The organism is Pseudomonas sp. HMSC063H08, from assembly GCF_001813645.1.
GTDB lineage: Bacteria > Pseudomonadota > Gammaproteobacteria > Pseudomonadales > Pseudomonadaceae > Pseudomonas > Pseudomonas aeruginosa.
On the sequence record NZ_KV813462.1, the window covers coordinates 5,239 to 115,844 of the forward strand.

104 protein-coding genes, 2 pseudogenes and 1 riboswitch (1 of these 107 running past the window's edge) are annotated in these 110,606 nt (G+C 67.7%); of the genes and pseudogenes, 43 read left to right on the forward strand and 63 right to left on the reverse strand.

Annotated elements, in window-relative coordinates; translation table 11 throughout:
- Nucleotides 1-637: pseudogene (locus HMPREF2924_RS16430) on the reverse strand (cytochrome c oxidase accessory protein CcoG); the annotation flags it as partial.
- Between the two features lie 105 nt (nt 638-742).
- Here HMPREF2924_RS16430 and HMPREF2924_RS16435 point away from each other — a divergent pair.
- Together HMPREF2924_RS16435 and HMPREF2924_RS16440 are read left to right on the forward strand one after the other, a co-directional pair.
- On the forward strand, nt 743-2,416 hold the full coding sequence (locus HMPREF2924_RS16435; protein ID WP_003110124.1) for a nitrite/sulfite reductase: 1,674 nt from the start codon (nt 743-745) through the stop codon (nt 2,414-2,416).
- On the forward strand, nt 2,413-2,901 hold the full coding sequence (locus HMPREF2924_RS16440) for a DUF934 domain-containing protein (protein ID WP_003093457.1): 489 nt from the start codon (nt 2,413-2,415) through the stop codon (nt 2,899-2,901). The genes HMPREF2924_RS16435 and HMPREF2924_RS16440 overlap by 4 nt, the downstream gene beginning before the upstream one ends.
- An 81-nt stretch (nt 2,902-2,982) precedes the next feature.
- On the opposite strand, the gene hpaI is transcribed toward HMPREF2924_RS16440, so the two are convergent.
- The 8 genes from hpaI to HMPREF2924_RS16480 form a co-directional block, all read right to left on the reverse strand.
- Nucleotides 2,983-3,789, reverse strand: coding sequence for a 4-hydroxy-2-oxoheptanedioate aldolase (gene hpaI, locus HMPREF2924_RS16445; RefSeq protein WP_003132290.1), 807 nt, complete (start codon nt 3,787-3,789; stop codon nt 2,983-2,985).
- A gap of 12 nt (nt 3,790-3,801) precedes the next feature.
- Nucleotides 3,802-4,605, reverse strand: a complete 804-nt coding sequence (gene hpaH / locus HMPREF2924_RS16450; RefSeq protein WP_003132291.1) for a 2-oxo-hept-4-ene-1,7-dioate hydratase — start codon at nt 4,603-4,605, stop codon at nt 3,802-3,804.
- Between the two features lie 17 nt (nt 4,606-4,622).
- Entirely contained in the window at nt 4,623-5,927 is a 1,305-nt protein-coding gene (locus HMPREF2924_RS16455; RefSeq protein WP_003132293.1) for an MFS transporter, read from the reverse strand.
- A gap of 92 nt (nt 5,928-6,019) precedes the next feature.
- On the reverse strand, nt 6,020-6,406 hold the full coding sequence (locus HMPREF2924_RS16460) for a 5-carboxymethyl-2-hydroxymuconate Delta-isomerase (RefSeq protein WP_003124040.1): 387 nt from the start codon (nt 6,404-6,406) through the stop codon (nt 6,020-6,022).
- 10 nt (nt 6,407-6,416) lie between these two features.
- The gene (hpaD, locus tag HMPREF2924_RS16465; protein WP_023094513.1) at nt 6,417-7,340 is read right to left on the reverse strand and encodes a 3,4-dihydroxyphenylacetate 2,3-dioxygenase; all 924 of its coding nucleotides are present in this window, start codon (nt 7,338-7,340) and stop codon (nt 6,417-6,419) included.
- A 131-nt stretch (nt 7,341-7,471) separates the two neighbouring features.
- Nucleotides 7,472-8,932 carry a 5-carboxymethyl-2-hydroxymuconate semialdehyde dehydrogenase gene (hpaE, locus tag HMPREF2924_RS16470; RefSeq protein ID WP_003093448.1) on the reverse strand — a complete coding sequence of 487 codons (1,461 nt, stop codon included), beginning with the start codon at nt 8,930-8,932 and terminating at the stop codon, nt 7,472-7,474.
- Nucleotides 8,929-9,708, reverse strand: a complete 780-nt coding sequence (locus tag HMPREF2924_RS16475) for a fumarylacetoacetate hydrolase family protein (RefSeq protein WP_003093447.1) — start codon at nt 9,706-9,708, stop codon at nt 8,929-8,931. Before HMPREF2924_RS16475 ends, hpaE begins: the two co-directional genes overlap by 4 nt.
- Before the next feature lie 10 nt (nt 9,709-9,718).
- On the reverse strand, nt 9,719-10,378 hold the full coding sequence (locus HMPREF2924_RS16480) for a fumarylacetoacetate hydrolase family protein (RefSeq protein WP_003110133.1): 660 nt from the start codon (nt 10,376-10,378) through the stop codon (nt 9,719-9,721).
- Between the two features lie 219 nt (nt 10,379-10,597).
- Here HMPREF2924_RS16480 and hpaA point away from each other — a divergent pair, with 219 nt between their 5' ends.
- Both hpaA and HMPREF2924_RS16490 read left to right on the forward strand, forming a co-directional pair.
- Nucleotides 10,598-11,509, forward strand: a complete 912-nt coding sequence (gene hpaA / locus HMPREF2924_RS16485; protein ID WP_003093443.1) for a 4-hydroxyphenylacetate catabolism regulatory protein HpaA — start codon at nt 10,598-10,600, stop codon at nt 11,507-11,509.
- A gap of 51 nt (nt 11,510-11,560) precedes the next feature.
- Complete coding sequence (locus HMPREF2924_RS16490) at nt 11,561-12,367, forward strand: aminoglycoside O-phosphotransferase APH(3')-IIb (RefSeq protein ID WP_003132309.1); 807 nt, start codon at nt 11,561-11,563, stop codon at nt 12,365-12,367.
- Between the two features lie 110 nt (nt 12,368-12,477).
- On the opposite strand, the gene HMPREF2924_RS16495 is transcribed toward HMPREF2924_RS16490, so the two are convergent.
- The 4 genes from HMPREF2924_RS16495 to ppnN form a co-directional block, all read right to left on the reverse strand.
- Complete coding sequence (locus HMPREF2924_RS16495) at nt 12,478-13,047, reverse strand: COG3904 family protein (protein WP_003093439.1); 570 nt, start codon at nt 13,045-13,047, stop codon at nt 12,478-12,480.
- Between the two features lie 77 nt (nt 13,048-13,124).
- Nucleotides 13,125-15,311: a bacteriophytochrome BphP gene (gene bphP / locus HMPREF2924_RS16500; protein WP_023124873.1), complete on the reverse strand. Its 2,187-nt coding sequence runs from the start codon at nt 15,309-15,311 to the stop codon at nt 13,125-13,127.
- A gap of 27 nt (nt 15,312-15,338) precedes the next feature.
- Nucleotides 15,339-15,926: a biliverdin-producing heme oxygenase gene (locus HMPREF2924_RS16505; RefSeq protein ID WP_003132314.1), complete on the reverse strand. Its 588-nt coding sequence runs from the start codon at nt 15,924-15,926 to the stop codon at nt 15,339-15,341.
- A gap of 117 nt (nt 15,927-16,043) precedes the next feature.
- Nucleotides 16,044-17,429, reverse strand: coding sequence for a nucleotide 5'-monophosphate nucleosidase PpnN (gene ppnN / locus HMPREF2924_RS16510; RefSeq protein WP_003093432.1), 1,386 nt, complete (start codon nt 17,427-17,429; stop codon nt 16,044-16,046).
- A 419-nt stretch (nt 17,430-17,848) separates the two neighbouring features.
- Between ppnN and HMPREF2924_RS16515 the strand changes: the two genes are divergently transcribed.
- The 3 genes and pseudogenes from HMPREF2924_RS16515 to HMPREF2924_RS16525 all read left to right on the forward strand — a co-directional run bounded on the left by HMPREF2924_RS16515 (nt 17,849) and on the right by HMPREF2924_RS16525 (nt 24,082).
- Nucleotides 17,849-18,358 carry a GNAT family N-acetyltransferase gene (locus HMPREF2924_RS16515; protein ID WP_003118200.1) on the forward strand — a complete coding sequence of 170 codons (510 nt, stop codon included), beginning with the start codon at nt 17,849-17,851 and terminating at the stop codon, nt 18,356-18,358.
- A gap of 153 nt (nt 18,359-18,511) precedes the next feature.
- Nucleotides 18,512-19,701, forward strand: a pseudogene (locus HMPREF2924_RS16520) (sugar transporter).
- A gap of 127 nt (nt 19,702-19,828) precedes the next feature.
- The gene (locus tag HMPREF2924_RS16525) at nt 19,829-24,082 is read left to right on the forward strand and encodes a PAS domain-containing hybrid sensor histidine kinase/response regulator (protein ID WP_003132318.1); all 4,254 of its coding nucleotides are present in this window, start codon (nt 19,829-19,831) and stop codon (nt 24,080-24,082) included.
- A 66-nt stretch (nt 24,083-24,148) separates the two neighbouring features.
- On the opposite strand, the gene HMPREF2924_RS16530 is transcribed toward HMPREF2924_RS16525, so the two are convergent.
- Entirely contained in the window at nt 24,149-24,547 is a 399-nt protein-coding gene (locus HMPREF2924_RS16530) for a hypothetical protein (protein WP_003093424.1), read from the reverse strand.
- A 64-nt stretch (nt 24,548-24,611) separates the two neighbouring features.
- On the reverse strand, nt 24,612-25,805 hold the full coding sequence (locus HMPREF2924_RS16535) for a class C beta-lactamase PDC-19a (RefSeq protein ID WP_003132320.1): 1,194 nt from the start codon (nt 25,803-25,805) through the stop codon (nt 24,612-24,614).
- Between the two features lie 148 nt (nt 25,806-25,953).
- Between HMPREF2924_RS16535 and ampR the strand changes: the two genes are divergently transcribed.
- On the forward strand, nt 25,954-26,844 hold the full coding sequence (ampR, locus tag HMPREF2924_RS16540; RefSeq protein WP_003132323.1) for a LysR family transcriptional regulator AmpR: 891 nt from the start codon (nt 25,954-25,956) through the stop codon (nt 26,842-26,844).
- Between the two features lie 16 nt (nt 26,845-26,860).
- Here ampR and HMPREF2924_RS16545 read toward each other — a convergent pair whose 3' ends face one another.
- From HMPREF2924_RS16545 to HMPREF2924_RS16555, 3 genes are all read right to left on the reverse strand, one after another.
- Complete coding sequence (locus tag HMPREF2924_RS16545) at nt 26,861-27,082, reverse strand: hypothetical protein (RefSeq protein WP_003093418.1); 222 nt, start codon at nt 27,080-27,082, stop codon at nt 26,861-26,863.
- Between the two features lie 318 nt (nt 27,083-27,400).
- Nucleotides 27,401-28,645, reverse strand: a complete 1,245-nt coding sequence (locus HMPREF2924_RS16550) for a cyclic di-GMP phosphodiesterase (protein WP_003093415.1) — start codon at nt 28,643-28,645, stop codon at nt 27,401-27,403.
- A 282-nt stretch (nt 28,646-28,927) separates the two neighbouring features.
- Nucleotides 28,928-29,803: a LysR family transcriptional regulator gene (locus HMPREF2924_RS16555; RefSeq protein WP_003093413.1), complete on the reverse strand. Its 876-nt coding sequence runs from the start codon at nt 29,801-29,803 to the stop codon at nt 28,928-28,930.
- A 158-nt stretch (nt 29,804-29,961) separates the two neighbouring features.
- Here HMPREF2924_RS16555 and HMPREF2924_RS16560 point away from each other — a divergent pair, with 158 nt between their 5' ends.
- Nucleotides 29,962-30,714 (forward strand): SDR family NAD(P)-dependent oxidoreductase, encoded by a 753-nt coding sequence (locus tag HMPREF2924_RS16560; protein ID WP_003093411.1) that lies wholly within the window; start codon nt 29,962-29,964, stop codon nt 30,712-30,714.
- 16 nt (nt 30,715-30,730) lie between these two features.
- Here HMPREF2924_RS16560 and HMPREF2924_RS16565 read toward each other — a convergent pair whose 3' ends face one another.
- From HMPREF2924_RS16565 to HMPREF2924_RS16590, 6 genes are all read right to left on the reverse strand, one after another.
- Nucleotides 30,731-32,410 (reverse strand): GMC family oxidoreductase, encoded by a 1,680-nt coding sequence (locus tag HMPREF2924_RS16565; protein ID WP_003110144.1) that lies wholly within the window; start codon nt 32,408-32,410, stop codon nt 30,731-30,733.
- 154 nt (nt 32,411-32,564) lie between these two features.
- On the reverse strand, nt 32,565-33,869 hold the full coding sequence (locus HMPREF2924_RS16570; protein WP_003132325.1) for a carbohydrate porin: 1,305 nt from the start codon (nt 33,867-33,869) through the stop codon (nt 32,565-32,567).
- 84 nt (nt 33,870-33,953) lie between these two features.
- On the reverse strand, nt 33,954-34,679 hold the full coding sequence (locus HMPREF2924_RS16575; RefSeq protein WP_003132326.1) for an SDR family NAD(P)-dependent oxidoreductase: 726 nt from the start codon (nt 34,677-34,679) through the stop codon (nt 33,954-33,956).
- Between the two features lie 14 nt (nt 34,680-34,693).
- Nucleotides 34,694-35,752: a 2,3-butanediol dehydrogenase gene (locus tag HMPREF2924_RS16580; RefSeq protein ID WP_003132327.1), complete on the reverse strand. Its 1,059-nt coding sequence runs from the start codon at nt 35,750-35,752 to the stop codon at nt 34,694-34,696.
- Nucleotides 35,749-37,008 carry an MFS transporter gene (locus HMPREF2924_RS16585; protein ID WP_003132328.1) on the reverse strand — a complete coding sequence of 420 codons (1,260 nt, stop codon included), beginning with the start codon at nt 37,006-37,008 and terminating at the stop codon, nt 35,749-35,751. The genes HMPREF2924_RS16580 and HMPREF2924_RS16585 overlap by 4 nt, the downstream gene beginning before the upstream one ends.
- A 70-nt stretch (nt 37,009-37,078) precedes the next feature.
- A complete protein-coding gene (locus HMPREF2924_RS16590) occupies nt 37,079-37,612 on the reverse strand; it encodes a 2,4'-dihydroxyacetophenone dioxygenase family protein (RefSeq protein WP_003093399.1) in 534 nt (177 codons plus the stop codon).
- Between the two features lie 318 nt (nt 37,613-37,930).
- Here HMPREF2924_RS16590 and HMPREF2924_RS16595 point away from each other — a divergent pair, with 318 nt between their 5' ends.
- Nucleotides 37,931-38,890, forward strand: coding sequence for a helix-turn-helix domain-containing protein (locus HMPREF2924_RS16595; RefSeq protein WP_003093398.1), 960 nt, complete (start codon nt 37,931-37,933; stop codon nt 38,888-38,890).
- Nucleotides 38,891-38,937: 47 nt separating this feature from the next.
- Nucleotides 38,938-39,354: a PaaI family thioesterase gene (locus HMPREF2924_RS16600; protein WP_003104529.1), complete on the forward strand. Its 417-nt coding sequence runs from the start codon at nt 38,938-38,940 to the stop codon at nt 39,352-39,354.
- A 9-nt stretch (nt 39,355-39,363) separates the two neighbouring features.
- Here HMPREF2924_RS16600 and HMPREF2924_RS16605 read toward each other — a convergent pair whose 3' ends face one another.
- On the reverse strand, nt 39,364-40,476 hold the full coding sequence (locus HMPREF2924_RS16605; RefSeq protein ID WP_003132329.1) for an aromatic ring-hydroxylating oxygenase subunit alpha: 1,113 nt from the start codon (nt 40,474-40,476) through the stop codon (nt 39,364-39,366).
- Between the two features lie 28 nt (nt 40,477-40,504).
- Nucleotides 40,505-41,470, reverse strand: a complete 966-nt coding sequence (locus HMPREF2924_RS16610; RefSeq protein WP_003132330.1) for a PDR/VanB family oxidoreductase — start codon at nt 41,468-41,470, stop codon at nt 40,505-40,507.
- 173 nt (nt 41,471-41,643) lie between these two features.
- Between HMPREF2924_RS16610 and HMPREF2924_RS16615 the strand changes: the two genes are divergently transcribed.
- Nucleotides 41,644-42,435 (forward strand): helix-turn-helix transcriptional regulator, encoded by a 792-nt coding sequence (locus HMPREF2924_RS16615; protein WP_223218622.1) that lies wholly within the window; start codon nt 41,644-41,646, stop codon nt 42,433-42,435.
- 43 nt (nt 42,436-42,478) lie between these two features.
- Here the strand turns inward: HMPREF2924_RS16615 and hpaC are convergent, their stop codons facing one another.
- From hpaC to HMPREF2924_RS16645, 6 genes are all read right to left on the reverse strand, one after another.
- A complete protein-coding gene (gene hpaC, locus HMPREF2924_RS16620; RefSeq protein WP_003093392.1) occupies nt 42,479-42,991 on the reverse strand; it encodes a 4-hydroxyphenylacetate 3-monooxygenase, reductase component in 513 nt (170 codons plus the stop codon).
- Nucleotides 42,992-43,020: 29 nt separating this feature from the next.
- Entirely contained in the window at nt 43,021-44,583 is a 1,563-nt protein-coding gene (gene hpaB / locus HMPREF2924_RS16625) for a 4-hydroxyphenylacetate 3-monooxygenase, oxygenase component (RefSeq protein ID WP_003111030.1), read from the reverse strand.
- Between the two features lie 165 nt (nt 44,584-44,748).
- Complete coding sequence (locus HMPREF2924_RS16630) at nt 44,749-45,039, reverse strand: DUF2218 domain-containing protein (RefSeq protein WP_003093387.1); 291 nt, start codon at nt 45,037-45,039, stop codon at nt 44,749-44,751.
- Between the two features lie 212 nt (nt 45,040-45,251).
- Nucleotides 45,252-46,013 (reverse strand): SDR family oxidoreductase, encoded by a 762-nt coding sequence (locus HMPREF2924_RS16635; protein ID WP_003132331.1) that lies wholly within the window; start codon nt 46,011-46,013, stop codon nt 45,252-45,254.
- Nucleotides 46,010-47,395: an aspartate aminotransferase family protein gene (locus HMPREF2924_RS16640; protein WP_023094514.1), complete on the reverse strand. Its 1,386-nt coding sequence runs from the start codon at nt 47,393-47,395 to the stop codon at nt 46,010-46,012. The genes HMPREF2924_RS16635 and HMPREF2924_RS16640 overlap by 4 nt, the downstream gene beginning before the upstream one ends.
- Before the next feature lie 8 nt (nt 47,396-47,403).
- Nucleotides 47,404-48,228 carry a molybdenum cofactor biosynthesis F family protein gene (locus HMPREF2924_RS16645; RefSeq protein ID WP_003111033.1) on the reverse strand — a complete coding sequence of 275 codons (825 nt, stop codon included), beginning with the start codon at nt 48,226-48,228 and terminating at the stop codon, nt 47,404-47,406.
- A gap of 470 nt (nt 48,229-48,698) precedes the next feature.
- Between HMPREF2924_RS16645 and HMPREF2924_RS16650 the strand changes: the two genes are divergently transcribed.
- The 7 genes from HMPREF2924_RS16650 (at nt 48,699) to HMPREF2924_RS16680 (ending at nt 59,316) form a co-directional block, all read left to right on the forward strand.
- Nucleotides 48,699-49,268, forward strand: a complete 570-nt coding sequence (locus HMPREF2924_RS16650) for a fimbrial protein (RefSeq protein WP_003132345.1) — start codon at nt 48,699-48,701, stop codon at nt 49,266-49,268.
- Nucleotides 49,269-49,298: 30 nt separating this feature from the next.
- Nucleotides 49,299-50,045 (forward strand): molecular chaperone CupB2, encoded by a 747-nt coding sequence (gene cupB2, locus HMPREF2924_RS16655; protein WP_003093375.1) that lies wholly within the window; start codon nt 49,299-49,301, stop codon nt 50,043-50,045.
- 321 nt (nt 50,046-50,366) lie between these two features.
- Entirely contained in the window at nt 50,367-52,901 is a 2,535-nt protein-coding gene (gene cupB3, locus HMPREF2924_RS16660) for a fimbrial biogenesis outer membrane usher protein CupB3 (RefSeq protein ID WP_003132348.1), read from the forward strand.
- The gene (locus tag HMPREF2924_RS16665; protein WP_003132349.1) at nt 52,898-53,638 is read left to right on the forward strand and encodes a fimbrial biogenesis chaperone; all 741 of its coding nucleotides are present in this window, start codon (nt 52,898-52,900) and stop codon (nt 53,636-53,638) included. Before cupB3 ends, HMPREF2924_RS16665 begins: the two co-directional genes overlap by 4 nt.
- 87 nt (nt 53,639-53,725) lie before the next feature.
- Nucleotides 53,726-56,782 carry a two-partner secretion domain-containing protein gene (locus tag HMPREF2924_RS16670; RefSeq protein WP_003132350.1) on the forward strand — a complete coding sequence of 1,019 codons (3,057 nt, stop codon included), beginning with the start codon at nt 53,726-53,728 and terminating at the stop codon, nt 56,780-56,782.
- 99 nt (nt 56,783-56,881) lie between these two features.
- Nucleotides 56,882-58,027 (forward strand): fimbrial protein, encoded by a 1,146-nt coding sequence (locus HMPREF2924_RS16675; RefSeq protein WP_023094517.1) that lies wholly within the window; start codon nt 56,882-56,884, stop codon nt 58,025-58,027.
- Between the two features lie 644 nt (nt 58,028-58,671).
- Complete coding sequence (locus tag HMPREF2924_RS16680; RefSeq protein ID WP_003093364.1) at nt 58,672-59,316, forward strand: response regulator; 645 nt, start codon at nt 58,672-58,674, stop codon at nt 59,314-59,316.
- Between the two features lie 14 nt (nt 59,317-59,330).
- Here the strand turns inward: HMPREF2924_RS16680 and HMPREF2924_RS16685 are convergent, their stop codons facing one another.
- From HMPREF2924_RS16685 to HMPREF2924_RS16700, 4 genes are all read right to left on the reverse strand, one after another.
- Nucleotides 59,331-60,020 (reverse strand): SDR family oxidoreductase, encoded by a 690-nt coding sequence (locus tag HMPREF2924_RS16685; protein WP_003093362.1) that lies wholly within the window; start codon nt 60,018-60,020, stop codon nt 59,331-59,333.
- A gap of 89 nt (nt 60,021-60,109) precedes the next feature.
- Nucleotides 60,110-63,085 carry a thioester reductase domain-containing protein gene (locus tag HMPREF2924_RS16690; protein ID WP_003132373.1) on the reverse strand — a complete coding sequence of 992 codons (2,976 nt, stop codon included), beginning with the start codon at nt 63,083-63,085 and terminating at the stop codon, nt 60,110-60,112.
- A gap of 210 nt (nt 63,086-63,295) precedes the next feature.
- Nucleotides 63,296-63,502 (reverse strand): helix-turn-helix transcriptional regulator, encoded by a 207-nt coding sequence (locus tag HMPREF2924_RS16695; RefSeq protein ID WP_003093358.1) that lies wholly within the window; start codon nt 63,500-63,502, stop codon nt 63,296-63,298.
- Nucleotides 63,499-63,873 carry a hypothetical protein gene (locus HMPREF2924_RS16700; protein WP_003093356.1) on the reverse strand — a complete coding sequence of 125 codons (375 nt, stop codon included), beginning with the start codon at nt 63,871-63,873 and terminating at the stop codon, nt 63,499-63,501. The genes HMPREF2924_RS16695 and HMPREF2924_RS16700 overlap by 4 nt, the downstream gene beginning before the upstream one ends.
- A 106-nt stretch (nt 63,874-63,979) precedes the next feature.
- Here HMPREF2924_RS16700 and HMPREF2924_RS16705 point away from each other — a divergent pair, with 106 nt between their 5' ends.
- Nucleotides 63,980-64,816, forward strand: coding sequence for a class I SAM-dependent methyltransferase (locus tag HMPREF2924_RS16705; protein ID WP_003132375.1), 837 nt, complete (start codon nt 63,980-63,982; stop codon nt 64,814-64,816).
- On the opposite strand, the gene HMPREF2924_RS16710 is transcribed toward HMPREF2924_RS16705, so the two are convergent.
- A complete protein-coding gene (locus HMPREF2924_RS16710; RefSeq protein WP_003132377.1) occupies nt 64,813-65,481 on the reverse strand; it encodes a helix-turn-helix transcriptional regulator in 669 nt (222 codons plus the stop codon). The two genes, HMPREF2924_RS16705 and HMPREF2924_RS16710, sit on opposite strands and share 4 nt — an antisense overlap.
- 228 nt (nt 65,482-65,709) lie before the next feature.
- Here HMPREF2924_RS16710 and HMPREF2924_RS16715 point away from each other — a divergent pair, with 228 nt between their 5' ends.
- From HMPREF2924_RS16715 to HMPREF2924_RS16740, 6 genes are all read left to right on the forward strand, one after another.
- Nucleotides 65,710-67,197 carry an aldehyde dehydrogenase family protein gene (locus tag HMPREF2924_RS16715; RefSeq protein WP_003113043.1) on the forward strand — a complete coding sequence of 496 codons (1,488 nt, stop codon included), beginning with the start codon at nt 65,710-65,712 and terminating at the stop codon, nt 67,195-67,197.
- Nucleotides 67,198-67,387: 190 nt separating this feature from the next.
- Nucleotides 67,388-68,878, forward strand: a complete 1,491-nt coding sequence (locus HMPREF2924_RS16720) for an APC family permease (RefSeq protein WP_003093348.1) — start codon at nt 67,388-67,390, stop codon at nt 68,876-68,878.
- On the forward strand, nt 68,853-69,431 hold the full coding sequence (locus HMPREF2924_RS16725) for a DUF3156 family protein (protein ID WP_003132379.1): 579 nt from the start codon (nt 68,853-68,855) through the stop codon (nt 69,429-69,431). Before HMPREF2924_RS16720 ends, HMPREF2924_RS16725 begins: the two co-directional genes overlap by 26 nt.
- 160 nt (nt 69,432-69,591) lie before the next feature.
- Nucleotides 69,592-70,542: a transcriptional regulator FeaR gene (feaR, locus tag HMPREF2924_RS16730; protein ID WP_003093343.1), complete on the forward strand. Its 951-nt coding sequence runs from the start codon at nt 69,592-69,594 to the stop codon at nt 70,540-70,542.
- A 268-nt stretch (nt 70,543-70,810) separates the two neighbouring features.
- The gene (locus tag HMPREF2924_RS16735; RefSeq protein WP_003113045.1) at nt 70,811-71,695 is read left to right on the forward strand and encodes a dTDP-4-dehydrorhamnose reductase; all 885 of its coding nucleotides are present in this window, start codon (nt 70,811-70,813) and stop codon (nt 71,693-71,695) included.
- The gene (locus HMPREF2924_RS16740) at nt 71,688-72,617 is read left to right on the forward strand and encodes an NAD-dependent epimerase/dehydratase family protein (RefSeq protein WP_003132381.1); all 930 of its coding nucleotides are present in this window, start codon (nt 71,688-71,690) and stop codon (nt 72,615-72,617) included. Before HMPREF2924_RS16735 ends, HMPREF2924_RS16740 begins: the two co-directional genes overlap by 8 nt.
- Here the strand turns inward: HMPREF2924_RS16740 and HMPREF2924_RS16745 are convergent, their stop codons facing one another.
- From HMPREF2924_RS16745 to HMPREF2924_RS16770, 6 genes are all read right to left on the reverse strand, one after another.
- Nucleotides 72,618-72,974 carry a SirB2 family protein gene (locus tag HMPREF2924_RS16745; RefSeq protein ID WP_003093338.1) on the reverse strand — a complete coding sequence of 119 codons (357 nt, stop codon included), beginning with the start codon at nt 72,972-72,974 and terminating at the stop codon, nt 72,618-72,620.
- 83 nt (nt 72,975-73,057) lie between these two features.
- Nucleotides 73,058-73,756: an outer membrane protein OprG gene (gene oprG, locus HMPREF2924_RS16750; protein WP_003093337.1), complete on the reverse strand. Its 699-nt coding sequence runs from the start codon at nt 73,754-73,756 to the stop codon at nt 73,058-73,060.
- A gap of 147 nt (nt 73,757-73,903) precedes the next feature.
- On the reverse strand, nt 73,904-74,422 hold the full coding sequence (locus HMPREF2924_RS16755; protein WP_003105266.1) for a DUF3299 domain-containing protein: 519 nt from the start codon (nt 74,420-74,422) through the stop codon (nt 73,904-73,906).
- Between the two features lie 17 nt (nt 74,423-74,439).
- Nucleotides 74,440-75,705, reverse strand: a complete 1,266-nt coding sequence (locus tag HMPREF2924_RS16760; RefSeq protein ID WP_003118230.1) for an ABC transporter permease — start codon at nt 75,703-75,705, stop codon at nt 74,440-74,442.
- Between the two features lie 2 nt (nt 75,706-75,707).
- Nucleotides 75,708-76,412, reverse strand: coding sequence for an ABC transporter ATP-binding protein (locus HMPREF2924_RS16765; RefSeq protein ID WP_003093325.1), 705 nt, complete (start codon nt 76,410-76,412; stop codon nt 75,708-75,710).
- An 88-nt stretch (nt 76,413-76,500) separates the two neighbouring features.
- Complete coding sequence (locus HMPREF2924_RS16770) at nt 76,501-77,073, reverse strand: DUF2796 domain-containing protein (protein WP_003105271.1); 573 nt, start codon at nt 77,071-77,073, stop codon at nt 76,501-76,503.
- A 132-nt stretch (nt 77,074-77,205) separates the two neighbouring features.
- Between HMPREF2924_RS16770 and HMPREF2924_RS16775 the strand changes: the two genes are divergently transcribed.
- A complete protein-coding gene (locus HMPREF2924_RS16775; protein WP_003105273.1) occupies nt 77,206-77,562 on the forward strand; it encodes a hypothetical protein in 357 nt (118 codons plus the stop codon).
- Between the two features lie 24 nt (nt 77,563-77,586).
- Here the strand turns inward: HMPREF2924_RS16775 and trxA are convergent, their stop codons facing one another.
- The 3 genes from trxA to HMPREF2924_RS16790 all read right to left on the reverse strand — a co-directional run bounded on the left by trxA (nt 77,587) and on the right by HMPREF2924_RS16790 (nt 79,657).
- Nucleotides 77,587-78,456, reverse strand: coding sequence for a thioredoxin (trxA, locus tag HMPREF2924_RS16780; protein WP_003105274.1), 870 nt, complete (start codon nt 78,454-78,456; stop codon nt 77,587-77,589).
- A gap of 71 nt (nt 78,457-78,527) precedes the next feature.
- Nucleotides 78,528-79,190 (reverse strand): class I SAM-dependent methyltransferase, encoded by a 663-nt coding sequence (locus HMPREF2924_RS16785; protein ID WP_003132385.1) that lies wholly within the window; start codon nt 79,188-79,190, stop codon nt 78,528-78,530.
- Nucleotides 79,187-79,657 (reverse strand): YbaY family lipoprotein, encoded by a 471-nt coding sequence (locus HMPREF2924_RS16790; protein ID WP_003132387.1) that lies wholly within the window; start codon nt 79,655-79,657, stop codon nt 79,187-79,189. Before HMPREF2924_RS16790 ends, HMPREF2924_RS16785 begins: the two co-directional genes overlap by 4 nt.
- Nucleotides 79,658-79,842: 185 nt before the next feature.
- Between HMPREF2924_RS16790 and nrdR the strand changes: the two genes are divergently transcribed.
- From nrdR to HMPREF2924_RS16855, 13 genes are all read left to right on the forward strand, one after another.
- Entirely contained in the window at nt 79,843-80,307 is a 465-nt protein-coding gene (gene nrdR, locus HMPREF2924_RS16795; protein WP_003107181.1) for a transcriptional regulator NrdR, read from the forward strand.
- Complete coding sequence (gene ribD / locus HMPREF2924_RS16800; RefSeq protein ID WP_009877465.1) at nt 80,304-81,425, forward strand: bifunctional diaminohydroxyphosphoribosylaminopyrimidine deaminase/5-amino-6-(5-phosphoribosylamino)uracil reductase RibD; 1,122 nt, start codon at nt 80,304-80,306, stop codon at nt 81,423-81,425. Before nrdR ends, ribD begins: the two co-directional genes overlap by 4 nt.
- 81 nt (nt 81,426-81,506) lie before the next feature.
- Nucleotides 81,507-81,669, forward strand: a riboswitch (FMN riboswitch).
- Nucleotides 81,670-81,852: 183 nt separating this feature from the next.
- Nucleotides 81,853-82,512 carry a riboflavin synthase gene (locus HMPREF2924_RS16805; protein ID WP_003093316.1) on the forward strand — a complete coding sequence of 220 codons (660 nt, stop codon included), beginning with the start codon at nt 81,853-81,855 and terminating at the stop codon, nt 82,510-82,512.
- Nucleotides 82,513-82,538: 26 nt separating this feature from the next.
- A complete protein-coding gene (ribBA, locus tag HMPREF2924_RS16810) occupies nt 82,539-83,636 on the forward strand; it encodes a bifunctional 3,4-dihydroxy-2-butanone-4-phosphate synthase/GTP cyclohydrolase II (protein WP_003093313.1) in 1,098 nt (365 codons plus the stop codon).
- 117 nt (nt 83,637-83,753) lie between these two features.
- Nucleotides 83,754-84,230, forward strand: coding sequence for a 6,7-dimethyl-8-ribityllumazine synthase (gene ribE / locus HMPREF2924_RS16815; RefSeq protein WP_003093311.1), 477 nt, complete (start codon nt 83,754-83,756; stop codon nt 84,228-84,230).
- The gene (gene nusB / locus HMPREF2924_RS16820) at nt 84,227-84,706 is read left to right on the forward strand and encodes a transcription antitermination factor NusB (RefSeq protein WP_003093308.1); all 480 of its coding nucleotides are present in this window, start codon (nt 84,227-84,229) and stop codon (nt 84,704-84,706) included. Before ribE ends, nusB begins: the two co-directional genes overlap by 4 nt.
- Nucleotides 84,707-84,724: 18 nt before the next feature.
- Nucleotides 84,725-85,693, forward strand: coding sequence for a thiamine-phosphate kinase (thiL, locus tag HMPREF2924_RS16825; RefSeq protein ID WP_003132400.1), 969 nt, complete (start codon nt 84,725-84,727; stop codon nt 85,691-85,693).
- A complete protein-coding gene (locus tag HMPREF2924_RS16830; RefSeq protein WP_003093304.1) occupies nt 85,686-86,201 on the forward strand; it encodes a phosphatidylglycerophosphatase A family protein in 516 nt (171 codons plus the stop codon). Before thiL ends, HMPREF2924_RS16830 begins: the two co-directional genes overlap by 8 nt.
- 8 nt (nt 86,202-86,209) lie before the next feature.
- Nucleotides 86,210-86,956 carry a substrate-binding periplasmic protein gene (locus HMPREF2924_RS16835; RefSeq protein WP_003093303.1) on the forward strand — a complete coding sequence of 249 codons (747 nt, stop codon included), beginning with the start codon at nt 86,210-86,212 and terminating at the stop codon, nt 86,954-86,956.
- Nucleotides 86,957-86,958: 2 nt separating this feature from the next.
- Entirely contained in the window at nt 86,959-87,603 is a 645-nt protein-coding gene (locus HMPREF2924_RS16840) for a TIGR02281 family clan AA aspartic protease (protein WP_003093301.1), read from the forward strand.
- 130 nt (nt 87,604-87,733) lie between these two features.
- The gene (gene ribA, locus HMPREF2924_RS16845) at nt 87,734-88,351 is read left to right on the forward strand and encodes a GTP cyclohydrolase II (protein ID WP_009313349.1); all 618 of its coding nucleotides are present in this window, start codon (nt 87,734-87,736) and stop codon (nt 88,349-88,351) included.
- A complete protein-coding gene (locus HMPREF2924_RS16850) occupies nt 88,348-88,767 on the forward strand; it encodes a hypothetical protein (RefSeq protein ID WP_003102818.1) in 420 nt (139 codons plus the stop codon). The genes ribA and HMPREF2924_RS16850 overlap by 4 nt, the downstream gene beginning before the upstream one ends.
- Nucleotides 88,767-89,564 carry a cobalamin-binding protein gene (locus tag HMPREF2924_RS16855; protein WP_003132405.1) on the forward strand — a complete coding sequence of 266 codons (798 nt, stop codon included), beginning with the start codon at nt 88,767-88,769 and terminating at the stop codon, nt 89,562-89,564. Before HMPREF2924_RS16850 ends, HMPREF2924_RS16855 begins: the two co-directional genes overlap by 1 nt.
- A 123-nt stretch (nt 89,565-89,687) precedes the next feature.
- Here HMPREF2924_RS16855 and dxs read toward each other — a convergent pair whose 3' ends face one another.
- The 3 genes from dxs to HMPREF2924_RS16870 form a co-directional block, all read right to left on the reverse strand.
- Entirely contained in the window at nt 89,688-91,571 is a 1,884-nt protein-coding gene (gene dxs, locus HMPREF2924_RS16860) for a 1-deoxy-D-xylulose-5-phosphate synthase (RefSeq protein ID WP_003102816.1), read from the reverse strand.
- A gap of 108 nt (nt 91,572-91,679) precedes the next feature.
- A complete protein-coding gene (gene ispA, locus HMPREF2924_RS16865) occupies nt 91,680-92,567 on the reverse strand; it encodes a (2E,6E)-farnesyl diphosphate synthase (protein WP_003132406.1) in 888 nt (295 codons plus the stop codon).
- Nucleotides 92,564-92,806, reverse strand: coding sequence for an exodeoxyribonuclease VII small subunit (locus tag HMPREF2924_RS16870; protein WP_003093283.1), 243 nt, complete (start codon nt 92,804-92,806; stop codon nt 92,564-92,566). The genes ispA and HMPREF2924_RS16870 overlap by 4 nt, the downstream gene beginning before the upstream one ends.
- Before the next feature lie 157 nt (nt 92,807-92,963).
- Between HMPREF2924_RS16870 and HMPREF2924_RS16875 the strand changes: the two genes are divergently transcribed.
- On the forward strand, nt 92,964-94,133 hold the full coding sequence (locus HMPREF2924_RS16875; protein ID WP_003132407.1) for a mandelate racemase/muconate lactonizing enzyme family protein: 1,170 nt from the start codon (nt 92,964-92,966) through the stop codon (nt 94,131-94,133).
- 231 nt (nt 94,134-94,364) lie between these two features.
- On the opposite strand, the gene HMPREF2924_RS16880 is transcribed toward HMPREF2924_RS16875, so the two are convergent.
- The 8 genes from HMPREF2924_RS16880 to mucE form a co-directional block, all read right to left on the reverse strand.
- Nucleotides 94,365-95,372: a DUF4340 domain-containing protein gene (locus tag HMPREF2924_RS16880; RefSeq protein ID WP_003093271.1), complete on the reverse strand. Its 1,008-nt coding sequence runs from the start codon at nt 95,370-95,372 to the stop codon at nt 94,365-94,367.
- A 1-nt stretch (nt 95,373) separates the two neighbouring features.
- Entirely contained in the window at nt 95,374-97,176 is a 1,803-nt protein-coding gene (locus HMPREF2924_RS16885; RefSeq protein WP_023094519.1) for a GldG family protein, read from the reverse strand.
- Nucleotides 97,177-97,185: 9 nt separating this feature from the next.
- Nucleotides 97,186-97,920 carry an ABC transporter permease subunit gene (locus HMPREF2924_RS16890; protein ID WP_003110515.1) on the reverse strand — a complete coding sequence of 245 codons (735 nt, stop codon included), beginning with the start codon at nt 97,918-97,920 and terminating at the stop codon, nt 97,186-97,188.
- Nucleotides 97,917-98,843: an ABC transporter ATP-binding protein gene (locus HMPREF2924_RS16895; protein WP_003093264.1), complete on the reverse strand. Its 927-nt coding sequence runs from the start codon at nt 98,841-98,843 to the stop codon at nt 97,917-97,919. Before HMPREF2924_RS16895 ends, HMPREF2924_RS16890 begins: the two co-directional genes overlap by 4 nt.
- A gap of 404 nt (nt 98,844-99,247) precedes the next feature.
- Nucleotides 99,248-101,548, reverse strand: coding sequence for a CHASE2 domain-containing protein (locus tag HMPREF2924_RS16900; protein ID WP_003132429.1), 2,301 nt, complete (start codon nt 101,546-101,548; stop codon nt 99,248-99,250).
- Nucleotides 101,549-101,566: 18 nt separating this feature from the next.
- A complete protein-coding gene (locus tag HMPREF2924_RS16905; RefSeq protein WP_003110517.1) occupies nt 101,567-102,568 on the reverse strand; it encodes a FecR family protein in 1,002 nt (333 codons plus the stop codon).
- 165 nt (nt 102,569-102,733) lie between these two features.
- Nucleotides 102,734-103,423: an aquaporin Z gene (gene aqpZ / locus HMPREF2924_RS16910; RefSeq protein ID WP_003102790.1), complete on the reverse strand. Its 690-nt coding sequence runs from the start codon at nt 103,421-103,423 to the stop codon at nt 102,734-102,736.
- Nucleotides 103,424-103,769: 346 nt separating this feature from the next.
- Nucleotides 103,770-104,039: a mucoid induction factor MucE gene (gene mucE, locus HMPREF2924_RS16915; RefSeq protein ID WP_003110519.1), complete on the reverse strand. Its 270-nt coding sequence runs from the start codon at nt 104,037-104,039 to the stop codon at nt 103,770-103,772.
- 194 nt (nt 104,040-104,233) lie between these two features.
- Here mucE and HMPREF2924_RS16920 point away from each other — a divergent pair, with 194 nt between their 5' ends.
- A complete protein-coding gene (locus HMPREF2924_RS16920) occupies nt 104,234-104,950 on the forward strand; it encodes a response regulator transcription factor (protein ID WP_003093250.1) in 717 nt (238 codons plus the stop codon).
- 91 nt (nt 104,951-105,041) lie between these two features.
- On the opposite strand, the gene ppa is transcribed toward HMPREF2924_RS16920, so the two are convergent.
- The 3 genes from ppa to HMPREF2924_RS16935 form a co-directional block, all read right to left on the reverse strand.
- Complete coding sequence (gene ppa / locus HMPREF2924_RS16925) at nt 105,042-105,569, reverse strand: inorganic diphosphatase (RefSeq protein ID WP_003093248.1); 528 nt, start codon at nt 105,567-105,569, stop codon at nt 105,042-105,044.
- A 79-nt stretch (nt 105,570-105,648) separates the two neighbouring features.
- Complete coding sequence (locus HMPREF2924_RS16930; RefSeq protein ID WP_003093244.1) at nt 105,649-106,479, reverse strand: M90 family metallopeptidase; 831 nt, start codon at nt 106,477-106,479, stop codon at nt 105,649-105,651.
- 2 nt (nt 106,480-106,481) lie between these two features.
- Nucleotides 106,482-107,147 (reverse strand): DedA family protein, encoded by a 666-nt coding sequence (locus HMPREF2924_RS16935; protein WP_003093241.1) that lies wholly within the window; start codon nt 107,145-107,147, stop codon nt 106,482-106,484.
- Nucleotides 107,148-107,340: 193 nt separating this feature from the next.
- Here HMPREF2924_RS16935 and HMPREF2924_RS16940 point away from each other — a divergent pair, with 193 nt between their 5' ends.
- Complete coding sequence (locus tag HMPREF2924_RS16940; RefSeq protein ID WP_023094520.1) at nt 107,341-108,924, forward strand: protein kinase family protein; 1,584 nt, start codon at nt 107,341-107,343, stop codon at nt 108,922-108,924.
- On the opposite strand, the gene HMPREF2924_RS16945 is transcribed toward HMPREF2924_RS16940, so the two are convergent.
- The 3 genes from HMPREF2924_RS16945 to eutC all read right to left on the reverse strand — a co-directional run.
- Nucleotides 108,817-109,710, reverse strand: a complete 894-nt coding sequence (locus tag HMPREF2924_RS16945; RefSeq protein WP_003093237.1) for a substrate-binding periplasmic protein — start codon at nt 109,708-109,710, stop codon at nt 108,817-108,819. The two genes, HMPREF2924_RS16940 and HMPREF2924_RS16945, sit on opposite strands and share 108 nt — an antisense overlap.
- Before the next feature lie 49 nt (nt 109,711-109,759).
- Nucleotides 109,760-110,221 (reverse strand): GNAT family N-acetyltransferase, encoded by a 462-nt coding sequence (locus HMPREF2924_RS16950; RefSeq protein ID WP_003093235.1) that lies wholly within the window; start codon nt 110,219-110,221, stop codon nt 109,760-109,762.
- Nucleotides 110,222-110,383: 162 nt separating this feature from the next.
- A protein-coding gene (eutC, locus tag HMPREF2924_RS16955) for an ethanolamine ammonia-lyase subunit EutC (RefSeq protein WP_003110520.1) crosses the window boundary here: on the reverse strand, nt 110,384-110,606 show its final stretch. 599 nt of this gene lie beyond the right edge of the window; only the last 223 of its 822 coding nucleotides appear in the window; its start codon lies off the right edge, out of view; it ends in the stop codon at nt 110,384-110,386.

Below are 110,606 nucleotides of genomic sequence, written 5' to 3' on the forward strand. Positions count from 1 at the left end.
CGAACACGGTGATGAAGAACAGGCCGAAGGCGGCGATGATCAGCAGCGCCGAGAGCAGGATGAAGTCCTGCGGCCAGAAGGTCGCGCCGAAAATGTAGAACTTGCGCTCGGGCAGGTCCCAGAGCACCGCCTGGCGGCCGTTCCAGTTCAGCCACAGGGTGCCGAAGAACAGCAGGAACAGCAGGCCGCCGCCGAGGCGGCGGAAGTTGCGGAACAGACCGGTGAAGCTGCGGGTGTAGATCGGGCCGTTCACCGCCGACGGCAGCTTGCCGGGCGCGGGCGGCTGTTTCGACGGAGCGGCCGGTACGGCGGGCTCGACCTGGATCGCGGGAATTCTTTCGCTCATTTTTCGTAGGCCCATCAGGCTGGAGAGGCGGTTGCGACTATAGGAACCGGCTGATGGGCGAAACAGCGGCAGATCGAGCGGGAAAAACCATATCAGATGCCTCCGGAAAGCAGCGGCCCAGCATTGCCGCGGGTTACCGGGCGTCCTCCGGCAGTACAGATATGCACCCCGTGGCAACCGGTCGCAGGCGGCGCGAATTCGCCGTCGTCGGCCATCTGATGTGTTTTTTTCGGCGGAATCTGCCGCTGTTTCGCTGTCTGTACGCGGGCGATAGTGGGTGCCAGTGAACACCGGCCCATCCTGTCGCCAGAAACAGGGGCGCAGCCGGTCCCCGGTTTCTTCGCCACCCACCCTGCCCGTCATCGGTGGAGAAACCCTGTCGATGAGGGCTTTGCGATGTACCAGTACGATGAATACGACCAGGCGCTGGTGAGCGAGCGGGTGGCGCAGTTCCGCGACCAGATCGCCCGCCGCCTCGACGGCGAACTGAGCGAGGAGGAGTTCCTCCCGCTGCGCCTGCAGAACGGCCTGTACCTGCAGAAGCACGCCTACATGCTGCGCGTGGCGATTCCCTACGGCACCCTGTCGGCGCCGCAACTGCGCGCCTTGGCGCACGTCGCCCGGCACTACGACCGCGGCTACGGGCACTTCACCACGCGGCAGAACATCCAGTTCAACTGGATCGAACTGGAGCAGGTCGGCGATATCCTCGAACACCTCGCCGGCGCGCAGATGCATGCGATCCAGACCTCCGGCAACTGCGTGCGCAACATCACCACCGAAGCCTTCGCCGGGGTCGCCGCGGACGAATGGACCGACCCCCGGCCGCTGGCCGAGATCCTGCGCCAGTGGTCGACGGTGAACCCGGAGTTCCTGTTCCTCCCGCGCAAGTTCAAGATCGCCCTCAGTTCGGCGGTGGAAGACCGCGCCGCGGTGCAGATGCACGACATCGGCCTGTACCTTTACCGCCACCCCGACGCCGGCGGGTTGCGCCTGCGGGTCTTGGTCGGCGGTGGCCTGGGACGCACGCCGATGCTCGGCCAGGTGATCCGCGACGACCTGCCCTGGCAGCACCTGCTGTCCTACGTCGAGGCGATCCTGCGGGTCTACAACCGCCACGGCCGGCGCGACAACAAGTACAAGGCGCGGATCAAGATCCTGGTCAAGGCGCTGGGCATCGAGGCTTTCGCCCGCGAGGTGGAGGAAGAGTGGCAGCACCTGCGCGACGGCCCGGCACAACTGACTGCCGAGGAGTGCCAGCGGGTCGCCGAGCGCTTCGTATTGCCGCGCTACCTGCCGCCGGCCGGCGGCGAGCTGGCCTACGGCAGCGCCCGTGCGGTCGATCCGGCCTTCGCCCGCTGGGCCTCGCGCAACGTCCAGGCGCACAAGGTGCCGGGCTACGCCTCGGTGGTGCTGTCGACCAAGCCCGGCGCCAGCGCGCCGCCGGGCGACGTCACCGCGGAGCAGATGGAACGCGTCGCCGACTGGGCCGAGCGCTACGGTTTCGGCGAGATCCGCGTGGCCCACGAACAGAACCTGGTGCTCCCCGACGTGCGCCTGGAGAACCTCCACGCGCTGTGGCGCGAGGCCTGCGCAGCCGGCCTCGGCACGCCTAACCAGGGCCTGCTCAGCGACATCATCGCCTGTCCCGGCGGCGACTACTGCGCGCTGGCCAACGCCAAGTCGATCCCCATCGCCCAGGGCATCCAGCAGCGCTTCGAGGACCTCGACCACCTGCACGACATCGGCGAGCTGAGCCTGAACATCTCCGGCTGCATGAACGCCTGCGGCCACCACCACATCGGCAACATCGGCATCCTCGGCGTCGACAAGAACGGCAGCGAGTGGTACCAGGTCACCCTCGGCGGCGCCCAGGGCAAGGACAGCGCGCTGGGCAAGGTGATCGGGCCATCGTTCAGCGCCGCCGAGGTGCCGGCGGTGATCGAACGGATCGTCGAAACCTTCACCGACCTGCGGGTCGGCCCGGAACGTTTCATCGACACCTTCAACCGGGTCGGCCTGGAGCCGTTCAAGGCCCGGGTCTACGCCAGGATGGAGGAACCGGCATGAACAACCTGATCCGTTTGCGCGATGGCGTCGCCGAGGTCTGCCGCGACGATCCCTGGCAACTCCTGCGCGAGTTGCCCGACGCGTTGCCGCCGGGGCCGTTGCTGCTGCCTCTGGCGGCCTGGCTGGAGCGCCGCGGCGAGGCCGGAGCCGCCGCGCCCTGGCTGGCGCCGGACGATGAGGTGGAGGCCTTGCTGCCGCACTTCGCCGAGCTGCCGCTGATCGCCGTCGACTTCCCCAGCTTCCGCGATGGGCGTGGCTACAGCCTGGCCTACCTGCTGCGCGTGCGCCTGGGCTGGAGCGGCGAGTTGCGCGCCGTGGGCGACGTGTTGCGCGACCAGCTCAGCCATATGCGCCAGTGCGGCTTCGATGCCTTCGCGGTGCGCGAGGACAAGAACGTCGAGGACGCGCTCAAGGGGCTGGCGGGTTTGAGCGTGCTCTACGGCCGCTCGGCGATCGAGCCGCGACCGTTGTTCCGCCGACGCTAGGCATACGCCCCCGGACCGACGCCGATACCTGCCGCAACGCCGACCTGGCCCCTCTCCCGCAGCGGGAGCGAGGCGCGCCCCTCAGCCGTAGATCGAGGAACTGGCGGACGGCGCCGTCGCGCCGCCCTTGAAGCGCCCCGCCAGCTCGCGCAGCGAACGCATCAGCAGGCTGGTGTCCACGCCCACCGCGACGAACGCGCAGCCCAGCTCCAGGTAGCGCCGCGCCAGCGCCTCGTCGGCGGAGAGGATGCCGGCGGCCTTGCCGGCCGCGCGGATGCGGCGGATGGCGTCCTCGATGGCCGCCTGCACCTCGGGATGGCCGGGATTGCCGCGATGGCCCATGGCTGCGCTGAGGTCGGCCGGACCGATGAACACGCCGTCGACACCCTCGACAGCGGTGATCGCGTCGAGGTTGGCCAGGCCCTCCAGGTTTTCCACCTGGACCAGCAGGCACATCTGCTCGTCGGCGTGGTCCAGGTATTCCGCCACGCTGTTCCAGCGCGAAGCCCGGGCCAGCGCACTGCCGACCCCGCGCACGCCCGCCGGCGGATAGCGCACGGCGCGCACCAGGCCTTCGGCCTGGGCGGCGCTGTCGACCATCGGTACCAGCAGGGTCTGTGCGCCGATGTCGAGCAATTGCTTGATCAGCGCGGTGTCGCCCTGCACCGGGCGAATCACCGGCTGGCCGGGGTAGGGCGCCAGCGCCTGCAACTGGCCGAGCAGGCTGCGCAGGTCGTTGGGCGCGTGCTCGCCGTCCAGCAGCAGCCAGTCGAAGCCGGCGTTGGCGGCCAGCTCCGCGCAGTAGGGATCGGCCAGGCCGAGCCACAGGCCGATCTGCGCCTCGCCGCTGCGCAGGCGTTGCTTGAAGCGATTGACGGGCAGGTCCATGGAAATGCCTCCTCAGACGAAACGGCAGGAGATGCTGCCGAGCAGATCGTAGTCGACGTGGAAGGTGTCCCCCGGCGCGGCCGCCACCGGGCGGGTGAAGGAGCCGCCGAGGATCACCTGGCCGGCCTCCAGGCAGACGCCGTAGGGCGCCAGCTTGTTGGCCAGCCAGGCGACGCCCTTGGCCGGGTGGTTGAGCACCGCGGCGGAGACGCCAGACTCCTCGATCACGCCATTGCGGTAGAGGATCGCCGGTACCCGCCGCAGGTCGATATCGCCTGACCGCACGGCCCGGCCGCCCATCACCACGCCGGCGTTGGCGGCGTTGTCGGAGATGGTGTCGAAGACCTTGCGCGTGACTTTCGTTTGCGGGTCGACCTGCTGGATGCGCGCATCGATGATTTCCAGCGCCGGGATCACCCACTCGGTGGCCTCGAGCACGTCGAACAGGGTGCAGCCCGGTCCCTTCAGCGGCTTGCCGAGGATGAACGCCAGCTCCACCTCGACCCGCGGCACGATGAAGCGCTGGAAGGGGATGTCGCTGCCTTCCTCGAAGAACATGTCGTCGAGCAAGGCGCCGTAGTCCGGCTCGCTGATGTTCGACGAGACCTGCATGGCGCGCGAGGTCAGGCCGATCTTGTGGCCCTTGAGTACGCGCCCGTCGGCGATCTTGCGCTCGACCCAGGCGCGCTGGATGGCGTAGGCGTCCTCGATGGCGATGTCCGGGTAGTCGAGGGAGAACTGCCTTACCTGCTGGCGCGAGCGTTCGGCGGCGTCGAGGCGGTTGGCGGCTTCCTGGATCAGACGGGGATCGAGCATGGTCGGGGTCTCTCGGTTCAGCGTGGGTTGACCACGGCGGCGGGGGTCCGCAGGACCAGGCCGGCGCCGAGGGCGATGAGGATGGCCAGCAGGTACAGGGCCAGGCTGGCGCTCTGGGTGGTGTCGCGCATCCAGCCGATCAGGTAGGGCGCGAGGAAGGCGGCGATGCTGCCGAAGGAACTGATCAGGGCGATTCCGGCGGCCAGGGTGGTGCTGGAAAGGAAGGCCGGCGGCAGTTGCCAGAACATCGGCAGGGCGGCGCTGGCGCCCATCCCGGCGATCACCAGGCCGCCCATCACCAGCCAGGCGCTGGTCGGCGCCAGGGCCGCCAGGCTGAGCCCGGCGGCGGCCATCAGCAACGGAATGCCCAGGTGCCAGCGGCGCTCGCGCAGGCGGTCGGAGGAACGGCCGATGAAGATCATGAAGGCGCAGCCGGCGAGATAGGGCACCGCGCTGAGCATGCCGATGCGGCTGTCCTGGGCGATGCCGGCGCCGTGGATCAGGCTCGGCATCCAGAACGCGATGGTGTTCACCGCCAGCATCACCGCGAAATAGATCGCCACCAGCAGCCACACCTGCGGATTGCTGAAGATGCCGGAGAAGGAGGTGATGGTCTTGCGCTGCTCCTCGCCGGCCAGTTCCTCGCGCAGCAGGTGCTTCTGTTCGTCGCTGAGCCACGTCACCCGTTCGAAGCTTTCCGGCAGCGAGCACCAGACCACCACGCCGAGCAACACAACCGGCAGGCCTTCGATCAGGAACATCCACTGCCAGCCGCGCAGTCCGAGGGCGTCATGGAAGCCTTCTAGGATCCAGCCCGAAAGCGGTCCGCCGATCACCCCGGCCATGGGCACGGCGATGGCGAACAGGGCGGTGATCTGCCCGCGTCGGCGCGCCGGGAACCAACGGTTCAGGTAGACCAGGATACCGGGGAAGAAGCCGGCCTCGGCGACCCCCAGAAGAAAGCGCAGCAGGTAGAAGCCGCGTGCGGTCTCCACCAGCAGCATGGCGGTGGAGAGACAGCCCCAGACCAGCATCAGGCAGGCGATCCAGCGGCGCGGGCCGATCCGTTCCAGCATCAGGTTGCTGGGCAGGCCGAACAGCGCATAGGCGATGAAGAATAGCCCGGCGCCGAGACCGTAGACGGTGTCGCTGAAGTGCAGGTCGGCGCTCATCTGCAATTTGGCGAAACCGATGTTGATGCGGTCCAGATGGGCGAAGACGTAGCACACCAGCAGCAGCGGCATCAGCCGCCAGGTGACGCGGTCGTGGGTGCTGTCGCTGAGAGGCAGGGTGGTGCTGTTCAGGGTGCTGGCTGTGCTCATGATCTTGTACTTTTTGTGAGCGCCCGGACGTCCCGGCGACCTGTCGGTGGCCGGGAGGCGAGCTGGGTGAGTGCAGCGTTATGGCGGGCCGGTCAGTCCGCCGGGTTGTTCAGGAATTCATGCACGTTGTTGCGCTTGTAGTTCAGCTCCGCGTCCAGTTCGGTGAGTTCGAAGGACAGCGCCAGCAGGCGTCGCGCCTGGAGCTCGGCGAAGTGCGCGGTGATCACCTCGAAAAGTGCCTCGGCGACTTGCCGGCGAGTCTCCAGGTCGCGACCGGCGCCGACTTTCAGGGTCATGTGGACGAAGGCGTAGTCGTGCTTGCCGTCGGCCATGCGCCAGGTGTCCAGGCGCACGCCGCGGCTGCGGATGCCGCCGAGTGGGAACACGCCGCTGGCGCCAAGGCAGGCGTGGACCTTCTCGAACAGGCCGGGCAGGTCGGCTTCGATGTTGTCGGTGTATTCGGCGATGAAGTGCGGCATGGTGGCGTCCTCAGAGGCGGCTGGCGCAACTGGCGCCGGCCGGGTTGCCGGCTTGGGCGGCGGGAATCGCCGAGCCGTCCTGGGCGGTGACCGGGAATACCGCGTTGATCTGCCCGGTGCCGGAGGAGCCGAAGTAGGGCGTCACCACCTCCGCCTTGCCGTCGTAGGCCGACCAGCCGAGGGCGCCGAGGAGCATCGCGGTGTCGTGCATGAAGCCTTCGCCATGGCCCTTGGAGGCGTACTCCGGGAGCATCCCGCAGAATTCCGCCCAGCGGCCTTCCTGCCACATCTGCACGACTTCATGGTCGAGGACCTCGAGGAACGGGCTCCAGATGCGGTCGGAGAAGTCCGGCGCCTGGCCGTTCTGGGCGAAGCGGTGGGACAGTGAGCCGCTGGCGAGGAACGCCACCGTGCCGTCGTAGTGCTCTTCCACCGCCTTGCGCATGGCCCAGCCCAGGCGCGCGCTGTCGTTCAGGTAATGCACGGTGCACAGGGCGGAGACCGAGACCACCTTGAAGTGGCGGTTCTGGTTCATGTAGCGCATCGGTACCAGGGTGCCGTACTCCGGGCCGAGGGTAGTGGCGTCGTGGGCCAGGGTCTCCACGCCGAGCGCGTTGCAGCCTTCGGCGAGGATGCGGCCCAGCCCCGGGTTGCCGGGGAAGCCGTACTCCATGTTGGCGATGAAGTGCGGCAGCTCGTTGCTGGTGTAGAGCCCCTCGAAGTGCGGCGCGCAGTTGATGTGGTAGCCGGCGTTGACCAGCCAGTGGGTGTCGAACACCACGATGGTGTCGACCCCCAGTTCGCGGCAGCGCCGGCCGATCTCGCGGTGCCCGTCGATCGCCGGCTGGCGGCAGCCGTGGCGCGGGCCGGGCAGCTCGGACAGGTACAGCGAGGGTACGTGGGTGATCTTGGCAGCCAGAGCGACTTTGCCCATGACGATTCTCCTGGTGGCCCGTTGGGCCTGGCAGCGGGCGCGGCCGCTGGCGGCTCGCCCGGATTCTTCTGATTGTGTCTGCACGCCGGCGCTGCTGGCGGCCTCGGGCGGCCGCTCTGCACGAGCGCGCCCTACACGCCCCAGCGGGGGATGTGATGGCTGCCCATGGATATACACACGTTCTTGATCTCGGCGAATACCTCGAAGCTGTATTCCCCGCCTTCGCGTCCGGTGCCCGAGGCCTTCACCCCGCCGAACGGCTGGCGCAGGTCGCGCACGTTCTGGCTGTTGATGAAGACCATCCCGGCCTCGATGCCGCGTGCCAGGCGATGGGCCTTGCCGATGTCCTGGGTCCAGATGTAGGAGGCCAGGCCGTATTCCACGTCGTTGGCCAGGCGCAGCGCCTCGGCTTCGTCCTTGAACGGGATCAGGCAGACCACCGGGCCGAAGATCTCCTCCTGGGCGATGCGCATGCGGTTGTCCACGTCGGCGAACACCGTGGGCTGGATGAACTGCCCCTTGCTCAGGTGCGCCGGCAGGCCGGTCGGACGCTCCAGGCCGCCGGCCACCAGGGTGGCGCCTTCCTCGAGGCCGATGCGGATGTAGCCGGTGACCTTGTCGTAGTGGGCCTGGGTGATCATCGAGCCGACCTGGGTCTTCGGGTCCTGCGGATCGCCGACGATCAGGCGCCTGGCGCGCGCGGCGAACTCGGCGACGAACTGCGGGTAGACGCTTTCCTGGACGAAGATGCGACTGCCGGCGGTGCAGCGCTCGCCGTTCAGCGAGAAGATGGTGAACAGCGCGGCGTCCAGCGCCCGCTCGAGGTCGGCGTCCTCGAAGACCAGCACCGGCGACTTGCCGCCCAGCTCCATCGAGTATTTCTTGATGCCGGCCGCCTCCATGATTCGTCGCCCGGTGGCGGTGCCGCCGGTGAAGGACACCGCGCGCACGTCGCGGTGGCGAACCAGCGCGTCGCCGGCGCTGGCGCCGTAGCCCTGGACCACGTTGAACACCCCCGGCGGAATGCCCGCCTCGTGCACCAGGCGGCCCAGCTCGTTGGCGGTCAGCGGCGACAGCTCGGACATCTTCAGCACCGCCGTGTTGCCCAGCGCCAGGCACGGCGCGGTCTTCCAGGTGGCGGTCATGAACGGTACGTTCCACGGCGAGACCAGGCCACAGACGCCCACCGGCTGGTACAGGGTGTAGTTGAGCATCTGGTCGTCGACCGGATAGCTGTGCCCGTTCATCCGCGTGCAGACTTCGGCGAAGAACTCGAAGTTGTGCGAGGCGCGCGGGATCAGCACATTCTTCGTCTGGTGGATCGGCAGGCCGGTGTCGAGGGTCTCCAGTTCCGCCAGGTGCGGCACGTTCCGGTCGATCAGCTCGCCGAGCCGGCGCATCAGGCGCGCGCGCTCCTTGGCCGGGGTATTGGCCCATTTCGGGAAGGCTTCCCGGGCCGCCGCCACCGCCGCGTCGATTTCCGCCGCGCCGCCGCTGGCGACCTCGCCGATCAGCTCGCCGGTGGCCGGGTTGTAGTTCTCGAAGACGTCCTTGCTTTCGACCTCGCGGCCATTGATCCAGTGTTTGATCATTCTGCGTGCTCCTGTGCGCGGGCGCGGAAGAATTCGGCCTCGCTGACGATTCGGTTGACCAGGCGACCGACGCCTTCCACCTCCACCACCACTTCGTCGCCGGGGACCACGTCGGACAGGCCTTCCGGGGTGCCGGTGGCGATCATGTCGCCCGGCTGCAGGGTCATGAAGCTGGAGAAGTATTCGATCAGGTAGGGGATGTCGAAGATCATGTCCGCGGTGCTGCCTTCCTGGCGCAGCTCGCCGTTGACCCAGGTGCGCAGGGTCAGCCGGTTCGGCTCGGGAACCTCGGCCGCGTCGACGATCCACGGCCCCACCGGGGTGGTGGCGTCGCGGTTCTTCACCCGCAGGTTGGGCCGGTAGTAGTTCTCCAGGTAGTCGCGGATCGCGTAGTCGTTGCACACCGTGTAGCCGGCCAGGTAGCCGAGGGCGTCCTCGCGGCGGACGTTGCGCGCCGGCTTGCCGATCACCGCTACCAGTTCGCACTCGTAGTGCATGTAGTCGACGTTGTCCGGACGCCAGCTGACCTGGCGGTGGCCGGTGTAGGTGCCCGGCGACTTGATGAACGCCAGCGGTTCGCTGGGCGCCTTGAACGACAGTTCGGCGGCATGGTCGGCGTAGTTCAGGCCGAGGGCGAACATGCTCCCGGTGGCCGGCGGCAGCCACTCCACCCGGTCCTCGGCGAGCAGGGTGCCGTCGGCCAGGCGGACGGCGTTGGCGTCTTCCACGGTGACCTGGTGAACCTGGCCCTGGTAGCGGATGCGTGCGTGTTTCATGGTCGGTTCCTCATTCCGCGACGATGCTGTTGGCGAGGCGGCCGAGGCCGTCGATCTCGACCTCGACGCGGTCGCCGGGATGCACGTCGACGCGCCCTTCCGGGGTGCCGGTGATCAGCACGTCGCCGGCGTGCAGGGTCATGAACTCGCTGATCTCGGCGATCAGCCGCGGGATGTCGCGCACCAGGTTGGCGGTGTTGTTGCGTTGGCGCAGTTCGCCGTTGACGTACAGCTTCAGCTCCAGTGCATGGGGATCGGCGATCTCCTGCGTCGGCACCAGTTGCGGACCGAACGGGCAGAAGCCGTCGCGGCACTTGGCTTTCACCGCCGGACGGTAGTAGCTGTCTTCCGGCAGGCTGAACTCGTTGACGATCACGTAGCCGGCGACATGCGCCATGGCCTCTTCCTCCTTCACCCGGCTGGCGTCGCGAGCGATCACCACGCCCAGCGCCGGGCCCGGTTGCAGGCGCTCGACGCCGCGCGGGAAGAGCACCGGGGCGTCGTGCTCGTTGCGGGTATTCGGTGTCTTGATGAACAACACCGGCTTCACCGGCGGCTTCTGGTAGGGCGGCTGCTGGAACTCCGGCAGGCGGCTGTCGAGCAGGCCCTTGTAGTTCAGCGCGACGCCGAACAGGGTGCCGGCGGCGACGTCATTCAGTGCGCGGCTCATTGTGGTGGTGTCTCCTGGCGCGATAAGCGAACGGCGAGGGGGCCGTCCTGGCGAAAACTCGTTAATGTGTTAACGTTATATTTAACATGTTAATGATCGTCAACCCCGGTTGCTGCGCCATTCGTCCCGGGGAGGTGGCAAGAGGCGCCGTCTGCGGTATACGGATGCCCGCGACGGCTTGCGTGCGCAGCCGGGAAGAACAACAAAGAGAAGATCGCCATGCCAGAGCGCCAGCCGATCCCCAACATCAACATCGGGCAGGTCTACGACCAGCGCTATGCCGACGCCGAGGTGCACTACGATGCGCTGGGCAACCTGGCCGGATTCTTCGGTCGCAACATGCCGGCGCACCGGCACGACCGTTTCTTCCAGGTGCACTACGTGAAGAACGGCGCGGTGCGGGTCTATCTCGACGAGCGCCAGTACCTGGAGTCGGGGCCGATGTTCTTCCTCACCCCGCCGACCGTGCCGCACGCCTTCGTCACCGAGGCGGACGCCGATGGCCATGTGCTGACCGTGCGCCAGCAACTGGTGTGGAGCCTCACCGAGGCCGAGCCGGGCCTGGCGCCCGGCCCGCAGGTGGCGCCGGCCTGTGTGGCGCTGGGCAACCTGGAGGGCGGCGCGGCCGAGGAGGCGGCGCGCCTGGCGCTGCTCTTCGAGCAGTTGCGCAGCGAGTCGATGGCCAGCCGTCCCGGCCGCCAGCAGACGCTGCTGGCGCTGACCCGCCTGGTCATGATCAGCCTGCTGCGTCTCTCGGCCAATTCGGTGGCTGCGCGGCCGATGCGCCACGAAGACCTGCAGATCTTCCAGCGCTTCAACGCGCTGATCGAGGAGCGCTATGCCGAGCACTGGCCGCTGTCGCTCTACGCCAGCCGCATCGGCGTCACCGAGGCGCGCCTCAACGACGTCTGCCGGCGCATCGCCGACCTGCCGTCGAAGCGCCTGGTGTACGAACGGCTTATGCAGGAGTCCAAGCGCCTGCTGCTGTTCACCGGCGGCTCGGTGAACGAGATCTGCTACCAGCTCGGCTTCAAGGACCCGGCCTACTTCAGTCGTTTCTTCGTGCGTTACGCGGGGCTCACCCCCAGCGCTTACCGCCAGCGACAGGCCGACGGGGAGTCCCGTCGCTGAGCGGGTGGGCGGGTATACTCGCGCTCCCACTCGAACAGGAAGCGTTTCTCCATGCATGATGCAGCCACCTCCATGCCGCCGCAGGCTCCCTCAACCTGGGCCGACTACCTTGCCGGCTACCGCTGGCGAGGGCAGGGCGAAGGATGTTCCGCGGCCACGGTCCACCGCCTGGAGGCTGCGCGGCGGCCGACCCTGTTCGTCAAGCAGGAAGTGCTGTCCGCACATGCCGAGCTGCCCGCCGAAATCGCCCGCCTGCGCTGGCTGCACGGTGCCGGCATCGACTGCCCGCAGGTGCTGAACGAAACCCAGAGCGACGGCCGGCAATGGCTGCTGATGAGCGCAATGCCGGGGGACACGCTGTCCGCGCTGGCGCAGCGCGACGAGCTGGAGCCCGAGCGCCTGGTGCGCCTGGTGGCCGCCGCCCTGCGCCGGCTGCACGATCTCGATCCGGCCGCCTGTCCCTTCGATCATCGCCTGGAACGGCGTCTGGACACCGTGCGCCAGCGGGTCGAGGCCGGGCTGGTGGACGAGGCGGACTTCGACGACGACCATCGCGGTCGCAGCGCCACGGAGCTGTACCGCCTGCTGCTCGACCGGCGTCCGGCGGTCGAAGACCTGGTGGTCGCCCACGGCGACGCCTGCCTGCCCAACCTCTTGGCGGAGGGCCGGCGCTTCAGCGGCTTCATCGATTGCGGGCGGCTCGGCGTCGCCGACCGGCACCAGGACCTGGCCCTGGCCGCGCGGGACATCGAGGCCGAACTCGGCGCGGCCTGGGCCGAGGCCTTCCTCGTCGAATACGGCGGCGATATCGACGGCGAACGGCTGGCGTACTTCAGGCTATTGGACGAGTTCTTCTAGAGTAGGGCCGGTTCGGATCCGGTGCGGATTCGGCCTGTCTTTGCACGGAAACGGGGTACGACGGCACCCGCCATCGCGTCTTTTCTTGACTGCTCCGTAGAGTCGCCGGCTCAGTTCAGCCGGTACTGCGCCAGTTCCTTCGCCGAAAGCACGCGCATCCGTTTGGGATCGGTGCTTTGCATGGCCTGTACCAAGGTGCTGGGGATATCCATTTCGCGGAAGTAGGCGGCGGAGTCGTAGCGCATGCCGTTGGCCGAGCGCGAGTGCAGCGAGTCGCCGTGGGCGTAGTAGGGGCGGTGCAGGCCGACGTAGCCGCGTACGGTCTTGCGCTTGCCGGCTGCCAGCAGGTAGACGCAGGTGCCCTGGCAGACGCTGCTCGACGGCACCAGCGCGTCGAAGCCGGATTCGCGCAGCAGGCGGCCCATGCGGATCGCCTCCGGCACGCTGCCGCCGATGCTGTTCAGCAGGAGCAGCTTGCGCGAGTAGGTTCCCGGATTGTTGCGCAAACCCTTGAGCAGCGTTTCGTAGTCGCCCGGCGCGATCTCCTCCGAGACGCGGACCGTCAGCACCCGCCCCATGCTCTTGTGTTGCAGCGAATGCACTTCGACCCTGGCCAGTGCGGGAGTCGCGCAGAACACGGCGAGGCAGGCGAGGACGGTCCGGAGGCGGAGGCGGGGCATGGAACGGGGCGATCCTGTCAGACGGCGATGGCTGCCGAAGATACCTGCAAGCGTTGCATTGTGCACGGTCCTCGTCGTCAGGACGAGGAGCCGGTCTCCGCCTGGCGCACCGGCAGGCGCAGGCAGAAGGTGATGACGTCGTCGCGGCAGTCCACGTCGATACGCCCCTGGTGGGCCTGGGCGATGGCCTGGGAGATGTACAGGCCGATACCGAGGCCGTTGCGGTTGCGCTGGTTGTCCGCCGACTCGCGCTTGAACGGTTCGAACAGGTTGGCCAGCTGCGCTTCGGAGAGGCCGCTGGTTTCGTTGAGCACGCTCAGGCACACCTCGTCGCCCTGGCGGGTCAGGGTGACCAGCACCGGCCGGTCGGGCAGGCCGTGATGACGGGCGTTGCTCAGCAGGTTGGCAGCGACCTGGGCGTAGCGGTCCGGGTCGACCACGGCACGAACCTGCGGGTCGATGGCGATCTCGATCACCAGGCCGGGATAGGCGACGTCGGTTTCGCAGACGATCTGCTGCACCAGTTGCGAGACGTCGGTGTCGACCGGGTTCACGGTGAGGCCGATGCCCGATTGCAGGCGGCTCATGTCGAGGATCTGGCTGACCAGCCGTTCCATGCGGCTGCTGGACGCGGAAATGTGTTGGCGCAGTTCGGTGGTGCGGGTGTCGCTGGAGGACAGCAGGGCCGCCGCCATGGAGATCGACTGCAACGGGTTGCGCAGGTCGTGGCCGAGCACCGCGATCAGGCGCTGGCGCATGCGGTCGACCTCGGCCGCATGGTTGAGGCACAGTTCCATCAGGTCCAGGCGCAGCTTTTCGGCGATCGCCAGGTCGGTTTCGCTCCAGGGCGTGGAGTGGCCGCGGACCACTTCCTCCCAGGCCTCGAACGAGCCGCGCGGGGTCAGCCGCGGGCCGGAGGGGCCGATGGTCAACAGCTTTTCCGGCTTGCCGCCCCAGCGGATGCGGTGCACTTCCTCGTGGCGGAACCAGAAGATCCAGCCCGATTCCTGGCGGTGGAAACGGATCGCCAGCACACCGCAGCAGTCGCCGCCGTCCGGAGAGTCCTCGCTGGGCTGCGGCCAGTTGTCGGTGTGGTAGATGTCCCGTTCCGGGTCGCGCTGCAGGCGTTGCAGGACATTCCCGGCCTGGCGCTCGAAGTCGCCGCGGATGCTCAGGGTGCGGCCGCCGAGCATGACCAGGGCGCCGTCGCAGGGAATCAGTGCGGCGATGCCATCGTCCGGGTGGGCCAGTGCGCCGAACAGGTCGTCGGCGTCCCGCGCGCGGCGAGCCAGGGCCAGCCTGCGCTCGGTGGACACGCGCAGCAGTTCGGCGATACGCCCCTGCTCCAGGCGCTCGACGATGGCGCTGCAGACCTGGGAGAAAATCTGGAACGACATGCGCACCGGGTAGGGAATCAGTTTGGGCGACATGTGATGGCAGGAGAACAGTCCCCAGAGCTTGCCGCCGACCACGATGGAGATGCTCATCGAGGCGCGCACGCCCATGTTGGTCAGGTATTCGCAGTGGATCGGCGAAACGCTGCGCAGCACGCTGTAGCTGAGATCGAACGATTCGTTGGTCTCCGGGTTCAGCGCGGGAAACACGCGCATCGGCGTATAGGCCACGTCGGCGATCAGCCTGATCGGGTTCTGGATGTACAGGCGACGCGCCTGGGCCGGGATGTCCGAGGCCGGGTAGCGTTGCCCCAGGTAGCTTTCGAGGTCTTCGCGACGGCTCTCGGCGACCACCTCGCCGGAGTCGTCATGACGGAAACGGTAGGCCATCACCCGGTCGTAGCCGGTCATCCGGCGCAGTTCGTCGGTGACGTTGCTGAGCAGGCTGGCGGTGTCGTTGTGCAACTGGACCTGGGCGATGATGCGCTGGGCGTTGAGGGTGAAGGAGGTGATCGACAGCGTGTCCGCGGTGCGGATCTCGAACTCCAGGTAGAACACTTCCTTGTAGCTGTGGCCGATCACGTCGAACAGGTGTTCGCCGATCCGCGTCTCGACGCTGTTCGACCATGGGCCGTTGCCGGTCAGTCCCTCTTCGAGCATGCGCAGGACCTCCGGCCCCACCTGCTCCTGCGTCAGGTAGGAACCCGGCGAGGCGACGAAACCCAGCAGCGCCTGGATGTTCTCGCTTGTCGCGAGGACCATGCCGTCCGCGCGCAGGGCGATCAGCGCCCCGTGCGGCTGGATCGCGCCAGGCACGTGGATGGGTTCGTCCTCGCAGTTCGCCAGGGTAACCGGGGTGATGCTCGTCATCTATCGTCCAGCCTGGTCTCCAGGCAGTCAGGCTTCGTCGAGAACCCATCGACGAAACGAAAGGAATGTAGCCTGTGCCGCATCCTGCGCAAGGCCGATGGCTTCGGGGCTGTCGATCTGCCGGGCGAGCTGTTCGAGAAACTCCTGCCAGCGCACCCCGGTGGCCTGGCCGTAGCCCCGCAACCACTGTAGCGGCAGACCGGGCAGGCGTGGAGCTAGTCGTTTGTAGAGATACGCGCCGCCCAGCGTCGCGCCTTCCATCACGTAGGCCACCCCGAAGACCTCCGCGGCCCGTGTCGCATTCGGCAGGTCGGCGCAGCGCGGTAGCGCCTCCACCTGCGCGCGGCTCATGCCGCCGGCCAGCAGGTCGCTTTCCAGCCAGGCGCTCTTGACCAGCCGCGCGTCGGCCCGCAGCGCCGCCGGCCAGCCGCTGCGGTTGTCGCGCAGCGCGCGCTCCAGAGGCTCCAGCCAGCCAAGGATACGTCCGGCATGGTCGAGGTAGGCGCGGTCGTCGAGATCGTCGTCGCCCAACGGCGAACGGCGGTCCAGTTCTGCGTGCAGGTCACGGGTGGCGTCGCGGAGCGCGGCGAGGGCTGGCGATGGAGATGGGGACATGAGGTCAGGGCCAGCGATTCGAGGCATGAACGGAAAAGAGTAGCAGGAAGCCGTACGCCCGGCTCGGAATAAATGGGCATCCCCGCGCGCGGCGCAGGGATGCCGGAGCGGGCGCGCTCAGGCCGCCTCGGTCTGCACCACCCGGTAGCAGGGGACGTAGGCCGCGCCGCCGGGCAGCTTCATCCGGTGCTGCTTGACGAAGGCCTGCAGCAGGCGGTCCAGCGGCAGCATCACCGCCGGGTCGCCGTGGATCTCGTAGGGCCCGTATTGCTCGATCATGCGGATGCCGTTGTCCTTGACGTTGCCGGCGACGATCCCGGAAAACGCGCGGCGCAGGTTGGCCGCCAACTCGTGGGGCGGCAGGCTGCGGCTGAGCTGGAGGCTGGCCATGTTCTCGTGGGTCGGCTCGAACGGGCGCTGGAAGCTTTCATCGATCTTCAGCATCCAGTTGAAGTGGAAGGCGTCGTTGCGCTCGCGGCGGAACTGCTTCACTTCCTTCAGGCCCTGGGCCATCTGCTTGGCCACCTCGGCCGGGTCGTCGATGACGATCCGGTAGTGGCGCTGCGCCGCATGGCCGAGGGTCGCCCCGACGAATTCATGGAGCTGCTGCAGGTAGGCTTCGGCGCTGCGGGGACCGGTGAGGATGACCGGGAAGGGCAGGTCCTGGTTGTCCGGGTGCATGAGGATGCCCAGCAGGTAGAGGAACTCCTCCGCGGTCCCGGCGCCGCCGGGGAAGATGATGACCCCGTGGCCGACGCGGACGAAGGCTTCCAGGCGCTTCTCGATGTCCGGCAGGATCACCAGTTCGTTGACGATCGGGTTCGGCGCCTCGGCGGCGATGATCCCCGGCTCGGTCAGGCCCAGGTAGCGGCCGCCGACGATGCGCTGCTTGGCGTGGCTGATGGTGGCGCCCTTCATCGGCCCCTTCATCACCCCCGGTCCGCAGCCGGTGCAGACATCCAGGCTGCGCAGGCCGAGTTCGTGGCCGACCCTCTTGGTGTACTTGTATTCCTCGCTGCTGATCGAGTGGCCGCCCCAGCACACGACGATCTTCGGCTCGACGCCGGGGCGCAGCGTACGGGCGTTGCGCAGCAGCTGGAAGACGTAGTCGGTGAGGCCCTGGGAGCTGTCCAGGTCGACGTGCTGGCTGTCCAGCCCGCTCTGGGTGTAGACGATGTCGCGCAGGGCGCTGAACAGCATCTCGCGGGTGCTGGCGATCATCTCGCCATCGACGAAGGCGTCGGCCGGCGCGTTGATCAGCTCCAGGCGCACGCCTCGGTCCTGCTGGTGGATACGCACCTCGAAGTCCTTGTAGGCGTCGAGGATGGTCTTGGCGTTGTCGCTGTGGGCGCCGGTATTGAGGATCGCCAGGGCGCACTGGCGGAACAGTTGGTAGGTCTTGCCGTTGGCGGTTTCGCTCAGTTGTTGCACTTCGCGTTGGGAGAGGGTTTCCAGCGTGCCTTTCGGACTGACCGAGGCGTTGATCACAGGGCGATGAGACATGTGCGATTCCATGCAGGGGACGCGGCGGCGTAGAAGAACCGCCGCATCCGGATAAGGGAGCGCCGGGCAGGTTGCGTGCCGGGGGAGAGGGCGATCAGCCGTCGGAGTGGGGCGACGAGGCAACCGTGCGCTGGGGCTTGGCTCCAGGGTCTTGGTTAAATGTAATAGCGAGAACCTGACTGATCTGACAAGGAAAATCTCGAATTTATCTGTCGCCGGCCTGGCACCGGGGAAATCCTGCCACTAGCCATGGGCGAAAAAATCCGGCATCGGCTGGGATAATCGACTCTTCTCCTGATATCGTTGCGTTTCCGCCGGATGCTCGGCCAGTCGAAGGGAGGAACGAAGCATGTCGTATGAACAGTCCAGCAGCGTACCTAGCGACTTTCTTTCCTCCTTTTTCCAAGAGCCTGTCATCCATGATCGAACTCAGAACCATCACCCGCGACGACTGGGAAACCTGCATTGACCTGAAGGTCGCCCGCCACCAGGCGCACTTCGTCGCTTCCAACCTCTATTCGCTGGCCCAGAGCCGCTTCCTGCCGGGGTTCCGCGCGGTCGGCATCCACCACGGCGGGCGCATGGTCGGCTTCGCCCTCTACGGCCCCGACGCCGACGACGGCCACTACTGGCTCTACCGCCTGATGATCGACCGCCGCTACCAGGGCAAGGGGCATGGCCGCGCCGCCCTGCAACGGATCATCGCCAGCGTGCGCCGGACGAGGCGGCGCAGCGATCGCCTGATGGTCGCCTACGCCGTCGACAACGACGTGGCCCGCCAGCTTTATCGGGACGCCGGCTTCGTCGAACAGGGCCTCGCGCCCTGGGGCGAGACGATGGCCTGCCTGATGCTGCCGGAGCCGTCCCATCGCTCCGGGACGGTCGCCGGAGCGCCGGGCGGGCGTGCAGCGCACGGCGTCCCGGCGTAGAATCGCGGGATTCGGCAGTTCCCTCCAATACCTATAACGACCATCCAACGCACATCGCCGCCCCGGACCCTTGCGTCCGGGGCGTTTTCCGTCGTGCGTGGCGAGGGTCGCGGGACCTGCCCGTCCGCCCCCTGCTCCGGAACCGAACGCCCCATGGACAGCACCTCCGAAACCCGCAGCGGCAGCTGGCTGAGCGTGATCGCCCTGGCCCTGGCCGCCTTCATCTTCAACACCACGGAGTTCGTCCCGGTCGGCCTGCTCAGCGACATCGGCCACAGCTTCGAGATGCCCACCTCGCAGGTCGGCCTGATGTTGACCATCTATGCCTGGGTGGTGTCGCTGGCCTCGTTGCCGATGATGCTGCTGACCCGCAATATCGAGCGGCGCAAGCTGCTGGTCGGGGTATTCCTGCTGTTCATCGCCAGCCACGTGCTGTCCGGGCTGGCCTGGAGCTTCCAGGTGCTGATGCTCAGCCGGATCGGCATTGCCTTCGCCCACGCGGTGTTCTGGGCCATCACCGCTTCGCTGGCGGTGCGCGTGGCGCCGCCGGGACAGCAGGCCAAGGCGCTAGGGCTGCTGGCCACCGGCACCACCCTGGCGATGGTCCTGGGCATCCCGCTGGGGCGGGTGGTTGGCGAGGCCCTGGGCTGGCGTACCACCTTCATGGCCATCGCCGGACTCTCGGTGCTGACCCTGCTCTACCTGGCGCGCTCCCTCCGCTGCTGCCAAGCCAGAACTCCGGTTCCCTGCGCAGCCTGCCGATGCTGTTCCGACGCCCGGCGCTGGTTTGCCTGTACGTGCTGACCGTGGTGGTGATCAGCGCCCAGTTCACCGCCTACAGCTACATCGAGCCCTTCGCCAAGCAGGTGGCGCAGATGAGCGGCGAGGCGACCACCCTGCTGTTGCTGTTGTTCGGCGGCGCCGGGATCTTCGGTTCGATCCTCTTCAGCCGCTACAGCGAGGCTTTCCCGCGAGGCTTCCTGCTGGCCGCGATCCTCGCCTTGGGCAGCAGCCTGGCGCTGCTGTTGCCGCTGTCCGCGCAGCCGACCTGGCTGATGGCGCTCAGCCTGCTCTGGGGCATGTCGATCATGTGCTTCGGCCTGGCCCAGCAGTCCCGCGTCCTGCGCCTCGCCTCGGACGCCACCGACGTGGCCATGGCGCTGTTCTCCGGCCTGTACAACGTCGGCATCGGCGCCGGCGCGCTGCTCGGCAGCGTGGTCAGCGAACGCATGGGCCTGGCCTCGATCGGCAACGTCGGCGCCGCGCTGGCGCTGGCCGGCCTGCTGCTCGCCCTGTTCGCCGCACTGCGCTACGCGGAGGCGCTGAAAACCACGTCGTTGTGAGTGCTCATTCACTGGCCCGGATGATTCGGCGGAGGAATCCGCCCGCTTGATCTAGTCTTCTGTGACGAAAAGGCGCAGGGAGTGCGGGATTGCCCCGCGCCGGGCCGGCGCAGGGACGGAATATCGGGTGAACGTACAACAGAGCAAGTTCAGGCTGAGCCGCTGGGCGGGCGCGACACTGGCGCTCGGACTGCTGCTGTCCGGGCTGGGCGCCTGGGGGCTGGCGCTGGTCAACGAGCAACAGGCGCGGATGGCGCTGGAACGCGAGGCGGAACTGCTGGCCGAGGCGGTGACCCGCCGCGTGGAACTCTACCAGTATGGCTTGCGTGGGGTGCGCGGTGCCTTGCTGACGGCGGGCGAGGCGCACATCGACCGCGAACTGTTCCGCCGCTACAGCCTGACCCGCGACATCGACCGCGAGTTTCCCGGCGCCCGCGGCTTCGGCTTCATCCGCCGGGTGGCGGCCGCCGACGAGGCCGGGTTCCTGCGCCAGGCGCGGGCCGACGGCCAGCCGGAGTTCCGCATCCAGCAACTGACTCCGCACGATGGCGAGCGCTACGTCATCCAGTACATCGAGCCGGTGGCGCGCAACGGCCAGGCGCTGGGCCTGGACATCGCCTCGGAAGCCAATCGCCGGGAGGCCGCCCGCGCCGCCCTGGAGACCGGGCAGGTGCGCCTGACGGGGCCGATCACCCTGGTCCAGGCCAGCGGCTTGCGCCAGCAATCGTTCCTCATCCTGATGCCGATCTACCGCAGCGGCATCACTCCACCGCCGGGGCCCCAGCGCGAACTCGAAGGCTTCGGCTGGAGCTATGCGCCGCTGCTGACCGGCGAGGTGCTGGCCGGGTTGCCCATCGACAACGCGGCGATCCACCTCGAACTCAGCGACGTCACCGGCGACGGCGCTGCCGTGCCCTTCTTCGTCAACGGCGCCGCGGCGCCGGCTCAACGCCTGTTCGGCCACATGCTGCGGCGGGAGATCTACGGTCGGCACTGGCAGATGGCGTTCAGCGCACTGCCGCTGTTCGTCCAGCGCCTGCACCAGCCTTCGCCGCGCATCCTGTTCCTGGCCGGCAGCCTGGTCAGCCTGTTGCTGGCGGCGCTGGTCAACGCCAGCGCCCTCGGCCGCCAGCGCCGGCATCGGGAGGCGGCGACCCAGGCGCGACTGGCGGCGATCGTCGGCAATTCGGCGGACGGCATCATCGGCGTCGGCCTCGACGGCGTCATCAGCGACTGGAATCGCGGGGCCGAGGCGTTGTTCGGCTACCGCGAGGAGCAGGCGGTCGGGCGGCGGGTGGTGGACCTGCTGGTGCCGCCATCCAAGGAGAACGAGGAACTCGACATCCTCGCCCGCATCGCCCGTAAAGAACAGGTGGTCAGCTTCGATACCGTGCGCCGGCACCAGGATGGCCACCTGCTCGACGTGGCGGTGACCGTCTCGCCGATCCTCGGTCCGGACGGCGGCGTGGTCGGCGCCTCGAAGACCGTACGCGACATCTCCGCGAAGAAGGCCGCCGAGGCCCGCATCCGCGAACTCAATACCGGTCTGGAGCACCAGATCGCCGAGCGTACCGCCGAACTGCGTCGGTTGAACGTACTGCTCGGCAGCGTGCTGCAGGCGGCGTCCGAGGTGTCGATCATCACCCTCGACCGCGACGGCATCATCAGCGGCTTCAATCTCGGTGCCGAGCGGATGCTCGGCTACCGCGCCGACGAGGTGGTCGGCAAGGCCTCGCCGACCCTGCTGCACAGCGAGCGGGAGTTGCTCGCCCGCGGCCAGGAGCTGGGCGAGGAGGGTTTCCGCGTGCTGGTGGCGCGGGCCGAACAGGAGGGCGCCGAGACCCGCGAATGGACCTATCTGCGCAAGGACGGCTCGCCGCTCAGCGTGACGCTTTCGGTTACCGTCCTGCGCGACGAGGCTGGGGCGATCAACGGCTACCTGGGCATCGCCGTCGATGTCACCGAATGGCGCAACGCCGAGCGCGAGATGGCCGCGGCGCGCGACCAGTTGCAAATGGCCGCCGACGTGGCGCGCCTGGGCATCTGGCGCTGGAACCTGGCCGACGACAGCCTGCAGTGGAACGAGCGCATGTGCGAGCTGTATGGCCAGCCGCTGGCGTTGCGCGACGGCGGCCTGGTCTACGAGCATTGGCGCAGCCGCCTGCATCCGGAAGACCTCGAGCGCACCGAGGCCAGCCTGCGCGCGGCGGTGGAGGGGCGCGGCAACTACGATGTGATCTTCCGCGTGGTGCTGCCCGACGGCGGCATCCGCTTCATCCAGGCCGGCGCGCAGGTCGAGCGCGACGCCGACGGCAACCCGCTGCAGGTCACCGGGATCAATATCGATATCACCAGCGACCAGCAACTGCAGGCGCGCCTGCGCGAGGCCAAGGAGCAGGCGGACGCCGCCAGCGCGGCGAAGTCGTCGTTCCTGGCGAACATGAGCCACGAGATCCGCACGCCGATGAATGCCGTGCTGGGCATGCTGCAACTGGCCCGGCAGACTGATCTCAACGAACGCCAGCGCGACTACCTGGACAAGGCCAGCTCGGCGGCAACCTCGTTGCTCGGCCTGCTCAACGACATCCTCGACTACTCGAAGATCGAGGCCGGCAAACTGGTCCTGGAAATGCTCCCCTTCGAGCTGGAGCCGCTGATGCAGGACCTGGCCGTGGTGCTCTCCGGCAACCAGGGCGACAAGGACGTCGAGGTGATCTTCGACATCGATCCCGAGCTGCCCAGCGCGGTGGTCGGCGACCGCCTGCGCCTGCAGCAGATCCTCATCAACCTGGCCGGCAACGCACTGAAGTTCACCGCCCGCGGGCACGTCCTGGTGAGCTTGCGGCGTCTGGCGCACGACGCCCACCTGGTGCGCCTGCGGGTGCTGGTGGCGGACACCGGCATCGGCATCAGCGCGGAACAGCAGCAGCGCATCTTCGAAGGTTTCACCCAGGCCGAGGCGTCCACCTCGCGACGCTTCGGCGGCACCGGCCTCGGCCTGTTCATCTGCAAGCGCCTGGTCGACCTGATGGGCGGCGAGTTGCGGGTCGAGAGCGCGCCGGGCAGCGGTAGCCGGTTCTGGTTCGACCTGGACCTCGACGTCGCCCACGACCAACCGCTGCGTGCGGCCTGCCCCGGGGCCGGCGAACCGCTGCGGCTGCTGGTGGCGGACGACAACCTGGTGGCCGGCGAGCTGCTCGAACGCACGGTCGGCGCCCTCGGCTGGCGCGCCGACTGCGTCGGCAGCGGCAGCGAGGCGGTGGCGCGGGTCCAGGCGGCGATGGCCGAGGGCCGTCGCTACGACGTGGTGCTGATGGATTGGCGCATGCCCGATCTCGACGGCCTCAGCGCGGCGCAACTGATCCGCCAGTTGCAGGGCGACCTGCCGCCGCCCATGGTGATCATGATCACCGCCTATGGCCGCGAGGTGCTGGCCGATGCGCGCGACCACAGCGCGCCGCCCTTCGTCGATTTTCTCACCAAGCCGGTCACGCCCAAGCAACTGGCCGACTCGGTGCTGCATGCCCTGCACGGTGAACAGGGCGCCCCGGCCAACCCGCCGCCGCGCCCGGTGGAGCGCACCCAGCGGTTGCGGGGCGTGCGTCTGCTGGTAGTGGAGGACAACGCGCTGAACCGCCAGGTCGCCGCCGAGCTGTTGAGCAGCGAGGGCGCCCGGGTGGCCCTCGCCGACGGTGGGCTGGCGGGCGTTCAGCAGGTGCTGGAGGCGAGCGTGCCGTTCGACGCGGTGCTGATGGACATGCAGATGCCGGATATCGATGGTCTCGAGGCGACCCGGCGAATCCGCGCCGACGGGCGCTTCGCCGGGCTGCCGATCCTGGCCATGACCGCCAACGCCTCGCTGGCCGACCGCGAAGCCTGCCTGGCGGCGGGCATGAACGACCATGTGGCGAAGCCGATCGACAAGGAGCGCCTGGTGCTTTGCCTGCTCGGTCATCTCGGCAGGAGCGGCGCCAGGGGCGCGCCGGCAACGGCAGCGGACGCGGGCGAACTGGTCGAGGCGCGGGGCGATATCGTCGGGCGTTTCGGCGGCAGCCTGGAGCTGATCGTCCAGGTGTTGCGGCGCTTCGTTCCGGATATGCAGGACCTCTTCGCCCAGCTCGAACGCCAGCTCGGCGAGGGCGATGTCCAGGGCAGCGCCGCGACCCTGCATACCATCAAGGGCAGCGCGTCCACCGTTGGCGCCAGCGCCCTGGCCGGCCGTGCCAGCGAGCTGGAGCAGGCCCTGCGCCGCGCCGATCCGCGGCGCGGCATGGAAATCCTCGCCGGCATCCGCCTCGACGAACTGCGCACCCTGTGCGATGCCTGCCTGCTCCGCCTGCAGGCGATGTTCGGCGACGTGCAGGCGGAGTCGGCGAGCTGAACCCCCCGATACTCCTGAAGCCCGCCCAGGTCTTGAGCGACATCCTCTTCCTGTCGTTCAGTGCCTTCAGGCGTCGCGCAGCAGGTCGTGGGCGTTGAGCAGGGCGTAGGCGACTTCCGGGCGCTTCTCCAGGCCGCGGCGGATGGCGGCGGGAATCGCCTGGCGGGTCTTGCGGCAGAGCCCCGGCTGCTCCTCGAAGCGCATGCGGATGCCGCGCATGCTGCGCACCTCGCCGAAGGCCGGGGCGATCCGCAGGCGGATGCCCAGTTGTTCCTCCATGCGCCGCAGCAGGTGTTCCAGGTCTTCCAGGCTGCGCAGGGCTTCCAGGCGAGCGGCCAGGCGCTGCTCTTCCTGGCGGGTCAGGAGGAGGATGCGACGGTCCGCGCCGGGCGCCTCCAGGCGCTCGCGTTCGCAGACGCAGGCGCCGGGCGGGCAGGGCTGGCGGAGGGGCGGGGAAGCGCTCATGGCACCATCATAGCCAGGACCGGCGTCCCGCGCCGCTACGCTCCGTCGCCCTCGCGAGCGCGCCTCAGCGCTTCAGCGGCACCTTGGCCTGCTGCTCCAGGCCGCTGAGGATGGCGTAGGCGATCTTCACCCGCTCGGCATTGGGATAGTTGCGGTTGGCCAGGATCACCAGGCCCAGGTCGCGGCCCGGAATGAACGCCACGTAGGCGCCGAAGCCGTTGGTGGAGCCGGTCTTGTTCAGCAGGCGCTGGCCCTCCAGCGCCTGTGGCGCGGGCAGCCTGGCGATCCTGTGTGGTTGCAGCGCCATCGGCGTCGAGTTGCCGGCCTGCAGGCGCTTCAGGGAGATCGGCCAGTCGTAGGCTTCCCAGCCCAGGCCCTGGGTCATGTCGCCGACCTTGTAGTAACCGCGATGGGTGGCATCGAGCGCCTGCGCCCAGGGCCTGTCCAGGCGCTCCGGATGCAGGTTGGCATCGACGAAGCGCAGCAGGTCGGCCGCGCTGGTCTTCACCCCGTAGCCTTCGGCATCCAGCGGGCCGGGACCGACCCGTAGCGGGCGGTCGTCCTTGCCGTAGCCCTGGGCGTACTGCGCCAGCGCCGCCTCGGGCACGTCGAGGTGGGTCTGTTCGAGGCCCAGTGCCGGGAACAATTGCTGCTCCATGAGCCGTTCGAACGGCTGGCCCAGGCTGCGCGCGGCGAGATAGCCGAACAGGCCGATGCTCGGGTTGGAATAGAGGCGCTGGCTGCCCGGCGCGTAGGTCGGCTGCCACTGGCGGTAGTAGTCGCGGATCTGTGCCTGGTCCTTCTGCACCGAGTCGGGGAACTGCAGCGGCAAGCCGCCGGCGGTATAGGTCGCGAGGTCGAGCAGGCTGATGCCGTCGAAGCGGCTGCCCTGCAGCGCCGGCCAGTGCTGGCTGGCGCGGTCGTCGAGGCGCATCTTGTCCTGGGCCAGGGCATAGCCGGCGAGGGTGGCGGTGAAGGTCTTGCTCACCGAGCCGATCTCGAACAGGGTCTCCGGCGTCACCCGGCGGCCGTCCTCTTTCGAGGCCAGCCCATAGCTGAAGTAATGCGGTTCTCCTTTCAGGCTGATGGCTACGGCCAAGCCCGGAATGTCATTGGCCTTCATCACCGGTTGTACGGCGGCGTCGACCAGTGCCTTCAGGCGATCCGCCGGGGCCTCATCGGCAATGGCCGGGGTGGTGGCGAACAGCAGTGTGGAAGCGGCGATGCCGCACAGGCAGGGGAATCTGGTATCGCGCATGAGGATTGGCGTCCTTTGTCGTTGGCTGCATGAGAAACCGCCCCGGGAGCGCTCCTTGATCGGCGGGCGGGGAAAATCTAGGCTTGCGCAGGATTTGCGGCAAACGACGAATACTCGCGGCAGCCATTAGAAAAATTTGGAGCAGAGATTGGTTCGACCCCATTTGCCGCTGAACGCCCTGCGCGCCTTCGAAGCCTCGGCCCGGCACCTGAGCTTCACCCGCGCGGCCATCGAGCTGTGCGTGACCCAGGCGGCGGTCAGCCACCAGGTGAAGAGCCTCGAGGAGCGTCTCGGCGTGGCCCTGTTCAAGCGTCTGCCGCGCGGCCTCATGCTGACCCACGAGGGCGAGAGCCTGCTGCCGGTGCTGTGTGACTCCTTCGACCGCATCGCCGGCCTGCTGGAACGCTTCGAGGGTGGCCACTACCGGGACGTGCTCACCGTCGGCGCGGTCGGAACCTTCACGGTCGGTTGGCTGCTGCCGCGGCTGGAGGACTTCCAGGCGCGCCATCCCTTCATCGATCTGCGCCTGTCCACCCACAACAACCGCGTCGACATCGCCGCCGAGGGGCTCGACTACGCGATCCGCTTCGGCGGCGGCGCCTGGCACGGCACCGAGGCGCTGGCGTTGTTCGAGGCGCCGCTGACGGTGCTCTGCTGCCCGGAGGTCGCCGCCCAGTTGCACAGTCCCGCCGACCTGCTGCAGCACACCCTGCTGCGCTCCTACCGCGCCGACGAGTGGCCGCTGTGGTTCCAGGCGGCCGGACTGCCGGCGCACGCGCCGCTGACCCGGAGCATCGTCTTCGACACCTCGCTGGCCATGCTCGAGGCGGCCCGCCAGGGTGTCGGCGTGGCCCTGGCGCCGGCGGCGATGTTCGCCCGGCAACTGGCCAGCGAGAGCATCCGGCGTCCGTTCGCCACCGAAGTGAGTACCGGCAGCTACTGGCTGACGCGCTTGCAGTCGCGGGGGGAGACCAGCGCGATGCTGGCGTTCAGGGAGTGGTTGCTGGAGAGGGCTGCCGTTGAGGCGCGGGGGAGATAACGGTTATGCAGGCGATTCAAGTGTCGATGAAGAAGTAATCACCTTCCTCGCGCCTTTCTTTATACGCTCGGGCTCTCCCAAGGTTGATACGGTTTGAGGCGTTGGGGTTGTGATTGGAATTGCTGACGGCGTGGTGGATATGGACCGGCTCGTCGGCGTTGCTGATCGCTCCGCTAAGCGTCACTCCCAGGCTGGCGGCATAGGCCCGGCGTGCCGCAACGATCTCGCTCTCGAGCATGCCTGCTTTCCCTGCTGCGGCAACGACGGCAAGTTCGCATAGGCGGCCAGCCTTCCTCGGGGAAACCCTCAGGTCGGCGCCTGCGGACTACAGGGCAAGCAGCGCTTTGGATGGAGCGCAGCCATTTCTGCTGCGCTCTTCGGTTGTCTCCAGGAGCGGACTCATATGGCCTCTTGAAAACTGTCGGTGGATTGCCAGCAGTATCGACGATGGTGCGCTTAAAGCAATGCGGAGCAGGCGGAGATGGCGAAACGGCGGATAACGCTTCGCGTTATGCGCCCTACGGGAGCGGTGCCCGGCGTTGCCGGCGGAAGGCGTCTACGGCTTTCCGGTTCCCGCGTCGAAATACGATCCGCCGTTGCTCGGCAGTCCCGTCCACATCTCGTCGAGATTGCGGAAGTTCCAGGCCTCCGCCGGCTCGAAGCCGACGATTCGGTCGGTCTGTCCGGCCCTACCCAGGTCTATCACCTGCTGCGGGATCGGCACCTTCGAGCGGGCCGAGAAGAATACCTTGACCCGTGGCGTCAGCAGCGAGCGGCCGTGTTGCTCGAGGACCACGCCGAGGCGCCCGCTTTCCAGCCTGACCAGCGCGCCGACCGGGTAGATGCCCACCGCCTTGACGAAGGCGCGGAACACCTGCGGGTCGAAGTGCCCGTTCCATTCGGCCATGCGCCGGATCGCCTCGGCGGCGTTCCAGCCCTTCTTGTAGGGACGGTCGGAGGTGATCGCGTCGTAGACGTCGCACACCGTGCCCATCCGCGCCAGCAGGCTGATCTGCTCCTGCGCCAGGCCGAAGGGGTAGCCGGTGCCGTCGATGCGCTCGTGGTGGTGCAGACAGACATCCACCACCAGGGCGCTGACCTGGCGGCAATCGAGCAGCATCCGCGCACCGTTCTGCGGATGCCGGCGGACCAGGCCGAATTCCTGCTCGGTGAGCTTGCCGGGCTTGTTCAGGATCGGATCGGGTACCGCCATCTTGCCGATGTCGTGCAGCAGCCCGGCCAGCCCCGCCTCGTGTACCAGCGGGTCGGACAGTTCGAGCTGGCGGGCGAGGGCGATCATCAGCGCGCAGACCGCCACCGAATGCATGTAGGTGTATTCATCCGAGGTCTTCAGCCGTACCAGGCTGACCAGCGCGTTGGGATGGCGCAGCACCGAGGCGGAGATTTCGTCCACCAGGTCCGATGCATGCGCGGTGTCGATGGCCTGGCCCATGCGCGCGTCGTGGAACATGCTGACCACGGCGGCCTTGGCGCGGCCGCAGAGCAGGGCGGCGTGGCGGATTTCCTCCTCCAGGGCGACCCGCGCCGGCGCAGGGCCGGCCGGCATGGTGACCGGCAGGACCGCAGCGGCCGAGACCGCCGCTTCCTCCGGGAGGTCGAGGCCCTTGCCGGCGTCGATCCAGACCTCCTTCACGGCGCTTTCGCGCAGGCGCTGCAGGTCGGACTGGTTGTCGAGCAGGAAGCCGCCCTTTTTCCAGAACGGGTGGTCCAGCCACGAGCCGCAAAGGCTCTGGACGAACATACCGAGGCGAAGCTGGGTTACCGGAATGCGTTTCAGCACGATGGGCTCGACCTCGAGACTGGGCCAGGTGGCTGTCTCCTAACGGTAGCCGAGATGGGCCGGCGGGAGTGAGAGATGCCCGTCAGTTCGTCGGCGTGACCTTCGCTTGGCTGCGTATCGTTCTGTATCCGCGTACTCCCGGCATACAAATCCCTCCGCCGACGGTACAGCCCCGATACATCGCCCTGGCGAAGTGGCCCTATCCAAACCGGCGCCAGCCAGGTCCTCGCGCTGGCGGAGACGGCGGTGGAAACCTACGGCGGCGATAGCACGGGCCAAATCTCAGTCGCGGCGCTCGACGAGCGCGTCCTGGTGTACAGCCATCAAGCGTTGCGCGTTGGGCGTGAGATGGCCGCTGTGCCAGATGAAATGGATCTCGGTGGTGCCATAGTCGCGCAACGGATGCGCGCGGACCTGGTGGTTGCCAGGTAGCGTCGCAAGCACGGAGCGCAGCACCCAGGCGGCACCCATGCCTGCGCTGACGCAGGCGAGCATGGTGTGGTAGGACTCGATTTCCAGCACTGGCAGTTGTTGCAGGCAGTCGGCTTCCTCCAGCCAGCGATCCATGCGGAAGCGGAACGAGCAGTCGTGACGGAACCCATACAGTTCGGCGCAACGCAGGTCGCGCGGACTGGTGATCGGTGGATGATCCAGCTCGGTAACCAGCACCATTTCGTCGACGAAGGCCAGGCTACTTTCCAGGGTCTGAGAGCGCACGGGACCATCGCTCAGGGCCAGGTCTAGCACTCCATCCGAGACCTGCTGCACCAAGGCTTCCGAGGCTTCGCTGCGGATGTCCAGTTCGATCGCGCGGTGGCGTTGGCGGAACCGCCCGATCAGGCATGGCATGAAGGCGACCAGAACCACGTCGAGGGCACCTACCACCAGGCGGCCGCCGCTCTCTTCGTTGCGCATCATGGCCCGGGTACTGTCGCTGAGATCAAGGATTCGCCGGGCATGCTCCAGCAGACGCCGACCGTCCGGCGACAGGCGCAGACGCTGGTGCTCGCGCAGGAACAGCTGGCAGCCGAGGTCTTCCTCAAGCTGGCGGATGCGTACGGAGAGACTCGACGGGACACGGTTCAGCGCCTTCGCCGCGGCGTTGATCGAGCCGGTGTGGGCCACGGCGCAGAAGGCGCGGAGCTGAGACAATTGCACCTGGGTATTCTCGCTTTGCGAATCGTTGGCTGAATATTTTTCGATTTCCAGAATACCTTGTCGTTCGCTACCGTTCGCCCGTCCTTACGTCCGGTGATCGGATCCCGGCGTTCCTTCCCGGCTTGCGGGCCTATCGCGTCCGCTCATGGAGAGATTACATGGATCTGCAACTCGCACAGCGCAGGGTGCTGGTTAGTGGCGGTTCGCGCGGTATCGGCCGCGCCATCGTCGAACATTTTCTCGCCGAAGGGGCCGAGGTGGCCTTCTGCGCCCGTGGTGAGGCGGGCGTGGCCGAAGCAGCGGATTGCTTCGGCGAGCGTGCCTTTGGCATGTCTGTGGACATCACCGACCCGCAGCAGGTGCGCGGTTGGGTAACGCGCTCGGCGCTGCACTTGGGCGGCATCGACATCGTTGTGCCCAACGTCAGCGCGCTGGCCGGTGGCGGAGACCTGGACACCTGGCGGCGCGCTTTCGAGACCGACCTGCTGGGCAGCGTGGGCATGGTCGCTGCCGCCCTGCCGTGGTTGAAACGCTCCGAGGCTGCCTCGGTGGTGCTGATCTCCAGTGTTTCCGGCCGCGAGGTGGACATGTTCGCCGAGCCCTATGGCGTGCTCAAGGCGGCCCTGGTCCACTACGGGAAGACGCTTGCCAGCCGCCATGCGGAGGACGGCATTCGGGTCAATACGGTGTCGCCGGGCAACGTCTATTTCGAAGATGGCGTATGGGGCGCGATCGAACGGGATAGCCCGGAAACCTTCGCCCGTTGTCTCGCCGCCAATCCCATGGGGCGCATGGCGCGACCCGACGAGGTGGCGCGGGCGGTGCTGTTCCTGGCCAGCCCGGCGGCCAGCTTCACCACCGGAACCAACCTGCTGGTGGACGGCGGGTTGACCCGGGGCGTGCAGTTCTGAGCAGAGTGCCGGAGGCTCAGGCCTCTACCAGCTCCGGCGCATCCCGCCGCTGTTCCGTCGGCGCATGGGGCGCCGGCTTGCCGAGGATCAGGTCGGCGGCCTTCTCGCCGATCATGATCGCCGGGGCGTTGGTATTGCCGGTGATCAGCGTCGGCATGATCGACGCATCGGCCACCCGCAGGCCTTGCAGGCCGTGCACGCGCAACTGGTCGTCGACCACCGCGAGCTGGTCGTGGCCCATCTTGCAGGTGCCGACCGGATGGAACACGGTGCCCAGGTTGGCGCGGATCCAGGCCTCGATCTGGCCGCGGCTGGAAACCTGCGGGCCCGGTACCAGCTCGCCCTTGAGGTGACGGGCGAAGCTGCGGCTGGCGGCCAGTTTGCGGACCAGTTGGAAACCCTGGACCAGGGTATCGAGGTCGGCAGGGTGGCTGAGGAAGTTGGCTTCGATCAGCGGCCGGTCGTGCGGGTCCGGCGAGTTCAGGCGGACCCGCCCGCGGCTCTGCGGGTGCATCACCGCGACGTGCAGGCTGACCCCGTGGCCGAAGGGGACCAGGCGCTGCGGCTGGTTCTTCAGCGCGGGGGCGACGATCAGACCCAGCTCCGGGGTCTCTGCCTGCGGGTCGAGGCGGAGGAAGCCACCGGACTCGACGGTGTTCGAGGTCAGCGCCCCGCGCCGGCCGAACAGGTACTGCCAGGGCGAGCGCAGCAGCGGCAGCCAGCCCTTCGGCGAGAAACCCAGGCCGTAGCCGAGCTTGGCCTCGGTGCGGTACATCAGCACGATGTCCTGGTGGTCCTGCAGGTTCTCGCCGACCCCAGGCAACTCATGGCGCTGGACGATACCGTGGCGCGCCAGTTCCGCGGCCGGGCCGATGCCGGAGAGCAACAGGAGCTGCGGCGAGTTGATCGAGCCGGCGCTGAGGATCACTTCGCGGCGTGCCTGCAATTGCACGACCTCGCCAGCCTGGCTGATCTCCACGCCGGTGGCGCGGGTGCCTTCCAGCAGCACGCGCAGGGTCAGCGCCGAGCTGAGGACGGTGAGGTTGGGCCGCGCCAGGGCCGGGTGCAGGAAGGCGCGCGCCGCGCTACAGCGTTCGCCGTTGACCTGGGTGACGTGGAACGGGCCGATGCCTTCCTGGCGCTCGCCGTTGAAGTCGGCGTTGTACGGCCAGCCCATTTCCTCGGCGGCCTGGAAGAACACCTGGTTGATCGGCCCCGGGCTGCGCTGCGCGGCGACGTTCAATTCGCCGCCGCGCCCGTGCCAGGGCGATTCGCCCGGCTCGAAATGTTCCGAGCGGCGAAAGTAGGGGAGCAGCTCGTCGTAGCTCCAGCCACGGTTGCCGAGGGATGCCCAGCGGTCGTAGTCGTGGCGGTCGCCGCGGATGTAGATCATCCCGTTGATCGCGCTGGAGCCGCCCCAGACCTTGCCGCGCGGGCAGGCGATCGGCTGGTTGGCGGTGCCGGGCTGGGCGGCGAAGCGATGCATCCAGTTCCACTTCGGGTTGGCGATCAGGCGGATGATCCCGGCCGGCGTGCGGATGTAGGCGGCGGGGAGCGGCGTGCGGTCGCTGGGGCCGGCCTCGACCAGGCAGACCGAGACGGCGGGATCGGCGGAAAGACGGTTGGCCAGGACGCAACCGGCGGAGCCGGCGCCGACCACGATGTAGTCGAACGAGCGGCGGGCAGTGGAAGTCATGTCGGCACCTTTCTGGGTGTGCTGCCGGGCCTCGCCCGGCGTTCTTTTTCGCCCCGCGCCCATGGGCGCGACGCTACTCCATTGGACGGGGAAGCGCGCCCGGCCGCTTGTCCCAGCCTGCCGGCGGGGTTGACCGAGGCTGCCAGGCGGCGCGCTACAGCCCCAGCAGCGAGCCCATGTCGACTATCAGTTGCAGGCCGACGACGAAACCGTCTCCGCTCAGTTCGCGAGCGCCGGGGTTGTAGTAGTTGTCCGGGTTGAAGATGTACTGCACCGACGGCTCCAGCGCGATGTGCGGGGTCAGTGCGATGTGCGCATTGGTTTCCAGGGCGTACACGTCGCGCTGGCCGAGTTTCGCATCGCCGCCAGCGGCGATCCGCGCCTGGCGCTGGAACTCCAACTGGTGATCGTTCAGGCGCAGGTAGCTGGCCTTGAGGTTGAGCTTGTCCCGCGTGCGGTCGAAGGGCGCATGGTAGGTCAGGCCCAGCTCGGCGAAATGACGGAACGGCTGCTTGTCGTCGGCCGAGACCGACAGCGAGCCGAACAGCCCCAGCGCCCTCGGCGAATCGAGGCGGCCGCCGTCGGCGCGCCAGAACAGCTGCTGGAACTTGAAGAAGCCGCCGGCGCTGCCGTGGTCGCTGGCGCCGGTGAGCGGGTCGACCTGGTTGGCGGTGTTCAGGTAGGCGTTGAGTTCATAGTGCGAGCGGTAGGGATCGAGGCTTTCCTCGCGCTTGTCGCCGATCCCCAGCAGCAGGCTGGTGCCGCTGGCGTCGTCGGTGCCGAAATCGAGGCCATGGCGCTTCTTCAGGTAATCCACCGGGTTGGACTCGAAGGCCCCGGCGTGCAGGTACAGGGTCGGGGTCGCCCGGTACTTCAGGTAGCCGCCCCAGGCGCCGTAGGGCGGCGGCAGGATGCCGGTGGAGGCGTCGATGATCGGGTCATTGCAGGTGACCACGGTCTCGCAGTTGTAGATCAGGAAATAGCGCCGCGCATTGGTGCGTCCGAGATGGCTGTCGAGGCGTCCGCCCAGCCACTGCTGCTGCCAGGTGAGCAGGCTCAGCTGGTTGGCGCCGATGTCGTTGTGCAGCGGCGCGCCGCCGAAGTAGCTGCCCACCGCGCCCTGCCAGCTCGGCCCGGTGGGCTGACCGGTGCCGCGGTCGAGGATGAACAGGGTTTCCTCGATGTGCAGCGAGGCGCCGTCCAGGCCGGCGAGGGTGGCGAGGTCGAGGTCGGCGCCGAGGAACAGGTCGCCGCTGTTGCCGAAGCTGTGCTGGCGCGGGCCGGTGTCGAGGTTCTTCAGCGACAGGCTCCAGAACTGCGCGTGGGTCTTCACGCCGTGGCGCTGGAGTCGTTCGCCGAACCCGGCCAGCGGGCCGCTGCGGCTGTCTTCGGCGGCCTGCGCGGAGAGACCGAGGAAACCGGCGCAGACCAGCGCCGGCAAGGTGCGGAGGGTTTTCATGGCAAGGCACTCGTCTTGTTGTTGTTCTGTCGTGCGAATCGCTGTCCGCCCCAAGCGGACAGGTGCATCCGGAGCGAAGGCGGCTCAGGCGCAGAGATAGCCGCCGTCCACCGCCAGCACGGCGCCGGTGACGAAGCTGGCGCCGGGACCGCAGAGGAAGGCCGCGGCGCTGGCCACCTCGGGCGCCTCGCCCCAGCGCGCCAGCGGCGTGCGCTGCATGATCCGGCGGGTGGCCTCGACGTCGGCCTTGAGCCCGGCGCCCAGCGGCGTGTCGATCCAGCCGGGGGCGATGGCGTTGACCCGGATGCGCTCGGCGGCATACTCGCAGGCCAGGGAACGGGTCAGCTGGACGATGGCGCCCTTGCTGGCGCTGTAGGCCGGGCGGTCGGCGGAACCGAAGGTGCTGTACATCGAGGCGATGTTGAGGATGCTGCCGCCGCGCTGTGCCAGCAGCGGCCGGGCCAGTTGGCTGGCGAGCATGGCGGCGCTCAGGTTGAGGCGCAGCACCCGTTCGAAGGTCGCCAGGTCGTATTCCTCGCGGTCGCGGCTGATGCCGGCGTTGTTCACCAGCACATCCAGGCGCGGCAGCGCTTCGAACAGCCGTTGCAGGCGCTGGCTGACGGTGATGTCCAGTTCTTCCCGGCGAATCCGCGGATGACGCGGTGCGTGCACGCCGTCGGCGTCCAGGCCGAGGGCGACGACTTCGGCGCCGAGTTCGGCGAACTGCATGGCGATGGCCGCGCCGATGCCGGAGCTGCCGCCAGTGACCAGCACCTGCTGGCCGGCGTAGATATCGTGTTGGAAAACCATCGGCGATCGTTCCTTCAGGCGTCGGCCAGGGCCGGGTTGGGATTGACCAGCACCTTGACCTGCGACTTGTCGCGCAGCAGGGCCTCGAAACCGTGCTCGACGGCCTGCTCCAGGGGCACGCTGCGGGTCACTGCGCGGGCCAGGTCGAGGCGGCCGTCGGCGAGCAGGGCGATCAGCTCCGGGTAGGCGTCGCGGTAGCCGACGCTGCCGAGCAGGCGCAGTTCGCGGTTGACCAGGTCGAAGGCGTCCAGCCGGACCTCGCCCATCAGGCTCACCAGCACCAGCTCGCCACCCTTGCGCAGGCTGGCCAGGGCGGCGTCGAGGCTGGCCTGGCTGCCGGCGGCCTCGAAGGCGCAGTCGAGCGCGCCGCCCTCGCGCAGGCGCGCCGCCGTGTCGCCGTCACGGGCGTCGAGCGCCCGGCTGGCGCCGAATTCGCCGGCCAGGGCGAGGCGCTCGGGACTGACGTCGATCGCGACGATGTCCTCGATTCCGCGCAGGCGGGCGAGCATCACCAGCAGCAGGCCGATCGGGCCGAGCCCGAACACCGCGCAGCGCTGGCCCGGCGCCAGGCTGCTGCGGCGCAGCGCGTGCAGGGCCACGGCGGCTGGTTCGAGCACGGCGGCCTGGCGGAAGCCCACCGCGTCCGGCAGGCGGTGCAGCATGTAGGCCGGCACCCGCGCGAGCTCGGCGAATCCGCCGTCGCCCATCAGGCCGATGAAGCCCATCGACTCGCAGAGGTTGTAGCGGCCTTCCCGGCAGTAGCGGCATTCGCCGCAGCGGTATTCCGGCTCCACCGCGACGCGGTCGCCGATGCGCAGTCCCTCCACGCCAGGGCCGAGCGCGGCGACCACGCCGCAGAACTCATGGCCGAGGGTCAGCGGCGCGCGGCAACCGGACAGCGGGTGCGCCTCGGCCTGGGGAATCGAGTGCGGGCCGCTCTGGTATTCGTGCAGGTCGCTGCCGCAGATGCCGCAGTAGGCGACTTCCAGTTCGACTTCGCCGGGCCGCGGCGCCTGGCGTTCCAGTTCGCTCAGGCGGAGGTCGCGGGCGGCGTGCCAGCGCAGTGCTTTCATGGTTGGTTTCCTTGCAGGACGGAGGTAGGCGCGCTGCGCTGGCGCGCCAGCACGGCGGGCGCGGTTTCGCGCAGGAACAGCGAGAGGAACGCGGCGAGCAGGGCGCCGCCGCAGGACATCCACATGACGATGGACAGGCCGAAGCGGTCGGCGGCGAAGCCGGCCACGGTCGGCGCGAGGAAACCGCCGACCAGTTCGCCGAGGCCCATGATCAGGCCGAGGGCGGTGGCGATGACGCTGCGCGAGACGGTCTCCGCCGGGATGGTCGCCATGAACAGGGTGAAGCAGCCGAGCCCGGTGTAGGTCAGCAGCAACAGCAGGCCGAGGCTGGTCGCGTTCGGCGCATAGAGCAGCGCCAGCGGGCAACACGCGGCGAGCAGGGAGAACGCCACCAGGGTCGGCCGACGGCCGATGCGATCGGATATCGCCGGTACGGCGAAGCCCCAGACCACCCAGGCGACGCCCAGGCAGCTCATCAGCCTGCCCATGGTCGCCGGGCTGAAGCCGCGGGCGTTGACCAGGAAGGTCGGGGTAAAGGAAATCAGCACGATGAACCAGGTGACGAATACGCAACTGATCAGGGTGCAGAGCAGGATGTTGCGGCTCTTCAGCAGTGCCAGGCGCTTGCCTTTCGCGTCCTCCGCGCGCGGCGCCGGGCGCTGCGCACGGGGCGGGTCGGGACGCACATGGCGCCAGATCAGCCAGGCGATCAGCAGGCCCGGCAGCAACGAGACGATGAAGGCGTGACGCCAGCCGAGGGCTTCGGCCAGGGCCACCAGCAGCGGCGGGCCGATCACCGCGCCGAGCAGGCCGGCCGCCGAGCCCTGTAGCAGGCCCATGTTGAGGCCGCGGCGATGCGGCGAGGAGGCCTCGACCATCAGCGATTGCGAGAGCGGCAGGATCGGCCCCTCGGCCAGGCCCATGATGCCACGGAACAGCAGCAGGCTGAGGAAGCCGCCGACCAGCCCGGACAGCGCCGAGCACAGCGAGAACAGGATCACCGCCACGATCAGCAGCGGCTTGCGCTGGCCGCGGCGGTCGGACCAGGCGCCGACCAGCGCGCCGGATACCGCCCAGGCCAGGGCCAGCACCGAGGAGAGCATGCCCAGGTGGCTGTTGCTCAGTTGCAGCTCCTGTTCCATGAAGGGAAACAGGAAGGACAGCGCCAGGCGGTCGAAGAAGACGAAGCCGAAGGTCAGGAACAGCACGCAGAGCAGGACGTTTTCGTAACTGGCGGAATTGTTGTTATGCGCCATGTCGGTCTCCAGGCCGGGCGGGCCGGCCGGCGGGGAGGCGCGCATCCGCCGGGGCGGCGCGCGCCCGGGGTCAGCGGAACAGGGAGTCGATGTAGGCAGCGCCGACGCCGATCTTGTCGTAGTGCGCGCGGCACATCGCGATGTAGTCGTGGACGTCGAAGATGCCGTCCGCGTTGCCCTTCTCGTCGAGCCAGACCAGCGGCCCCTTGACGATGAAGAACGCACGCATCGGCTGCTCGTGCTCGTAGGCCACCAGGGTGTGGCCCTCGCCGGGCGTCTCGTAGACGAAGTCGCCGGCGGTGGCGGTCCAATCGTGCTCCAGGTAGCCCCACTTGCCGCTGATGGTGTAGGCGAACACCTCGTGCGGGTGGTAGTGGCGGTTGACCAGGCCGGCGCTCGTCGCCATCAGGATGTCGCACCAGCGGTTTTCGCTTGGCGAGATCCACAGCGGACGCGACTTCACGGTCTCGGTGAAGGGCACGTAGAGGCGCTCGTCCTCGGTCGGCGCGTTGCGCAGATAGACCTCGGGCTTGGCGTCCGGCTTGAAGCAGTCGGGAATCGGTTGCAGGTCTTTCCAGAATTCACGGGTGGCGAGTTCGGGCATGGGGCGGCCTCTGTCGTTGTTATCGTCGGGCCGACTCTAGCCATGGGCGGGCCTCCGGGTTTGACCCTGGCGGCCAGGAAACTTGCGCTTTTCGGACATGGCCTGGCGCGACCCGCGACGCGCCGCCAAGCTGGCCTGCCCAGCGTCGGAGCCGGCTGGAGGGCGATTGACGGAGGAAAGGATTCAGATGTTAATGACGGGGTGCCAGGCGCCTCGCCGACCGACCGCGACAGGTCGGCGGAGCGGCCCGGCGCCTGGCCCCGGAGGCCTTGCCTGAGGTCCGGGAGGTCCACGCAGCGTTCGACGAGAAGAATAAAAATGCCCGCACATGCCTTGCTCGAAACCCGGCGGGCCAGCACCCAGGACATTCCCCTGGAGCAGCGGCTGGCGTTCTGGGAGGACTACAACGCTTCCATCCTGGTTGGCCTGAAATGTTCGTCGTATTCCCAGGCCGGCTTCGCCGCGACCCAGGACAACCTCTGCCTCGAACGCCTGCGGCTGGCCCGCATCGGCGGCAACGAGCACGTGGTGGAGCGCGACCGCTCGATGATCCGCGCAGTGCCCAAGGAGTCGATCTTCGTCTCCCTGGTGCAGGGCAGCCAGTCGTTCTTCTACCAGGACAACGGCTGCAACCTCCTGCAACCGGGCGAGCTGGTTATCTACCGGACCGACAAGCCCTACCTGTTCGGTTTTTCCGGACCGATGCGGCAGTTCATCTTCGACATTCCCCAGGACGATTTCGCCGAGCGCTGCCTGCGCGACTTCAAGGGACCGCTGAAGATCGGCGCGGAAAGCCCGGTGCAGCGCCTGCTGGTGCGGACCCTCGGCGAGCGTACCCGGGATTTCCTCGACAGCCCCCATGGCGAGGATGCCGAGCGCTACCAGGAGGAAGCCTACGACCTGCTGGCGAGCATCATCAGCGACCATGCCGGCGAGCACCGTGCCAGCGCCCTGGGCGCGTCCTACCTGCTGGCGGCCAAGCAGTACATCCAGCAGCACCTCGACGAACCCGCCCTGAGCTGCGAGCGGGTGGCCGCCGCCACTGGCGTCTCCAGCCGGCACCTGGCGCGGCTGTTCGCCCAGGAAGGCAGCTCGCCCGGGCGCTACCTGCAGGAGCGGCGCCTGGAGCGGGCCCGCCAGTTGCTCGCTTCGCCCCAGGGCCGGCGCCTGGATGTCGCCGAGGTCGCCTATCGCCACGGCTTCTCCAGCCAGGCGCATTTCGCCCGGGCCTTCAAGGCGCGCTACGGGATGACGCCGAGCGAGGCGCGTGGCCGTTAGACCCGACTACCGTACCTTTCCTCCTCCTACTGCCAAGGACCCGTTCCGTGACCGACAAGAAAGAGCAGATCGCCCGTTTCATCCAGCGCGAATTTCCCCAGACCCGGGTCGTGGTCGAAGCCGTCGGCGAGCGTAGCGCCACGGTCTGGCAGGCGGTCGACGCCAGCGACCTGCGCCCCGGCGGCACGGTCTCCGGGCCGACCCTGATGGCCATCGCCGATGTCGCGCTGTACGTGGCGGTACTGGGCGAGATCGGCATCGTCCCGCTGGCGGTGACCACCAGCCTGACCATCAACTTCCTGCGGCGTCCGGCGGCGGACCGCCGGGTGGTCGCCGAGTGCCGCCTGATGAAGGTCGGCAAGACCCTGGCGATGGGCGAGGTCTCGCTGTTCTCCGAAGGCGACGCGGAACCGGTCGCCCATGTGGTCGGCACCTACTCGATCCCACCGGCGCACCGCCGCTGAGGGCGGTGCTCAGGCCACCCGGTGCGCCGCGCGCTGGCGCGCTTCCTCATCGGCGCGGCGCTTGAGGTAGGTGCGGGTGGCCACCGCCGGCGCGTCGCTGGCGACGGAGATCTCGTAGCTATCCTCATCGGCCTCCGCGAGTACCTTTTCCAGCGCGCCGAGGCCTTCCACGTCCTCGACGAAGGCGGCGAACAGTTGCTCGTGCATGAAAGCGCCGACGGTCTCGTCGTCCTGGGCGAAATCGCGTCCGTGGACGATGAAGTAGTGCATGCTGCCGTGGGTCTCCGGGGTGAGGATGTGCGCCGTGCGGATGTGGAATTCCGGTCGCCGCTCGGCGGGCAGGGCTGTGTCGTAGAAGGTCGCGCTGACCTGGTGCAGGCCTGGCGAGAGAAACTCCGAGGTGGTGATGCGCGCCGCCGTGGGACAGCCGTCGAGGCCGGTGGTGCGGCCCCAGACCGGCGACAGGGTGGTCGGAAGCACGTGCCGTACCAGCCGGTAGTGGCCTTCCTTCAGGTCCAGCTCATAGGGCGCCCCGGCGTAATCCGGGGTGCCGATGGTATAGGCGTGGAGGTAGGTGAGATGGGTCAGGTCCATCAGGTTCTCGTGCATGCTCACGTAGTTGCCCGGGTGTAGGAAGTAGCCCTTGGAGCAGGCCCAGCCCGGATCCTCCAGCCAGGGCCGCTGCGGCAGTCGCTTCGGGTCGGCCAGTCGCGGGTCGCCGAGCCAAATCCAGACCAGCGGGCCGCGCTCCAGAAGCGGGTAGTGACGGATGCCGACGCCGCGCGGACAGGCTTTCTGCGACGGTGTCTCGATCAACTCGCCCTGGCTGTCGTAGCGGAAACCGTGATAGCCGCAGACGATCCCGTCCCCCTCCAGGCGACTGCGCGATAGCGGGAAGGAGCGATGCGCGCAGCGGTCTTCCAGGGCTACCGCCTGGCCGGCGAGGGTGCGATAGAGCACCACGCGCTTGCCGAGCAGAGTGCGCGCGAGCAGTTCGCGGCCGACATCCTCGGCGAAGGCGGCGACGTACCACTCGTTGAAGATGAACGACGTGTCGCGCGTGGCCATCTGCGCGGCGGCCTTGCGTGAACTGGCGATGAGATTGGCGTTGGGCAGGCTCATGAGGCGTCTCCGTGGTTGTTCTTCGGGGTCAGAGATCGAGTTCCAGGTAGTTGCCGCGGCAGCGTGATACGCAGATCAGCAAGGTTTCCCCGCTGGCCCGCTCGGTGTCGGAAAGCACATGGTCGAAGTGCTCCGGCTCGCCGGCGCAGACGCGTGTCTCGCAGGTCCTGCATATCCCGGCGCGGCAGGCGTAGGGAGGCTCCAGGCCCTGTTCCTCGAGGACTTCGAGGATGCTCTGGTGGCTTTCGACGCGCAGGCTCAGGGCGCTGCGGCGCAACTCCAGGCGGAAGGCGTCGGTGCCGCCGGACGAGGACGCCGGCGCTACTGGAGCGTCGAAGCGTTCGAAGTGCAGGCGTTCCGCGCAGCCGCTCCCGGCGTCGCGGATGGCCTGCATCAACCCGTCGGGTCCGCAGCAATAGAGTTCTTCGTCGGCACCTAGGCCGGCGATCAGCGCGGTACTGTCGAGTGGGTCACCTTCGTCGCTGCAATGCAGCCGCGTCCGTTCGCCACCGAGCGTCATCAGTTCGGCGAGGAAGGCTGCGCGCTGGCGTTCGCGGACCGCATACAGTAGGCGCCAGTCCTTGCCCTGCGCCTGGCACCAGCGAACCATCGAGAGAATCGGGGTGATGCCGATGCCGCCAGCGACGAAACAGTAGCGCGCGGCGTCTTCGCGCAGCATGAAGTGGTTGCGCGGTGCCGCCGCGTGCAGGCGGTCGCCCGTGCGCAGTTGGCGGTGGATGAAGCGGGCGCCGCCACGGCTGTCGTCGCCAAGGCCTATCGCCAGTTGGTAGCGCTGGCGTTCGCGGCAGTCGTTGAGCAGGGAGTAGTGGCGGATCAGGCCGTTGCCCAGGTGAAGCTCCAGATGCGCGCCGGGGGTGAAGGCCGGCAGCTCGGTGTCGTCCACGGCGGCCAGCTCGACCAGCACCACGTCGCGCGCAACAGCGCGGAAATCGGTGACTTGCAGGTGCAGGCGGGAGGAAGGCGATGCGCTCATTGTCGGGGGTTCCTTCGGCAGACATGCAGCGAGGCTAGCGCTCCTCCAGTGCCGGCCTGTCCCCCCAGAGGTGGACAGCGGGTTTACCGGCGTCCGTCGCGGTTGCTAACGTGTCGGTCGAGGCCTGGACAGGACCTGCCCTTCCTCACCCATTACAACAAGAACAACGATGCGTGCCCGCCACCATGATCAGCTTCTGGAATGCCCCGCCGGGGTCGCCGTCGGCGGACCTGCGCCCCTTCGTCGAGCTGGCCTGCGCCTTGGGTGGCGAAGGCTTCCCCGCCGCTCTGCTGGAAACCCTTGGCCATTGGGTTGCCGCCCGTCATTTCAACGTGCTGCGCATCGGTGCACCGCGCCCCGAACTGCTCCTGGCCGGCACTCGCCATCGCGACGCGCAACTAGTGTGGCGCTGCTGGCAGGCCTATTCGCGGTACTACCACAGCCATGACCCGCTGTTCCTGCGCATGCAGCGCCAGCGCCGCGGCCCGGTGCCGCTGCTGGGCCACCTGCTGGCCGAGGACATCGAGTTCGATGCTTACCGCGAGGCGATCTATCGGGACAATGGCCTGAGCGAGCGGCTGTCGAGCCTGCATTGGGACGAGGAAGGCCGGCCGCTGCTGTTCAATCTCTACCGGCACCGCGAGGACGGCTATTTCAGCGAGCGCGAGATCGCCGCCTTCGAGCAGTGGGTGCCGGCCCTGCTGCAACTGCTGAGGGGGCACCTGGCCTTGCGCCGGGGACGCAGCGCGACCGACGAGTGGCGGCTGGCGCTGTTGCACCGGGCGACGGACCTGACACCCCAGGAGCTGGCGGTCTGCCTGCACCTGCTGCGCGGGTTGAGCCATGCCGGTATCGCCGCCGAGCTGGGGCTCAAGGAAAGCACGGTGAAAACCTACCGCAACCGCGCCTTTGCCCGCCTGGACATCCATTTTCGCAGCCAGCTTTTCGCCCTGGTGCAGGGCTGAGGAGGGCCGGACGCCGCCTGTGGGGCGGTTCCGGAGAGAGGGGTCAGGCGGCTCGGCAGGCTCGCTGCAGGCGATGGAAGCTGCGGCTGAAGTAGACCAGGCCGTCGCCCTGTTCGAGGACCTGGATGTCCTCCAGCTCCAGCAACAGCACCGAGTGGGTGCCGATCTCCTGGACCTCGGCGATGCGTCCCTGCAGGTTGGCCAGGGCGCCGTGCAGCACCGGCAACCCGGCGAGGCCCTCGCGCCAGTCATGGAGGGCGAAGCGGCGTTCCATCGGGACCTCGGTCATGCCGGCGAAGTGGCGGGCCACCTCTTCGTGTTCGCCGCTGAGGACGTTCACGCAGAGTCGACCGTTGGCCTTGAACACCGTGTTCATCTCGCTGTTGCGGTTGATGCAGAGCATCAGCGTCGGCGGGCTGTCGGTGACCGAGCAGACCGCGGTGGCGGTGATCCCGCAGCGTCCGGCTGGGCCGTTGCTGGTGATCACGTTGACCGCCGCCGAAAGATGCGCCATGGCGTTGCGGAAGGCTTGCTGCCTGGGTTCGAGCTGGGACATGGGAATAACCTCCGGACGCGACGCGGGCGTCATTGGCGGATGCGATCGAGTACGTTGATGTCGTCCGGGTTGTGCAGGTGCGGCACGGTCCAGCCGTTCTCGTCGTAGTCGCCCATGCACTGCTCGACCATGCCGAGCATGCCCTTCATCGCGCCGCTGCCGACCGCCTGGCGCAGGGCCTGCATGCGGATCTCGTCCTGGCTGCCGGCGTAGTTGATCTCGTACAGCTCGTGGCGGCCGCCGAACTCGCTGCCGATGGCGTCCCAGAGCAGCTTGAGGATCTTGATCCGCTCCCGGTGGCCCATGCCGCCGGAGCCGCGGCAATAGGTGGAGAGGTACTTGTCGAGCTGCGGATTGTGCAGGTCGCGAACGCCGGAGGGCAGGTAGATCAGGCCGCTGGCGACCACCTGCTCGATGGTCTTCTTGATCTCCGGGTAGGCCTGCGGCGCCAGCACGCGGTAGGCCTGCAGGGCCTCGGCGCTGGGCAGGAAGGCGCCGCTGTGCCATTCGCTGGCGTTGCCGTACATGGCGTCGGTCAGCGACCAGAACAGGTTGCGCCAGGCCACCACTTCGCCGACCTGCGCCTGCACGCCGCGGAACTCCAGGGAGCCGGTGCATTGCAGGGCCTTGTAGAGGGCGCCGGTGATGAAGTCGAGCTTGACCGCCAGGCGGGTGCAGCCCTGCATCGGGAACAGCCGGCCGAAGCCGCCCTGGGGGAACCACTGCTTGCAGCGTTCGAAGTCGCGGTAGATCAGTACGTTCTCCCAGGGGATGAACACCTTGTCCATCACCAGGATCGCGTCGTTCTCGTCGAAACGGCTGGACAGCGGGTAGTCGAACGGCGATCCGGCGATGCCTGCCACCAGTTCGTAGGAGGGGCGGCAGATCAGCTTCATGCCGGGGGTGTTCATCGGCGCGATGAACATCAGGGCGAAGTCGGTGTTGTCGCCGAGCAGTTGCGCCGAACCCTGGCCGACGAAGTTGTAGTGGGTCAGCGCGGAATTCGTGGCGACCACCTTGGCGCCGCTGACGACGATGCCGCCGTCGACTTCCTCGTCCACCGAGATGAACACGTCCTTGACCTGGTCCACCGGCTTGTCGCGGTCGATCGGCGGGTTGACGATGGCATGGTTGAGGTACAGGCAGGCTTCCTGGATGCGCTTGTACCAGGTTTTCGCGTTGTCCTCGAAACGCCCGTAGAAGCCCGGGTTGGCGCCGAGGGCGCTGCCGAAGGCGGCCTTGTAGTCCGGGGTGCGGCCCATCCAGCCGTAGGTCAGCCGCGACCACTCGGCGATGGCGTCGCGCTGCTGGCGCAGTTCGTCGGCGCTGCGCGCGTAGCGGAAGAACTTGTGGGTATAGCCGCCGTTGCCGGTATCGGTCTCCCAGCAGAGCTTTTCCTTGCTCTGCGGATCGTGCAGGGCGTCGTAGAGCCGGGCCATGGAGGCGGCCGCGTTGCGGAAGGCGGGGTGGCTGGTGACGTCCTTGACGCGGTCGCCGTAGATGTAGATCTCACGGTCGTCGCGCAGGCTGGCGAGGTACTCCTCGCCGGTGAACGGACGGGTGGCAGAGGCACGGAAATCTTCGGGTTTCATCATCGTCTCCAGTCATTGTTGTTATCTGCGCGAGAGCGCCTGGAGGGGATGATGGGACGGGGGCGGAGCGAGCTGAATGGCTTTTCCGGGGAATGAATTGCACTTTCCATGGCCCCGCGTGACGCCCGGCGCCCGGCCGCGAAGGGCGGCCGGGTGGCGGCGCGTTCAGCTTTCGGCGGGCTGCCAGGCAATCTCCAGGCTTTCGCTGTTGGCCATGCGTTGCAGGTGATCGGCGACCACGTTCTGCATGTGGGCGAGGCTGTCCTCGTCGGGGCTGTTGAGAATCATCAGGACATGGTCGGGGTGGGCGAGCAGCTCGCAGTTGGAGTCGCCGAAGTCGATGAAGCCGCGCTCGGGAGTGAGTTCGACTTCGAACTTGTGGCCCCAGTGCTTGCACAGGCGATTGACGTAGCGTGCCGCCGATTCGGTACGGACATGGGAGGTGGAGCGGAACATGAAGCGAATCCTCTCGGTTGGGGATTTCCGATACTAACCTGCTGAGAGTCATTCTTATTCATCCATTTTGCAGGGGCTTTCGATAATCGCCCGGCAAATGGTCGGCCCTTGTCCGTGGGACAGGGCGAGCGCCCTACCGGAGCCGTCGGAAGTGTTTGCCGGATACGTCGGAAGGCGCTCTCTCTGGAGGGAGAGGGCGAACGCCAGCGGCTTCAGGCCAGCCCGCCGTTCTCCGGCAGCAACGCGCCGCCATCCACAACCAGGGTCTGCCCGGTGATGTAGCTCGCCTCGTCGGATGCGAGGAAGAGCATGGCTTGGGCGATGTCCAGCGGCTGGCCGACACGCCCGAGGGGGATGTGCGCGGCCAGCGCGGCGGCGTCGCCGAGGCTGCCCAGCGCCGGAGTCGCGACCAGGCCAGGCTCGACGCCGTTGACGGTGATGCCGTCGCCGGCCAGCTCCAGCGCGGCGGCGCGGATGAAACCGTTGACCCCGGCCTTGCTCGCCGCATAGTGCGAGAGCCCAGGGATCGCCGTGCGCGGGCCGGTCACCGAGGAGGTCACCAGGACGCGCCCGGCCACGCTGCGGCGCAGGGCGGGAAGGGCGGCCTGGGTCAGCCGGAAGCAGCTTTTCAGGTTCACCGCCAGGGTCCGTTCCAGGGTGCCTTCGTCCAGTTCCGCGAGGGCGCACTGGGGAAAGGCAGCGGCGTTGTGCAGGAGGATGTCCAACTGGCCGAAGCGCTCCAGGGTCGCGCTCACCGCTCGTCTCGCGGCGTCGTGCTCGCTCAGGTCGACGGCCAGCAGTTCGGCCGTGCCTCCGCCCAGGCGGATCGCCTCCAGGACGGCCTGGCCGCGGCTGGCGGTACGCGTCGCCAGCAGCACCCTGGCGCCTTCGGCGGCGAAGCATTCGGCGATGGCCCGGCCGATGCCCTGGCCGGCGCCGGTGACCAGCGCGACGCGGTTCTCCAAGCGCCTCACGATGGGCGCTCCAACAGTTCGCCCAGGCAATCGCGGAGCAGGCGGTTGTGCAGTTCGACGTCCTCCGCGCGGGTCGCCGGGCAGGTCAGCGCCATGTTGTGGAATGGCGTCAAGAGCACGCCGCGGTTGAGCAGGTAGAGATGCAGGCAGGCCTCGACCAGGCCGTTGCGTGCGTGGTGGGCCTCGCCGCCGTTGCGTGGGGCGTGGGTCATGAACAGGTACTCGACGCGCGCGCCGATGCGCGTCACGTGCCAGGGCAGGCGCAGTTCCTCGAGCGTCGCGCGGACGCCTGCCTCGAGCTGCGCGGCGAGCTGGAACATGTGCCGATAGGCGTCCTCCGTCATCACTTCGGCGAAGGTCGCGCGCATCGCCGCCAGTTGCAGCGCGTTGCCGGCCAGGGTGCCGCCAAAGCCGAAATGGTTGATCGCCTGCCCCGGTCGGAAGTGCGGCAGTACCGCCCAGATCCGCTCCGCCTGCGCCTGGCTGCATCCCCAGACGGCGCTGGGAATGCCGCCGGCGATGCATTTGCCGAGGACGAAGAAGTCCGGCTCGAGGCCATGCGTGCCGCTATAGCCGGCGGGACCGCAGGAGATGGTGTGGGTCTCGTCGATGATCAGCGCCACGTCGTGGCGGCGGGTCAGTTCGCGCAGGCCGGCGTGGAAGCCTTCGGCCGGCGGGACCATGCCGACGTTGGTCATGAAGGGTTCGGTGAGCACCGCGGCGACGTCGCCATGGGCGAGGGCGGCCTCCAGCGCGTCGAGGTCGTTGAATTCCACCAGGCGGGTGGTGGTGGCGTGGCGTACGCCATTGGGGTGAACGCCCGCGCGCGGAACCATGCGCCCGGCGGCGTCGAATTCCACCTGCGATTCGTCGACGCTGCCGTGGTAGTTGCAGTTGAACACCACCACCTTGTCGCGTCCGCTGAGCATCCGGCACAGGCGCAGGACGAAACGGTTGGCGTCGGTGGCCGAGGTGGTCACCTGCCAATAGGGCAGGCCGAAGCGCCGCGCCAGTTCGGCGCCGACCCACAGGCTGTCCTCGGTCGGCAGCATCAGGGTCGAGCCGCGCCGCGCCTGGCGGGCGATGGCGTCGGCCACCGCCGGTTGGGCGTGGCCGAACATGGCGCCGCTATCGCCGAGGGCGAAGTCGACGTACTGCTGGCCGTCGATGTCGGTGACGCGCGCGCCCTGGGCCTCCTTCACCAGCAGCGGGCAGTTGCCCGGCCACTGTTGCATCCAGTGCAACGGTGCGCCGTACAGCCAGTGGCGGCGGTTTTCCCGGTAGGCCTGGGCGGAGCGCGGATGCAGTTCATCGAAGCGTCGCAGCTCGTGCTTGAACAGCGCTTCGACGCGGGCCAGGTCGAGGCCGAAGGTGGTATCCATGGGCGTCCTCACAGGTCGTGGCGGGTCTGGTTGAGCACCTGGGCCAGGGCGCCGACCGGGAAGTTAACCGGGGTGGCGAAGTCGTCGTCCTGGTAGCCGAAGATCTTGCCGTCGGTGCGCCCGGCTTCCAGGTCGATCAGCAGCACGCCGAGAGTCGGCACGATCTTCTCGCGCCAGACGAACAGGTACAGGCGTTCGGCCAGTCGGTAGCAGTGGCAGCGGTCGGTATCGGCCAGCCCTCGCTCGGCGCCGCGCAGGCATTGCCAGGTGTAGAAGTCGGGATTGAGGTAGACGTGTTCGTAGGCCTCGCTGGCGCTGTAGACGTAGCGGTTGCGCAGGCCGACCAACTCGTCGCTGGGGACGTGCGGGCAGGCGCCGGGCTGCCACGGGCGGTCGAGGCTGCCATGCAGGAACTCGGCCTCGACGCCGGTCAGTTCCCGGCCGGCCAGGGCCCGGGAGAACAGACCCTGTTCGCAGGCCGTGCGGTCGGGCAGATGGCCGAGCACCGCGGTGAACGCCTGGTTGTCGAAGTCCAGCACCAGGCTGACCGAGACCGGCCGGCCGTTTTCCTGCTTGAGGAAATCCACCAGGTAAAGGTTCTCCCGCAGTGAACTGGCGCGGTAGTCCGACTCGCCGCTGGCACTGCCGTCGGCCAGGCGCCAGCGCAGGCGCTGCGAGTCGAAGGCATGTTCGATGACCCAGCCGTTGGCGAAGTGCAGGACCCGTTCGAGCCCGGCGAGATCGCCGCAGGCGGGAAGGACGTGGTTGTCCGGAGCGAAGCCGTCGGCCAGGGCGCCGACGGTGATCCATCCGGAATGCGAGTGGGCGGACATAGGGTTCTCCTCGTCGTGGGAAACCCATGCTGGCCTGTCTTCGAGTATCCCGATATCGACCGGATGGTTGATAGGTCGATATGCCACGGAAATAGCACGGAGCGGCGAAGGGAAAGTTATCGAAGATGAAGTATTAGATGGGTTTTCGTTTCTTCTTTTTTGGTTTTTTAGTTAATGGGTTCCTGTTCTTCTATAAGTATTTTCTGAATGTATTCTTATGTACCTATTGGTTGTTATCGGAAATGGACTACATATGTTTTCGTATGATTATTATTTTTAAATCCTGTCTTTCTTTCTAGTATTTGGGTCTGCGTTTATCAGGGCGCAATCTTCGGCTGTCGCGTAATGGTCGGAGGCGCTCTAGGCGGCCGTCCCGGTTGCGCGCAAAGGCTTGGCTACCTTGGCCGGTTCGTACTGCATCGGCTCTCCAGGGAGCAGCCAGGATGTTCCACAACTCCAAAGGAAATCAGATGAACAAGTTCAAACGTGCAATTCTTGCGCCCCTCGTTGCGTCGGGCACCCTTCTCGCGCTGATGTCCCCCGCGGCCCATGCGGTCGATGGGATCGTCAACTTCTCGGGCAACATCACCGACGTCGCGTGCGATATCAACGGCCAGGCGCCGGGTGCGGGCAACGTCACCAACGTCGACCTGGGTATCGTGGCGCCGACCCATTTCACCGCCGTCGGAACCAACTCCACTTTCCAGGAGTTCGACCTGGTCCTCTCCGGTGCCGGCTGCACCAATGACAAGAAGGTTTCCATCGCCTTCGACCCGGTCACCAACGTCGACCGCATCAGCGGCAACCTGATGCTGATGGGGCCGTCGAAAGCCAAGGGCGTGCAGATCCAGATCTTCAACAATTCGGCGGCCAACACCACGAAGATCCCGCTGGGCTTGGTCGAGGCCGCCCCGCAGAAGGCAACCATCGACAAGAACACGGCCACCCTGAAGTACAAGGCCTCCTATGTGTCCACCGAGAAGACCGTGATCGCGGGTACCGGCCTGTCCCATATCCGCTACCTCCTGGCGTACGAGTAAGCGGCGGTCGACGGACGAAGAGGTGAGGCCATGGCGCCGCTAATGCATCGTTTTCATTCTTTCGTGGCGGCAAGCGCCGTGGCCATCGCCCTGTGCGCCGGAACGGCTCATGCCGGGCTGATCGCACAGGGCACTCGTGTCGTCTTTCCGGCCAGCGAGCGCGAGGTCACCTTGCGGGTCAGCAATACGTCCGGCACTCCCGTGCTGGCGCAAGCCTGGATCGACGATGGCCGGCAGGACGTTCCCCCCGAGGAACTGCAGGTCCCCTTCAGCGTCACGCCGGCCGTGACGCGAGTGGACCCCAATGGCGGCGCCGTATTGCGCATCGCCTACCTGAAGGCCCCGTTGCCGACGGATCGCGAATCGCTGTTCTGGCTGAATATCCTGGAAGTTCCGCCCAGGGACGAAGACGAAAACAATGCATTGCAGTTTTCCTTTCGTTCGCGCTTCAAACTCTTCTTTCGACCCAGCCAGTTGAAGAGTGTCGATTCGGCTGCCGGGAAACTTCAATGGAAGTTTCTGGAGTCAGGGGGAGCAGGAAAAAAGACCGTAGTACAGGTAAATAATCCGACGCCTTACTACGTTTCGTTCGCCAGCGTCGAATTGATTGTCGATGGCCGTGTCATGTCCGTGGGAAAGGGAATGGTCGCGCCATTCTCGACGAAGGAGTTCGACTGGCAGGGAAATCCGAAGAACATGGAAGCCGCTTCCGTCAGATACGAAGTCATCAACGATTACGGTGGCCGCAATACCCTCGATAGGGCACTCGGCAAATAACCCCTCCGTTTCCCCGCTTTTTACTTACGGCCCGACATATGAGTGGCGATTTTAAAATCGCTGCAGGGATTACATATGCCCAAAGTTTCTCTTCATAGGTGCTTGTCCGCTCCCGCTTACGGTGGGCAGGTCGCCCTGTTGCGAATGGCGATACAGGGAGGGATCGCCGTTCGTTCCCTGCGATTCGCCTGTCTGCTGGCACTGTTTCCTTCGCTGTCCTCCTGCCAGTCCTGGTCCTCCGTCGGCGCCGCCGGCGTAGCCGGGGCGAAAGCGAAGGAGGCCAGGGCGGGAGCACCGGTGAAACAGCCGCAGGCGCCCGCGGTGGCCGTTGCGTCACCGGCCGGCGGGTTGGACGCACCGTCGCGGCGGATCGTCTTCGACGCGCAGATGCTGGCCCTGGGGCCGGGCGGACGCTCGATCGATACGTCGCGTTTCGAGCGCGGCGACGTCATCGAGCCAGGCCGCTATCGCCTCGACCTGCTGCTCAACAGCCGATGGCGCGGTGTCGAGGAAGTCGAGCTGCGCCGCCAGCCGGGGCGGGAAAGCGCGGTCTTCTGCTACGACCGGGGCCTGCTGGAGCGGGCGGGCATCGACCTGGAGAAGAGCGCGCGTGGCCAGGACCGTTCCTCGGCTCGCGATCCTCTGCCCGAAGGTTTGCACTGCGACCCGCTCGAGCGCTATGTGCCGGGGGCCCGGGTCAAGCTCGATATCGCCGAGCAGTCGGTCTATGTCTCGGTGCCCAGCTATTACCTGAGCCTGGATTCTTCGAAGACCTATGTCGATCCGGCGAGCTGGGACAGCGGCATTTCCGCCGCCTTGCTCAACTACAACAGCAATCTCCACGTCAGGGAAAACCACGGCAGGAGCGCCACCAGCGGCTATGCCGGGATGAACGCCGGCTTCAATTTCGGGCGGGCGCGCCTGCGCCACAACGGCACGGCCACCTGGTCGCGCCGCATGGGCAGCCATTACCAGCGCAGCGCAACCTATGTGCAGACCGACCTGCCGGCCTGGCGTGCGCAGTTATTGCTGGGGGAAAACTCCACCAGCAGCGAGTTCTTCGATGCGGTGTCCTTCCGTGGCGTGCAGCTTTCCAGCGATGACCGGATGCTGCCGGATTCGCTGCGCTACTACGCTCCGGTGGTCCGTGGGACCGCCAGTACCAATGCGCGGGTCTCGGTCTACCAGCGCGGCTACCTCATCTACGAAACCACGGTGGCACCCGGGGCGTTCGCTCTCGACGAACTGCAGACCGCCAGCTATGGCGGGGACCTGGAAGTGCGGGTGACCGAAGCCAGCGGGGAAGTCCGCAGTTTCATCGTGCCGTTCGCCACCACCGTACAACTGCTGCGCCCCGGGACCACGCGCTACAGCCTGACGGCCGGGCGGCTCAACGATCCCAGCCTGGAGCGTCGGCCGAACATGCTGCAGGGCGTCTACCAGCGCGGCCTGGGCAACGACGTCACCGCATACGCGGGCGGGGCCTTCACCGGCAGCTACATGTCCGGGTTGATGGGCGCGGCGCTGAACACGCCGGTGGGCGGATTCTCCGGTGACGTGACGCTGGCGCGTACCGAGGTTCCCGGCGACGACCGCCTTAGCGGCTCCAGCTACCGTCTCGCCTACAGCAAGAACCTGCCGAACACCGGCACCAACTTTTCGCTGCTCGCCTATCGTTACTCCACCGGTGGCTATCTCGGCCTGCGCGACGCGGCCTTCATGCAGGACCGGGTAGAGCGAGGCGAGCCGCTGGAGTCGTTCTCGCGCTTGCGCAACCGTCTCGACGCCAACATCAGCCAGCAACTGGGCAACGGCGGCAACCTGTACCTGAACGGCTCCTCGCAGCGCTACTGGAGCGGCGGCGGGCGGGCGGTCAACTTCTCGGTCGGCTACAGCAACCAGTGGCGCGACGTCAGCTACTCCATTTCCGCGCAACGCCTGCGCAGCCACTACGAAGGCTTTTCCAGCGGTGACAGGCGCGGCGAGACCAGCACGCTGTTCAGCCTGAACCTGTCCATTCCGCTCGGCGGCGCGGGACGCGGGTCGCCGACCCTGAGCAGCTACCTGACCCGCGACAGCAACAGCGGAACCCAGCTCACCAGCGGGGTTTCCGGCATGCTGGGCAAGCGTGGCGAGGCCTCCTACTCGCTGTCGGCCTCCCATGACCGCGACAGCCGGCAGACCTCGAAGAGCGCCAGCCTCGACTATCGACTGCCGCAGGTCGAACTCGGCTCCAGCCTCTCGCAGGGGCCGGGCTATCGGCAGTTGTCGCTCAAGGCCGCCGGCGGCCTGGTCGCGCACAGCGGCGGGATCACCGCGGCACAAACCCTGGGCGAGACGATCGGCCTGGTCCACGCGCCAAACGCCAGGGGCGCGGCTGCCGGCTACTCGGGAAGCCGGGTCGACCGCCACGGCTATGCGGTGATTCCCAACCTGCTGCCCTACCAGTTGAACAGCGTCGACCTCGACCCCAACGGCATGGCCGACGAGATCGAGCTGAGGTCCAGTTCGCGCAACGTGGCGCCCACCGCCGGAGCGGTGGTGCGCCTCGACTATCCGACGCGGGTAGCGAGGCCCTTGCTGGTGGATAGCCGGATGCCCAGCGGCGAGCCCCTGCCGTTCGCCGCGGAAGTGCTCGATGCCCACAGCGGGCAGTCGGTGGGCGCCGTCGGCCAGGGCAGCCGCCTGGTGCTGCGGGTCGAGCAGGATCGCGGCTCGGTTCGGGTGCGCTGGGGCAACGAGCCGCAGCAGCAGTGCCTGGTCGACTATGCGCTGGGCCCGCGCGAGACGACGCCTCCCGTCCTGCAACTGGCATGTCGCCCGGCGTCGGCCGCCGACCGGGAGCGCACGCTGTGACCGGCGTCGGCCTGGGCCGATGCGGCACGGCCTGGGTCCTGCTGGTGGCGCTGGTGGCCGATGCCTCCGCCTCGCTGTCCGTGATCGGGACCCGTTTCATCTATCCGGCGGGCGTTTCCGCGCTGACGATTCGCGTCGGTAACGTCGGGACGCGCCCGGCCCTGGTCCAGGCCTGGCTCGATCGCGGCGACGAGACGGCGGACCCGAGCGCTGTCACGGTGCCGTTCATCCTGTCGCCGCCGCTGTTGCGTATGGACCCGCAGGAGACCCAGGCGCTCCAGCTTCGCCATACCGGCGAGCCGCTGCCGGACGACCGGGAATCGCTGTTCTGGGTCAACCTGCTGGAGGTGCCGGGGCGGGAGGACGGCAGCGGCAACCTGCTGCTGGTGAGCTACCGCCTGCGGATGAAGCTCCTGTTCCGTCCGCAGGGTCTGGCCGGCGATCCGCGAGCCGCCGCGCGCCAGGTCGTCTGGCGCCTGCGTCCGGCGGTACGGCCGGGGCAGCGGGCGCTGCTGGAGGCGGACAACCGCAGTCCCTATCACGTTTCCCTGGTGCGCCTGGAGCTGGGCGAGGGCGACCTCGCCATGTCCCTCGGCAGCGTCACCTTGCCGCCTTTCGCCGTTACCCCGTTGAGTCTGCCGGCCGTGCCCGGCGAGGCGGCGCGGGTCCATTTCGATGCGGTGGGGGATGACGGCCAGATCGAGCGCGGCGACGCGCCGGCAGAGAGATACCCGTAGGAGTTCGGCAGGGCCCGGGGAGTTGGGCTCCTGCCGTAGCACGGCCCTGCGAATAGGTCGCGGGGTTTCACTGGAGGAAGGAAGCACATGAACAAATGCTATGCACTGGTCTGGAACGTATCCCAGGGCTGCTGGAACGTCGTCAGCGAAGGCAGTCGCAGGCGCGGCAAGCCCGCCGGCGCCAAGGCGGCGATCGCCTCCGCCCTGGCCCTGCTGGGCGCCACGGCCCTGGCTCCGGCCTATGCGCTGCCAAGCGGGGGAACGGTGGTCGGCGGGAGCGCGAACGGGGAGATACACCTGTCGGGCGGCAACAGCCTGTCGGTCAACCAGAAGGTCGACAAGCTGATCGCCAACTGGGATTCCTTCAGCGTTGCCGCCGGCGAGCGGGTGATCTTTAACCAGCCGAGCAGTAGCTCGATCGCCCTGAATCGGGTGATCGGCACCAAGGCCAGCGATATCCAGGGCCGGATCGATGCCAACGGCCAGGTCTTCCTGGTCAACCCCAACGGCGTGCTCTTCGGTCGCGGCGCCCAGGTCAATGTCGGCGGTCTGGTGGCTTCCACGCTGGACATCACGGATGCCGAGTTCAACGGCAACTCCTCCAGATACCGTTTCACGGGTCCCTCTACCAACGGTGTCCTCAACCACGGGGGCGCCATCACCGCGGCAGAAGGCGGCAGCATCGCCCTGCTGGGCGCGCAGGTCGACAACCGCGGGACGGTCCTGGCGCAGATGGGCGGTGTCGGGCTCGGCGCGGGCAGCGACCTGACGCTGAATTTCGACGGCAACAAGCTGCTCGACATCCGCGTCGACGCCGGGGTCGCCAATGCGCTGGCAAGCAACGGCGGCCTGCTCAAGGCCGACGGGGGGCGAGTCCTGATGGCGGCCAGGACCGCCAATGCGCTGCTCAACACGGTGGTGAACACCCAGGGTGCCATCGAGGCCCGCTCGCTGCGCGGCAAGAACGGGCGGATCGTGCTCGATGGCGGCCCGGACGGCAAGGTCATGGTGGGAGGCGCCTTGTCCGCCAATGCGCTGAACGGACCGGGGCACGGCGGCACGGTCGAGGTCCGGGGGCAGGCGGTGGAGGTGGCCCTGGGCACCCAGGTGAACACGCTCGCCAGCAATGGCCTCAACGGCACCTGGAAGATTGCTGCCGACAAGATCGACGTGCGCCCATCGGCGGTGTCGGATGGCGTCACCGTTCATGCCGACACCCTGTCGCGGAACCTGGCGAGCACCAATATCGAACTGGTTTCGACCAAGGGCGACCTGGACCTCGACGGCTCGGTGAGCTGGGCATCGGGCAACCGGCTGGGGCTGGGCTCCGCGGCCGACCTGACGCTGAATGGCAGGCTGAATGCCAGTGGCGCCAAGGCTGGGCTGGAGCTGAAGGCCGAAGGCGCTATCGATATCAATGACAAGATCGTTCTCGGCGGGGCTGGCAGCGCGCTGGCCATGGATGCCGGCGAAGGCCACCGGGTGAACGGCACGGCGTCGGTCTCCCTGGCCGGGGCCAACGCGACCTACGTCTCCGGCGGCTATTACTACACGGTGGTGCAGAACCTGGCGCAGTTGCAAGCGATCAACAAGAACCTGGACGGCCTGTACGTGCTCGGCGGCAATATCCTGGGCGGCAGCTATTACTGCACGGCACTGCAGTCCATCGGCGGGCCCGCCGGCGTCTTCAGCGGCACCCTGGACGGTCTCGGCAACAGCATCGGCAATCTCTCGATCAGCAACACCGGGCCGAATGTCGGGCTGTTCGCCCGCTCCTCGGGCACCCTGAGCAACCTGAAACTGAACAACCTGCGGGTATCCGATAACACCTACGGCTCCGGTCCGTCTTCGCTCGGCGCCCTGGTCGGGATCAACAGCGGGCGTATCGCCAACGTCAGCGCCAGCGGGGTCTCGGTCGTCGGCAGCCGACTGCGCTCCAACGCACTGGGCGGCCTGGTCGGGCGCAATATCAACGGGCAGATCACGAACGCATCCGTCAGCGGCGGCGTCACCGCTTATGCGGCGAGCACGGCGGTCGGCGGTCTGGTGGGGGAGAACTTCACCACCGCCTGGGGGCCGGAGGCGGTCATCGAGAACGCCCACAGCAACGTCCATGTGGCTGCACAGTCCACCGAGCGCAACAGCCTGGGCGGCGTCGGCGGCCTGGTCGGACTGAATGCGAAGGCCACGATCAGGGCGTCCGGCAGCCAGGGGAAGGTCGAGACCTACCGGCCCGGCCTGAACGTCGGCGGCCTGGTCGGCTACAACATGTTCGGCCACGTCTCCGATAGTAGCGCCAGCGGCCAGGTGGAGGCCGGCGGCGCGGGGAATACCGGCGGGCTGGTCGGCCTGAGTTCCGGCGGCGAGATATTCCGCTCGCAGGCGAGCGGGTCGGTGTACAGCAAGGGCGGCCTGGCGACCGGCGGGCTGATCGGCAAGGCAGAAGGCAACGGCATGCTCGGAAACCTGAAAGCCAGCGGCAGCGTCACGGACCAGGGCGGCGCGGATCTGGGCGGGCTGGTCGGCAACAATAGCCAGAGCGCCATCGAGACCGCCGAGGCGACGGGCAAGGTCAGCGGCGGCAGCAACAGTCGCGTCGGCGGGCTGATTGGACACAACCTCGGCGGTTCCGTCGCCCATGCGATCTCGCGCGGCGACGTGAGCGGCGGGTTCAACAGTCTGGTGGGCGGGCTCGTCGGCCACAACGGCGGCGAACTGGTCAACGTGGATGCCAGCGGCAGGGTCAGCGCCGCTGCGAGTGCGTCGGTTGGCGGCCTGGTCGGCAGCAACGCCGGTTCGATCCTGTCGGCGCGCAGCAGCAGTACCGTCAACGGCAGCGGGCGCAGCCGCATCGGCGGCCTGGTCGGCGAGAACCAGATCCAGGGACGCATCGTTTCGTCCATGTCGGAAGGCACCGTCAGTGGCGACTACTACGTCTCCATGGGCGGGCTGGCCGGCGTCAACCTGGGATCGATCGAGTACTCCGGCGTCAGCGGCAAGATCGACTTCAAGCCTCAGTCCCATTACGGCCAGATCTACGGTGCGCAGGTCGGCGAGAACCATGGGGTCCTGGGCGGCAACTACGTGATCGGCGAGGCGGCGCTCCTGCCGCCTGCCGGTATCGACTACGGCAACATCTGGTAAGGCCGGCAGGGGAGGTCCCTGGCGGACCTCCCTTCCCGGCCGGGGCCGCTCTCGCCTGGAGTGTGGCCCTCTTCCGCAGGCGCAATCTTGGAGAGTTCCATGAGCATGAGGTTATTTCCCGGCCGCGTTTCCCTGCGCCGCCGGCCTGGCGCGCAGGCTCGGCAGGCGCTCGTTCTCGGCCTCTGCTGCCTGACCGGCGGCCAGGCCTGGGCCCTGAACGAGGTCGCCCTGAACTGCTCGTTCGACAATGGCAAAGGCTTGCCCTGGCGTGTGGTGAACGAGCTGACCAGCGGCACGGCGAAAGGCACGGTGCTGTTCGCCAGGCCGGTGAGCCTGTTCCTGAACTACAAGCCCCAGGCTTCCCAGGAGGCGCATGAGCTGGTCATCGGGGGGAACTGGTCCGGGGTGGGCTATCCGGGGCCCTACGGCACGGTGGCGTCCGACATCAAAGGCATCGGCTATCGGATCTCGGTGGATGCCCAGGACGGCGTCAAGCGGGTGATTCCGGTCGACAACCAGCCCCATGCGCTGGACAAGCGAGTCACGAGCTTTTCCGGAAGCACGACCAGCGACTACCTACAGGAACTGGTCCTGACGGTCGACCCCGGCGAGTTGCCTGCCGGCGACCTGAAGGTAACCAGCGTATCCGGCAGCGCCACCCTGAATCTCTGGGCGGTGGACAGGCTGAAGGGCGAAGCGTCCATCGGCAGCGTCCTGGCGGTGCCTGCGGACAACTACCCCACCGGGGTTTGCCGAAAGCCCTATTCGCTGATCGGCCCGGCCTCCATCGGGATCGGCGGCGGTCCCCCGCCGCCGCCGATCCCGAAGAAATGCAAGGTCGAGGTGGGACGGGAAATCAACGTCAAACTGGGTAGCGTCGCGTTGAAGAACTTCCCGCGGGTCAACGACACCTCCACGGAGCGTTCCTTCGATATTTCTCTCAGCGAGTGTGCGGCGCTGGCCAAGCCGGAAATCGCTTTCCGCGACAAGTATGTCTCGGCGCAGCAAGCGGACCCGACGATCCTCAGCTTGAAGAGCGGCGGCGCGGCGGGGTTCGGCATCGTCGTGAAGAACGGCCTGGACCAGCAGCGGATACGTTTCGACGGCACGCCCTACCCGATGCGGCGTGTCGGCGACAGCGCCGACCTCCCGCTGAGTGCCGCCTACATCCGTATCGGCGCGGAGGGCGAATTGAAGGCCGGGGTCGCCGACGGCGCCGCCGAGTTCACGTTTACCTTCCCCTGAGCGGCGCCGCCGTTCTTTCCCCGGCGTTTCCCGCCCCGCCTCGGGAAGCGCCGTCGGCCGCTTTCGCGCCAGCCCTCGCGAAGGCTCGGCCCCTCACCTCCAGTGGTTGCAGATCGCCGAAGGCGCTCTGCATATCGCTCCGCTGCTCGTCCTGGGTCTCGTGCGCACATGCCATTCCCGCACGCGGAATACCGATATTGCGTATGGGCGAAGGCTTTCTGAGGGATATGCAAGTTTCCTCGGTAGGATTTCGCGCAAATAAAAGAACGCTATTTTCCAGGCGATAGTTTCAGCTTGTCACGGAACTCTTTTTTCAAATTTTTTGCTGCTCTGGCTTGTCCGTTTCGTATTTCATCGTTTTTCATAAGTGTCTACGTATACGTTTTTCGGGGGCTGTTTCAAGTGTCTTTGTTGTTAGTTTGCGAGGCGAAAAAATAGTAGTTTTACTATATTAAATATCGTCGGTTTCACTAGAAAATACACATGTTCACTTTGAACCGGGGCAGTGGCGTCGGCGGATTCCGGACCGCGCTTTCCTCCTTGCCGGCCGAGCGGCGGCCGCCTGCCTGCGGCAGGCATGACCGAGACCACAGGTTTCCTGGTAACGCTTTCGCCTGCCGTGTACCGCTTAAGGAGACGCAAGGATGTCCCTACATCGCATTCGCGTAATGGTTGCGGATGATCATCCCGCCATTTCGCTGGGTATTTCCTACGAACTGAGTCAGTGCGGTTCTTTGGAGATGCTCGGTCAAGTTTCCAATTCTACCGAGTTGATCGGCCGGCTCGACGAAGGCGACTGCGATGTCGTTATCGTCGACTATACGATGCCGGGCGGGAAATATGGCGATGGACTGGCATTGTTGTCATTGCTGCGACGACGTTATCCGCATCTGCAATTGGTCGTCTTTACCATGCTGAACAATCCGGGTCTTATCCGGGCCATTCTCAAGCAGGGTATCAATTGCATCCTCAGCAAGTCCGACTCGACCAGTCACCTGCTGGCGGCGGTGAGCGCGGCCTATTCGCGAAACCAGTATTTCTCGCCGTCGATCAGGGACATCTTCGTCAACCAGGTGCTTTCCTCGCACAACGAACGGCTGACGCCCCGGGAGGCGGAAATCGTCCGTCTGTTCGGCTCCGGACTGACCATCACCGAAATCGCCGAGCGCTCGCATCGCAGCGTGCAGACCATCAGTACGCAGAAGGTCAGTGCCATGAAGAAGCTCGGCATCAAGCGCGATGCCGACCTCATCAGGTATGCGGCCGAGGGCTATTGCCGGATGCCCTGACGGATCGGCCCGCTTCACCAGGGCAGCGGCTGGTTCCGATAATCGACGAAGCGACAGGCATTCACGCCCGCGGCATCCTCCACCGCCGCGACCAGTCCGGCGGCGCTTTCCTCGACGCTCAGCGGCGCGCTGTCGCCGCCCATTTCGGTACGCACCCAGCCGGGATGCAGGAGCAACAGGCTGAACGGCAACTCCTCGAACTCGCCCTCCCAGCTGCGTACCAGGCTGTTCAGCGCCGCCTTGCTGGCGCCGTAGAGCGGCATTGTGGCCGACAGGCCCAGCGCCAGGCTGGCCATCTGCGAACTCATGAACGCCACCACGCCACCCCGGCTAACCCGCCCGGACAGTGCCCTGGCCAGGCGCAGCGGCGCGATGGCGTTGGTCAGGAACAGCTGGGCGGTCTGCTCGGCGTCGATTTCCGCCACATCCTGTTGCTGCGGGCCGTAGATGCCGGCGTTGACGATCAGGCGATCGATCCGCCGCTCGCCCAGCGCCTCGCCGATGCGTTCGGCGCAGTCGCGTTGGTTGAGGTCGCCGGTCACCGCTTGCAAGCGCTCCCCGGCTCGCTCCGCCAGTGCCTGCAGCCCGGGAGAGCCTTGCGGTCGCCGGGCGACGGCGAATACCTGTGCGCCGCGTTGCAGGAAGGCATCCGCCAGTCCTAGGCCGATGCCGCGCGAGGCGCCGACGATCAGAACGTTGTGCATGAGGTTCTCCGGGCGATAAAGCGGACAGGATACCCAAGCGCGTCCCGCTGCGGTAACCGCCGCGGCGACCGGCCGCGGCGGCCTCGACCTTACCGCATGGCGCTGCCGCCCAGGCCGGCGAGGTACAGGTCGAGCAGGCGGTCGTCGAACTCCGGCTCGCGCACGGCGCTCCCGCGCAGGTGTTCCTCGACGTTGGTGCAGTCCCAGAGATAGGTATCCTGGTACAACTCGACGGTGCTGCGGCCGGCGTACATGTTGTCGCGGAACATACTCAGCAGGGGATAGAGCGGGGCGTCGCGATTGTCTTCCCAGAGACTTACCCAGTCGTCGAACGGCATCTGCCGGAGGGGACGCCCGGCGCGTCGCCCGAGACGGTCGAAGAACTCGTCCAGGGTCAGGCAGCGCGGAATGCTCGGCACCAGGTTGAATTTCTTGCCCAGCGCCGAAGGCTGGCGGGCGATGACGCTGATCGCCTCTACCATGTAGTCCACCGTGGTCAGGCCCTCGCGCAGCTCGCGCAGGAGCGGCACGGCCCGGTACTCCAGGCAGGTCCGCGCCAGCCGGCTCCACCACTGGTAGTCGGCATGGGCGCCGGTACGGCTGTGGCAGGTGGCGTAGCCGAGGCGGAAGGTCATCAGCGGCAGGCCGCGTTCGGCGGCGAGGTCGGCGATCTTTTCCATCACCCATTTGCTGCGCACGTAGCCCATGTCGGTGACCACCGCCGGCAGGTTCTGGTCGATGTCGTCGTCCTCGCGCATCAGGCGCTTGCCGGTATGCAGGTGGCCCCAGCTGTACACCGAGATGCTCGACAGCAGCATCAGCGGCTTGCAGCGGCCGCTGGCGCAGAAGCGCAGGACCTGGCCGAGCCCCTCGACGTTGTCGCGCTTCATGTAGCTGTATGGCTGGATGAAGTTCACCGCGCTGGCGGAATGGAAGACCTGGTCGACGCTGCCGGCCAGCTCGCGGTAGGTTTCCGCCGGTAGTCCGAAACCTGGTTCTGCGAGGTCGGCGGCGTAGGCCCTGACCCGTCGCCAGTCCGACTCGGCGAGTTCGATGCGGTGCTGCCGGGCGGCCTGGCGCAGGCGTTCGAGGGCGTGGGCGTCGTTTTGCGCACGGACCGGACAATGCAGGTCGGCCTCGCGGCTGGCCAGCAGCTCGGCGAGCAGGTGGGCGCCCATCAGCCCGCTGGCGCCGGTGAGCAGGATGTGCCGTGGCGCGAGCAATTGGGCGGTGTCCATGGGCCGGCTGAAATCCACGTCGGCGGGCAGGCGCACGTCCCGTTGCAGCTCCTGGGCCGGTTCGCTGTCCAGCGCCGGCGGCGCTTCGCCGGCGCGCCGCGCCAGGCTGGCCGCCAGTTGGCGCACGCTCGGGGTGCGGTAGATGTCGTGGATGTAGGCACGGTTGCCGAAGCGTCGGCTCAGTTCGCGCACCAGGGCGGCGGCCAGCAGGGAATGGCCGCCGACCTCGAAGAAGCTGTCGTCCAGGCCGAAGTCGGTATGCCCCAGCACTTCCTGCCAGGCCAGAGCCACTTGCAGTTCGCCGGGAGTGCCGAAGCGTTGCTCGTCGAGTCGTTCCTGGCATTGTTCCTCCAGGCGTCGACGCAGGGCCTGGCGGTCGATCTTGCCGTTGACCGTGGTCGGCAGGCTGTCCAGCGACAGATAGCGGCTGGGCAGCATGTAGTCGGGCAGTTCCTGGCGCAGGGCGGTCTTGATGGCGGCGAGCACGGCCCTGGCATCGCCGCCCCGCTGGCGGGGGACCACGAAGGCGCTCAATTGCTGGCTACCGCAGCGTGGGTCGGCATGCGCCAGCACCACCGCGCCATGGATCGCCGGCTGGCGCAGCAGCGCGGCTTCGACGTCGCCGAGTTCGACGCGGTGGCCGCGGATCTTCACCTGATCGTCCAGCCGACCGAGGAACTGCAGGCTGCCGTCGGCCAGCCAGCGGGCCTTGTCGCCGGTACGATAGAGCCGGCGCCGCAGTGCCTGCGAGTAGTGGAAGCGCCTGGCGGTCATGTCCGGGTCGCGCAGGTATTCGCGCGCCAGGCAGACGCCCGCCAGGTTCAGCTCGCCGGGCCGGTCGCCATGGCAAGGCCGGTCGTCGGCGTCGAGAATGAATGCCTCGCAACCGTCGATGGGCGTGCCGATCGAGGCGGGCCGCCGATGAGCTTCGGCGTCGACGATGCGGCAGGTGGCGAAGACCGTGGCTTCGGTCGGGCCGTAGTAATCCACCACGGTATAGGGCAGCCCGCCGGTTGCGACCGGCGGCAGTTTTTCCCCGGCGCAGAACAGGTAGCGCAGCGCCAGCGACGGCGGAGCGGGTTGCTCCACCAGCGCAGGGACCATCACGGTAGGCGCGAAGGCATGGCTGATCCGCTGCTCGGCGAAGAATGCCAGCAGCGCCGCCGGGGCCGGGCGCACCTCGTCGGGCACCAGGTGGAGGCAGGCGCCTGCGCACAGGGTGGACCAGATTTCCCATTGGCAAACGTCGAAGCCGACGCCGGCCATCAGGGTGGTGCGGCTCCGTTGGTCCATCTCGAAGCGCCGGTTGTGCCAGTCCACGAGGTTGCTCAGGGAGCGGCTCTCGATCACCACGCCCTTGGGTTCGCCGGTGGTGCCCGAGGTGAATATCACATACAGCGCTTCGCTGCCGTCGAGCGCCGGCCTCGGCGCGGCACCCGCCGCGCTCGTCGCGAGCACCTGTGCGATGACCTCCACCGGTTGCCCCGGCAGGTCCTCGGCCTGGGTGGCGAGGGCCACGGGGGCCTGGCACTGGCGGAGGATTTCCTGCTTGCGCCTGTCGGGTTGCCGACGGTCCACCGGTACGTAGGCCGCTGCGCACTTGGCGGCCGCCAGGATGGCGATGACCAGTTCGGCCGAGCGTTCGGCCAGCAGGGGCAGCCGCTCGCCCCGGGCGACGCCGCGCCTGGCCAGGTGGGCGGCCAGCCGGTCGCTGAGTCGGTCGAGTTCGCGGTAGCTGAACGAGCGCTCGCGATCGACGAGGGCGGGGCGTTCGGGATGGGTATCTGCGTGTTGCCTGAATAAGCCAAGAACAGAATCTTTCGACATGGCTGAGACTCCTGTCTTGCCGGTTGAAAAGACGTTATCCGTGGTTTTTCAGCGTATCGAGCGGGGACCAGGGGGAAGGCTGGCGATAGGCCTGGTCCAAGGCTAGCCCCGAGGGGAAATGCGGCAACTGCCATTTGGTACAGGGTAAGGGGGGCTCGCCGCCGGGGTCGCCAGGGGGCGCCCCGGACATTTTCGGCAGCGGGACCGGACTCAGTCCAGCTGGCCTTCCCGGTCGTCGAAGATCGCTTCTATCGCCAGTCCGAACACCCGGGCGAGCTTGAAGGCCAAGGGCAGGCTTGGGTCGTAGCGGCCGGTTTCGATGGCGTTCACCGTCTGCCGCGATACCTCCAGCTTTCCGGCCAGCTCCGCCTGTGACCAGCCGCGCTCCGCGCGCAACTCGCGAACCCGGTTCCTCATGCGTAGCGCCTCAGTCCCAGGACGCAGCCGATGGCCCAGAACGCGCCCATCAGGGGCCAGACGAAGAACATCGAGAGTTTCGGAAAGCCGGTGGTTTCGAGGAAACCGTAGGCGAAGGTGAGCAGGGCGGTGCCGACGAAGGCCAGGGCGAGGGCTTCGAGATGGATGCGCCGGGCCATTTCGTCGAGGCGCCGCAGGTAACGGATCACCACCAGCGCCAGGGCGACCATCGGTGGCACCGGCAGCAGGGCGAGGAAGACCCGGCCGGCGCCCGGTTCCGTGCCTGCCAGCAACTGGCCGCTGATCAGAACGGCAGCGGCATAGCCGACCAGCGCGAGAAGCAGTTCGAGGAAGAAACGTTTGTGGGTCATGGTTGAACCGTCCATGTAAAGGGGGCTTTACATTGGCCGGAATGCTCTTCTTTGTCAAGCAAGCTTTACATTCTCCATGGGCTTGCCTTGGCGAGGAGACTCGGGGATGGTAGCGGGCGGTCTCTGGGAGAACGGCGAAATGGCGACGGGCGACGAATTCGACGCGCTGCTGGTGGAAGCCGGCCGCACACCGATGCGCGGCTGGGAATACGACTATGGCGGACGCATCCGCCTGGAACCGCCGCCATGGGATTTCCCGGGGCGCATGCTGGAGCGCTGCCGGGCCGCCGCCAGCCTGCTGGACATGGGCACCGGCGGCGGCGAATGGTTGAGCCGGCTGCCGTATCGTCCGCCGCTCACCGTGGCTACCGAGGGCTGGGCGCCCAACCTGGAGATTGCCCGGGGTCGCCTGGAGCCCCTGGGCATCCGCGTGGTCGAGGTGGAGGGCGCGCCGGACAACCATCGCCAGGGCCGGGAGGGCGATGGCGGCGGGGCGTTGCCGTTCGCCGATGGCACCTTCGACCTGGTCGGCAACCGCCACGAGTCCTATCTGCCATCGGAGGTCCGGCGGGTGCTGGCGCCCGGCGGCTGTTTCCTCACCCAGCAGGTGGCCGGCGACTTCAACCGCGAGTTCTACGCGTTGCTCGGCGAACCGGCGCCGACGCCGGAGGCGCCGCATTGGAACCTGGGTTTCGCCCGGGCCCAGCTGGAGGCCGCGGAGTTGCCGCCGGTGGCAGGCGGCGAAGGTTGGGAGGTGTTGCACTTCGCCGATGTCGGCGCCCTGGCCTGGTACCTGTTGAACCTGCCCTGGGTATTTCCCGGTTTTTCCTTCAGGCGCCACCGCGAGCGCCTGCGCGGCCTGCACGAGAGCGGCAAGCCGCTGGCGGTGCGGCAGTTCCTCTTCTGGCTGGAGGCGCGCAGCCCCCAGGCCGCGCGCGGCTAGAGGAAGAGTCGCTTCACCAGCTCGGTGCGGCTGCGCGCGCCGGTCTTGCGGAACAGGTTGAGCAGGTGGGTCTTCACCGTCGGCAGGCCGAGTCCGAGGCACTGAGCCAGGCATTTGTTGCTGACGCCGTCGCGCAGCAGCAGGGCGATCTCCCGTTCCCTCGGTGTCAGGCCTTGCAGGCGCTCGGCGCTGGCCGTTGGCGTGGCGCATGCCTGCGCCGCCAGCTCCATCAGGCCATGCAGGGCGCGCAACTGTCGCAGCTCCTGGTCGGAGAAGGCCCCTAGGCGGGCGTCGCGCAGCAACGACAGGGCCGCCACCGGACGCTGATGCGCATGCGCCAGCACCTCGACCACGTCGCAGATCCCGTGGCGTCGCAGGAAGCCCTGGTACAGCGCGCTGTCCTCCGCGGGCTGGCGGGCGATGCCCTGGCGCAGCGGCACCACCGGCGAAACGCTGGCCAGGCAGTGGCGCGGCTGCAGCGGATCGTAGTCGCGGTAGTGGCGCAGGTAGTCGCGGTGCATGCCGGCCGGCATCCGCAGGAGCTGGAAATCGTGTGCGCGGCAGTCCTCGTCGATGCGATAGAACACGCACAGGCTGGCCGGTACCACCTGGGTGAAGGCCTGCATGCAGCGCGGGCCGAGGTCGGGCGACAGGGTCGAAGGCATGGCGCGGGACTCCCGTGGGACGAGGCGGCGGGACGTCCACTGTCCCGCCTGCCGGGCAGAATGTCCATGCCCCGGCGTGCCGTCTTGTCTCTCTCTGCCTGGCTTGGCAGGCAGCGGCAAGAAACCCGGCAGGCTGGAGCAAGCGAGCGGGGGAGCGGCGGGTCCAGAGTATTCCCGGGTAGTAGGCGCATGCATGACGCAGCGCCGTCGCCAAGCCGAGGAGCACACATGAGTATTGCCATCGACCCGTCCGTCAGCGCTTTCTTGCGCAGTCCCCATGGCCTGCTGATCGACGGTGAGTCCGGGCCGGCGCGTTCCGGCGCCGACATGCCGCTGTACGACCCGGCGACCGGTGCCGAGCTGGCGCGCGTGGCCCGCGCCGGCGCCGAAGACGTCGATCGGGCGGTCGCCGCCGCGCGGCGTGCGTTCGAAGGCAACTGGGCAGGCCAGCGCCCGGCCGATCGCGAGCGCCTGCTGCTGCGACTGGCGGAACGGATCGAGGCGCATGGCGAGCAACTGGCGCAGCTGGAGACCCTGAACAACGGCAAGTCGATCAACCTGTCGCGGGCCCTGGAGGTCGGCGCCTCGGTCGAGTTCATCCGCTACATGGCCGGCTGGGCGACCAAGATCGAGGGCCGCAGCCTCGACCTGTCGATCGCCGCGGTCCCAGGCGCGCGCTACCGGGCCTACACGGTGCCGGAGCCGGTGGGCGTGGTCGGAGCCATCGTGCCGTGGAATTTCCCCTTGCTGATGGCGATCTGGAAGATCGTCCCGGCCCTGGCCTGCGGCTGCACCGTAGTCCTCAAACCGGCCGACGAAACCCCGCTGACCGCCCTGCGCCTCGGCCAGTTGTGCCTGGAGGCGGGGATTCCACCAGGAGTGGTGAACATCGTCACCGGCACGGGCGCCGAGGCCGGCGCGGCACTGGCGGCGCACCCGGGCATTGACAAGCTGGCGTTCACCGGCTCGACCCCGGTGGGCAAGCTGATCGGGCATGCGGCGGTGGAGAACATGACGCGTTTTTCCCTCGAACTCGGCGGCAAATCCCCGGTGATCATCCTCGATGACACCAGCCTGGACATGGCTGCCGCCGGTTCCGCCGGCGCGATCTTCTTCAACCAGGGGCAGGTCTGCACCGCTGGCTCGCGCCTCTATGTGCAGCGCAAGCGTTTCGACCAGGTGCTGGAGCGCCTGGCGGCCATCGCCGGCGACCTGAGCATCGGCCCCGGCCTGGATCCGACCACGCAGATCAACCCGCTGGTCTCGGCCAGGCAGCAGGAGCGGGTGCTGGGGATGATCGAAAGCGGGGTGGCCGAGGGCGCCAGCGTGGTCTGCGGCGGGGCGCGCCAGGGCGAGACGGGGTTCTACGTGCAGCCGACGATCCTTGCCGACGTTACCCCGGGGATGCAGGTGGTGCGCGAGGAAATCTTCGGGCCGGTGCTGGTGGCGACGCCCTTCGACGATCTCGACGAAGCGGTGCGTCTGGCCAACGACAGCATCTACGGGCTCGGTGCGAGCATCTGGTCCAACGACCTGCGCCAGGTCATGGACCTGGTGCCCAGGATCAAGGCCGGCACGGTATGGGTGAACGCCCACAACCTGCTCGACCCGTCGATGCCGTTCGGCGGCTTCAAGCAGTCCGGCATCGGTCGCGAGATGGGCCATGCGGCGATCGAGGCGTACACCGAGAACAAGTCGGTGTGCATCGCCTACTGATATCGATGAAATCGGGGTGAGCCGATTCGTTCGGCTCTTTCGCTGCCCTCCGCGGCAGCCTTTTGTTCGACACGCTTCGCCTGCCGGCGGAGCGTACGGGACGCCGGCGCGTCCCGCAGGGCGCCTGGCGCGCCCTGGCAGGGCCTGACGCAAGAACAACAACAGCAACGCTGCCGTCGAGGATACGTCGATGTCCAACTCCAGACTCACCCAGCACCTGCTCCGCGGGCGGGTTGGTTTCCCCACCGCCCTGGCCAGTTCGGTCGGGTTGATCATGGCCAGCCCGGTGATCCTCACCGCCACCACCGGCTTCGGCCTGGGCGGCGGAACCTTCGCCGTGGCGATGCTGGTGGCGCTGCTGCTGATGCTGGCGCAGTCCACCACCTTCGCCGAGGCCGCCTGCCTGCTGCCGACCCGTGGCTCGGTCTACGACTACCTGTCGTGCGGCCTCGGGCGCTTCTTCGCGATCACCGGCACGCTGTCGGCCTACCTGATCGTCCATGTGTTCGCCGGCACCGCCGAAACCATGCTCAGCGGCACCATGGCGCTGGTCAACTTCGAGTCGCTGAATACCCTCACCGAGCCGGGCGGCGGCGCCTGGCTGGTGGGTGTCGGCATGGTGCTCTGCTTCGGCCTGCTGAATGCGCTGGGGATCACCGCCTTCGGTCGCGCCGAAGTGATCCTCACCTTCGGCATGTGGAGCACCCTGATGATCTTCGCCGTGGCCGGTCTGCTGCGCCTGCCCGCGGTGGAGTTGCAGGGCTGGTTCGGGGCCTCGATGGTCGGCGACGACCTGCCGACCCTGCTGTCGCTGGTGGGCATGGCGATGTTCATGTTCGTCGGTTGCGAATTCGTCACGCCGCTGGCGCCGGAGGTGCGCCACGCTTCGCGGACCCTGCCGCGGGCGATGGCCCTGGGGTTGGTCGGGGTGGCCTGCTGCATGTTCCTCTATGGCGCGGCGATGCGCCGGCAGGTGGAAAACCTCGACCTCGGCGGCGGCCTGCACCTGCTGGAGACGCCGATGGCGATCCCGCGATTCGCCGAGCAGGTGATGGGACCGTTCGGACGCATCTGGCTGGGCGTGGGCCTGCTGTTCGCCGGGGCCGCCACCATCAACACCCTGATGGCCGGCCTGCCGCGGATTCTCTACGGGATGGCGCTGGATGGCGCCTTGCCGAAGGCCTTCACCTACCTGCACCCGCGCTTCAAGACACCGTTGCTGTGCATCGCCGTGGCAGCGGCGATTCCCTGCCTGCACGCCTGGTGGCTGGGCGGCGACAGCGAAGGGATCATCCACCTGGTCCTGGCGGCGGTCTGCGCCTGGGGCACCGCCTACCTGCTGGTGACCCTCTCCGTGGTGCTGCTGCGCATCCGTCGCCCGGACCTGCCGCGCGCCTACCGCTCGCCGCTGTTCCCGTTGCCGCAGCTGTTCTCCAGCGCCGGAATCCTGCTGGGGATGTTCTACATCACGCCGCCGGGTATGAACCCCGCCGACATCTACCTGCCGTTCGCCCTGATGCTCGGCCTGGCGGCCGCCTACGCCCTGTTCTGGACCCTGTGCGTACAGCGGGTGAATCCGTTCCGTCCGCTGGCGGTGGAAGAGGTGCTGGAGAAGGAATTCGCCGAAGAGGACCAGCAGCAGCGGGAGAAGGCGCATGTCCGCCTGGGCGCGCTGGTATGAGCGCCACTGGCGCGACTGGCGGCCAGCCGCCTATCGCCCCGGAGCCACCCTGGCCCTGGTGCGGCGCAACCTGGCTGCGTGCGACGGCGAGGCGCAGGACGGCAGGCTGTTGCTGCGTACGAAAGAGCTGAGCCTCGAGGTTCGCGAGCGGGTCCAGGCGCACCTGTTCATGCATATCGTCAGCACCGAGTTCAGCCTGTTCGTGGCGGCGCCCGGGGGGCCGCCGGCCAGCCTGGAGCTGCGTCACGCCGGTTGCTTGCGGCGTCGCGGCATCCTTTGCAAGGTGCGCAGCGGGAGCGGGCTCGAGCCGTTGCGGGAGGCCTTGCAGGGGGGCGACCGGGCCTTGCTGGAGCAACTCATGCCGCTGGACTTCCGGAGCTTGCGCCTCTGCCGCGACGACAGGGGCTGGACCGTGAGCCTGGAACACCTGGGGGCGTGCGAGGTGGTCAACCGCTTCCCCGCCTATCGCCGCTACATCCCTCTGGTCGCCGAGCAGCGCCTGGCCCTGCTGGGCGCCTTCGCCCAATTGCAACGCCTGCTTTCTCCCGCCTGAACGGCCCTTGCCGGCTCTCCCGGATGCGTATCCGCCGGTCCATTTGCGCTAGCTTGTGGGTATATCGATAACATGTTAATCATATCGGCAGCGCTGCGTGGCTCGGTAATTGCCGCGCCATACAACAATAACGATGGCCGTTGCCGTCAGGAGGTGCCCGGTGCATACCCTGTCTTCCGCACACAACAGCTTCGAAGCCTGGAACCAGGCGTTGCGCCAGGTCTGCGGGCGCTTCGAGTCGCAGCCCGCGCTGAACCGGACGCTGTTCATCGGCGATATCTCGCGGCAGGACCTCGGCGGCCTGGAGCTGGCGCAGATCCGCACCAACGCAGGGCGCATCGCCCGCCAGGCCACCCATGCCGATCATGACGACGACCGCCACTGCTTCCTGGTCGTCCAGCGCAGCGGCCATGCGCAACTGCGCCAGGGTGGGGACAGCATAGAGCTGGCGCCAGGGGAAATGGCGCTGATGGACTCCGCGGGCGGCTGCGAGATCATTCCCCACGGACTCATCGAACACACCTCGTTCCATCTCTCCCGCGACCAGGTATGCCGGCACCTGCCGCCCAGCCAGCGGGCCTTCGGCAAACTCTCGCCGAACTGCGCCAGCGGTCGCCTGCTCGGCCTGCTGGTGCAGCAGGTGTGCGCCGGAGAACTGCAGCCGTGGGCGGTGGCGGACGAGGGCGGGGCGTTGCAGGAGGCGCTGATCGCCCTGCTCGGGCCGGCGCTACAGCACGCCGGCGAGGAATTGGAGGGACCGCTGGCCGGGCTCTATGGCTACAGTCTGCGCCGGCACGCGGAGCGTCTGATCGAGCAATCCCTGCAGGAGCCGCGCCTGAGTCCGGACATGCTCGCCGGCCGCCTGCGCATCTCGGTGCGCCAGTTGTACCGGTTGTTCGAGGAGCAGGGCGACAGCGTCTGCCGCTACATTCTCCGCCAGCGCCTCAGCCGCAGCGCCGCCGACCTCGGCAACCCACGGCTGCGCGGCGAATCGATCACCTCCATCGCCTTCAAGTGGGGTTTCAGCGACTCGGCGCATTTCAGCCGGGCGTTCAAGAAGCAGTTCGAGGTTTCGCCCAAGGACTATCGGGCCGGCGCGCTACCGGCCTGACGCCGCCGCGCGCTGCCATTCGTCCCGCCGATCCGCGCCGCAGGCGGAGCTGGCCCGGTGAATGCTTGACGCTTCACCGGAGGCACAGCAAGAATGCGGCGTGTCAGGTTGCATGAAAATAACGGCGGCGCTGTCCGGGGTACCTGCCGCGACAAGCAGCACCCGATGCCCGCACCTTTCATGTCGCCAGCGAGGCGCAGGATGTCATTGCCTTGGGGCGTGCGCCGCGTCGCTATTCACTATCAGATTTCGAGTGCCCCCCTACACCATGCGAATGCGCCTGATGCTTTTGGGCGGCGGTAATGCCCTTGGACAGGCGCTGATCCGCCTAGGGGCGGAGGAAGACATCGGTTTCCTCGCGCCCAGACCACCCGAGCAGGGCTGGGATGCCGCCAGCCTCACCACCCTGCTGGACGAAACGCGCCCCGACGCGGTGATCAACCTCGCCTTCTACCACGACTGGTTCCAGGCCGAGCAGGTCGAGGCGGAGCGCCTGGGCGCCCAGGAGCGCGCCGTCGAGCGCCTCGCGGAGCTCTGCCAGCACTACGAGATCCTGCTGGTCCAGCCGTCCAGCTACCGGGTCTTCGACGGCGCCCGCGCCACCGCCTACAGCGAGAAGGACGAGACCCTTCCGCTGGGCCTGCGTGGCCAGGCGCTCTGGCGCATGGAGCAGAGCGTGCGCGCGGCCTGCCCGCGACATGTGCTGATCCGCTTCGGCTGGCTGCTGGACGAAAGCCCGAACGGCTTGCTGGGACGTTTCCTCAGCCGCGCCGAACAACCGCAGCCGCTGTTCCTCGCCGACGACCGGCGCGGCAACCCGACGCCGGTGGACGACGCCGCGCGGGTGGTGCTCTCGGTGCTCAAGCAGCTCGACTGCCAGGCGCCGCTGTGGGGCACCTACCACTACGGCGGACTGGAAGCGACCACCACCCTGGCGCTGGGACAGGTGATCCTCAACGAGGCGCGTACCTATCGCTCCAACCTGATCCAGGAGCCTTCGGCGGAGGCCCATGCCGCGCGCCCGGACGCGCTCGACGAGCCGCAGCACGCGGTGATGGTCTGCAAGAAGATCCTCCACACCTTCGGCATCAAGCCGCGCGCCTGGCGCGCAGGTTTGCCGGCTCTATTGGACAGGTACTACAGGCATGTTTGAACGCCCCATCCTGATCACCGGCGGCGCCGGTTTCATCGGCTCCCACCTGACCGACGCGCTGCTGGCGCGCGGCTACCGCGTGCGTGTGCTGGACAACCTGTCCACCGGCAAGCGCGACAACCTGCCCCTGGACGACGAACGGGTAGAGCTGCTCGAAGGCGACGCCGCCGACGCGGCGACCCTGGCGGCCGCCCTGAAGGGCTGCGCGGCGGTCGCCCACCTGGCCGCGGTCGCCTCGGTACAGGCCTCGGTGGACGACCCGGTCGCCACCCACCAGAGCAATTTCATCGCCACCCTGAACCTCTGCGAAGCGATGCGCGAGCAGGGCGTGAAGCGCGTGGTGTTCGCTTCCAGCGCAGCGGTCTACGGGCAGAACGGCGAAGGCACGGCGATCGACGAAGACACCCCGAAGTCGCCGCTGACGCCCTACGCGTCGGACAAGCTGGCCAGCGAGTACTACCTCGATTTCTATCGCCACCAGCATGGGCTGGAGCCGGCGATCTTCCGCTTCTTCAACGTCTACGGGCCGCGCCAGGACCCGTCCTCGCCCTATTCCGGGGTGATCAGCATATTCACCGAGCGCGCCCTGAAGGGGACGCCGATCACCGTGTTCGGCGACGGCGAGCAGACCCGCGACTTCATCTACGTCGCCGACCTGGTCGATTTCCTGGTCCAGGCGCTGGAGGCGACGGCGGTGGAACCCGGGGCGGTGAACGTCGGCCTGAATCGCAGCATCAGCCTGAAGCAGTTGCTGGCGGAGATCGGCCAGGTACTCGGTGGCCTGCCGCCGGTGACCCACGCCGACGCGCGAGCCGGTGACATCAGGCATTCGCGGGCGAACAACGAGCGCCTGCTGCGGCGTTTCCGCTTCGACCAGCCGACGCCGATGGGCGTGGGCCTGGCGCGCCTGCTCGGCCGCTGATCACCACCAGGGCTTGTTCAGCGCCAGGTAGAAGATCCCGCCCAGCAGGGTGAGGCTGAGGACGCTGAGCAGGCCCTTGCCGGGGCCCCGCGCCATCCGCAGGGCGAACGCCGCGCAGACGATGTAGCCCAGCAACAGCCCCAGCTTCGCCAGCAGCCAGAGCGGCAGCGGCCAGGGCATCGCCAGGTGCACCAGGCCGAGCGCGCTGAGCAGCAGCAGGGTGTCCACCAGGTGCGGTCCCCAGCGGCGGATGCCGCTGGCCTTGCGCCCCGACCAGTTCCAGGCCAGGCGCCAGACGAACAGGGCGGCGCTGCTGAGGGCGAAGGTGATGTGCAGGGTCTTCAGCCAGAGGTACATGGGGTCCGTTTCCACAGGATGAAAAAAGGCGCCCGAAGGCGCCTTTTCCCGTTGGGGGCGCAAGCCCCGCGACAGTCTACGACTCAGAACTTGTAGCCGAAACCGATCATGTAGACCCACGGATCGACGTCCACGTCGACCTTGGTCTTGTTCACGCCCAGGGCGCTCGGGCCGTTGATGCTGGCCTTGGTATCGATGTCCATGTACCAGACGGCCATGTTGAACAGCGCGTGCTCGTTGAGCATGTAGTCGAAGCCCAGTTCGCCGGCCAGGCCCCAGGAGTCCTGCAGCTTCATGCTGCTGAAACCCTGCGCCTTGCGGTTGCTGGCGAGGTCTTCGTCGAAGAAGGTGGTGTAGTTCACGCCCAGGCCGCCGTAGGGCTGGAAGGCGCTGTTGGTACCGCCCATGGGGTAGTACTGGAGCAGCAGGGTCGGCGGCAGTTGCTTGATGTCGGCCAGCTTGCCGTCCAGGCCCGGGCCGAGGCCCTTGACGTCGACCTGGTGGTTGAACGGAGTGGCGGCGACCAGTTCCACGCCCCACTTGTCGGCGAACATGTAGGTGAAGGTCAGGCCGAGCTGGGTGTCGCTGTCGACAGTCGCCTTGGTACCGCGCTGCTTGGCGCCGTCCAGCTTGATGTCGGAACTGCTGTCGTCGGGATCGACGGTGGCGAAGCCGCCACGGATGATGAAGTCACCGGCCTTGTGTCCTTGAATATCCGCAGCGGCGAACGGGGAGGCGACGGTGAGGGCCAGCAGGGAAGCGGTAAGCCAAGACTTACGCATGATGAGCTCCATTCCTTGTATTAGAAAGTGTTGGTGCTGCTAATGGTCAGCCAGCTAACAGTTGCCTTCCTTGACACAGCTCAATCAATCCTAGGAGCAAATGTGACCGCCGCAACGTAAATGGCGCGGCGGATTGTCGCATGTCGTTCAGCCACCTTCGTATTCGTAGGGCGTCACCTTGCTCGCCTGCATGCGGTAGCCGGCCGCCGCCAGCTCGCTGCTGGCGTTCTCCACCTTGAAGGTGCCCTCGACCCAGAATGGCTGATACAACTCGTCCATCTGCACGCCCTTGGCGGTCTTCACGTAGACGATCTGGTTCGACGGCGGCGGCGGTACGTGGATGCAGGCGCCGTAGTAGGGGACCAGGAGGAACTCGGTGACCAGCCCGGCCTCGCTGATTTCCAGCGGCACGATGTAGCCCGGCAGCTTGGCCTCGATGCCGTCCAGTGCCTTCACCACCGGGGCGTTGGGGCTCTGCTGGCTGGCCGCCGGACCGGCTTCGCTGAGGGCGTTGGCGAGGTCGTGGATCGGCAGCGGCGCCGGGGCGGGCGGGGCGCCGGCCGGGATCAGTTGCGACCAGGTCAGTTCGCGCGGCGCGGCGCGCGCCACGGCACTGCCCAGGAGCAGGGCGAAAGCCAGCAGGAGGACGGTCAGGGAGCGCAGCATCGGGGAATATCTCCGGGTCATAGGCGGATCGACAGGCCATCGGCCAGGGACTGGCGGTAGGCGCGCCAGGCCGGCACGCAGCCGATCAGCACGGCGGCCGCCAGGATAGCCCCGAGCAGGCTCCACTCATAGTCGCTCGGCCAGGCCAGCGGCAGGTAGATGCCGTAGTTGGCCTGGACGTAGCCCTGGCTGGCGGCGATGCCGAGGTAGAGCAGGCCGAGGCCGAGGGCGACGCCGGCCAGCGCCAGGCTGAAGGCCTCGGCCAGCAGCAGGCCGAAGATGTGCCAGGGGCGCGCGCCCACCGAGCGCAGGATGGCCATCTCCCGGCGGCGCTCGTTGAGGCTGGTGAGGATCGCCGTGAGCATGCCGATCAGGCCGGTGAGGACGACGAACAGCGAGACCACGAACAGTGCCTTCTCGGCGGTGCCCATCAGGCCCCACAGTTCCTGCAGGGCGACACCGGGGAGGATCGCCATCAGCGGTTCGCCGGGATAGTCGTTGACCTCGCGTTGCAGGGCGAAGGTCGCCACCTTGCTCTTCAGGCCGACCAGGAACGCGGTGATCGCCTGTGGTTGCAGGTCCATGTGCCGCGCCTGCTCGGCACTGACGCGCCCGGCGCCCATCGCCGGCACCCCGTTGCGCCAGTCGACGTGCAGCGCCTCCATGCCGGCGAGGGATATGTGCAGGGTGCGGTCCACCGGGGTACCGGTGCGCTGGAGGATGCCGACCACGGTGAACGGCTTGTCGTCGTGCTTGACCAGGCTCACCGTGCTCACCCCATGGGCCAGCACGATCTTCTCGCCGAGCCTGTAGTGCAGGGCTTCGGCCACCTCGGCGCCGAGCACCACGTCGAACAGGTCCTGGCCGAAGGCGCGGCCCTCGGCCAGTTGCAGTTCCTGGCCGCGGCCGTAGCGGTAGTGCTCGAAATAGCCGGCATCGGTGCCCATTACCCGGTAGCCGCGGTGCGAGTCGCCGAGGGAGATCGGGATCGCCCACTTCACCCGCGGGTTTTCGGCGAAGTGCCGGTAGCTGTCCCAGCGGATGTTGTTGGTCGCGTTGCCGATGCGGAATACCGAGTAGAGCAGCAGGTTCACCGAGCCGGAGCGCGCGCCGACGATCAGGTCGGTTCCGGAAATGGTACTGGCGAAGCTGGCCTTGGCCTCGGTGCGGACCCGCTCCACCGCCAGCAGCAGGCAGGCGGAGAGGGCGATGGCGAAGATCGTCAGCAGGGCGGTGAAACGGCGGTTGGCCAGGCTGGCCAGTGCCAGTCGGAAGAGATACATGCTCAGAGTCCTGCCGGCCGGGCGGCGCGGTTGAGATCGGAAAGGGACAGGCTGCGGTCGAACAGCCCGGCCAGGCTCTGGTCGTGGCTGACGAACAGCAGGCTGGCGCCGGCCTCGCGGCATTCGGCGAAGAGCAACTGGAGAAACGCCTCGCGGCTGTCGGCGTCGAGCGCCGAGGTCGGCTCGTCGGCGATCACCAGCTCCGGCTGGCCGATCAGCGCGCGGGCGGCGGCGACCCGCTGCTGCTGGCCGATGGACAGGCTGTCGGCGCGGCGTTCGTGCAGTTCGCCGCCGAGGCCGAGCTGGCCGAGCAGATGGCTGGCGGCCTGCGCCGGGCTACCGTGGCGTTCGCGGGCGCGCTGACGGCGCAACGCGGAAAAGTGACAGGGCAGCTCGACGTTCTCGCGTACCGAGAGGAATGGCAGCAGGTTGAACTGCTGGAAGATGTAGCCGGTGTGGTCGACGCGGAAATGGTCGCGGCGCGCGGCGGACAGCTTTTCCAGGTCCTCGCCGAGCAGGCGGATGCTGCCGCGGCCGGGCTTCTGCACGCCGCCGAGGAGGCCGAGCAGGGTGGTCTTGCCGCTGCCGGAAGGCCCCTTGAGGAACAGGCTCTCGCCGCGTTCGAGATGGAAGCTGGGAATGTCCAGCAACTCCGCCTGGCCGGGCCAGGCGAAGCCGAGGTTGGTCAGGGTGATCAGTGCGCTCATGGGGGTAGGGGCGGAACGCTCCGCCGGAGCCTCGAGAATGGATGGAGGGGCGCCGCGCCGAATCCCTCGCGGCGCCTCCGGAACGATCCTACAGCTTCAGCTCGGCGCTGGCCGGAGCCAGGTCGGCGCCTTTCTGGCCGTCGGGACCGATCAGTTGTACCTGAATTTTCTGGGTGGCGGGGAAGCGCTTGAAGAACTCGGCGAGGGTCAGCAGCTTGAGCAGCTCGGGCTTCTCGCAACTGAGTTGGTAATGGGCGTGGATATCGGCATGACCGTGTTCGTGTTCGTGGCCTGCCTTCTCCTTGTGCGCGTGGGCCGGCGCCTTGTCGCCGAACAGCGGACTCCGCAGTTCCTGGCTGGCCACCGAGCAGCCGGCGGTGACCGGCAGGGCGAACAGCTCCAGCGGTTTTTCCAGCTGCGCGCGGGCCTTGGCCACGGCGGCCTTGTCCGCGTCGGTGCTGGCGGCGTGTTCGAAACCGACCAGGTTCATCGCCGGGCTGTCCAGCTCCAGTTCGAGGGTCTTGCCGTCCAGCGCCACGTTCAACTGGGCGACGCCGTGCTCGTGCTTGCCCAGGCTGCCGTGGGCGTGGTCATGGTCGTGGTCGTCATGGGCCTGGGCGGCGAACGGCAGCAAGACGAGGGCTAACAGCAGTGGGCGCATGAACGGGACTCCGGCAAGGAAGGAAAAGAGTTTGTTACGTTATAACGAATTTTTCCGCCTGCCTAGCCTGGCCGATTTGGCCCCTACGCGCCGACGTGGGAGCATGGCGCGATTCGCTTGTGGAGAAACGAGATGGTGCGGATTCGCGGAAGCATCGGCGACTGGCCGGTGGACCTGACCCTGGAACTGGACGCCGAGGATTGGCGCCAGCTGGCGCAACACGTGCCCCCGCCGCCGCTGGGCGAGCCGCAGGTCGCGGCGGCCAGGGCGCCGGCGCCGGCAGCGCCGGTGGATCGCCTATGGCAGACCGCCCAGGACCTGCTGCGCGGCAGCGGGCGGATCGAGGGGCCGCAGTTGCTGGCGGAGTTGGAGGGGTTCAGCGGCAATGCCGGCGCCGCCAAGCAACTGCTGGTGCGCCTGCGGCACGACGCCCGGGTCAAGGTCGAGGTGGTCGACGGCACCCAGGTGTTCGTCTGGCTGGAGGACTGAGCCCCGCGGACGGGGCTCGGCGACTCAGTAGAGCGCCTGGTACAGCTTGCGGCGGTAGGCGGTGACCAGCGGGTGGTCGTTGCCAAGCAGGTCGAAGACCTGCACCAGGGTCTTGCGCGGCAGGTCGTCCTGGTAGCCGCGGTTGCGCAGGAACAGCTTGAGCAGTCCGTCCAGGGCCGCCTCGTACTGCTGCCGGGCGAGCTGCTGGACGGCCAACTGGTAGGCTGCCTCGTCGTCGCCGGCATCGGCCGCCAGGCGGCTCTTCAGCTCTGCGCTGTCGGGCAGGTCGGCAGCCTGGCGCAGGAAGGTCAGCTGCGCGCGGGCGCCGGCCAGGGCCTGCTTGTGCTCGTCGCTCTTCACCGCGTCGAGGATGGCCTGCGCCTCTTCCAGTTCGCCGCGCTCGGCCAGGCAGCGGGCGTAGAGGATCAGCGCCGCGGCGTTCTCGTTGTTCTCCGCCAGCAGGGCTTTCAGGGTCGCTTCGGCGTCGCCGATGCGGCCTTCGGCGAACAGCGCCTGGGCCACTTCCAGCGGGTCTTCGTCGGGCAGCGCCGGTGCTTTCACATGGGGTTCGAGCAGGGCGCGGATCTGCGATTCGGGCTGGGCGCCGGCGAAACCGTCGACCGGCTGGCCATCCTTGAACAGGACCACGGTCGGCAGGCTGCGGATGCCGAAGCGCATCACGATGTCCTGCTCGACGTCGCAGTTGACCTTGGCCAGCAGCAATTCGCCCTGGTAGGATTCGGCGATCTGCGCCAGCAGTGGCATCAGCGCCTTGCACGGGGCGCACCAGTCGGCCCAGAAGTCCACCAGGACCGGCTTGTGGAACGAGTTCTCGATGACCAGCTGCTCGAAGTTGGCGCCGGTGACGTCGAAGATGTAGGGCGTATCGCTCATGTCGATTCTCGGAAACGCAAGGTGGTGACCACTATAAGTGGGGGCGCGCCGCGCGCAAACAAGCCCGTGCCTCAGGCTTGCCCGCGTTCGGCGTGATACAGGCTGACCAGGCGGAATTCGGCGGGCTCGGCGAGGTCCGGCCAGGTACAGGCTTCGAGCACGTCCAGGCGTCGGTACAGCGGATGACGGAAGTCACGGACCCGCGAGTCGGCGACCAGCGCCTGGCGGCCGCGGCTGAGGAACTGGTCGAGCAGCGGCAGGTTGGCGCGGTCGTAGAGCACGTCAGCCACCAGGATCAGGTCGAAGCGATCGTCCTCGGCGAAGAAGTCCGCCGAATAGCTCAGCTCCACTCCGTTCAGTTCGGCGTTCGCCCGGCTCGCTGCCAGCGCCAGGGGATCCAGGTCGCAAGCCACCACCTCGGCGGCGCCGGCGCGGGCCGCGGCGATCGCCGCCACCCCGGAGCCGCTGCCGAAGTCCAGCACGCGCTTGCCGCGGACCCACTGCGGGCGCTCCGCCAGCCAGCGCGCCAGGACCAGCCCGCTGGCCCAGCAGAAGCACCAGTACGGCGGCTCTTCGAGGATGCGGCGGGTTTCCTCCGGGCTGAACTGGCGGTCCATGTTCTGCGCGTCGATCAGCCACAGGCGCAGGTCGGTGCCGGGCAGCGCGGTGGCGCTGAGCCGGGCGTCGCCGAGCAGCTCGCCCAGCGCCTGGGTCAGGGCTTGGGGTGCCGTCACGGCGCGCGTACCAGGCGCAGTTCGCCGAGGGACTGGGTGGTCGGCTGGGCGATCCGCAACGGATGCAGGCGCCAGGCCAACTGGCCGGACTGGATCACCCGCGCGTGCAGTTCGACGCGCAGCGCGCCACCGGCCGGCGGGAAGGACTCGGGGTTGAACGGCAGGCGGAAGGGCATGAGTTCGCCGGTGGCCAGCACCGTCTCGCTGGCCAGCAGCCGCTGTGGACGGTCGCGCTCGTCGATCACCAGCAGTGCCATCTGCACCTCGCTGCCGCGTGGCAGGCTGCCCTGGATGCTGCTCAGCGTTCCGCTCAGCTCGCGCAGGTGGGCCGGCAGCACCGGCTCGACCATGGTCACGCTGCGCGAAGCTTGCGGCGTTGGCGCAGGCTTCGGCTTGTCGCTGGAACAAGCGGCGAGGAGAAGGACGGCCAGCAGGGCGATCGAGCGCAGGGTCATGGGCTGCTCCATAGCGGTGGAATCCGGGCGGCGCTTGTATAGCGCAAAGTGTGATTCTTGTCGCGCTTCGCGTAGGCCGCAACGTCCGATTCTTCCCGCCTCTCCCATCGTGCCGGCGCCGGTCGATTCTGCGGGTGCTCGGCCGGGCGCGGATGCGCTACCATGCGGCTTCCTTCAGCTACGCCTGTATCAGCACCATGCATTGTCCCTTCTGCGGTGCCCATGACACCAAAGTGATTGACTCGCGACTGGTCGCCGAGGGCGATCAGGTGCGCCGGCGCCGCGAGTGCCTGGCCTGCGGCGAACGCTTCACCACCTTCGAGACCGCCGAGCTGGTCATGCCGCGCCTGATCAAGCAGGACGGCAGCCGCCAGCCGTTCGACGAGGACAAGCTGCGCGCCGGCATGCAGCGTGCCCTGGAGAAGCGTCCGGTCAGCGTCGAGCGCCTGGAAGCGGCCATCGGCCACATCAAGCATCAGTTGCGCGCCACCGGCGAGCGCGAGATCAAGTCGCGGGTGCTGGGCGAACTGGTGATGGCCGAGCTGCAGAAGCTCGACGAAGTCGCCTACATCCGCTTCGCCTCGGTCTACCGGCGCTTCCAGGACCTCAACGAATTCCGCGAGGAGATCGAACGCCTCGCCCGCGAGCCGGCCAAGGAATGAACGCCGCCGACCCGCTGTACATGGCCCGCGCCCTGGAACTGGCGCGCCAGGGGCTGTACTCCACCCATCCGAATCCGCGCGTCGGCTGCGTGCTGGTCAAGGACGGCCAGGTGGTCGGCGAGGGCTGGCACGTCCGCGCCGGCGAGCCGCACGCCGAGGTCCATGCCCTGCGCCAGGCCGGCGAGAATGCACGCGGCGCCACCGCCTACGTGACCCTCGAGCCCTGCAGTCATTTCGGCCGCACCCCGCCGTGCGCCGACGCGCTGGTGGGTGCCGGGGTGGCGCGGGTGGTCGCGGCGATGCAGGATCCCAACCCCGAGGTCGCCGGTCGCGGCCTGCTGCGTCTGATGCAGGCCGGTATCGCGGTGCAGAGCGGGGTCCTCGAGGCCGAGGCGCGGGAACTCAACATCGGTTTCATCAAGCGCATGGAGCATGGCCTGCCGTTCGTCCGGGTCAAGCTGGCGATGAGCCTGGACGGGCGCACCGCCATGGCCAGCGGGGAAAGCCAGTGGATCACCGGCCCCGCCGCGCGTTCGGCGGTGCAGCGCTTGCGCGCTCGCTCCAGCGTGGTGCTGTCCGGCGCCGATACGCTGCTGGCGGACGATGCGCGGCTCAACGTTCGCCCCGACGAACTGGGCCTGAACGCCGAGCTTACCGCGCTCGCCGCGGCTCGCCAGCCGTTGCGGGTGCTGGTCGACGGGCGCCTGCGGGTGCCGCTGGAATCGGCGTTCTACCAGGCCGGTCCGGCACTGGTGGCGACCTGCGCCGCCGCCTCGGCGCGCGAACGCTTCCAGGACGCCGGTCACGAACTGCTGGCGCTGCCCTCCGCCGAGGGGCATGTCGACCTGCACAAGCTGCTCGTGGAACTGGCGGCGCGCGGCGCCAACGAAGTGCTGGTGGAGGCCGGCCCCCGCCTGGCCGGCGCCTTCGCCCGGCTGGGGCTGGTGGATGAGTACCGGCTGTTCGTCGCGCCGAAGTTCCTCGGCTCCAGCGCCCGTCCTTTGCTCGATTGGCCGCTGGCGCGGATGGCCGATGCGGCGCAGTTGCGGATCGACGACATCCGCGCGGTGGGCGACGACTGGCTGGTCACCGCGCGGCCCCATCCGCGGGACGCTTGAACTTCGCTGCGCGGCGACGCGGCGGACGATGCACAAGCGGCGCAACTGTGGTAAAACGCCACACGGCCATCTCGATGGCCGTAACGTTCTCAGGGCGGGGTGAAAGTCCCCACCGGCGGTAATGGCGCGCAAGGCGCCTAGCCCGCGAGCGCTTGCCGGACCGGCCACCGCCGGACGACAAGGTCAGCAGACCCGGTGCGATTCCGGGGCCGACGGTCATAGTCCGGATAAAGAGAGAACGGGATTGCCTGCCTGGGCGTACCCTGTGCGCCCGCAAGATCCCCTTCGATCCAAAAAGCCCTGTTTTTCACGAAACAGGAGTTCGTCATATGTCTTCATCTTGGAATACCCGCGCTATGGCACGCAGGCCGCTCGGCGTCGCGCCGGCCATGCTGCGCGCCTGTGCGGCGGAAAAACGGGAGGTCGCATGTTCACCGGCATAATCGAATCGATCGGCAGCGTCCGCGCGATGACGCCCAAGGGCGGCGACCTGCGGGTCTACATCGCCACCGGCAAGCTCGACCTGGGCGACGTCAAGCTTGGCGACAGCATCGCGGTCAACGGCGTCTGCCTGACCGCGGTGGAACTGCCCGGCGATGGCTTCTGGGCCGACGTCAGCCGCGAGAGCCTGGCGCGCACCGCCTTCCAGCACCTGAAGGTGGGCAGCCGGGTGAACCTGGAAAAGGCCCTGACGCCGACCACCCGCCTCGGCGGACACCTGGTGAGCGGCCACGTCGACGGCGTCGGCGAGGTGCTCAAGCGCGAGGAGAACGCCCGCGCCATCCAGTTCACCGTACGCGCCCCGCGCGAACTGGCCAGGTACATCGCGCACAAGGGCTCGATCACCGTCGACGGCACCAGCCTCACGGTGAACGCGGTGAACGGCGCGGAGTTCGAGCTGACCATCGTCCCGCATACGCTCAGCGAAACCATCATGGCCGAGTACCAGCCCGGACGCCGGGTCAACCTCGAGGTCGACCTGCTGGCCCGTTACCTGGAGCGCCTGCTGCTTGGCGACAAGGCCGCCGAGCCCAGCGCCTCCGGCATCAGCGAAGCGTTTCTCGCCGAGAACGGTTTTCTCAAGTAACCCACGAATTGCATAAGGGGGTGCCCATGGCACTCAACACGATCGACGAACTGATCGAAGACATCCGCCAAGGCAAGATGGTCATCCTGATGGATGACGAGGACCGCGAGAACGAAGGCGACCTGATCATGGCCGCCGAATGCGTCCGCACCGAAGACATCAACTTCATGGTCAAGCATGCCCGCGGCCTGGTCTGCATGCCGATGACCCGCGAGCGTTGCGAGCGCCTCGGCCTGCCGCTGATGGTGCAGCGCAATGGCTCCGGCTTCGGCACCAAGTTCACTGTCTCCATCGAGGCCGCCGAGGGCGTCACCACCGGCATCTCCGCCGCGGACCGCGCCCGCACCGTGCAGGCTGCGGCGGCGAAGAACGCCGTGGCCGCCGACATCGTCAGCCCCGGCCACATCTTCCCGCTGATGGCCCAGCCAGGCGGTACCCTGGCTCGCGCCGGGCACACCGAGGCGGCCTGCGACCTGGCGCGGATGGCCGGGTTCGAACCGTCCGGGGTGATCTGCGAGGTGATGAACGACGACGGCAGCATGGCTCGCCGGCCCGAACTGGAGGCGTTCGCCGCCGAGCACGGGATCAAGATCGGCACCATCGCCGACCTGATCCACTACCGGCTGATCCACGAGCGCACCGTCGAGCGCATCGCCGAGCAGCCGCTGGACAGCGAACTGGGCCACTTCAACCTGATCACCTACCGCGACTCGGTGGAGGGCGACGTGCACCTGGCGCTGACCCTCGGCAAGGTCTGCGCGGAAGAGCCGACCCTGGTCCGCGTGCACAACATGGACCCGCTGCGCGACCTGCTGCAGGTCAACCAGCCGGGCCGCTGGAGCCTGCGCGCGGCGATGACCAAGGTCGCCGAGGCGGGCAGCGGCGTGGTGCTGCTGCTCGGCCACCAGATCGGCGGCGACGACCTGCTCGCCCATGTCCGCGAGATCGCTTCGGCGCCGGCCCCGGCGCCCAAGGCCACCACCACCTACAGCACCGTCGGTGCCGGCTCGCAGATCCTGCGCGACCTCGGCGTGCGCAAGATGCGCCTGCTGAGTGCGCCGATGCGCTTCAATGCGATATCCGGTTTCGACCTGGAAGTTGTAGAATACCTGCCCGCCGAATAAGGCCTGTCCCGCCCGCCGCGTGCAAGATCGCGGCGGGCGCTATGCTGGACCGACCTTTCGACCCTTTTCGCTCGGGGCGCAACGGCGCCCCGGCTCTTTAACAGATGAGACCTGCTCATGACCCTGAAGACCATCGAAGGTACCTTCATTGCTCCCAAAGGCCGCTACGCCCTGGTGGTCGGCCGCTTCAACAGCTTCGTCGTGGAAAGCCTGGTCAGCGGCGCCGTCGACGCCCTGGTCCGCCACGGCGTGGCTGAAAGCGAGATCACCATCATCCGCGCCCCGGGTGCCTTCGAGATCCCGCTGGTGACCCAGAAGGTCGCCCAGCAAGGCGGCTTCGACGCCATCATCGCCCTCGGCGCGGTGATCCGTGGCGGCACCCCGCACTTCGAATACGTGGCCGGCGAGTGCACCAAGGGCCTGGCCCAGGTGTCCCTGCAGTTCGGCATCCCGGTCGCCTTCGGCGTCCTCACCGTCGACTCCATCGAGCAGGCCATCGAGCGCTCCGGCACCAAGGCCGGCAACAAGGGCGCCGAAGCCGCGCTGTCGGCCCTGGAAATGGTCAGCCTGCTGGCGCAGTTGGAGGCCAAGTGAGCAATCAAGACAGCGGCAACCCGGCAGCCAAGCCGCCGAAAGGCAAGACCGCCGCTCGCCGCAAGGCCCGCAGCCTGGCCGTCCAGGCCCTGTACTCCTGGCAGATCGCCGGCCAGCCCCTGCACGAGATCGAGGCGCAGTTCCGCACCGACAACGACTTCTCCGAGGTCGACGGCGCCTACTTCCACGAGATCCTGCACGGCGTGCCGCGACAGAAGAGCGAGCTGGACTCCACCTTCGAGCCCTGCCTGGACCGCCCGCTGGCCGAGATCGACCCGGTCGAGCTGGCCATCCTGCGGCTGTCCACCTACGAGCTGCGCAACCGCATCGACGTGCCCTACAAGGTAGTGATCAACGAGGGCATCGAGCTGGCCAAGACCTTCGGCGCCACCGACGGCCACAAGTTCGTCAACGGCGTGCTCGACAAGCTGGCGCCGCGCCTGCGCGCCGCCGAGCTGCGCGGCGGCAAGCGCTGATCCCGCGCCGGCGGCGTCATGGGTGAGTTCGAGCTGATCCGCCGCTTCTTCGCCGCGGCCGCCTGCGCGGCGCCGGCGACGGAGGTGGCCCTCGGCATCGGCGACGACTGTGCCCTGCTGGCGCCGCCTGCCGGCGAACAGCTGGCGGTCTCCACCGACACCCTGGTGGAAGGTGTGCATTTTCCCGCCGGTTGCGACCCTTTCCTTCTTGCCCAGCGCGCCCTGGCGGTCTCCGCCAGCGACCTGGCGGCGATGGGCGCCGCGCCCCTGGCCTTCACCCTGGCCCTGACCTTGCCGAAGGCCGACGCCGAGTGGTTGCAGGGCTTCGCCCGCGGCCTCGACGCCATGGCCCGGCAGTGCGGCCTGGCCCTGGTCGGCGGCGACACCACGCGCGGCCCGCTGAGCATGACCCTGACCGTATTCGGCAGGGTGCCGGCCGGCCAGGCGCTGACCCGCGCCGGTGCGCGCCCGGGCGACCTGCTCTGCGTCGGGGGCCCGCTCGGCGAGGCTGGAGCGGCGCTGGAACTGGTGCTGGAGCGAAGATCGGCGCCCGCCGAGGTGGCCGAACCGCTGCTGGCGCGCTACTGGACGCCGGCCCCGCAATTCGGTCTGGGCCTCGCCCTGCGCGGCAAGGCCAGCGCCGCCCTGGACATCTCCGACGGGCTGCTCGCCGACTGCGGGCATATCGCCCGCGCTTCCGGCGTCGCCCTGCTGGTCGAATGCCAGCGCTTGCAGGCAAGCGCCGCGTTGAGCGGCCTGCTCGCCGGCGAGGAAGCCTTGCGCCAGCAACTGGCCGCCGGCGACGACTACGTGCTGGTCTTCACCCTGCCGTCTGCGTACCTTGGCGAGATTCGCGCCGCGTGGCCGGCCATGGCCGTCATCGGCCGGGTCGAGGCGGGGCAGGGGGTGCACCTGCTCGACGCCGACGGAAAGGAACTCATACCGGCCGTGGCCGGCTACCAACATTTCGGAACCCAACGTGACTGAGCATCCTGATCAGGCGCCGGCGCAGCCGGTGCCGCCGTCGGTCTGGCGCAATCCCTGGCATTTCCTCGCCTTCGGCTTCGGCTCCGGCACCCTGCCCAAGGCGCCGGGCACCTGGGGGTCGCTGGTGGCCATCCCGTTCATCCCGCTGTGGCAGATGCTGCCGGACTGGGGCTACTGGCTGATGCTGGGAGTGACCATGCTGTTCGGCTTCTGGCTGTGCGGCAAGGTCGCCGACGACCTGCGCGTGCACGACCACGAAGGCATCGTCTGGGACGAGATGGTCGGCATGTGGATAACCCTCTGGCTGGTGCCGGAGGGCTGGTGGTGGCTGCTGATCGGCTTCGTCGTGTTCCGCATCGTGGATATTCTCAAACCCTGGCCGATCAGTTGGGTGGACCGCAACGTGCACGGCGGCGTCGGGATCATGCTCGACGACGTCCTGGCCGGGGTATTCGCCTGGCTGGTCATGCAGGGTCTAGTCTGGGGATGGGTACACTGGCTGGTCTGAGGCCTCCCATGCGTCTGCTCGTCCTGTTCTGCTGCCTGTGGCTGCTGCCCGGCGTCGCTTCCGCCGAACCCTCCGTGGGCGAGATCCGCGTGGTCAGCGAAACCTGGACGCGCTACACCCAGGAGGACGGTCGCGGGGTGGCCTGGGACCTGCTGCGGGCCGTCTACGAGCCGGCCGGGGTACGCCTGCGGATCGCCAACGAGCCCTATACCCGGGCGGTCGGCCTGGTCCTGCGCGGCGAGGCCGACGCCTGGGTCGGCGCCTACCGCGGGGAAATCGACGAAGCGCTTTACCCTCGCTGGCCCTATGACGTCGATCCGATCGCCGTGCTTTCCCTGAAAGACAATCCGCCGCCGCCACTGGAGGGCCTGAGCCGGTTCCGCCTGTCATGGATGCGTGGCTACGCCTTCGCCCGCTATTTCCCTACCCTGACCCCGCACAGCGAGTTGCAGCGCCGCACCTCGGCGCTGCCGATGCTGCTCAACCACCGGGTCGACTATTTCATCGATTCGCGTCCGGAACTGGAGGAAATGCTCGCAGGGGCCGGAGCGCTGGCGGCTGAGTACCGCATCACCGACGTCACTCGCTTGCCGCTGTATCTTGGCTTCTCCGATTCCCCCAGGGGCCGTGAGCTGCTGGCGCTGTTCGACCGGCGCATGCGGCAGTTGCATGCCAGCGGCGAGCTGGAGCGGATCTTCGCCCGCTGGAACTGGCCCTATGCGCCGTTGAAGGCAATCCTGCCACCCAAGGAGTGATCATGCTGCGGCTGTGCGTCGCCCTGTTTTCCAGCGTTCTCGCGTTGTCCTCGCTGGCCGCGCCCCAGGTGTTCGTGGTCGGCCTGTTCCCCGGCGCGGCGGTACTCAACGTCGATGGCCAGCGCAAGCTGGTCAGGGTCGGCCAGACCGGCCCGCAGGGCGTCCAGGTGGTCAGCGCCGACAGCCGCAAGGCGGTGCTGCGGATCGACGGCGTCGAGCGCACCTACGAACTGAGCCGCGAATACAACGAGGCAGGCTATTCGGCGCCGCAGCGGCAAAGCTTCAGCATCGCCCGCGGTACGGGCGGGCACTATTGGGTGGCTGGCTCGGTGAACGGGCAGAACATGCAGTTCCTGGTGGATACCGGCGCTACCAGCATCGCCATGAACGAGAACGAGGCGCGCCGCCTGGGTATCGATTACCGGGTGGACGGCAAGCCGATGGTCGCCTCCACCGCCAGCGGCACCTCGCGCGGCTGGCGGGTGACCCTGGACCGGGTGAAGATCGGCGGTATCGAGTTGCTGGGCGTCGAGGCGGCGGTGATCGAGGGTGGCTATCCGACCGAAGCCCTGCTCGGCATGAGTTTCCTCAACCGGGTGCGTTGGCGCGAGGAACAGGGGATGCTGCTTATCGAGGCCAAGCATTGAATGTCGCTCGCTCATAACCCCGGGTTCTATTCATCGTCCATCTCGATAGGTATTTGCGGCATTTCGAGCTGACCGGGCGCCGGACGCTGCTGGTACAATGGCGGACTTCCGTTTCCCTAGGAGTTCCCCGGTGTCCGTCGTGTTCGTCGCCGCCTCCAAACTGCCGACTCCCTTCGGCGAATTCACCATGCATGGCTTCCTCGACGAGGAGAGCGGCAAGGAACATGTAGCCCTGAGCATGGGCGACATTGCCGATGGCGCGCCGGTGCTTGGCCGCCTGCATTCCGAATGCCTGACCGGCGACGCGCTGTTCAGCCTGCGCTGCGATTGCGGTTTCCAGCTGGAAGGCGCGCTTGCCGCCATCGCCGAGGAGGGCCGCGGCGTGCTCCTCTACCTGCGCCAGGAAGGTCGCGGCATCGGCCTGCTGAACAAGATCCGCGCCTACGAGCTGCAAGATGCCGGCGCCGATACCGTCGAGGCGAACCTGCAACTGGGTTTCGGCGCTGACCAGCGCGACTACGCCATGTGCCAGCCGATGCTCGCGCACCTGGGCGTCTCCTCCCTGCGCCTGATGACCAACAATCCGCGCAAGGTCAAGGCGCTGGAAAGCTACGCCATCACCGTGGCGGAGCGCGTGCCGCTGCAAAGGGGCCTGAACAAGCACAACAGGCGCTACCTGGCGACCAAGGCCGGCAAGCTCGGGCACATGCTCGGCAGCCTGCACCAGGGCGAGGCGGAAACCACGTGAGTCGCCAGCAAGCCCGCGGCGCGCTGGGACGTGCCTGGTGGTTGCAACTGGCGTTGGCGCTGTTGCCGCTGATCCTGGTCGAGTTCTTCCTCGGCGAACTGCAACCCCTTCCCCATGGCCTGGCGATGCCGCTGTTCATCGCCGCGCTGCTGTCGATGTTCGTCAACCTGCCGCTGTTCGGTGCCTACAAGCGTGGTCTCATCGCCACCCAGAAAGCGCTGGATACGGCGGAGGAAGCCGCCGCCTGGACCCGTCTGGCGCAGGTGCGCCGCAAGGCCCTGTTCGGCGCCAGCCTGCCGGCCTGGATCGGCGTGCCGGGTGTGTTCGCTGGGCTCAACGGCGTTGCGCTGATCCTGCTCGGGGTCACCAGCCTGGTGCTGTTCTGGCTCTACCGTATTCCGCGTCAACTCGGTTGATGCGCTCGTTCTGGCTGCTCGCCTGCCTGCTCCTCAGCCTTTCCGCCGGGGCGGCGCAGCGGGTGGTCAGCCTGGCGCCTTCGCTGACCGACAGCGTCCTCGAACTCGGCGCAGCGCGCCGCCTGGTCGGCGTGCTGGATGGCGGCGAGCGTCCGGCGGCGATTGGCGACCTGCCTTCCGTCGGCCGCTACGGCCAGGTCAATCTCGAACGCCTGCTGGAACTGCAGCCCGATCTGATCCTGGTCTGGCCCGGCAGCGTGCCCGAGGCGCAGTTGCAGCGTCTGCGGGACTTCGGCATCGCCCTCTTCATCGCCGAACCGCACAGCCTCGACGAACTGGCCCTGCAACTGGCTGCGCTGGGCGAGGCATTGGGCGAGGCCGAGGCCGGCCAGCGGCTGTCGACCAGGTTCCGCGAAGGCATGCGGCGCCTGGCCGAGCGCTACCGGCGGGACAAGCCGCTGAAGGTGTTCTACCAGGTCTGGGACCGGCCGCTGTACACCATTGGCGGACGCCAGGTGATCAGCGATGCGCTGCGCGTCTGCGGTGCCGAGAACCTGTTCGGCGACCTGCCGCAGCCGGCGCCGCAGGTCAGCGTCGAGGCGGTTCTGGCGCGGGACCCGGCGGTCATCGTCGCCGGCAGTCACGCCCAGCTCGAACTCTGGCGGCAATGGCCGGCGCTGGCGGCGACGCGGCGCGGACAGCTGTACCGGATCGAAGACAAGAACCTCGAGCGGCCGAGCTTCGCCATGCTGGCGGCGACCGAGAAACTCTGCCGCTCGCTCGCCGGGGCGCGCTGAACGCTTGCCGGTATCGCGCTGTACCGGCGGATAACGCCGGTGGCGTTATTCGTCCTACGGGCAATTGGGGGGTAGGGCGAATAACCGCAACGCGGTTATCCGCCGTTGTCGCTGGGTTTGGCGCTACTGCCGGTCGAGACGCTGGCGTACCGCCTTTTCGATGCCCGCGGCATCCAGGCCGCATTCGGCGAGCATCTCGCTGGGCTTGGCGTGTTCGACGTAGTAGTCGGGCAGGCCCAGTTGCAGCAGCGGGACTTCGAGGCCCTCGCTGGCGAGGAACTCGCCGACCGCCGAGCCGGCGCCGCCCATCACGGCGTTTTCCTCGATGGTCACCAGCAGTTCGTGGCTGCCCGCCAATTCGCGTACCAGGGCTTCGTCGAGGGGTTTGACGAAACGCATGTCGACGACTGTGGCGTCGAGGCTTTCGGCAACCTTCATCGCCTCCGCCAACTGCACGCCGAAGACCAGCAGTGCGACCCTGCCGCCGCGCCGACGGACCACGCCCTTGCCGATCTCCACCGGTTGCAGGTCCGGATCGATCGGATGGTTGGGGCCGCTGCCGCGTGGATAGCGCACCGCGGCCGGGCCATCGAACAGATAGCCGGTGGTGAGCAGCTTGCGCAGCTCGTCCTCGTCGCTGGGGGTCATCACCAGCATGCCGGGGATGCAGCGCAGGTAGGAGATGTCGAAGCTGCCGGCGTGGGTCGGGCCGTCCTCGCCGACCAGGCCGGCGCGGTCGATGGCGAACAGCACGTCGAGGTGCTGCACGGCGACGTCATGGATCAACTGGTCGTAGGCGCGCTGGAGGAAGGTCGAGTAGATCGCCACCACCGGCTTCATGCCCTCGCAGGCCATGCCGGCGGCCAGGGTCACGGCATGCTGTTCGGCGATGGCGACGTCGAAGTAGCGTTCCGGGTAGCGTTCGCTGAAGGCCACCAGGTCGGAACCTTCCTTCATCGCCGGGGTGATGCCGAGCAGGCGCGCGTCCTGGGCGGCCATGTCGCACAGCCACTGGCCGAAGACGCTGGAATACTTGGGTCCGCCGGTCTTCTTCGGCGCACTGCCGGGAGCTTCCAGCTTGGTGATCGCGTGGTAGCCGATCGGATCCAGTTCGGCCGGGGCGAAGCCCTTGCCTTTCTTGGTCACCACATGGAGGAACTGCGGGCCCTTCATGTCGCGCATGTTGCGCAGGGTAGCCACCAGGGTCGGCAGGTCGTGGCCGTCGATCGGGCCGATGTAGTTCCAGCCGAGTTCCTCGAACAGGGTGCCGGGGACCAGCATGCCCTTGGCGTATTCCTCGGTGCGCCGGGCGATCTCCCAGGCCCCGGGCAGGCGCGAGAGTACCTTCTTGCTGCCCTCGCGCATGCTGCTATAGGTGCGGCTGGAGAGGATCTTCGCCAGGTAGTTGGAGAGCCCGCCGACGTTGTGCGAGATCGACATGTCGTTGTCGTTGAGGATCACCAGCATGTCGGCATCGACTTCCGAGGCGTGGTTGAGTGCCTCGAAGGCCATGCCGGCGGTCAGCGCACCGTCGCCGATCACGGCCACCGACTTGCGCTCCTTGCCTTGCAGGCGGGCGGCGATGGCCATGCCCAGGGCGGCGCTGATGGAGGTGCTGGAGTGGCCGACGCCGAAGGTGTCGTACTCGCTCTCTGCGCGGCGCGGGAAGGCCGCCAGGCCGTTCTTCTGGCGCAGGGTGCCCATCAGCTCGCGGCGTTCGGTGAGGATCTTGTGCGGATAGGCCTGGTGGCCGACGTCCCAGACCAGGCGGTCGTCCGGAGTGTCGAAGACGTAGTGCAGGGCGATGGTCAGCTCGACCACGCCGAGGCCGGCGCCGAAATGACCGCCGGTCTGGCCGACGGTATACAGCAGGTACTGGCGCAGCTCGTCGGCCAGGGTTTCCAGGTCCGCCTCGCCCAGCCGGCGCAGTTCGGCCGGCGAAGAGGCGCGGTCGAGCAGGGGCGTGGCGGGGCGCTCGCGGGGAATCTCATGGAGCGTCTTGGGCATCAGGCTGTCGTTATGCAATCCGGAGAGGCCAGCAGTTTACCTGATGCACCGGCCGCGCCCAAGCAAGGGAGCCCCTACCTTTGCCGGGGACTTCCGACGACCCGTCGGTCAGTTGCGTCGCTCGACGATGTAGCGGGCCAGTTGGCGCAGCGGGTCGGCGCTCGGCGGAAAACCGTCGAGGGCGGCCAGGGCCTGGTCGCGCAGCTCCAGGGCATAGCCTTTGGCGGCCTCCAGGCCGAGCAGGGCGGGATAGGTCGGCTTGTTGTGCGCCTGGTCCTTGCCCTGGGTCTTGCCGAGGGTGGCGGTGTCGCTTTCCACGTCGAGGATGTCGTCCTGCACCTGGAAGGCCAGGCCGATCGCCTCGGCGTAGCGCTCCAGGGCGGCCAGCGCGGCGGGCTCGGCGCGACCGCTGGCGAGGGCGCCGAGGCGCACGCTGGCTTCGATCAGCGCGCCGGTCTTGTGCCGGTGCATGACTTCCAGGGCCGCCTGGTCGAGGGCTACGCCGACCGAGCCGAGGTCGATCGCCTGGCCGCCGACCATGCCGGCGGAGCCTGCGGCGCGCGCCAGGCGGGTGAGCATTTCCAGACAGACGGCATGTTCCTGCGGATTGCGCCGGGTGTCGGCGAGCACTTCGAAGGCCAGCGCCTGCAAGCCGTCGGCGGCGAGGATCGCGGTGGCCTCGTCGAAGGCCCGGTGGGTGGTCGGCTGGCCACGGCGCAGGTCGTCGTCGTCCATTGCCGGCAGGTCGTCGTGGACCAGCGAGTAGGCATGGATCAGCTCCACCGCGCAGGCCGCGGCGTCGGCGCGCTGCGGCGCACCGCCGAGGGCCTCGCAGGCGGCGTAGGCGAGCAGCGGGCGAACCCGCTTGCCACCGTTCATCACGCTGTAGCGCATGGCCTCGTAGAGGCGTTGCAGTTCTTCGCGGGGAGCGACGAACAGGGCGTCCAGGGCGGCATCGACGCGCGCCTGGCAGCGCGCCTGGTAGGCCGCGATCATGCCTCGTCGCCTTCCGCATCGAACGGCGCTTCGCTGAGCTCGCCGTCGCGTTCGAGGAGGATCTGTACCTTCTGTTCGGCCTGGCTCAGCGACGTCTGGCATTCGCGGGTCAGGCGGATGCCCTGCTCGAAGGCGCCCAGCGACTCTTCCAGCGACAGCTCGCCGCTTTCCAGGCGTTCCACCAGGGTTTGCAGCTCGGTGAGGGACTGTTCGAAATCGAGGGTTTTCTTGCGGGCCATCGGGGGAGTCTCGGCGAGGTGTACAAAACCCCGCGACACTAGCAGAGGGGCGGGGGCCGGGCAAATCGGCGGAAGGTCGCTACGACCGATCGGGACGACCATGGCGGCGGCCTTGGCTAAGGTGGAGAGAGGTCCAGCGAGGAGGAGCCGACAGGCGATGCGCATCCAGGAGGTCCGGGAACGCAGTATTCCCCTTTCCCGTTACGCCGGCGTGGCGGCTGCCACCGGTGGTTTGAGCACCAGCCTGGTGGCGGTGCTCACCGATGCCGTGCGTGACGGTCGGCGTGTGGTCGGCTACGGCCACGCCTCGGTAGGGCGCTACGCCCAGGGCGGGCTGATCCGCGAGCGTTTCGCCCCGCGCCTGCTGGGGGCTCCGGCGGACAGCCTGGCGAGCGACGACGGCAGTGGCATCGATCCGTTGCGTGCCTGGGACCTGATGATGCGCGACGAGAAGCCCGGCGGCCACGGCGAACGCTGCGTCGCGGTGGGCGCCCTGGACATGGCCCTGTGGGATGCCGCGGCCAAGGCCGCCGGCCTGCCGCTGCATCGCTTCCTGGCGCGACGCCTGGGGCTGGCGGAAGACTATCCGCAGCGCGTACCGGTCTACGCCGGCGGCGGCTACCCCTATCCGCACGACGACCTGGGACGCCTGGAGGAGGAGCTGCGGCGCTTCGTCGATCTCGGCTACACCCACGCCAAGATCAAGATCGGCGCGGCCGGGCTGGACCAGGACCGGCGCCGTATCGACAGGGCGCTGCGGGTTCTCGGCGACGCTTCGCGGCTGGCGGTCGACGCGATGAACCGCTACGACGCGGGGGGCGCCGTCGACGCAGCGAAAGCCCTGGCGCCGCTGGGGTTGTGGTGGTTCGAGGACATCTGCGACCCCCACGATTTCCCTACCCAGGCCGAAGTGGCGGATATCTATCCGGGGCCCATCGGTGCCGGCGAGGCCTTGTTCTCCCTGGCCGAGGCTCGCCTGCTGGACCTCTACGGCGGCTTGCGGCGGGAGCGCGACGTGCTGGTCTTCGACCCCGTGCATTGCTATGGCCTGCCGGGCTACCTGGCGATACTCGACTACCTGTGCGCCCGGGGTTGGCCGCGCGCGGCCTTCCGCCCGCACGCCGGCTACCTGTTCAGCCTGCACTTGGTGGCGGCCCTGCGCCTGGGCTGGGCCGAGGCTACGCCGTCGGCTTTCCGGCCATTCGACGATTTCGCCGGTGCCCTGCCGTTTTCCTCGGGACTGGCGGGGTTGCCACAATCGCCTGGTATCGGCTTCGAGCGCCAGGCGACACTTGCCGGGCTGTTCCGCAAGCTTCTGGAGGTCTAGCGAACGGCGGTTGGCTGGGGTTGTGCGGAGGCATTAAAAAAGCCGGCTTGTGGCCGGCTTTTCTGGGGTGGGGTTGGCTTACTTCTGATAAGCCGCGCCTGCCTTAGGAATTCTGCATCGACGAGCCGAGGGCTCGTGAAGGAGGCGCTACTCTAGCAAACTCGGCCGGTCCTGCCCAGCATCCCGCGGGGCTCTATTTCGCCGGCTGCGAGCGGCGCCTGGCGAGAGCGCTCAGCACTTGGGCGACGAGGGCTTGGCCGGCTTGCTTTTCTTCACCGGCGATGCCTTGGGTAGCTGGGGCGCGGGAGCGGTATCCGGACTCAGACCCTCCACGCGGTAGCGCCAACCCTTGATGGCTGAGACCTGCCCGTCGGCGAAGCCCTTGCTGTCGGTCAGTTGCAACCAGTACTGGCGCTCCAGTTCCAGAAGCTGGCCCTGCAGCGTGCCGCCGGCGAAACTCTTGAGCGTGAAGGTCAGCAGCGGTTTTTGCCGCGAGGCCTTGGCCGGCGCGACCTCCAGCAGCCTGAGCGCAGCGAACAGGCGTGCGGCCTGCTCGGCTTCCGCCTCGCCCATCAACTGTGGCCTGGATGGGAACTGTCGCAGGCGGATGCCATCGTCCTTTTCGCTGGCTCGGGAAATGTTCAGCCGTACACCGTTGCCATAGGACAGGGTCAGCTCGCGCAACTGTTCGAATGGCAGGTCGGTCAACCGAGGGTCGAGCAGGGCCAGGTCGTTGACCGGCAGGCCGACCGTTCGGTCGATCAGCCAGGCCCGCTCATCGTCGGCCTGCCTGACCAACTGCCCGCCCTGCGAGGTGCGCTTGCCCAGCAACAGAACCAGCGGCGGCGCGTCGCCGCGCTCCAGGGTGATCCGGCTGGCCTGGCCCTTGCCCTGGTCGGAGAGTCCCATGCGCTCGCGGTTTTCCGGCGAGGCGCTCTTTTCCTCCAGCAGGCGCGCGTCGGCCAGGCTGCGCAACAGCTGCCGGATGGTTTCCCCCGAGGCGGGATAGCCGTCCTTGCTGGCGAGCGTCCAGTCCTTGCCATCGCGCCTGGCACGGATCGTCGGTTGGCCGGGGGTGGCGATGCACAGCGCGGTCACCTGGTGCGGTTTCAGCCCTGGCAGCCAGGCGCGGCTCGCAGGCGGTTGCGCGGGTGGTTGCTGCCGTTCGTGGAGCCAGCCCAAGGTTCCGGCGAACAGCGCCAGGGCGAGAGCGAGTCCCGCTATGCTACCCAGGCGCATGTCAGCCCCTCCTCCGGCGCATGCTGCGCCAGGTCCAATGCAGCAGGAGGAGCAGGGTGAGGAGCGCCGGCAGCAGGACCGTATTGGCCAGTTTCACCTGTTCCGCCAGGCGCTCGACATCGGCATTCAGTTGGAACTGCAATTGACGCAGTTGCTGGCGGATGCGCAATTTGTCATCGATGAAGCGGCGCAGCGTCGCTTCCATTTCCGGAGTCACCTCCTGGCCGCCGTCGTCCATCGATTGCTGCAGGGCCCGCAGGTTCTTGTCGGTATCGTTGAGGCTCTGCTGCAGCGCGTTGAGCTGTTCCTGGGCGCGCATCCCGGCTTCGCGTCGGAGCGCTTCCACGCGGGTGAACGGGCGCTTCGTATGGCCTCGCGAGCGTAGGTCGATCAGCGCGTCCGAACCGGAGAGATAGTCGAGGGCATTGCCGACGAACAGGTCGTTGTCCGCCCATACCTGCGGCTCGTTGTGGCCGGGCTGTTCCTGGAGCCAGAGCGGATTGCTCAGCAGGTCCGTATCGGCGACCAACAGCACATGGATGTTCGCGCTGTCGCTCAGGCCTTCGCCTTGCTTCCCGCGGTCCGCGGGGAAGGCACTCGTCGCCGGCCCCTCGACCTTGGCGGCCAGCACGTAGCGTTCTCCGGTCGGGACCAGGGTGGCGTTGAGCTGCTCCGTCGAGGATTGGCGGAAGCGCTCCAGCGACAGCGGCATGCTGTGCGCCGAGCTGTGCAGCAACGGAATGAAGCGCGTCGAGGCTCCGCCGAGAGGTTCGAGCAGGCCGACGCTGGCGAGGTTGAGGCTTTCCAGGCCGGTGGTCAGCACGTTGTCGTGGGGGAACGTGTCGCCGGGGAGGTGCAGCCAGGTCGGATTGCGCTCCGGGCGACGTTCGGCGTTGGGTTTGATCATGGCGAACGAGGCATCCGCCAGCAGGGTATCCGGCCGCAACTGGACGCCCCAGGAACGCAGCAACGGGGCCAGGTCGGAGCCTTTCCCGCCGTCCGCATCGGCGAGACTCAGAGGATCGACGAAGGCCAGCAGCTTGCCGCCGCGCAGGACGAACTGGTCGATGGCGTATTGGGTCTGTTCGGACAATTGCCTGGGGTGCACCAGCATCAACACCGAGACTTCGGCGGGGATTTCCGTCGAAGCGAGCCCCAGGGTGCGGATGTCGAACTGTTGGTAGAGCTTGTCCATCATCGCCCAGGGCCTGCTGCCCGGCTGCCCGTCGGTGGGCGCCTGCCCGGTCATCGGCAGCGAGCTCATCAGGCCGACTACCGTGCGTTCCCGCTGTGCGAGTGCCTGGACCAGGCGGCTGAGATCGTATTCCAGAAGCGGCTCTTCTTCCGGCGAGAAGAACGGGATCACCTGGAGGCCGTCGGTCGGGTTGGTGGCCGCCAGGCCAAAGTAGATGGCTTCGCCATTCGGGCCGATGGGCGGCGCCTGCAGGCCGAAGCGCGCGGCACGGTCCTCGTCGTCGGAGAATGGCAGGGGATCGATCACGAACAATCGGACATTGCCATGGCTCCGCCGTGCATAGAGGTCCAGCACTTCCTCGACGCGGCGGGCGTAGTTGCGCAGGGCGGGTAGGTCACTGGCGCGGCTTTTCGAAAAGAACAGGTAGAGGTTGAGCGGTTCGTCGAGGCTGTCGAGGACTTCCTGGGTGCCGGCGCTGAAGGTGTAGAGCTTCTGCTGGGTGAGGTCGAACTGCTGGTCGCGCAGCAGCAGGCTGGACAGCAGGTTGAAAGCGAGGAACAGCAGGCCGACCAGCAGCAGGCCGACGCCCGAGTACAGGGTTCGTTTCATGGGTGTTTCCTACGCCGCCTTTTTCAGGTCGATGATGATGGTGGTGGCGACCAGCCAGGCGACGATCAGGCTGAAGAAGTAGGCCAGGTCGCGGACGTCGAGCACGCCCCGGCCGAGCGCCTCGAAACGGACCAGCACGCTCAGCGAGGCAATGCCGTCCAGCAACCATTGCGGAAGCCAGCCGGAGAGCGCCTGTTGCACGTGGGGAGTGCCGGCGCCGACGAACAGCAGGCAGACGAGAACGGTCAGGGCAAAGGCGATGATCTGATTCTTCGCCAGCGCCGACATGCAGGATCCGATGGCCAGGTAGCCGCCGGACAGCAGCCAGCCGGCCAGGTAGCCGGCGATGATCGCGCCGTTGTCGGGCGAGCCGAGGTAGTTCACCGTCAGCGGCATCGGGAAGGTCAGCAGCAACGCCAGCCCGGCGCAGAACCAGGCCGCCAGGAACTTGCCGGTGACCAGGGTGGCGCGGGAGACGGGCAGGGTCATCAGCATCTCGATGGAGCCGGACTTGCGCTCCTCGGCCCACAGGCGCATGGCCAGCGCGGGGATCAGCAGGAGGTAGAGCCAGGGCAGGCTGGAAAAGAACGGCGCCAGGTCGGCCTGGCCGCGCTCGAAGAAGTCGCCCAGGTAGAAGGTGGCCACGCCGGAGAGGACGAGGAAGATCAGGGTGAACACATAGGCGAGCGGCGTGGCGAAATAGCTGCCCAGCTCGCGTCTGAAAATGGTGCCGATGGCGGTCATGCGGGGGTTTCTCGGGTCAGTTGGCGGAACACTTCTTCCAGTTGGCCGTGTTCGGTACGCAACCCGGATACCCGCCAGCCGTTGCCGTGGATCAGGCGGTTGAGCGCGGGAAGGATCTGCGCGCCGGGGCGGGCCAGGATGGTCAGGGTGCCGGCCCGGTCGGGGCGTCCTTCGATACCGGCGACGCCGGGGAGCATGGCGATGGCCAGCGGGTCTACCGGTGCTTCGATGCTGAGGCTGACGGCATGGTGGTAGCGGCTGCGGGTCCTGAGTTCGCCCGGGGTGTTGTCGGCCAGCAGGCGGCCGCCGTTGATCACCAGGGCGCGGCTGCACATGAACGAGACTTCCTCAAGGATGTGCGTGGAAATCACCACGATCTTGCTTTCCGAGAGGTTCTTCACCAGTTGCCGGACCTGGTGCTTCTGATTCGGGTCGAGGCCGTCGGTGGGCTCGTCGAGCAGGAGCAGCTCGGGATCGTGGAGGATCGCCTGGGCCAGCGCGACGCGACGCTTGAAGCCCTTGGACAGGGTTTCGATGATGCTCCTGCGCTCATCCCGCAGCTCCATGCAGTCCATGGCGCTGTCGATGCGCCGACGTTTTTCCCGTCCGCTGTAGTCGCGGATGGACGCGACGAAGGCGAGAAAGCCCTCGACCGTCATTTCTCCGTAGCTGGGAGCGTTCTCCGGCAGGTAGCCGATCAGCTTCTGCGCCTGGCGCGCCTTGTCCTGCATGTCGAAGCCGAAGATGCGTATGCTGCCGGCGCTCGGCGCGAGGAAGCCGGAAAGCATCTTCAGGGTGGTCGACTTGCCCGCTCCGTTTGGGCCGAGGAGACCGACGATCTCTCCCCGGTCGATCCGGAAGCTCAAGTCGTTTACCACCGTCCGGCCGGAAAAGCGTTTGCTCAGTCTGTCTATGTCGATCATGGTTTCACTGGAAGTTGAGCCGTTTGCTGTTATGCGTAGGGGATCGCATGAGCGCGGTAGATTACCGGGAGTTATTGGCTGGTTTTTCCAGTGGGCTCTTTTTGAGATTAGTTACTTATATTGTTGGGAAACTTCCTACGAACTATCGTTAAAAGATGGAAGTTATCGAGACTTCCAGGGCAGCCCTGGAGCTGGCGCAGCGCCTTGGTTCCGCTGCGGGAACGCGGCCATGTCGCGCTCGCTGGTGCCTATGTTGGGGACGCGTCGATTCCCCCTGCGGAGTTTCACGAGGGAAGGCAGTTGCCGTTTCGATAGACGGGAAGCGGAATAGCCCGGCCGCCTGGATCTTCCGAACTTCGAGACCAATGCAAGTTGGAGGAAGACCCGACTTCCGCCAGTAGCGGTTATTCCTCGCCTTTCAGCAGCGGAAGGCGAATCTCGAAAGTGGTGCCCTGGCCAACCTGGCTCTGGCAACCGATCCTGCCGCCGTGCCGGTCGATCACCGTCTTGACCATGGCCAGCCCCAGGCCCAGGCCGGTGCTGCCCTCGGCGGAAGCGAAGCGCTGGTACTGGCTGAACAGGCGCGGTAGTTCGGCGGCCGCGATACCTTTGCCCTGGTCGACGATCCGGCAGCTCAGCCAGTCGCCTTCGAGGCGGATGCTCAGGCTGACGACGGTCCCCGCCGGGCTGTACTTGACCGCATTCTCCAGCAGGTTGAACAGCGCGCGCGTGAGCAGGCCGGGGTCGGCCCAGACCATCGGTTCCTGCTCGTCGTCCCAGTCGCGCCGCAGGTCGATGTCCTTCTGTTGCGCGAGGGGCCAGAGCTGGTCGGCGGCGTCCATCGCCAACATGGTGAACATGCACGCTTCGAAGCGGTAGGCGTCGGATTCGGCCTTGGCCAGTTGCACGAAGGCGTCGGTCAGGCCCAGGGCGCGACGGACCTGCTGCTCTATCTGTCGGTAGACCTGCTGGCCGGCTTCGTCCTCGGCGGGGCGGACGTCGAGCAGGGCGAGGATCGCCGAGTGCGGCGCGCGCAGGTCGTGGGAGAGGAAGCGCAGGAGGGTGGCGCGCTGGCGCTCGGCATCGCGTTCGGCGCTCAGGTCGATCAGGCTCACCAGCCAGCCGATGGCGGTTTCGCTTTCGACCGGCAGCAGGCGCGCCAGGTCGAGGCGCAGGTCGCGTTCCCGATGGTCGCGGAACTCGATGGCTTCCAGGGTTTCCAGCGTTGGGCGGGCGCCGCCGGCGAGGCTCGGATGGCCGAGTTCGGCCAGGCACTGGCGCAGTTCGTCGCCGCGCAGCTCGCCGCCGAACAGGTCGCGTGCCTTGCGGTTGGCCAGCAGGATCTGCCCCTGCGGGTCGCAGATCAGGGTCGCCACCGGCAGGCCTTCCAGGCCGTCGGCCATGAACCGCCGGCTGTCGCGGGTGCGGCTGACCGCCTGCTCCAGGGCGGCGATGCGGTTCTGCAATGGATCGTTGCCGGCGCGTGGGGGGCTGGCCCGCTCGGGCAGCACCTTGGGCTCGCGGTCGAGGCGCGCCAGTTCCCAGCCGAAGTAGGCGAGCACCGCGTTCAGCCGGCGCCAGCTCCAGATCAGGTAGGCCAGCAGCAGGCCGACCAGGCTGGCCAGCGGCGACCACCACCAGCCGTTGAGCAGCAGCGCCCAGGAAAGACCCAGGGCCAGGACCGCGCAGGCCAGGGTGAGGAGCAAGGCGTGGCGCGAGCGGAACAGCATCAGGCCGAGCAGCAGCGCTACGCTGGCGGCGGAGAGCAGGGCGGCGAGCCAGGGTTGCAGGTCGACGGCGGTGCGCTGCTGCAACAGCCCGTTGAGGATGTTGGCCTGGATCTCCACCCCCGGCGTGGTGCCGAGGCTGGCCGACAGCGGGGTGACATAGCGGTCGCCGAGGCCCGGCGCGGTGGCGCCGACCAGGACCAGGCGGTCGCGCAGCAGGCTGTCTGGCACCTCGCCGCGCAACACGCTGACGTAGGGCACGCTGGGGAAGCCCGCGTCGGCACCGATGAAGGGAATGCGGATGGCGTGGTCACGCTGCCAGCCGGGCAGGTTGCGCATGTCGTCGAGGCCGGGCATGGGCATGGCGCCGGCATCGGCGAATGCTTGCCAGGCGAGCAGCGGGCGCGGCTGGCCGAGCGGTCCTTCGCGCAGGTAGACGCTGCGCACCGTGCCGTCGCTGTCCGCTTCGACGTTGATATGCCCGATGCCGGCGGCGCAGCCGGCCAGCGGCGCGGTCGGCGGTATCTCCCGTGGCGGTTCGCCGTAGCGCGGCACGCTTTCGCGCAGCAGTGGCAGGAGGACGTTGCCGGCCCGGCACAGCGATCTTGCCAACTGGCGGTCGCTGTCCGGATTGGAGGAGGGTTCGCTGAAGATCACGTCGAGCAGTACGCTGCGTGCGCCGGCGGCGGCCAGGCGATCCAGCAGCTCGGCGTGGATGCTGCGCGGCCAGGGCCAGCGACCGAGGCTTTCCAGGCTACGGTCGTCGATGGCGACGACGAGGATGCGCGGATCGACGGCCAGCGGGGTGAGGTTGCGCAGGCGGTCGTAGAGCAGGTTGTTCAGCGGCAGGCCGCTGCTCAGCGAAAGCAGGGCGGTGAGCGGAAGGAGCAGCAGGCTGACCAGCAGCCATTCGCGCACCAGGCCGCGGAACAGCCGCTGCGCCTGGCTGGGCTCGTCCTGGCGGTCGAGCGCCTTCATCGGCGAGGCCCCGGCGCCCTATCGGGCACTGCCGCCTCGCGGGTAGTAGAGAATGTCGTAGACGCTGGTCTCGCCCTCCAGGCCGTCGTTGTCGAAGGCCGAGAGACGGACGTGGTAGAAGGCCGCCTTGAGCCCGCTGAAACTGACTTCCGGGGTGCTCGAGAAACGCTCCTGCTGGATGCGCAGGAAGTCCGGATCGCTGGCTACCTGCGCACGGTAGCGCTTGGCGCCGTGCAGCGGGGCAAGATAGAGCTTCCAAACCGGCGACTCGCCGTGCTCGCCGCCCTGGCCGCGCAATTGCGGGGCGGGTAGCAGGTCCACCGGCGTCAGCTTGCCCTGCGGCTTGACCTTCAGGCCGCGGCGGGCGTCGACCAGCACGTCCTCGTCCGGCTCGGCCTGCGCCGCCTTGCGGGCCGGGCGCCTGCCGTTGAGCGGCAGGTCGTCGCTGGTCAGCTCGCGGTTCACCGCGACGCGCCCGTCGAGCACTTCGGTCAGCGCCTGGCCGTCTTCGGTGCGGGCGCGGAAGTGGGTACCGCGCACGCCCAGTACGCCCACCGGGGTCAGCACCTGGAAGCGGTCGTGATCGCTCTTTCTCTTCAGGACATAGGACTCGACCTGCCCCGCGCGCAGGGCGATCTGCGGAATGCCGGTGTCCTCGTCGAGGTGCAGGGTGACTTCCGAGCTGGAGGGCAGGACGATGCGGCTGCCGTCGCCGAGCAGCAGGCTGACGAAGGCGGTCGGAGAGGTCTTGACGCCTTCCAGTTCGTCGATGTCCATGCCTTCTTCCAGGGGCGTCTGGTTGCCCTTGGCGTCGAGCTTCCAGGCGTCGCCGGCGAGATAGAGCACGCTGGCGGGGAGCGGCTGGGGCAGGCACGTTTCGCCCTGCTCGATGAACGGTGGCCGTTTCGTCTTGGCCGGCGCGGCCGCGACGGAGCCGGCGAGCAGCGTCAACAGTCCGCCCAGCGCCAGGGCGGCGCAAGCCGGAAAGAGGGATCGGGAAGTAAGGGCGAGGGCTGTCATAGGCTTCACTGGGCGGCGGGTCAGGTATCGCTGGCGGTCCGGTCAGGCTGCAATCTGCCTGATCGGGCGCCGGTTTCGCAATCCTTGCAACGACATCGGGAGCCCGCAGGCTCCCTTGTCGTTTCCTCGGCCGCAGCGCCTGGCGGTTGGGCCAGGCGCTTCGGTTCAGTCGTTCTTGTCGCCGATCAGGCGATAGGCCAGGGCGCCGAGTACCGCACCGAGAATCGGCGCGACCCAGAACAGCCACAGCTGGGAAACCGCCCAGTCGCCGACGTACAGGGCGACCGCGGTGCTGCGCGCCGGGTTCACCGAGGTGTTGGTGACCGGGATGCTGATCAGGTGGATCAGGGTCAGGGTCAGGCCGATGGCGATCGGCGCGAAGCCCTGCGGCGCGCGCTTGGAGGTGGCGCCGAGGATGATCAGCAGGAACATGCCGGTAAGTACCACTTCGCTGACCAGCGCGGCTTGCAACGAGTAGCCGCCCGGCGAGTGTTCGCCGTAGCCGTTGGAGGCGAAGCCGGCGGCCAGGTCGAAGCCGGCCTTGCCGCTGGCGATCAGGTACAGCACGCCGCCGGCGGCGAGGCCACCGAGGACCTGGGCGACGACATAGGGCAGCAGTTGGCTGGCCGGGAAGCGCCCGCCGACCCACAGGCCTACCGATACCGCGGGGTTCAGGTGGGCGCCGGAGATCGGGCCGATGGCATAGGCCATGGTCAGCACGCTGAGGCCGAACGCCAGGGCCACGCCGAGGTAGCCGATTCCCAGTTCCGGTACGCCGGCGGCGAGCACTGCGCTGCCGCAGCCGCCCAATACCAGCCAGAAGGTGCCGAAGAACTCTGCTCCGTATTGCTTCATGATGAGGTCCTTTTCAGATCCAGGATGGGACGCGGATCGAGGCGTCCGGATAGCGGGAGGGGATGATTCGAACAAGGAAGGGGAGATGACACATCCGTGTGTCGAAGCCAGCCCTGGGGGGATTGGCTCGGTTGCCTGGGGCGATCGTCCGTCACCGACCCCTGACTGTGGTTCGAGTGGTCTCGTCCCACGGCCCGCCGGAGCGGGTTTACACATCCCTGTGTCGGAGCAATCCATTTGCTCCTTGGCCTACTCAGCGGTTGGAAATCTACCAAGCGCGATTTGTCTGCTGTGAGATTTGCCATATTTCTTCAGATTCTTCCGCGCTATTTCAGATTCGTCGCGTTCAAAACACCCAGCGCAACTCGTCACGCACGCTGACGGCGCCGGACAGGCCGACGTTCCACATCTCGGCCCTGGCGCGGGCCGGGCCCTCGAGGCCGAGCGGAGTGGCGAAGGACGGGCTGGCGGTGCCCTGGCTGAACGATGGGGCCTGGACCGGACCGGCCGGATGGCTCACCGATTCCAGGCCGAGGACCAGGGCAAGGCAGGAAAACTTGCCGAGGGCCTGCAGGTTGATGTCACGCAAACGTTGGCTAACTGGCCGGAAACCCATGGCTACGACTCCTTGATAGGTCAGGCTGGCGCTGGCTCACGGGCTCTTCGTCCCGCTTAATGGCTATTTGGAATCAGGCTATCAAGGGCTGGTCGCGACCAGAGAGATTCGTCACAATTCTTCAGATTTGTACGTAATTCGCCGTTCCTGGAGCGAAAAAGGGGCGTTAGCCCGATTGAACAGGACCAGCTTTTATGCGTGTCGCGATACTGGACGACGAGTCGGCCGAACTGGACCGGGTCGAGCAGACCTTGCAGCAGATACCCGCGCAGGGCGAACAGGCCTGGACGGTGCACCGTTTCGCCCGTGGCGAGGACCTGCTCAAGCAGCTCAAGCGGGAAACCTTCGACCTGCTGATCCTCGACTGGCAGTTGCCGGACCTCAGCGGCCTGCAATTGCTGCGCTGGAGCCGTGAGCACCTGGATGCGCCGCCGCCGGCGATCATGCTGACCAGCCGTGACGCCGAACAGGACATCGTGCAGGCGTTGAACAGCGGCGCCGACGACTATGTCAGCAAGCCGTTCCGACCCAACGAACTGAAGGCGCGGGTAGCCGCCGTGCTGCGTCGCCACGGGGGAACGCGTCCCGCGCAGCATGAGGTGCAGACTTTCAACGACCTCAGCTTCGACGATGCCGAGCTGACCGTGACCCGGGCCGGCGCGCCGATCAGCCTGACCGAGCGCGAATACCGCCTGGCCCGCTGCCTGTTCGCCAACCTGGGACGGCCGTTATCGCGGGAATATCTCTACGAGCGCTTCTGGCCCCACGAGGAAGTGTTGTCCTCGCGGCCGCTGGATACCCACATCTATCGCCTGCGCAACAAGCTTGGCCTGACCGCCGAGCGCGGTTGGCAGTTGCTGACCATCTACGGCTACGGATATCGGTTGGAGAGCGTGGCGACGGTCGACTGAGCGGAGCGGGGTGGCGAGACCGACCTTGGCGGTCGGCGAGGGAGAATGAAAAAGCCCCGCGGCTGCGGGGCTTCTTTTCGGCGAGGCGCGCTTACTTCTGGAACGCGGCCACGGCCTTGGTGATCTCGGCGCGGGCGGCGTCGGCGTTGCCCCAGCCTTCGACCTTGACCCACTTGCCTTTCTCGAGATCCTTGTAGTTCTCGAAGAAGTGCTTGATCTGCTCCAGCAGCAGGGCCGGCAGGTCGGTGTATTCCTTCACGTCCTTGTACAGGACGCTCAGCTTGTCGTGCGGCACGGCGATCAGCTTGGCGTCGCCGCCTGCCTCGTCGGTCATGTGCAGGACGCCAACCGGACGCGCGCGGATCACAGAACCGGGAGCGACCGGATAGGGGGTCACCACCAGCACGTCCAGCGGGTCACCGTCGTCGGCCAGGGTGTTCGGGATGAAGCCGTAGTTGGCCGGGTAGAACATCGGGGTGGCCATGAAACGGTCGACGAACAGGCAGTCGGTGTCCTTGTCGATCTCGTACTTGATCGGCGCATGGTTGGCCGGAATCTCGATAGCGACGTAGATGTCGTTCGGCAGGTCCTTGCCGGCCGGGATCTTGCTGTAGCTCATGGGTGACTCCAGAGGTTTCTGGCCAAAAAAGAGGCCGCGATTATAGGCATATTCGGTTGTCGATGCCATGTACCGGCATTCAGCCGTTAGTCGTGTCGCCCGCCGCCTCGCGGTAGTCCGGATGCTCGGCCTGCAGGCGGCGCAGGCGTTGCAGCGGGTCCTGGCGGTAGAACAACTGGAGCTGCCGGTATACCGCCGGATAGGCCTCGTGGAGGAGATCCGGGGCGGTGAAGAAATACTCGCTGGTAACGGCGAAGAACTCCGCCGGATCTTCCGCCGCATAGGGATCGATGGCGGTCTGCGCGTCGGGATCGCGGTCGAGCAGGGCGTTCATCTCGTCGTAGGCGGCCTGCATGGCGCTCGCCCAGTCGCCGATGCGCATGCCGGCGTGCAGCGGCGGCAGGCCGTTGGCGTCGCCGTTGAGCATGTCCAGCTTGTGCGCCAGTTCGTGGATCACCAGGTTGTAGGCATCCCAGCCACCCCCGCCGACGACGCCGGGCCAGGCCAGGACCACCGGCCCTTGCAGGGAGGTCTCGCCGCTGCGTTCGTCGTCGAACTCATGGACTACGCCGCTGGCGTCGCGGTGTTTCTGCGGGCTGACGAAATCGTCGGGATACAGCACCAGCTCGTGGAAGCCCTGGTACCAGTTCAGCTCCGGCAGGTGCAACAGCGGCAGTTGCGCCTGCGCCGCCAGCAGCAGGCGGCCGAAGTCGTCGAGATCGACGCCGGCGAGTGCGGTCAGGTGCTTGTCGGCGAGAAACAGCACGGCCCGCTCGCGCAGGCGGCGGTCCTCGTCGGCGTCCAGGCCGTCGAGGATCGGCAGGTGCCGGCGTACCCGCTGCCAGAGCTCTTCGGCCACCGGGTGGCGCGCCAGCAGGCGCCGGCGCCGCCAGGCGCGGAACGACCACATGCTCAGTCGCTCTGGGCCTTGGCCTGTTTGGCGGCGCTCGCCTGCAGGCGATGGCGAATGAAGCCGAGGATCATCGGCAGCAGCGACAGCAGGATGATGCCGATCACCAGCAGCGACAGGTTCTTCTTGATGAACGGCACGTTGCCGAAGAAGTAGCCCAGGGTCACCAGGCCGCCGACCCAGGCCACGGTGCCGACCACGCTGAACATGACGAAGCGCGGATAGTGCATCTTCGCCATGCCGGCGACGAAGGGCGCGAAGGTCCGCACGATGGGCAGGAAGCGCGCCAGGGTCACGGTCTTGCCGCCGTGGCGTTCGTAGAACTCATGGGTGCGGTCGAGGTAGTCGCGGCGGAATACCTTCGAGTCCGGGTTGCTGAACAGCCGCTTGCCGAGGGTCCGGCCGATCACGTAGTTGGTGCTGTCGCCGGTGATCGCCGCGACCATCAGCAGCCCGCCGAGCAGCCATGGGTCCATGCCGCCGGTGGCGCAGATGGCGCCGGCGATGAACAGCAGCGAGTCGCCGGGGAGGAACGGAGTCACCACCAGGCCGGTTTCACAGAAGATCACCAGGAACAGGATGGCGTAGATCCAGACGCCATAGTTGCTGACCAGCATGGCCAGGTAGGTATCCAGGTGGAGAATCAGATCGATTGGGTTGAAGTCCATTGAGCAACCTGCGGAGACAACGCGTTGAGCGGCAGAGGGCCGCCATTATAGGGGGGCGTCCGGATGGGTGGGGGGCTGTTTGTCGCGATCCCGGCAAAACCACTGATTGCAGGATGTTTCGGTAATTTTTCCGAAATTGGTCGGCATAAAGTCTGCAAGAACAGGAGAAATTTCTAGCAGGGAAGGGCGTGCGATGACACTCCAGCCTTTTGCCCAGCCACCGCTCAGTCTCGCCCTGGGCGCCGGGCGCGACTTGCCGGGGCAGGCCGCGCGGGTTCGCGCCGAATGGCTCGCGCCTCGCCCCGGACGGGCTCCGGCGTTTCTCCTGGCGCTGCTCTGGGGACGCGGTTGCGCCAACGTGGTGCAGGCCATCGAAGGCCATCTCGACGCACTGTTCGCCGACTACGCCTGTACCCCCGAGGGTTGGCCGGAAGCGCAGGCGGCGCGGCAGGTCCTGGCTTCGCTGAACATGCAGCTGTATCGCCGGCGCCGCGAAGGCGAGCCGGGCGTGCTCGAGCTGGCGGCGGGGTTGCTGCTGGTCCATGCCGGGGGCGTGCACTTTCTCCAGTGCGGCGCCGTCGGCCTGCTGCGTTATCGCCAGGGCAGCCTGCAGCGCCTGGGAGGGAGCGGCCAGCCGCTGGGTAGCAGCGCGGAGCTGGCGCTGGTCCAGCACAACCTGACCCAGGTGGCCGGCGAGCCCTTGGTGCTGGCGCCCCAGCCGTTGCTCGAAGTGGCCGACCTGCGCGCCCTCGGAGAACGTTGTGCCGGGCTGACCACGGGGCGCCTGGAGGGCGTGCTGCAGCCGTTGCTGCATGCGCCGGGGGCGGTGGCGCTGGTCTTGCCGGGGGCGCTCGAGCGCGCCCCAGCGGCGCCACGGCATACCGGCTGGCCAGCGCTGGGCGCGGCGTGCCCCGGCGACTGCGTGGATGGCTGGACCTTGCAGGCGGCTTGCGCGTTCGGCCCGCCCGGGCGGCTGTTCCGCGCCTGCGACGAGCAAGGACGCGAGGCGTTGCTGCTGCTCGCGGCGGCCGATGCCGACGAAGCGTTCTGGCAGCGCGAATGGGCACTGCGGCGCTGCCGTGCGGAGAGCCTGCCGCGAGTATTGTCGTCGCTCCGGTTGCGTCGTCATGCCTTCCAGTTGTTCGCTCCGCCGCGCTGGCCGATGCGCAGCCTGCTGGATTGGGCGCCAGCGCACCTGCCGCTGGAACCGCAATGCGCGCTGGTCCTCCTGGAGCAACTTATCGATGCGGTTCGCGCCTTGCAGCGGCGCGGTGTACAGGGCTTGTGGCTGGCGCCGCGGCAGATCCTGCTGGACGAGGGCGGGCGCCTGCTGTTCCTCCCCGAGGCAGCGGCGATCCTGCCGGGGGTGGCGCGCCAGGCGCTGCCTGCGGACAGCGTGCCGCTGGCGCCGGAGTTGCGTCGCGGCGAGGCGCTCGATGGCCGGGCCGACCAGTTCGCCCTGGCGGCGCTGTTCTATTGGCTGCTCTGTGGTCGCTGGCCGTCGATCGCTTGCCCGGAGAGCGACGGCGGATGCCGCTACGAGCCGCTGGGCGAGCGTCAGGCGGACCTGCCGGTCGGCTGGGACGGTGTATTGGCGCGGGCCCTGGCGCCGCGTCCGGAGGCGCGCTTCGAAGCGTTGTCGGAATTCTGGCTGGCCTTGCAGAAGCCGCTAGCGCATCCCCAGCGGGTCTTTGCGCCACGCCGGTTGCAACGGGGCGTGCTGGCCCTGGTCCTGCTCCTGGCCGGGGCTGCGCTGCTGGTCGGCCTGGCCGGTTAACGGATCGACGGCCAGCGTGCGGGTCTGTCCGCTGCGTTCGAGGTGCGCTTCGGCGATCAGTTGTTCCAGCCGGCCGCTGCGACGCATCAGGCGCAGGTTGCGGTCGAGGCTGGCGGCAAGGGCGGCGCCGCGGGCGTGTCTTTTCGGCACCAGTACATAGAGCGGCTTGACCTCCAGCGGCGGTTCGATGAACACCAGGCGATCCTTCAGCGCCGGCACGTTGCGCGCCAGCAGGTGGTAGCCGGTGTAGCGATCGACCACGGCCAGGTCGATACGCCCGCGCAGGAGCTTCTCGAGGTTCTGCCAGTCGTTGGTCACCGCGTCCTTGGTCAGGCTGCGGTCGGCGTCGAAATCCTCCCGGTTGACGTAGCCGCGGACCACACCGATGCGGTACGGACGCAGGCTTTCCAGATGCGCGGGATTGACCGGCAGCAGGCGCTCGCGCTGGCGGAAGAAGCCCAGTTGCGAGTCGAGCAGGGGGATGGTGGCGTGGAACAGTTCGCGCCGCTCGGGCGACAGGTAGGCCGGCATGAGGGCGTCGAAGCGCCCCTCGGCGGCTTCCTTCAGAGCGCGTTGCCAGGGCAGGAACACCAGTTCGGCGCGGTGCCCGTCGAGGGCCAGGGCTTCGTCGAGGATGCGGCTGGCGAGGCCCTTGCCCGGCAGGTCGGGGCCGACGTAGGGCGCCCAGTCGAGGGTCGCCACGCGCAGGGTGTCGGCCTGCGCGCCGGCCGTGGCGAGGAGCAGGCCGAGCAGGACGCCGGGCCAGTGCCAGGTGCGCGAACCCATGGATGCCTCTGCTCTGAGCGATCGGTTGGGAAGTGCCGTGCCTTTGTCTTCAGCTTAGTTCGTCGCTGATCGGCAGGGTGTAGTTCTTGAACTCCTGGTCTTCGCGGAAGCCGATCGACTCGTAGACTTTCTGCGCTACCTCGTTGTCGACGCTGGTGGAGACACGCATGCGCACCGCATGGGTTTCCCGGGCCATCTGCTTGGCGTGTTGCAGCAGGTGGTCGGCGACCAGTTGCCGGCGCGCCTCCTCGGCGACGTAGATGTCGTTGAGGATCCAGACGCGCTTGAGCGACAGCGAGGAGAAGCTCGGATAGAGCTGGCAGAAACCGAGCAGCCGGTCTTCTTCGTCGGCCAGCGCCAGGTAGATCACCGACTCCTTGCGGCGCAGGCGTTTCTCGAGGAATTTCCGCGAGGACTCGGGGTAGGAGAGCATGCCGTAGAATTCGCGGTACTTGACGAACAGCGGCGCCAGCAGGTCGAGGTGTTCGAGGGTGGCTTGCACGATTCGCATGACGGGCCTCGCATTGCGGGAAGGGGCTGCCGGGACGATGCAGGCTGCATGCCAGCAACGCTTCGATGCTGCCCAATCTCCCTGGAAAGCGCAATCCAAGCGAACGTTTGAATCGGCCGAAGGAGGGGCGTCGCGCGCCGGCCCATCCTTCGGCCGGGAGGCTCAGTCCCTCGCCAGGAGGAAGTTGCCGGTGCGCGGAGCCTCGCCTTCCAGCGCCTGGACTTCCGCCTCGTCCTTCAGGTTGACCCCGGAAAGCTGCCGCCGGCAGGCCTCGCGCATCAGGTAGAGCAGGCGGTGCGCGGCCATGCCGTAGCTGAGGCCTTCCAGGCGGACGTTGGAGATGCAGTTGCGATAGGCGTCGGTGAGGCCGACCCGCGGGGCCCAG

Coding starts and splice junctions, on each gene's coding strand:
- HMPREF2924_RS16435 (WP_003110124.1), top strand. CDS start 743: ATGTACCAGTACGATGAATACGACCAGGCGCTGGTGAGCGAGCGGGTG.
- HMPREF2924_RS16440 (WP_003093457.1), top strand. CDS start 2,413: ATGAACAACCTGATCCGTTTGCGCGATGGCGTCGCCGAGGTCTGCCGC.
- hpaI (WP_003132290.1), bottom strand. CDS start 3,789: ATGGACCTGCCCGTCAATCGCTTCAAGCAACGCCTGCGCAGCGGCGAG.
- hpaH (WP_003132291.1), bottom strand. CDS start 4,605: ATGCTCGATCCCCGTCTGATCCAGGAAGCCGCCAACCGCCTCGACGCC.
- HMPREF2924_RS16455 (WP_003132293.1), bottom strand. CDS start 5,927: ATGAGCACAGCCAGCACCCTGAACAGCACCACCCTGCCTCTCAGCGAC.
- HMPREF2924_RS16460 (WP_003124040.1), bottom strand. CDS start 6,406: ATGCCGCACTTCATCGCCGAATACACCGACAACATCGAAGCCGACCTG.
- hpaD (WP_023094513.1), bottom strand. CDS start 7,340: ATGGGCAAAGTCGCTCTGGCTGCCAAGATCACCCACGTACCCTCGCTG.
- hpaE (WP_003093448.1), bottom strand. CDS start 8,932: ATGATCAAACACTGGATCAATGGCCGCGAGGTCGAAAGCAAGGACGTC.
- HMPREF2924_RS16475 (WP_003093447.1), bottom strand. CDS start 9,708: ATGAAACACGCACGCATCCGCTACCAGGGCCAGGTTCACCAGGTCACC.
- HMPREF2924_RS16480 (WP_003110133.1), bottom strand. CDS start 10,378: ATGAGCCGCGCACTGAATGACGTCGCCGCCGGCACCCTGTTCGGCGTC.
- hpaA (WP_003093443.1), top strand. CDS start 10,598: ATGCCAGAGCGCCAGCCGATCCCCAACATCAACATCGGGCAGGTCTAC.
- HMPREF2924_RS16490 (WP_003132309.1), top strand. CDS start 11,561: ATGCATGATGCAGCCACCTCCATGCCGCCGCAGGCTCCCTCAACCTGG.
- HMPREF2924_RS16495 (WP_003093439.1), bottom strand. CDS start 13,047: ATGCCCCGCCTCCGCCTCCGGACCGTCCTCGCCTGCCTCGCCGTGTTC.
- bphP (WP_023124873.1), bottom strand. CDS start 15,311: ATGACGAGCATCACCCCGGTTACCCTGGCGAACTGCGAGGACGAACCC.
- HMPREF2924_RS16505 (WP_003132314.1), bottom strand. CDS start 15,926: ATGTCCCCATCTCCATCGCCAGCCCTCGCCGCGCTCCGCGACGCCACC.
- ppnN (WP_003093432.1), bottom strand. CDS start 17,429: ATGTCTCATCGCCCTGTGATCAACGCCTCGGTCAGTCCGAAAGGCACG.
- HMPREF2924_RS16515 (WP_003118200.1), top strand. CDS start 17,849: ATGATCGAACTCAGAACCATCACCCGCGACGACTGGGAAACCTGCATT.
- HMPREF2924_RS16530 (WP_003093424.1), bottom strand. CDS start 24,547: ATGAGCGCTTCCCCGCCCCTCCGCCAGCCCTGCCCGCCCGGCGCCTGC.
- HMPREF2924_RS16535 (WP_003132320.1), bottom strand. CDS start 25,805: ATGCGCGATACCAGATTCCCCTGCCTGTGCGGCATCGCCGCTTCCACA.
- HMPREF2924_RS16545 (WP_003093418.1), bottom strand. CDS start 27,082: ATGCTCGAGAGCGAGATCGTTGCGGCACGCCGGGCCTATGCCGCCAGC.
- HMPREF2924_RS16560 (WP_003093411.1), top strand. CDS start 29,962: ATGGATCTGCAACTCGCACAGCGCAGGGTGCTGGTTAGTGGCGGTTCG.
- HMPREF2924_RS16565 (WP_003110144.1), bottom strand. CDS start 32,410: ATGACTTCCACTGCCCGCCGCTCGTTCGACTACATCGTGGTCGGCGCC.
- HMPREF2924_RS16570 (WP_003132325.1), bottom strand. CDS start 33,869: ATGAAAACCCTCCGCACCTTGCCGGCGCTGGTCTGCGCCGGTTTCCTC.
- HMPREF2924_RS16575 (WP_003132326.1), bottom strand. CDS start 34,679: ATGGTTTTCCAACACGATATCTACGCCGGCCAGCAGGTGCTGGTCACT.
- HMPREF2924_RS16580 (WP_003132327.1), bottom strand. CDS start 35,752: ATGAAAGCACTGCGCTGGCACGCCGCCCGCGACCTCCGCCTGAGCGAA.
- HMPREF2924_RS16585 (WP_003132328.1), bottom strand. CDS start 37,008: ATGGCGCATAACAACAATTCCGCCAGTTACGAAAACGTCCTGCTCTGC.
- HMPREF2924_RS16590 (WP_003093399.1), bottom strand. CDS start 37,612: ATGCCCGAACTCGCCACCCGTGAATTCTGGAAAGACCTGCAACCGATT.
- HMPREF2924_RS16595 (WP_003093398.1), top strand. CDS start 37,931: ATGCCCGCACATGCCTTGCTCGAAACCCGGCGGGCCAGCACCCAGGAC.
- HMPREF2924_RS16605 (WP_003132329.1), bottom strand. CDS start 40,476: ATGAGCCTGCCCAACGCCAATCTCATCGCCAGTTCACGCAAGGCCGCC.
- HMPREF2924_RS16610 (WP_003132330.1), bottom strand. CDS start 41,470: ATGAGCGCATCGCCTTCCTCCCGCCTGCACCTGCAAGTCACCGATTTC.
- hpaC (WP_003093392.1), bottom strand. CDS start 42,991: ATGTCCCAGCTCGAACCCAGGCAGCAAGCCTTCCGCAACGCCATGGCG.
- hpaB (WP_003111030.1), bottom strand. CDS start 44,583: ATGAAACCCGAAGATTTCCGTGCCTCTGCCACCCGTCCGTTCACCGGC.
- HMPREF2924_RS16630 (WP_003093387.1), bottom strand. CDS start 45,039: ATGTTCCGCTCCACCTCCCATGTCCGTACCGAATCGGCGGCACGCTAC.
- HMPREF2924_RS16640 (WP_023094514.1), bottom strand. CDS start 47,395: ATGGATACCACCTTCGGCCTCGACCTGGCCCGCGTCGAAGCGCTGTTC.
- HMPREF2924_RS16645 (WP_003111033.1), bottom strand. CDS start 48,228: ATGTCCGCCCACTCGCATTCCGGATGGATCACCGTCGGCGCCCTGGCC.
- HMPREF2924_RS16650 (WP_003132345.1), top strand. CDS start 48,699: ATGAACAAGTTCAAACGTGCAATTCTTGCGCCCCTCGTTGCGTCGGGC.
- cupB2 (WP_003093375.1), top strand. CDS start 49,299: ATGGCGCCGCTAATGCATCGTTTTCATTCTTTCGTGGCGGCAAGCGCC.
- HMPREF2924_RS16670 (WP_003132350.1), top strand. CDS start 53,726: ATGAACAAATGCTATGCACTGGTCTGGAACGTATCCCAGGGCTGCTGG.
- HMPREF2924_RS16675 (WP_023094517.1), top strand. CDS start 56,882: ATGAGCATGAGGTTATTTCCCGGCCGCGTTTCCCTGCGCCGCCGGCCT.
- HMPREF2924_RS16680 (WP_003093364.1), top strand. CDS start 58,672: ATGTCCCTACATCGCATTCGCGTAATGGTTGCGGATGATCATCCCGCC.
- HMPREF2924_RS16685 (WP_003093362.1), bottom strand. CDS start 60,020: ATGCACAACGTTCTGATCGTCGGCGCCTCGCGCGGCATCGGCCTAGGA.
- HMPREF2924_RS16690 (WP_003132373.1), bottom strand. CDS start 63,085: ATGTCGAAAGATTCTGTTCTTGGCTTATTCAGGCAACACGCAGATACC.
- HMPREF2924_RS16695 (WP_003093358.1), bottom strand. CDS start 63,502: ATGAGGAACCGGGTTCGCGAGTTGCGCGCGGAGCGCGGCTGGTCACAG.
- HMPREF2924_RS16700 (WP_003093356.1), bottom strand. CDS start 63,873: ATGACCCACAAACGTTTCTTCCTCGAACTGCTTCTCGCGCTGGTCGGC.
- HMPREF2924_RS16705 (WP_003132375.1), top strand. CDS start 63,980: ATGGTAGCGGGCGGTCTCTGGGAGAACGGCGAAATGGCGACGGGCGAC.
- HMPREF2924_RS16710 (WP_003132377.1), bottom strand. CDS start 65,481: ATGCCTTCGACCCTGTCGCCCGACCTCGGCCCGCGCTGCATGCAGGCC.
- HMPREF2924_RS16715 (WP_003113043.1), top strand. CDS start 65,710: ATGAGTATTGCCATCGACCCGTCCGTCAGCGCTTTCTTGCGCAGTCCC.
- HMPREF2924_RS16720 (WP_003093348.1), top strand. CDS start 67,388: ATGTCCAACTCCAGACTCACCCAGCACCTGCTCCGCGGGCGGGTTGGT.
- HMPREF2924_RS16725 (WP_003132379.1), top strand. CDS start 68,853: ATGTCCGCCTGGGCGCGCTGGTATGAGCGCCACTGGCGCGACTGGCGG.
- HMPREF2924_RS16735 (WP_003113045.1), top strand. CDS start 70,811: ATGCGAATGCGCCTGATGCTTTTGGGCGGCGGTAATGCCCTTGGACAG.
- HMPREF2924_RS16740 (WP_003132381.1), top strand. CDS start 71,688: ATGTTTGAACGCCCCATCCTGATCACCGGCGGCGCCGGTTTCATCGGC.
- HMPREF2924_RS16745 (WP_003093338.1), bottom strand. CDS start 72,974: ATGTACCTCTGGCTGAAGACCCTGCACATCACCTTCGCCCTCAGCAGC.
- oprG (WP_003093337.1), bottom strand. CDS start 73,756: ATGCGTAAGTCTTGGCTTACCGCTTCCCTGCTGGCCCTCACCGTCGCC.
- HMPREF2924_RS16755 (WP_003105266.1), bottom strand. CDS start 74,422: ATGCTGCGCTCCCTGACCGTCCTCCTGCTGGCTTTCGCCCTGCTCCTG.
- HMPREF2924_RS16760 (WP_003118230.1), bottom strand. CDS start 75,705: ATGTATCTCTTCCGACTGGCACTGGCCAGCCTGGCCAACCGCCGTTTC.
- HMPREF2924_RS16765 (WP_003093325.1), bottom strand. CDS start 76,412: ATGAGCGCACTGATCACCCTGACCAACCTCGGCTTCGCCTGGCCCGGC.
- HMPREF2924_RS16770 (WP_003105271.1), bottom strand. CDS start 77,073: ATGCGCCCACTGCTGTTAGCCCTCGTCTTGCTGCCGTTCGCCGCCCAG.
- HMPREF2924_RS16775 (WP_003105273.1), top strand. CDS start 77,206: ATGGTGCGGATTCGCGGAAGCATCGGCGACTGGCCGGTGGACCTGACC.
- trxA (WP_003105274.1), bottom strand. CDS start 78,456: ATGAGCGATACGCCCTACATCTTCGACGTCACCGGCGCCAACTTCGAG.
- HMPREF2924_RS16790 (WP_003132387.1), bottom strand. CDS start 79,657: ATGGAGCAGCCCATGACCCTGCGCTCGATCGCCCTGCTGGCCGTCCTT.
- nrdR (WP_003107181.1), top strand. CDS start 79,843: ATGCATTGTCCCTTCTGCGGTGCCCATGACACCAAAGTGATTGACTCG.
- ribD (WP_009877465.1), top strand. CDS start 80,304: ATGAACGCCGCCGACCCGCTGTACATGGCCCGCGCCCTGGAACTGGCG.
- HMPREF2924_RS16805 (WP_003093316.1), top strand. CDS start 81,853: ATGTTCACCGGCATAATCGAATCGATCGGCAGCGTCCGCGCGATGACG.
- ribBA (WP_003093313.1), top strand. CDS start 82,539: ATGGCACTCAACACGATCGACGAACTGATCGAAGACATCCGCCAAGGC.
- ribE (WP_003093311.1), top strand. CDS start 83,754: ATGACCCTGAAGACCATCGAAGGTACCTTCATTGCTCCCAAAGGCCGC.
- thiL (WP_003132400.1), top strand. CDS start 84,725: ATGGGTGAGTTCGAGCTGATCCGCCGCTTCTTCGCCGCGGCCGCCTGC.
- HMPREF2924_RS16835 (WP_003093303.1), top strand. CDS start 86,210: ATGCGTCTGCTCGTCCTGTTCTGCTGCCTGTGGCTGCTGCCCGGCGTC.
- HMPREF2924_RS16840 (WP_003093301.1), top strand. CDS start 86,959: ATGCTGCGGCTGTGCGTCGCCCTGTTTTCCAGCGTTCTCGCGTTGTCC.
- HMPREF2924_RS16855 (WP_003132405.1), top strand. CDS start 88,767: ATGCGCTCGTTCTGGCTGCTCGCCTGCCTGCTCCTCAGCCTTTCCGCC.
- dxs (WP_003102816.1), bottom strand. CDS start 91,571: ATGCCCAAGACGCTCCATGAGATTCCCCGCGAGCGCCCCGCCACGCCC.
- ispA (WP_003132406.1), bottom strand. CDS start 92,567: ATGATCGCGGCCTACCAGGCGCGCTGCCAGGCGCGCGTCGATGCCGCC.
- HMPREF2924_RS16870 (WP_003093283.1), bottom strand. CDS start 92,806: ATGGCCCGCAAGAAAACCCTCGATTTCGAACAGTCCCTCACCGAGCTG.
- HMPREF2924_RS16875 (WP_003132407.1), top strand. CDS start 92,964: ATGCGCATCCAGGAGGTCCGGGAACGCAGTATTCCCCTTTCCCGTTAC.
- HMPREF2924_RS16880 (WP_003093271.1), bottom strand. CDS start 95,372: ATGCGCCTGGGTAGCATAGCGGGACTCGCTCTCGCCCTGGCGCTGTTC.
- HMPREF2924_RS16885 (WP_023094519.1), bottom strand. CDS start 97,176: ATGAAACGAACCCTGTACTCGGGCGTCGGCCTGCTGCTGGTCGGCCTG.
- HMPREF2924_RS16890 (WP_003110515.1), bottom strand. CDS start 97,920: ATGACCGCCATCGGCACCATTTTCAGACGCGAGCTGGGCAGCTATTTC.
- HMPREF2924_RS16895 (WP_003093264.1), bottom strand. CDS start 98,843: ATGATCGACATAGACAGACTGAGCAAACGCTTTTCCGGCCGGACGGTG.
- HMPREF2924_RS16900 (WP_003132429.1), bottom strand. CDS start 101,548: ATGAAGGCGCTCGACCGCCAGGACGAGCCCAGCCAGGCGCAGCGGCTG.
- HMPREF2924_RS16905 (WP_003110517.1), bottom strand. CDS start 102,568: ATGACAGCCCTCGCCCTTACTTCCCGATCCCTCTTTCCGGCTTGCGCC.
- aqpZ (WP_003102790.1), bottom strand. CDS start 103,423: ATGAAGCAATACGGAGCAGAGTTCTTCGGCACCTTCTGGCTGGTATTG.
- mucE (WP_003110519.1), bottom strand. CDS start 104,039: ATGGGTTTCCGGCCAGTTAGCCAACGTTTGCGTGACATCAACCTGCAG.
- HMPREF2924_RS16920 (WP_003093250.1), top strand. CDS start 104,234: ATGCGTGTCGCGATACTGGACGACGAGTCGGCCGAACTGGACCGGGTC.
- ppa (WP_003093248.1), bottom strand. CDS start 105,569: ATGAGCTACAGCAAGATCCCGGCCGGCAAGGACCTGCCGAACGACATC.
- HMPREF2924_RS16930 (WP_003093244.1), bottom strand. CDS start 106,479: ATGTGGTCGTTCCGCGCCTGGCGGCGCCGGCGCCTGCTGGCGCGCCAC.
- HMPREF2924_RS16935 (WP_003093241.1), bottom strand. CDS start 107,147: ATGGACTTCAACCCAATCGATCTGATTCTCCACCTGGATACCTACCTG.
- HMPREF2924_RS16940 (WP_023094520.1), top strand. CDS start 107,341: ATGACACTCCAGCCTTTTGCCCAGCCACCGCTCAGTCTCGCCCTGGGC.
- HMPREF2924_RS16945 (WP_003093237.1), bottom strand. CDS start 109,710: ATGGGTTCGCGCACCTGGCACTGGCCCGGCGTCCTGCTCGGCCTGCTC.
- HMPREF2924_RS16950 (WP_003093235.1), bottom strand. CDS start 110,221: ATGCGAATCGTGCAAGCCACCCTCGAACACCTCGACCTGCTGGCGCCG.